The following is a 95,619-nucleotide window of genomic DNA, read 5'->3' on the forward strand; positions in this document are numbered from 1 at the left end:
GTTGGCTTCGTCACGACGATAAGCACAAATCACATTGGAGGCTCCTTGGCGAATAGAGGTTCGTACACAGTCCATTGCAGTATCGCCACCACCAAGCACGACCACTTTCTTTCCTGCCATGTCGATAAAAGGTTGGTTGTTCTCAAGCTCCATGACTTTGTAGGTATTCGAAATTAAAAATGGCAGCGCGTCATACACACCCGGCGCATCTTCATTATCTAGACCTGCACGCATGTATTTATAAGTGCCAACGCCCAAGAAAACAGCATCGTATTCATCAAGCAGCTCTTGCATTTGCACATCTTTACCGACTTCCATGTTCATGCGGAACTCGACGCCCATTTCAGTGAACACACGGCGGCGGTTTTCCATCACGCCTTTTTCAAGCTTGAATGAAGGAATGCCGAAGGTCAGAAGGCCTCCAATTTCAGGGTAGCGGTCAAACACGACTGGCTTAACGCCATTGCGCACTAGGATATCCGCGGCAGCCAAGCCAGCTGGGCCTGCTCCAATGATTGCGACCTTTTTATCGGTCCACTCCACCTTGGACATATCTGGCTTCCAGCCCATTTCAAACGCTTTGTCGGTAATGTACTTTTCTATGTTACCGATGGTGACGGCACCAAAGTCATCATTAAGCGTGCATGAACCTTCACATAGGCGGTCTTGAGGACAAACGCGCCCACATACTTCCGGTAGGCTATTGGTTTGATGCGATAGTTCAACCGCTTCAAGAATACGACCTTCATTGGCAAGTTTTAACCATTGAGGGATGTAGTTGTGGACTGGGCATTTCCATTCACAATATGGGTTGCCACAATCTAAGCAGCGATCCGCTTGTGCAGTGGCTTGTTGCTTAGTAAACGGCTCGTAGATTTCAACGAACTCGATCTTACGAACTTTGATCGGCTTTTTAGCCGGATCGACACGTTGAACATCGATAAATTGATAAACGTTCTGGCTCATGATTCAAACATCCTCCATGATTACTGTGCTTGAACGCGCAGCTCTGCGGCACTGCGGCTCTGGTGACCAAGTAGCGTGCGAAGATCTGCCGCTTGTGGTTTCACCAAATAGAACTTTGGAATCCATTCATCAAAGTTCGCCAAAATATTTTCAGCATGACTCGACCCTGTTTCTTCAAGGTGTTCCGCAATTAGGCCACGCAAATGTTCTTGGTGGATGTAAAGATCGGACAATGAGATGGCTTCTACTGACTCAGTATTGACTCGACCTTCAAAGCTTTGGTTTTCATCCAGAACATAGGCAAAGCCCCCGGTCATACCTGCGCCAAAGTTCACACCTGTCGCACCAAGAATAGCAACAATACCGCCGGTCATGTACTCACAAGCGTTATCGCCAGCACCTTCAATGACGGCTATCGTACCTGAGTTTCGTACGCCGAAACGTTCACCTGCTTTACCCGCCGCAAACAGCTTGCCGCCAGTCGCGCCGTACAGGCAGGTGTTACCAATGATAGTTGCTTCATTGCATTTAAATGCGGTACCAAGGTGAGGTTTGATAACCACTTTACCACCCGCCATGCCTTTGCCCACGTAGTCGTTCGCATCGCCCGTGAGGTAAAGCTCTACGCCACCCGCATTCCAAACGCCAAACGACTGGCCGGCAGTGCCGTCAAGATAGATTTTGATAGGGGAAGCCGCCAATCCTTGGTTGCCATAGCGCTTCGCTATTTCGCCAGATAAGCGAGCACCCACAGAACGATCAGTGTTGATGACATTGTAGAAGAAACTTGCTGATTGGCTGTTTTCTACCGCATGCATGGCATCATCAATGATCTTTTGATTGAGCTCAGCTTTATCAAACGGTTTGTTTGGCTCTGTCCAAAACAGCGGATGACCTTCAGGCGAGACGGGAGCTTCTAGAATGTTGGATAGATCCAATTTGGTTTGCTTCGCGGTAAAGCCTTCTACTGCTTCAAGTAAATCGGTACGACCAATCAAGTCCGTCAGTTTTTCAACGCCTAGCTCAGAAAGCAGCTCGCGCACTTCTTCTGCCAGTCCGGTGAAGTAATTCATCACCATTTCTGGTAGACCTTTGAAGTATTCTTTACGCAGTGTCTCGTCTTGAGTCGCAACCCCTGTTGCACAGTTGTTGAGGTGACAAATTCGTAGGAACTTACAACCCATAGCGACCATTGGTGCAGTACCAAAACCGAAGCTTTCTGCACCTAAAATTGCGGCTTTAACTACGTCTAAACCAGTCTTTAGACCACCATCTACCTGTAGGCGGATCTTATGACGCAGACCATTAGCAACCAGTGCTTGTTGTGTCTCTGCTAGACCTAATTCCCATGGACTACCTGCGTATTTTACCGAAGTCAGTGGGCTTGCTGCCGTACCGCCGTCGTAACCCGAGATGGTAATGAGATCAGCGTAAGCCTTGGCTACGCCCGTTGCGATGGTGCCGACACCTGGCTCGGAGACGAGTTTCACCGAAACCAGCGCATTCGGGTTGACTTGTTTAAGGTCGAAGATCAGCTGGGCCAAATCTTCAATTGAATAAATATCGTGATGTGGAGGAGGGGAGATTAACGTCACCCCTTGCACGGAGTAACGTAGCTTGGCGATTTCTGCGGTGACTTTGTGTCCCGGTAGCTGACCACCTTCACCTGGTTTAGCTCCTTGCGCTACCTTGATTTGTAGTACATCCGCATTAGTAAGGTAATGAGGCGTGACACCAAATCGGCCAGAAGCAATTTGCTTGATGCGCGAGTTACGTTCAGTGCCGAAACGGCGAGGATCTTCACCACCTTCACCGGAGTTTGAATAGCCACCAAGACGGTTCATCGCAGTCGCGAGTGCTTCATGCGCTTCAGGGCTAAGTGCGCCAATGGACATGGCCGCAGAGTCGAAGCGTTTGAACAGTTCGGTTTTCGGTTCTATTTGCTCAAGTGGCAGCGGTGAGTCTGATTTTTTCAGCGACATTAAGTCACGCAACATAGCAACAGGGCGTTGGTTTACCTGCTTAGCAAAGCTCTGATAGTCGTTACTTTCGCCAGATTTAACGGCCTGTTGCAGCGTGCCGACAACATCCGGGTTGTAAGCATGATACTCACCTCCATGGACATACTTTAACAAGCCTCCATGATCAATCGATTTACGTTTCGCCCATGCTTTGCGAGATAAGTTTGTAAGATCTTGCTGGAAGTCGTCAAAATTTGCGCCTTCAATACGAGTTGTGACGCCTTTAAAACACAGATCGACCACATCTTGGTTCAAGCCAACTGCTTCAAACAGTTGTGAGCAGCGGTAAGAGGCGATGGTTGAGATCCCCATCTTTGACATGATTTTATACAGGCCCTTGTTGATGCCGTATTGGTAGTTCTGCATCACATCGCGATAGTCTTTCTCTAGTGCCTTATCATCAATCAGTTTACCTAACGCTTCATAAGCAAGGTATGGGTAAACTGCAGTCGCACCAAAGCCAAGCAAGACAGCAAATTGGTGTGGGTCACGTGCAGTTGCGGTTTCGACTACAATGTTGGCATCGCAACGTAAGTTCGCATCAATCAAACGAGTTTGAACGGCGCCGACTGCCATTGCCGCTGGAATTGGTAACTTGCCTTTGACCAAAGCGCGATCTGAAAGTACCACTAAAACCGTGCCTTCACGTACGACTTGCTCTGCTTGCTCACAGAGATCATTAATGGCTTGTTTAAGATCTTTCTCTTGTGGGTCGTAGTTGATATCTAGAATGGTATTACGGTAGTGATCGTCACCAAGCTCGAGCAGTTGCTGCATGTCTGAATAAAGCAGTACAGGCGAATCAAATGTTACGCGATGCGCGTGGCCATCGGTTTCACAGAAGACATTCATTTCCTTACCGATACTGGTCGCCAGTGACATCACGTGTTTTTCACGCAGTGGATCGATCGGTGGATTGGTGACCTGAGCGAACTTCTGGCGGAAGTAGTCAGTTACCAAGCGCTCTTTTGAGGAGAGCACTGCCATTGGAGTATCGTCACCCATAGAACCAACGGCTTCTTGGCCCATTTCTCCGAGTACACGCAGAACTTGGTCGACTTCTTCGTTCGTCATCGCGAATTGCTTTTGATAAGTCTTAAGTAAGTCTTCATCAAAGCTGCGCTCGCCTACTTGATCCTCAGGTAGCTGAGAAAATGGTGTGAGTTTGCGAACGTTGTTTTCCATCCATTCGCGATAAGGGTGACGAGATTTCAGATCATTATCGATCTCGCTAGACTGCCAAAGCTTACCTTTACGAGTGTCGATGACGAGCAATTCACCCGGACCTACACGCCCTTTTTCGGCAACTTCATCTGGGGCGTAATTCCAAATCCCTACCTCAGATGCCAGAGTGATCAACTTGTCTTTGGTAATTACATAACGTGCAGGACGCAGACCATTTCGGTCTAGATTACAAGCAGCATAACGACCATCGGACAGTACGATACCTGCTGGGCCATCCCATGGTTCCATGTGCTTGGAGTTGAAATCGTAAAACGCCCGCAGATCCGGATCCATATCTGGATGGTTTTGCCATGCAGGCGGCACAAGCATACGCATGGCGCGGAAGATATCCATGCCACCAGCTAAGAAGAGATCCAGCATATTATCCAAGCTAGAGGAGTCTGAACCTGTCTCGTTTACAAATGGTGCTGCAGTTTGAAGATCGGGCAGCAGTGGTGACGAGAACTTGTAAGCGCGCGCGCGCGCCCATTGGCGGTTACCTTCAATGGTGTTGATCTCACCGTTATGAGCAAGATAGCGGAACGGCTGAGCCAATGGCCAACGCGGTTGAGTATTGGTAGAAAAACGCTGGTGGAACAGACAGATAGCGGATTCCATGCGTAGATCAGCAAGATCAAGGTAGAAGCGAGGCAAGTCCGCAGGCATGCACAGGCCTTTGTACACCAAAACTTGAGTCGACAAGCTACAGATGTAGAAATCAGGATCTTCGGTGATTTGTTTCTCGATGCGACGGCGTGCGATGTAGAGACGGCGTTCAATGTCACGCTCTCGCCAACCAGCCGGTGCAGAGATAAAGACTTGCTGAATGTTTGGAAGCGAGTTAGCCGCAATTGGACCGAGCACTTCTGAATTGGTTGGAACTTCACGCCAACCGGCCACTGTTAGCGTCTCTTGCGCAAGTTCTCTGTTGACGATGTCTTTAGCGAGTTGAGCTTTGACCGGATCTTGGTTGAAGAAAATCATCCCTACGGCGTATTGCTTGCCAAGGTTGAAACCATTTTCTTCGGCAATAAGACGTAAATAGGAATCGGGCTTTTGTAATAGAAGACCACAACCATCACCGGTTTTACCATCGGCGGCAATACCACCACGGTGGGTCATTCGGTCAAGTGCAGAAATTGCTGTACGAACCAGCTTGTGGCTTTGTTCGCCTTCCATATGCGCGATCAAGCCAAATCCACAGTTGTCTTTCTCAAGACTTGGATCATAAAGAGCCATTGCAATTCTCCCTTTGCTTATCCGTCATCCCGACAGATATATCAACACTGCTTACGTTGATAGTGATGACTGAATATGCGTCATCTTTATGGTTTTATGTATATTTATTCAATAAAAGCTGTGAAATATTTAACATTTTTTGAGTGTTTTATTTTCATCAACTTCACAAGCTATAGCTTATTGTAAAAAAGGTCAAGCTATTAGTGGATAATCACGTGAATATGCGATTTACCATTTAATAAGCTAAAATAGTTTAATGATTTCAAATAGATAGAAAATTGATTGTTACAAAAAAGTAACATTTGATTCTGTGGGAAATAAAAAAGACCAGCATAAAATGCTGGTCAAAATAGAAAGATTGGAAGGAATTGTTTTCTTTCTTTGCTAATAGCCATCGATATCGCTGATGGCTATTTATGGCATTGAAAGAGGGAAGCGTGAATACTTCCGTTAAGCAGAAAGCATCAGTGAATCTGCTTTTGCTTCTAGGTTTGTGCCATCCATTAGGTAGTCATCTATAGCACGAGCACATTCGCGACCTTCGTTGATACAACGAACCACCAAAGATTGGCCTGTTCGCATATCACCAGCAGCAAATACGCCTTCTTGGTTAGTAGCAAAACCTTGAGTTGCTACGTTACCGCGATCATCTAGCGCGATATCCAGTTGAGCAAGCACGCCTGTAGGTTCTGGGTGTAAGAAGCCCATTGCTAGGAATGCCATATCACATGGGATCACTCGCTCGCTGCCTTCTACTTCTTTGAAACTTGGGCGCTCGCCTGGTTTTGCATCTTGCCAAACGATATCAGCAAGACGAAGGCCTGTGACTTCACCTTTGTCATTTCCGATGAACTCTTTGGTCAGGATGTTCCAGTGACGATCGACACCTTCTTCATGAGAGGTCGAAGTACGTAGGATCATTGGGTATTGAGGCCAAGGCATATTGGCTGGGCGCTTCTCTGGTGGAATCGGCATGATTTCCACTTGAGTTACGCTTGCTGCGCCGTGACGGTTTGACGTACCTACACAGTCTGAACCAGTATCACCACCACCAATGACAACCACATGTTTACCTTTTGCGTGAATCTCTTCCGTTTTCAGGTCCATGTTATTTGCACGTCGGTTGTTTTGACCTAGGAATTCCATTGCGAAGTGAACGCCTTTGAGCTCACGACCCGGAACTGGCAAATCACGTGGAACCGTTGAGCCACCCGTCAGTAGAACCACATCGAACTCTTGACGCAGTTGCTGAGCATTTACATCAACACCGACGTGTTGGTTTACTTTAAACTCAACGCCAGCTTCTGCCATTAGATTGATCTTACGATCAATGACTTCCATGCTCAGTTTAAAATCTGGAATACCGAAACGCAGCAGACCACCAACCTTCTCGTCTCGCTCGAATACTGTCACGGTATGGCCTGCGCTGTTTAGCTGCTCAGCAGCCGCAAGACCAGCAGGTCCAGATCCAATGATCGCCACCGTTTTACCAGTGCGAGAACGTGGCGTTTTTGGCTTGGCGTACCCTTCACGATACGCCGTTTCTACGATGGTTTTCTCGATATTACAGATAGTGATTGGGTCTTGGTTGATGCCAAGTACACAAGCACTTTCACATGGAGCAGGGCAAACACGACCAGTGAACTCTGGGAAGTTATTGGTTGAGCTTAGAATGTTCCATGCTTCTTCCCAGCTATCACGATAAACCGCATCGTTAAACTCTGGGATGATGTTACCGATAGGGCAGCCGTTATGACAAAACGGCACACCACAATCCATACAACGAGACGCTTGAGTATTGATCTTGTCACCAAACTCCTCGTTCAGAACGAACTCTTTGTTGTTCTTGATGCGTTCAGCGGGGTCGATCTTCTGTGGTAGTTCACGACCGTGCTCTAAAAATCCAGTAGGCTTACCCATTATACTGCCTCCGCTTGAGTTTCGTTTCCTTGAGACTGCGCTTCAGCTTTACGCTTTTGAAGCACCGCTTTGTAGTCACGCGGCATCACCTTAACCATAGAGGCTAGGCTTGCTTCAAAGTTGTCTAGGAAAGACTGAGCGACTTCACTTCCTGTGAATTGAACATGCTTAGTTAGCATGTCGAGTAATAGATCTCTGTCTTCTTTCTCGATTGGATCTAGGTCTACTAGCTCTGGGTTCAGTTTTGACTCAAAGTCACCTGATTTATCCCATACGTAAGCCACGCCGCCACTCATACCTGCGGCAAAGTTACGACCTGTTGAACCAAGGATAATTGCTGCACCGCCCGTCATGTATTCACAACCGTGGTCACCGACGCCTTCTACTACGACTTTCGCACCTGAGTTACGAACACAGAAACGTTCACCAGCCATACCGCGAATGAAAGACTCACCCGAAGTAGCACCGTAGAAACACACGTTACCAACCACGATGTTGTCTTCCGCGACAATGCTTGATTTTGCGTCTGGGTAAAGTACTAACGTACCGCCAGATAAGCCTTTACCCCAGTAGTCGTTCGCGTCGCCTTCTACTTCGAACTTCACGCCCTTAGCTAGGAATGCGCCGAATGACTGACCCGCTGAACCTTTGAACTTCACGTTCATTGGTCGAGGTAGGCCGGCATCTTTGTACACTTTCGAGATTTCGTTCGACAGCATGGTGCCCGCAGAACGGTCAGTGTTGACGATAGGGAATTCGGCATTCACCGCCTCGCCTTTCTCGAGAGCAGGAATCGCCGCTTGAATCAGCTTACGGTCTAGTACCGATTCCAGATTGTGGTTCTGTTGCGTTTGGTTATGGATACCGTCTGACTCACGTGGTTGTTCAACGTGTAGAATAGGAGACAGATCTAGGTTCTTGTATTTCCAGTGAGAAACGTCTTGGCGAATCTTCAGCTTCTGACCTTGGCCGACCATCTCATCGATAGTGCGGAAGCCAAGTTCAGCCATGATTTCACGTAGACCTTGTGCCATGTATTGGAAGAAGGTTACGACGTCTTCTACGCGGCCATCAAAGCGCTCGCGAAGCGTCTTGTTCTGAGTCGCGATACCAACAGGACAGGTGTTCTTATGGCACTTACGCATCATGATACAACCTTCAACCACCAATGCTGCGGTTGCCACGCCCCATTCTTCTGCACCAAGTAGTGTTGCCACTGCAAGGTCGCGAGGTGTTTTCATCTGACCATCCGCTTGAACCACGATACGGTTACGTAGACCGTTCTTTAGTAGCGTTTGGTGTGTTTCTGCCAAACCAAGTTCCCAAGGAAGACCAGTATGACGGATTGAAGACATTGGGGATGCACCAGTACCACCGTCGAAACCTGCGATTAGTACAACGTCTGCTTTCGCTTTCGCTACACCGGAAGCGATCGTACCTACGCCAGCTTCCGATACCAGCTTCACGTTTACACGGCCCGCGCGGTTCGCGTTCTTCAAATCGTAGATAAGCTGAGCCAAATCTTCGATTGAGTAGATATCGTGGTGTGGTGGCGGCGAGATAAGACCGACGCCCGGAGTTGAGTGACGTGTAGCACCGATCCAGTCATCTACTTTATCGCCTGGTAGCTGACCACCTTCACCTGGTTTCGCACCTTGAGCCATCTTGATTTGTAGCTCATCAGCGTTGGTTAGGTAGTAAGAGGTTACGCCGAAACGACCCGAAGCTACCTGCTTGATTGCAGAGCGTTCCCAATCGCCGTTCTCTTTGCGCTCGAAACGCATTGGGTCTTCACCACCTTCACCAGAGTTCGATTTTGCGCCAAGGCGGTTCATCGCAACAGCCAATGTGGAGTGTGCTTCGTAAGAAATAGAACCGAATGACATAGCACCCGTCGCGAAGCGTTTCACGATGCTTTCAATTGGTTCGACTTCGTCGATAGAGATAGAACCAGCTGGGTTCTTAATGAATTCTAGCTGGCTACGTAGCGTTACCGCGTTGTCACCTTGTTTATCGACTGCTGTCGCGTACTGCTTGAACTGATCGTAGTTCTTGTTGCGCGTAGACTCTTGCAGTAGAGAAATGGTTTCTGGGTTGAATAGGTGCTTCTCGCCACGCTGTTTCCATTGGTACACACCACCCACATCCAGCATTTGAATTGGGATTTCGCGTTGTGGGTAACCGATGCGGTGACGAACGAGCACTTCTTTAGCAATATCGTCAAGGGTGAGACCTTGGATACGAGAAACTGTACCTGTGAAGTACTTGTCTACCACTGACTTATGAATACCTAAGGCTTCGAAGATTTGCGCACCGTGGTACGACTGCAGGGTTGAGATACCCATCTTCGAGAAGATCTTCAGAAGACCGCCATTGATCGCTTTACGGTAGTTGTTGAACAGATCACGAGGGTTCGCTTCTGGATCCAGCTTCTTCGTGCGTTGTAGTTCAATGATAGTTTCGATAACTAGGTAAGGGTTAACCGCATTTGCACCATAGCCAATAAGGGTTGCAAAGTGGTGCGTTTCACGCGCGTCACCGGTTTCAACCACAATGTCACACTTAGCACGTAGACCTTTGCGGATCAAGTGGTGATGCACTGCACCAACTGCCAGCATTGCTGGGATCGCCGCGTGGTTTGAGTTCACTGCGCGGTCAGTTAGCAGGATGATTGAGTAACCATCAATAACCGCGTCTTCTGCGTATTGGCAGATACGTTTTAGTGCGCGCTCAAGCTTGCCTTGGTCTTCACTGGCTTGGAATACGATATCCAGTGTCTTCGCCTGAAGATGCTCGTTGTCAATAGCACGCAGTTTCTCAAGCTCAGAGTTCGCAAGAACAGGCGATTCCAATTCGACTTTCTGACAGTGAAGTGGTGTTTCAGTCAGAAGGTTTTGGTCTTTACCCAAGTAAGTGTTCAGCGACATCACCATACGCTCACGGATCGGATCGATCGGTGGGTTAGTTACCTGTGCAAACAGCTGCTTGAAGTAGTTTGAAAGATGTTGCGACTGATGAGATAGCACTGCAAGAGGCCAGTCGGCACCCATGGCTGATAATGGCTCTTTACCTTCATTTGCCATTGGAACGATGATTTCGTTCACTTCTTCAGTACTTACGCCAAACGCTTGTTGGCGGTGTAGAAGATGTTCTGGCTTAGGTTGGCTGAATTGGTTGCTCGCATCTGGCAGCTTCTTCAAGCTTAGTAGGTTTTCTTCTACCCACTTTTCGTAAGGCTGTGCCGTTGCGATGGTGTCTTTCACTTCTTCATCAGAGATGATGCGACCTTGCTCTAAGTCTGCAACGAAGATGCGACCTGGTTGTAGACGACCGCGGAACTCAACGTTCTCTGGCTCAATATCCACAACACCAGATTCTGATGCCATTACTAGGAAGTTATCTTTGGTCACTGTGTAGCGAGAAGGGCGCAGACCGTTACGGTCGAGTGTCGCACCAACTTGAACACCATCAGTAAAACATACTGAAGCCGGACCATCCCATGGTTCCATGATGTTCGCGTGGTACTGATAGAACGCGCGACGCTTAGGATCCATGTTTTTGTTTTCTTGCCATGCTTCCGGGATCATCATCATCAATGCGTGCGGCAGGCTGCGACCAGAAAGAACTAGGAGCTCAAGAGCCATGTCAAAGTTAGATGAATCCGAACTGCCTTCCTGACAAATAGGAAGCAGCATGTCGATTTCAGCTTGGGTAAATAGATCGGATTCAATGATCGCCTCACGGGCTTTCATCCAGTTCAAGTTACCTCGAACTGTATTGATTTCACCGTTGTGGGCAATGTAACGGAAAGGTTGTGCAAGACGCCATTTCGGGAAGGTGTTGGTGGAGAAGCGAGAGTGTACCAGTGCCAGTGCGGTCACCATGGTCGGGTTTTGCAGATCAAGGAAGTACTGAGGTACTTGCTCGGTCGTTAACTGACCTTTGTACACCAATGTCTTGTAAGACATAGAGTTAATATAGAAGTCATCACCAATGTTCGAAACGCTTTCTAGGCAAACACGTACAGTGTAGTTACGAAGTACGTACAGTTTGCGCTCTAGCTCTTCAGGTGTAATACCTGGACCACCAGAGATAAACACATGCTCAAACTGAGGCTCTGTGCTTAGCGGGTCGGCACCGATCATTGAGTTATCGGTTGGCAATACGCGGTAGCCGATAACTTCAAGATCTAGACGCTGAGCGTTGCGTTCTAGAATGTCACGGCATTGCTCGCGTTTGTATTCGTCTTTCGGGAAAAGTACGACACCCACACCATACTTTTCAAATGAAGGTAGTTTAATGCCGAGCTTAACGGCCTCTTCTAATAGGAATTCATGAGGTTTTTGTAGCAAGATACCCGCACCATCACCGCTGCATGGATCACAACCTTGACCACCACGGTGCTCCATGCGAGCTAGCATATCCAATGCTTGAGTCACTACTTCATGAGATTTACGGTTTTTAAGGTGAGCAACAAAACCGATACCACACGCGTCATGCTCCAATTCAGGAGTATATAGACCCTGTGGATTTTGCTCTCTATCTACCATAGATACATCCTTCCAGTTCAATGTCGACGCAAAAGCACCAGGCAGGCAAATGCCACCTAGACCATTGATTACGTCTTGTCCTTTATATTTATTATCGCCACCGATCTAGGTTGACCGATCTTGATTCCTTTCCGTATCTCGCAGGAAAAGTTTTGCGAGAAAAACAATCCTTGGTGGTATCCCTTTATTTATTGCCACTATTTAGTGATTTATATAGGTAGGAGTGGGATAACACCGACAAATCCCGCAGTGTACTTTGTAATAAAAGTCACAAAAATAACGGGGTTGTGTAAGTATCCTACAATTTTGTCACTTCAGAATGCAATGAAAAAGTCGACGTTGTGACCCAATTTTTTCGTTTAATTATGCATTTTTAGTTTAACATTTACGCAACATGAACGTTTTTTATCTGTATTTATGCAGGTTTATTGATTTTGAGCCGTATGATGTTTGTTTGAATTGACTAGTATTGTGTGTTTTTTCTTGCAGGGATGTAATTTATTTACACAGATCGTAGTGAGATTGATTACGGTTCATTGTTGGTGAGAATTTATGCAGTTACATGAGTTGGTCAATACAATCGGCCAAGATCTTCAGCGTCGATACGGTGAAAAAGTCCATAAACTAACGTTGCACGGTGGATTTAGTTGCCCTAACCGAGATGGCACGATTGGTCGGGGAGGATGTACTTTTTGTAATGTGGCTTCGTTTGCGGATGAAGAAGTACAGATAAAGAGTATTCACGATCAGTTGAAAGATCGTGCGGGCGAAATTCATCGAGCGAAGAAGTATCTCGCTTATTTTCAGGCTTACACCAGTACTTATGCGGAAGTGCAAGTGCTGAAAAATATGTATGAAGAAGCACTAAAAGCGGCTGATATTGTGGGATTGTGTGTCGGGACTCGTCCAGATTGCGTGCCTGATGCCGTATTAGATTTACTGTCTGACTATGTAAAGCAAGGTTATGAAATTTGGCTAGAGTTAGGGCTTCAAACCGCTAATAACGACACCCTTAAGCGCATCAATCGCGGTCATGATTTCGAATGTTATGCCGAAATCACCAAGCGTGCGCGTGCGCTAGGTATTAAAGTCTGTACTCATTTAATTGTGGGATTACCGAAAGAAAGCCGCGACGATAACATTGAGACGCTGAAAAAAGTGTTGGCTGTGGGCACTGATGGCATCAAGTTACATGGTCTTCATATCGTGGAAGGCAGCACCATGGCGAAAGCGTGGCGTGCAGGACGATTAGAGGCGCCAGAGCTAGAAGAGTATGTCGCAATTGCCAGTGAGATTATTCGTATGACGCCACCGGACGTGATTTACCATCGGGTTTCATCAGCAGCTCGTAGACCTACCTTATTATCACCACTGTGGTGTGAAAACCGCTGGCTGGCGATGACTGAAATTGGTCGATCCCTCAGTGAACATGGTGCTCAAGGAAGCCTAACGGGAAACGCTTTTATCTATACTAAACCGGAATTAATAGCAGATCGCTCAATAAATAACTGATATATTTTAACCAGTTTTTTTTAAAGGTTTAAACGATGGATCAGTTACTCAATTGGCTTTGGGATGGTCAAGGCGGTTATGGCTATGTCGTCTTGTTATTAATTGCTAGCGTGTGCGCGTTAGCACTGATCTATTTGCACTTTCAAACATCACTTAAGCAACTCGTAACGGATTCACCCTATCCAGTCATAGTGCTGGATACTGGCCATGCTCAGATCTTGTTATCTAACCAAGCTGCGATGCAATTATTAGGTATTCGCTCTCTAGGCACGGGATATTTGTATCCCGCTTTATTCGATATTCGTGAGCTTGAGTCGTTTCTAGACAGTGTCTCTAGTCGTCATTTTAGCCAGCAGGTATTTGATTGGCGCTTATCTGAAAGCGAATCTATCAAGGTGGAGTTGTCAGGAAGAAAGAGTTTGCTGCGCAATCACCGTGTTTGGATCATCTACGCGCAGCCATATCAATCCACTCATCAAGAGCAGCAACAAGAGCTTGCGCAATTAACGATTGCTCGTTCGGCACTAGACTCACTCTCTGAGTTAATTTGTACCCAAGATCGCCAAGGGAATTTATTAACGACGAACCGAGCATTTGATCAATTTTGGGAAGGGCGAAGGGAAGAAGCCTGCGCATCAAAGGTTTCCATGGGTGAGGCTAGCAGAAAGAGTGAGCGCAAGTGGACGACGGATCCACAAGGTCGCAGTTGCTTATTGGAAGTGAATCAAAATTCCCTTGTGTCACCGAGTGGTGAGCTGATCGGTACATTATCCATTAGTCATGATGTGACCGAGTGGCACAAAATGCAGCAGAACCTGAGAGATGAAATGGAGCGCCGTAAAGATACAGAAGTTGCGTTGGCGCAAAGGGATACCATCTTACAGACTATTCTTGACGCTAGCCCTGACTCTATCGGTATCTTCAATGAGAATATGGTCTATCAAGCGTGTAATAAACCGTTCGTTAATGCATTAGGTATTTCAGACGTGTCTGATTTGATCGGTAAGCGCCTTCAAGATGTCATTCCTGAAGAGATGTACGCTCGCTTAGCCGCTAGTGATTTGGATGCATTGCGTCAGTCAGAGCCTGTCCGATACATAGATAAAGTCGTTAGCAGTGATGGCAAAAGTACGTGGTTTGATGTGGTGAAATCGCCTTTTAAAGATAAAGCTTCAGGAACGAATGGTGTGCTGATCATGGCGCGTGATATTTCTGAACGTTACCTTGCCGAACAAAAGTTGGAGAGAGCCAATTTAGAGTTAGAAAAGTTGAGCTTTATGGATAGCTTAACTCAAGTATCGAACCGACGCCGCTTCGATGAACAACTGCAGGTACTATGGTACCACCATGCCCGCGAAAAGCTGCCGCTCACTATCATGTTGTGTGACATCGACTTTTTCAAAGATTACAACGATTGTTACGGCCATCAGCAAGGTGATGAAGCATTGGTCAGTGTTGCTACCGTATTCACAAAAGTCATCAATCGCTCTTCGGATTGTGTTGCGCGTTATGGTGGTGAGGAGTTTGGTTTTATCCTGCCGAATACCACAACGGAAGGCGCGAGCAATGTAGCGCAGCGTATTCATGAACAAATTCGACAACTCGATATGGAGCACGACAGCTCAGAAGCTTCGGAACGTCTCACGGTCAGTATCGGTCTTGTCTCTTATATTCCTCAACATGGTGATGAACCGGAAATGGGTATTGCCATGGCTGACAGTGCGCTATACCAAGCCAAAGCTGATGGACGTAATCGCACCTGTATTCACCCCAGTTCTTGCTAACGCTTTGTGACCGCTTGCTCTAAGTTGATAGCTGATTGTTTAAATCGCCGTATTAAACACGTTAAACTTACCGAAGCCTGTGCGTTCGTTGGTTAACTTATCTTTTTATCTTGTTTAGCAAGCGCAGTTCGCACTACGTATTTTTCACTAATCACACAGACCTAAATTGCGTTAGGCCGAATATGTCTGCTCGTTTTTTATCATTGAAGGGCAACATCTAGCCAGCACCATGGAGTAGTTAATGAAACCCATGAAAAATCTCGCCCAGTATTATGTCGACTTGCTAGTCAAACTGGGGATTGTTCGTTTCTCGATTTTGCTGGCCCTTGCGCTGGTGGCATTAGCCGTTGTGGTGCAGGTGGGGATTACTTTAGCTCTCAAGGGGCGAGTCGACGATATCGACATTGTCCGTTCGGTGTTTTTTGGTCTCTTGATTACACCTTGGGCGGTTTATTTTCTTTCTGTTGTTGTTGATCAGCTAGAAGAGTCTCGCCAGCGTTTAACCAAGTTGGTGTCCAAACTGAAAGACATGCGCTCGCGAGACCAAGAACTGAATTATCAACTGCAACAAAACATCGAAAAGCTCAACCAAGAAATTGAAGAGCGCATTAAAGCAGAAGAAGCTCGTGAAGAGGCGATGCAAGATCTCGAAAACGAGGTGTTCCAACGAGAGCGTACTCAGTTAGAGCTTGCGGAACGCACTGCGCTACTGCGTTCATTTATTGATGCCTCGCCAGACTTAATTTACTACCGCAATGCCGATGGTGTGTTCTCCGGTTGTAACCGGGCAATGGAAGAGCTAACGGGCAAGAAAGAGCACCAGTTAGTCGGATTAAGCCCTTGGGATGTGTATAGCAAAGAAATCGCTGAGCACATCGTTGATACTGACCAAAAGGTCTTCGCCGATAATCAAGCCATCACTTACGAGCAGTGGCTAGAGTATCCTGATGGACGCAAACATTACTTTGAACTGCGTAAAGTGCCGTTTTACAGCAAAGATGGTCGTCACCTTGGCTTGGTAGGTTTTGGCCGTGATATCACTGAACGTAAACGTCATGAAGAGTCGTTAGAGAAAGCAAGCCGTGATAAAACTACTTTCATCTCAACCATCAGTCATGAACTGCGAACGCCACTAAATGGCATTGTGGGCTTAAGTCGCATGCTTCTCGATAGTCCGTTGACAGAAGAGCAGCGCAAACACATGCAGACCATCAATGTGAGTGCGATTACGCTAGGTAACATCTTCAACGATATTATCGATATGGATAAGTTTGATCGCCGCAAGCTAGAACTATTACCTGCGCCACTTAACTTCGAAGACTTCGTCGCTGAGATTGAAAGCATCTCTGCTTTGATGGCGGAGCAAAAAGGGCTGCGTTTTGACTTAGAACGTTTGAGTGATTTACCAAAAGCAATTGAAGTGGATGCGACCCGTTTGCGTCAGGTAATTTGGAACTTGGTCAGCAACGCAATGAAGTTTACCAAAGAAGGTGGCGTTGTGATGACGGTGAGCGCGGATGTAGAAGACGATTTTGCCACCATTATTATGGAAGTGGAAGACACAGGTATTGGTATACCGGAAGATGAGCTCGATAAAATCTTCGCCATGTATTACCAAGTGAAATCAGGTAAAGACAACCTACATGCTGTCGGGACTGGTATAGGCTTGGCGGTGTCAAAACAGCTGATCAATATGATGGATGGTGACATTACTGTCGCCAGTGAAGAAGGTTTTGGTAGTACTTTTACCGTATCGATTCACGTTCCTATTGTGGAACTCGAAGAACCTGTCATTGATGCAAAACGCGATAATGTGCATCTCAACATCTTTATGGTTGAAGACATTGAGCTTAACGTCACCGTGGCCAAATCGTTGCTTGAGAGCTTAGGACACTCCGTTACCGTGGCGATGACGGGACAAGAAGCGCTCGTGAACTTTGTGCCAGAAAAATATGACTTGGCGTTGTTGGATATTCAGCTGCCTGATATGACGGGGTTTGATGTCGCAAATTATTATCGCGAGCATTATAACAATCTGCCTCCATTGGTCGCCCTAACAGCTAATGTGATGAAAGATCGTCGTGAATACTTAGATAACGGTATGGATGATGCCATCAGTAAACCGCTTGCTGTGAACGCCATTCAGTCTGTAATTGATAAGTTCTTCGCGCATCAGGTAGAGCAGCAAGAGCAACCTGAGAGCGTTCCAGAAACAGTGGAAGAGCCGACCCCCTCTCCTGTGATTGAGACACACTTGCTCGATATGGATATGTTAGAGTCTTACGTCGACATTGTTGGTGCCAAGCCGGTCTACGACAGCATAAAAATGTTTGAAGACATGATGCCAGACTATATTGATGTCTTAGACTCAAACATGACGGCAAAAGATCAAGATGGGATTGTTTCTGAAGCGCATAAAATTAAAGGCGCTGCAGGTTCGATTGGCCTCAAACGTATCCAAAGTGTGGCGCAGAAAGCGCAATCTCCCGATATGCCAGCATGGTGGGAAAACATTTCAGACTGGGTTGAAGAGATCAAAAATGAATACCAAAACGATATTCAAGTCCTCAAAAGTTGGTTGGAACAAAGGAAATAACATGAAAAAAATCGCACCGTTGGCGTTGGTTATAGCATTGATGGCTGGCTGCAGTTCCGTTCCAAGTGTGAACTGGCAACAAAACAGTCAGATTACGATTAACCAGGTGAATGTCGAGCTTAAAAGTAACTTATGGGTGAACCTGATGCCGACCGTTGGGGAAGTACAAGAGCAAAGCATTCAAGGATCACTTTACCTTGAAGGAGACCAGTTACTCCCAGCCAACCTGACTGCCGAAGCGCTTATCATCAAGCAAGGGGAAAAAGAGTGGTGGGTGGATGAAGACTCTTTAGAAACTCGAACTCATAGTGAGAGCCAATGGGAAGTAGCCTTCACGTCTCAGGTAGACGCGGACACAGAAAAATCGGTTGATATCGCGGTACTTTTAGACGACGCAGGTAAACAGCGCTGGTTAGTGGAAAAGTACGTGAAGATTAACAAGGTTTATTAGATTCAGTGATTGTCCGCTAATTGCTAACCCCAAAATAAAAGGGCTTGCTCAATGAGCAAGCCCTTTGCGTATTAGCGATTCAATTAGTCTTCTAGATCGCCACAGAAGCGGTAACCTTCGCCGTGGATAGTCGCGATGATTTCAGGAGTACCTGAAACAGACTCAAAGTGTTTACGAATACGACGAATCGTTACGTCTACAGTACGGTCATGCGGCTTAAGTTCACGGCCAGTCATCTTCTTAAGAAGATCGGCACGAGTTTGAATCTTACCTGGGTTCTCACAGAAGTGCAGTAGAGCTCGGAACTCAGAGCGAGGGAGCTTGTAGCTATCACCAGCAGGGCTTACTAGAGAGCGGCTGTTGATGTCCAGTACCCAACCATTGAATTCATACTTTTCTACTGAGCGTTTCTCTTCTTGCACCGCGTTAGAGCTCATTGAGCGGCTAAGTAGGTTGCGAGCACGAATAGTCAGTTCACGTGGGTTGAATGGTTTAGTGATGTAGTCATCTGCACCAATCTCAAGACCTAGGATCTTGTCCACTTCATTGTCACGGCCTGTCAGGAACATTAAAGCAATGTTCGCTTGTTCGCGTAGTTCACGCGCTAACAGAAGGCCATTCTTGCCTGGAAGATTAATGTCCATAATAACCAAGTTGACTGAGTTGTCAGACAACACTTGGTGCATCTCTTCACCGTCACTGGCTTCAAAAACAGCGTATCCCTCTGCTTCAAAAATACTCTTAAGAGTGTTACGAGTTACTTGCTCATCTTCAACGATAAGAATCTGCGGGGTTTGCATTGGCGGTACCTAAATTTGTGACAAAATTGTGCTAATAGAATAAATTCTAGGCAAAAATATAACATACAGGTAATGTGATTTTGATAATAAATCAAGTTGATCAAAAAAACACTTCTTTCAGTTATCCGCCCTCCATGGAATTTTGCCAACTCACCAGTATCCAATGGCGACGTTTATTCTAAAGGGCTTGTTTACCTTTCATTTCCTGCTTTCTGTGGGGCCTGAAACGTAAACACCCTAAGATATGGAGCGGATTTTATATTGTTAACAGCATGCTAACAATGCTCAAATGTTAATTCCATTCAGTTTGTTGATTTATATCAATTGATGAAATGTAACTGTTATTAATCGTTTAAGACTTATGATAGAAAAAAGTAATACGAACATAGACGCATCGTTATGGAATGCTTATTCAGAATCTTTTTTCAGATTCGAGGCCGAGTGGTGCGTTTCAAACTACGCTGTGATAACCGCTTGGAACCCATACAGTAATTTGCGGTCCAAAGAAGAGAACTGCATAAGCAATCAAGCATTAGAAACGCTACTACAGCACGTTAATTACGCGCCTATCACAGTAGGTGACAGTTCTTTTACATGGTATGAGGAAAGCTTTGCCGTCGAGTTATCACCAGAGGCGGCGGTCGCATTGGCGAATGACTTTCAACAAAACGCGATTTACTACGTCATTGATGATCAACTTTACCTTATTGCGTGCTCACAGCCGAAAGTGTTGCATAAGTTAGGCTCCCTTAAGCCTCGACTCGTATAGGAAAGGATACTACTCACCGAAGCACTGCTTGGGTGAGAAAATTCACGGAGGAAATATGAGAGACATTACACCCGATATTTGTGACCAATTTGAAGACCAAGTTACCCTGCTTACTTTGCCACTGCAGAACTTTGGTCAACGCACCGCTTTTTACGGAGAAATTGTCACAGTGCGTTGCTATCACGACAACTCAAAAGTACGTGAAGTACTGGGCGAAGATGGAACGGGGAAAGTATTGATTGTTGACGGACATGGTTCGTGTCAGAAAGCATTGCTTGGCGATCAATTAGCAATACTCGGAATAGAAAATGGGTGGGAAGGCATTATTGTCTATGGTGCAATACGCGACGTAGCACAAATATCTCAGATGGACATTGGCGTGCAAGCACTTGGTACCAATCCGTTTAAGACAGAGAAGCGAGGTATGGGAGAGGTCAATGTGACTTTAACGATGCAAAACCAAATCGTGCAGCCGAAGCATTATGTGTACGCTGATTGGAATGGTGTGTTGATTTCAAAGCAAAAATTAGATTTCTAAAAACGAAAGCCTAAACCTACCTCAATACCTTGTTGCCAATCTTGGTAATCAAGAGTCGCGTGAAGATCCAGTTTATCGGTGATTTTTACGCGACTTGAAACTTCAGCTGCGAGGCTGCTGTCTTCTTGGCGAATACCTTCCGCAGTCTCATTCTTGTAAGAGCGAACCGTACTTTTTAGTGTGACACGATCATTGAAGTGATAGCTGATCCCACTCAAAAAACCGCTTTGGTTTTGGGTTGGAGAGTTGTTGACTCGTGCACCGACGTAAACGTCTACTGAGTCAAAGAGTTCGTACGCATAACCCGTGTCGATATTCCAAACATCGAAACTGTCAGATTGATAGCTGTCGCTGGAAATAAATAGTTTATGAGGAGAAGGGGATGCTTTGCCTGGAAGAGGCGGAAGCTCGTTTGCTAGACAAACGCCAGACACAAAAAACAGCAACAGAAAAAGCCCTCTTTTCATGCTCACCACTCCTTGTGTCAACTTTTTTATTAGTATGTGCCCAAAGCTTCTCACTATTAAAGCATAGAATATGAAAGCTAGCTCACCTATTTTCTAAATAATTCGATCCTGTGAACATAGGTCACAGTTAAGTTGTTGTTAAGTGTCAACAACTCCCTTTCATAATTTGATCTTACGCTTTATGACGAAGATCAGACTAGTTATGGAGTAAAAAGTGAGACTGATGACGATGGGATGAGCCCCCTACAAAAATAAGCGACAGATTTCCTAACGAGCAATAACATCCAATTAGCTTTAAATATCAATAAGATTGCTTAGCAGAAATCGCTGTAAGACTGAAAAACAAACAATTTTTTGTTGACTATGAATCGGAAACTCGGTAAACGTAGAGTTAAGCAAACACAATTAACGTTGAATATTTATTTATGCCATCTAACAGCCTAGTAGTAATGACCACGACCATTATTATTACCGACACGACGCATGTTGGGGCAGGCTGCTGAGCGAAAGAAATTCACAAAAAAGGCCTGTATCCAACAAGATACAGGCCTTTTTTTATGCTTTTTTATCCAGAATTTAGACAAGTTTGAGAAGATATACCGGAGGAAGGGATGCGAGTATTGAAGTTTGGCGGTTCATCACTAGCTGATGCAGATCGCTTTTTAAGAGCGGCAGACATCATTGCCAATAACGCTCAACAAGAAGAAGTGGCGGTTGTTCTTTCAGCCCCAGGAAAAACAACAAATAAGTTGGTTGCGGTCATTGAAGGCGCGTTGCGCAATGGTGAAGCAGAGCTGCAAATCAAAGAGTTGGATGAATCGTTTAAAACGCTCTTCACTCAAATCCAAGCAGTACTACCCAATATTGATGGTTCAGCTTTCGATAACCAAGTGAAAACCTCGCTATCTCAATTACGTCAATTTGTTCACGGCATCAATCTATTAGGTATGTGCCCAAACAACGTAAATGCACGCATTATCAGTAAAGGTGAGCGTGTTTCCATTCAGTTGATGAAAGCCGTCTTGGAGGCGAAGGGACAACAAGCGAGCTTGATCGATCCTGTCGAGTATCTGTATGCCCAAGGTGATCATCTTGAAGCTATGGTTGATGTGGATATTTCAACGCAAAACTTCCGTCAAAACCCCCTTCCTCAGGGCCACGTGAACATTATGCCGGGCTTTACAGCTGGCAACGAAAAAGGAGAGCTTGTCACGCTGGGTCGTAATGGCTCTGACTACTCGGCAGCGGTTCTTGCAGCTTGTTTACGCGCAGACTGCTGTGAAATCTGGACCGACGTTGATGGTGTATACAACTGTGACCCACGTTTAGTCGAAGATGCTCGCCTACTTAAATCACTAAGCTACCAAGAAGCGATGGAGCTTTCTTATTTTGGTGCTTCCGTTCTGCACCCGAAAACCATCGCCCCTATTGCTCAATTCCACATTCCATGTCTGATCAAAAACAGCTTTAACCCTCAAGGTGCAGGTACTCTTATCGGCCAAGATACTGGTGAAGATAATCTTGCGATCAAAGGTATTACAACACTTAACGACCTAACCATGGTTAACGTATCAGGCCCTGGTATGAAAGGCATGGTAGGCATGGCGAGCCGTGTATTCGGTGCGATGTCGTCTGCTGGTGTATCTATTGTTCTGATCACTCAGTCTTCTTCTGAATACAGCATCAGCTTCTGTATTGAGGCTGAAGATAAAGCGAAAGCGCAGCAAGTGCTGGCAGATGCGTTCGAGCTAGAACTCAAAGATGGCTTACTAGAACCGGTTGAGTTTATTGATAATGTTTCAATCATTACGCTTGTTGGTGATGGTATGCGCACATCGCGCGGTGTGGCTTCTCGCTTCTTCTCTTCTCTTGCTGAAGTGAACGTGAACATCGTGGCGATAGCACAAGGCTCATCAGAACGTGCGATTTCTGCCGTTATTCCAGAAGACAAAATTTCTGAGGCGATCAAAGCGTGTCACGAAAACCTATTCAACTCGAAACACTTCCTCGATGTGTTCGTTGTTGGTGTCGGTGGTGTGGGTGGCGAACTGGTGGATCAGATCGAACGCCAACAAGTCAAACTTGCTGAGAAAGGCATTGTGATTCGAGTTTGTGGCTTAGCAAACAGCAAAGGTCTTTTGCTTGATAGCGAAGGCTTACCGCTCGAGCACTGGCGTGATCGTATGTCAGCAGCCACAGAAGAATTCAGCCTAGCGCGTCTGATTTCTTTGGTACAACGCAATCATATTATCAACCCTGTATTGGTTGATTGTACCTCCAGTGAAGACATTGCTAAACAATACGCCGACTTCCTAGCGGCAGGTTTTCATGTTGTAACACCAAACAAAAAAGCAAACACAGCAAGCATGGCGTACTACCATCAGCTTCGCGATGTGGCTCGTAGCTCCCGTCGTAAATTGATGTATGAAACAACCGTAGGTGCAGGCCTACCGGTTATTGAAAACTTGCAAAACCTGATTTCTGCAGGTGATGAACTGGAGCGCTTCAGCGGTATTCTTTCCGGTTCTCTTTCTTATATTTTCGGTAAGTTAGATGAAGGAATGAGCTTAAGTGAAGCGACGAATATCGCAAAAGAAAATGGCTTTACTGAACCAGATCCTCGTGATGATCTGTCTGGTATGGATGTCGCGCGTAAGTTGTTGATCCTAGCTCGTGAAGCGGGCATGTCACTAGAGCTTGAAGATGTTGTTGTTGACCAAGCGCTACCGCCAGGTTTTGATGATTCAGGCAGTGTTGATGAGTTTATGGCGCGTCTCCCAGAAGCGGACGCCTACTTCAAAGAGTTATCAGCTAAAGCAGCAAAAGAAGGCAAAGTACTGCGTTACGTTGGTGAAATTAACGAGGGCAAGTGCACAGTAAGCATTGCTGCGGTGGATGAAAACGATCCGATGTATAAAATCAAAGACGGTGAAAACGCACTGGCATTTTACAGCCGTTACTACCAGCCAATCCCACTTGTGTTGCGTGGCTATGGCGCAGGTACTGAGGTAACGGCTGCGGGTGTATTCTCTGACGTGATGCGTACTTTAGGTTGGAAACTAGGGGTATAACAAGAATGAGTTCAAGTGATATGGATGTAGTGGTTTATGCCCCATCATCAATTGGTAATGTAAGTGTTGGTTTTGATGTGTTGGGGGCGGCGGTGTCCCCAGTGGATGGGACCTTGCTAGGTGACAGAGTGCAAGTTAAGGCAGGGACTGAGCCGTTCAGTCTGAAAACTGCGGGTAATTTTGTCTCTAAGTTGCCTACAGAGCCAAAAGAAAACATCGTTTACGATTGTTGGCTGGTGTTTTCTCGCGAGCTAGATAAAAAAGGTGTTGAGCTAAAACCACTTGAAATGACGCTAGAAAAGAACATGCCAATAGGCTCAGGTTTAGGCTCAAGTGCATGTTCTATCGTTGCGGCGCTGGATGCCTTAAACCGATTCCATGGTCAACCGCTGAATGAGACTGAGCTGCTAGCACTGATGGGGGAAATGGAAGGCAAAATCTCTGGTGGTATTCACTACGATAACGTCGCGCCGTGTTACCTTGGTGGTGTCCAGTTGATGCTTGAAGAGCTTGGTATCATCAGTCAAGAAGTGCCTTGTTTTGATGATTGGTACTGGGTCATGGCGTATCCGGGAATCAAAGTATCAACAGCAGAAGCGCGTGAGATCCTACCATCTCAATACCGTCGACAAGATATCATTGCTCATGGTCGTCACCTTGCGGGCTTTATTCATGCGTGTCATTCTGGTCAGCCAGAGCTAGCTGCAAAAATGATCAAAGACGTGATCGCAGAACCGTATCGTGAGAAACTGCTTCCGGGCTTTGCGAATGCACGTCAATACGCTGCATCAGCAGGTGCGTTAGCAACCGGTATTTCTGGCAGTGGTCCAACACTGTTCAGTATTTGCAAAGAGAAAGATGTCGCTGAGCGAGTTGCTCGCTGGTTAGAACAGAACTACGTACAAAACGAAGAAGGATTCGTCCACGTTTGTCGTCTAGATAAGCAGGGTTCGAAAGTAACAGGAAGTGAGCTATGAAGCTTTACAATATAAAAGAAAATGATGAACAAGTTTCCTTTGGCCAAGCCGTTCGCCAAGGGTTAGGCCGTAACCAAGGTCTATTTTTCCCATCGGAATTACCAAAGTTTGAAGACGTTGATGCGCTACTGGCAGAAGACTTTGTTTCTCGTAGCACTAAGATTTTATCAGCGTTTATCGGTGATGAGCTGGCGGAAGAGCAAGTCAACGCGCTTGTGGACGCAGCGTTCCAATTCCCGGCGCCAATCAATCAAGTCAAAGACGGTGTTTACGCGTTAGAGCTTTTCCATGGTCCAACGCTGGCATTTAAAGATTTTGGCGGTCGCTTTATGGCGCAATCTCTTGCGGCGGTATCGGACGGTGGCAAGATCACCATTCTGACTGCGACTTCTGGCGATACTGGCGCAGCCGTTGCGCACGCTTTCTATGGTATGGAAGACATCAACGTTGTGATTCTTTACCCGAAAGGCAAGATCAGCCCACTGCAAGAGAAGCTATTCTGTACGCTAGGCAAGAACATTCACACTGTCGCGATCGATGGCGACTTCGATGCGTGCCAGGCACTGGTTAAGCAAGCTTTTGATGATTCTGCACTGCGTGAAGAGATCGGCCTGAACTCTGCAAACTCAATCAACATCAGCCGTTTGATGGCTCAAATCTGTTACTACTTTGAAGCAGCTGCGCAAATGAGCAAGCAAGAGCGTGAAAACCTTGTTGTGTCTGTACCAAGTGGTAACTTTGGTAACCTAACTGCTGGTCTACTGGCAAAAGCGCTGGGTCTGCCGATCAAACGCTTTATCGCTGCAACTAACGCTAATGACACGGTTCCGCGCTATCTAGAAACAGGTAAGTGGGAGCCAAAACCAACGGTTGCAACGACATCGAACGCGATGGACGTGAGTCAACCGAACAACTGGCCGCGTATCGAAGAGCTTTGCCGAGTGAAAGAGTGGGGCCTAGAGACACTAGGTAAAGGCGCGGTTTCAGATGAGCAAAGCGCACAATCTGTGAAAGACCTGTACTCATTGGGCTACCTATGTGAACCGCACGGTGCGATTGCTTACCGCGTTCTTGAAGAGCAACTGCAAGAAGGTGAAACCGGTCTGTTCCTATGTACTGCGCACCCAGCGAAGTTCAAAGAAGTGGTGGATGACATTCTGCAATCTGACATCGAGCTTCCTGCACCGCTAGCGAAGCACGCGGCGATGGAACTGCTATCGGAAGAGCTAGACGCAGACTTTGATGCATTGAAACAAGTACTGCGCCGCGTACAGTAATTATTAAAATGATGAACGACGAAAGGTGAATGAGCAATCATTCGCCTTTTTTATTGTCGGTAAGTCTCTACTCTCTTTATGATTGAGAAATGAACTTAAAGATGGAAATAGAAGCATGCATTTTTTGATTTTTCTAGGCTCAGTAAGGGACAGCACACCGCCACGACCAGCCCGCTTGGGCATGCGAGTGAGTAGAGCTTGTGAAACGTTGTTTAAGAATCAGTATTCGCAACATACCGTCGAAATCATTGACCCATTGAACTACGACTTTGACGACGTGTTTAAGCCTGAGTTTGCTTACCATCGCGCTAAAGTGCCAGCCCACTTGAGAGAACTGGCAGACAAAATTAAAAGTGCCGATGGGTACGTGATGGTCAGTCCGGAATATAACCATTCGATGAGTCCTGCCTTGGCTAATATGCTTAACCATTTTGGTAGTTCGCTGTTTTCTTATAAGCCAAGTGCTATCGTGACCTATTCTGCTGGACAATGGGGTGGTGTTCGAGCTGCAGTGTCGATGCGTACCTTCTTATCTGAACTTGGATGTTTACCTGTCTCGGCGATGATTCACATTCCGAAAGCGCAAGAAGTGTTTGACGAACAGGGTGTCGTTGCGGATGAATTGCAGCAGACGCAGTGGGACAGCTATATGAATCGCACAATACATCAACTCATTTGGTGGGCAGAAGGCGCTTCACAACAAAGAGAAAGGCTTGACCCAACCTCACTGGCTGAAGTGTTTAAGAAGGATCCGTCACAGAGAAATGCTCCGTAAAGGAACAGAACGGTTAGATGCATGGAAAAACAAAAAAAGCTTGGCCATTGAGACCAAGCTTTTTAAATGTGAGTAAGTCGATTTTATTGAGATTATAGCGTCTCAGTAAAAGTACGAGCGATGACATCACGTTGTTGCTCTGGAGTTAGCGAGTTGAAACGTACTGCGTAACCAGAAACACGGATTGTTAGCTGTGGGTATTTCTCTGGGTGTGCAACTGCATCTTCTAGTGTTTCGCGTTTAAGCACGTTCACGTTTAGGTGTTGACCGCCTTCGATGCGAGGAGCTGTTTCGATTGCTACTTCACGGCTTTCGTATTCACCTAGATCGCTGATTGCGATAACTTGGTCTGCTTCGTAGCCAGCAGTTGCAGCAACACAACGAGCTTCATTTTTTTCGCTATCTAATAGCCAGATAGAGTTTAGTAGGTCGTCGTTTGCCGCTTTTGTAATTTGGATACCTTGGATCATCACTATCTCCTAGACCACTTACGTGGTGATTATTGGTGTTAATTTTCGAATTTTCGTTGAGCTGAGTATTATATAGCTAATATCCACTATTTTAATATTGATTTAAGTCAAAAAACAACCAAAAACATTATTTTTATTAAGGTGATTTTGTTGAGTTAAATCAATAAAACCTTTGAAAACAAACTAATTACAATTTATTTGAAAATATAAAAAATATTTAATAACTCATTTTGTTGTAAATTTACTACAAATTGAGCTTAAAGTTTAAACTGATTAACGCAACTATCTGTATTTAGGTAGCAATACTGAAAGTCTAAAGTGATTAAATGACAAACATGAAAAACAAGCTTGGGAATAAACTCATTGGTGCACATGTCTCTGCTGCTGGTGGGGTCGACCAAGCGCCGTTGAGAGCTCGCGAAATTGGCGCGAATGCGTTCGCACTATTTACAAAAAACCAACGCCAGTGGGTGGCGAAGCCTTTAGAAGCAAAAACCATCAGTGCGTTTAAAGCGAACTGTAAAATGCTGGGTTTCGGTGCAGAACATATTCTTCCCCATGACTCTTATCTAATTAATTTAGGTGCACCAGAAGCGGATAAGTTGGATAAGTCACGCGCGGCATTTATTGATGAGATGGAGCGTTGTAATCAGTTGGGGCTGACTTTGCTTAACTTCCATCCGGGTAGTCATCTAAAGAAAGTCTCGGAACAGGAGTGCTTAGCGACGATCGCAGAGTCGATCAATCTTGCGCACAAAGCGGTGCCGAATGTGATCGCGGTAATCGAGAATACGGCTGGTCAGGGTACAAACCTAGGTTGGAAGTTTGAGCATCTTGCTGAAATCATCGATCAAGTGGAAGACAAAGAACGTGTTGGTGTATGTCTCGATACTTGCCACACGTTTACCGCCGGTTACGATCTGCGTACTAAAGAGGATTGTGAGCATACCTTTGCTGAATTCGACCGTATTGTTGGGATGCACTATTTAAGAGCAATGCATCTAAATGATTCAAAAGTTGAGTTTGCCAGCAAAGTGGATCGCCACCACTCATTAGGCAAAGGAGAGATCGGGTGGGATTGCTTTGAGTACATCGCTAAAGACCCTCGATTTGATGGTATCCCTCTGATTTTAGAAACAATTGATCCGGACATCTGGCAGCAAGAAATCAACGCACTGCGTCAGTTTCATCTAGCGGCGATAGATAACCAATGATGTGATCACAGAGTTGGCACCTTTCTTTCTTAGCCACTTAAGTCAATTTGAATTAAGAAAGAAGGATGCCACTATGTCTCGACCACTCTCTTTTGCTTCTTACGCATATAGCCGCCGCGTGCTTCGTTTGCCGATGCCTAATCGTCACATTACAGGACAGGGGCATTTTCGAACGCCACAGAAGCATTAGTCTTTTATTACTATTCTCAAGTTCGTGGTAAGTTTTTGTTTGTTTGGGTTTCGCTCGTTAGAATAGAAGCAAAATTTAGGACAGGAACTTTCCATGAATCAGTCACCCACTTGGCACGATGTGATCGGCGAAGAGAAAAAACAGAGCTACTTTGTAGACACTTTGAATTTTGTAGAAGCAGAACGCGCCGCAGGCAAAGCGATTTTTCCGCCAGCGAAAGATGTCTTTAATGCGTTTCGTTTTACCGAGTTTAACGATGTTAAAGTAGTGATTCTGGGGCAGGACCCATACCATGGTCCAAATCAGGCGCATGGCTTGTGCTTTTCCGTTCTTCCTGGAATCAAAACGCCACCATCACTCGTTAATATGTATAAAGAGCTGGCTCAAGATATTGAAGGGTTCCAAATCCCTCAGCATGGATTCTTACAAAGCTGGGCAGAGCAAGGTGTATTGCTGCTCAATACGGTATTGACGGTTGAGCAAGGTAAAGCGCATTCACATTCAAAAACGGGGTGGGAAACGTTCACTGACCGAGTGATTGAAGCGATAAACCAGCATCAGGAAGGCGTGGTGTTTTTATTGTGGGGCTCTCACGCTCAGAAGAAAGGGCGCTTTATTGATCGCAATAAACATCATGTGTTAGCCGCACCACATCCATCACCACTCTCAGCACACCGAGGTTTTTTTGGTTGTAAGCATTTCTCTCAAGCAAACCAGTTACTTGCCTCGCAAGGAAAAGCACCAATCAACTGGCATTTGCCATTAACTGTATAAAAGAAGAGACAGCGATAATGCTGCCATTATCGCTGTTTTTTTGAGCACGCTCGAGGCTGATGGCAAATTTCTCATGTACACTTATTAAAAGTAGGTGTTAAGGAGAGACGCTATGATGATCGAAAGAATTCGACGCGAACACGGCTATATGGTTCGTCTGTTGGCGATACTGCGCCATAAACTTAATGAGATAAAAGAAGAACGTGCGATCAACTACGCATTAGTAAGCGAGATAGTTGATTACCTCTCTAATCATTCAGAAAAAGTTCACCATCCGAAAGAAGATATTCTCTATCACCACTTTCTGGAGCACTATGGTAAGCAACAGACCATGGAAAACTTAGAGAAAGAACACCAAGAGCTAGCAAGTAAAACCAAAGAGTTTGCTTCCTTGATAGAGATGATCCTGCAGGATGCTGTTGTGCCTCAAGACATGTTTGTGGCCCACCTAGAGGATTTCATTGAATCACAAAGACGTCACTTGGAGTTAGAGGAACGAAAAATCCTGCCTCTCATTGAGGAGCTGTTCACTACCGAGGATTGGCAGCATGTTGAAAGCTTATGGAGCGTCAGTGAAGATGACCCAGTTTTTGGTGACACCATCGCCGATCGTTATAAACAGTTAGCTGAACGTGTGCGTCAAAGTGATGCTGAGTATGTTTAAGTGTGTGCGATAAAACCTGAGTGAGCGAAAGTATCACTCGGGTTTGTTAGCTGCATTTCTTATTTATTGAGAATTGGACGCAAATTTATCTTTTGCGCTTCTCAACCAAAAGACAGGAAAATTCCTATTGAGTAATAACGGTACTCATACTCAAATCCTGGCGCTTAAACTCAAGTCGTTTACCGTTACTGTAAACAAAAACAAAAGGCACCCTTAAGGTGCCTTTTGTTTGAATTAGAGTTTAATGTCTTCCAAGTTGTAGTCGGTACAGGCATCAAGTTCGCGTAGCTCTTTAAGCAAATTGCGCCTGTCGTTCATCTCTTCTATTTCACGCCACTTTCGCTTTACTGGTTTGGCACGAGATTTGGTTGTTGAGGTAGTATCCAGATTAAAAATGTCATCTAGTTGAAAGCCTTCCATAAGCCACCTTTACCTTTCTTAAGCTAAACTGTTGTAACCAGTCCTTGTGGAGTTTTTTAAGTACCACAATAGCCGTGAGAATAACCATGATATATTTCGCATTTGTGTCGGTAGCATGACATTTTCGTGCAAAAATATTCTCAAAATCACACTTTTCATGGCAATGTGGTGGCTAAAAAATGCACAAACGATCTCAAGAAAACGATTAAATAGAGAGATTTTCAATGTTAATTCGACTTGGCGAGTGGGGAGACAGTGCAAAGGTCAAAGTTGCATAAAACCAGTTTGATGAAATAGTGTTCAATTAGATGGTAAGGCACTAGAGCAAATTTATGTAACACCTTGTGAATACTAGCTTGGCCTTAATTATATGGGTCTGCGTTCTGTTTGGTGGGCGATAATTATTTATGTTGGCATTTGGTAATTGAAATGTTGCGGTTTATGGGTGTTAAGTCTTCCATTTATGTTATTTTTTGGTGACTTTATAGTGAAAAATAACAATGTTATTATCATGATTGCATATTGATTTTTGCGCTCCTAGGTTGCATTATCCGCCCGTCAAAAAATACGCTGGTACGTAAAATGGATGCATGAAGCGACGTTTACGATTCTAGATTGCCCATAAACATTACTTAAAAAGCTAAGCACACTTTGACACTTAGCAGGCAATTTGGTGGATGGCTTGGACGCATAGACCGGCGCAACTCACTTTGAGGTACACATGACAGACTTAATCAATTTGATGAACGATCTCCTTTGGGGTTCGATTCTGGTTTATCTTCTTGTTGGTGTTGGTATTTACTTCACCGTTCGATTAGGGTTCATTCAGTTCCGCCATTTCGGCCACATGTTCTCTGTTCTTAAGAACAGTCGTAAAGCAGACAAAGCTGGTATTTCTTCTTTCCAAGCGCTTTGTACTAGTCTTGCTGCACGTGTTGGTACAGGTAACATGGCGGGCGTTGCAGTTGCATTGACTGCAGGTGGTCCTGGCGCGATCTTCTGGATGTGGCTGATCGCAATGCTTGGTATGGCAACGTCGTTTGCAGAGAGTACTCTGGCGCAGCTATACAAAACCAAAGATGATGATGGCAACTACCGTGGTGGTCCTGCCTACTACATGGAAAAAGGCCTGGGCATGCGTTGGATGGGCGTATTGTTCTCAGTTTTCCTAATCATCGCTTTTGGTTTGGTATTCAACGCCGTACAAGCTAACTCAATTGCAAATGCAATGAGCACCGCATTTGGTTGGAGTGACCTGTACGTTGGTATCGCGGTTGTAGTACTGTCTGCGATTGTAATTTTCGGTGGTATCAAGCGTATCGCAAAAGTCGCAGAGATGATCGTTCCGATCATGGCGCTGCTTTACTTGGCTCTAGCACTGTTCATCATGTTCTCTAATCTAGAGAAGCTACCTGATGTATTAATGCTTATCTTTAAGAGTGCATTTGGTCTGCAAGAAGCGGCGGCTGGTGGTCTTGGCTACGCGATTGCACAGGCAATGATTAACGGTATTAAACGCGGTCTATTCTCGAACGAAGCGGGTATGGGTTCTGCGCCAAACGCGGCGGCTTCAGCAACGCCTTACCCGCCACACCCTGCATCTCAAGGTTATGTTCAGATGCTAGGTGTATTTATGGATACGATCGTTATCTGTTCAGCGACAGTGGCTATCATCCTGATGTCAGGTGAGTATGTCGGTCAAGCAACAGAAGTGACGGGTATCGAGCTAACTCAGCGTGCATTGAGCTCGCAAGTTGGTGATTGGGGTGGCATCTTTGTTGCCGTGGCAATCTTCTTCTTTGCATTTACATCAATCATCGCGAACTACTCGTACGCAGAAACGAACCTAATCTTCCTAGAGCACAACCACAAGGCGGGCCTAAGCATTTTCCGCGTTGTTGTTCTTGGTATGGTGATGTTTGGTGCACTTGCTTCGCTCCCAGTCGTATGGTCACTTGCTGATGTTTCGATGGGGCTGATGGCGATAGTCAACTTGGTGGCAATCATCTTGCTATCTGGCATCGTGATTAAGCTAGCAAAAGATTACAACCGCCAACTTGGTGAAGGTAAAGTACCAACGTTTGATGCGAATGACTTCCCTGAGCTGAAATCTCAGCTTGAAGAGGGCATTTGGTACAACGATAAAAAAGACTAAGTGAGCTATCACTCATAGTTGAAAGCTATTAGTACGATGTAAAAAGCCATGCAGACAATGCATGGCTTTTTTTGTACCCTATTAAAAAACAGAATTAGAGAAGGGAAAGTCATGCTTATCGTAGTTTCTCCAGCGAAGACTCTTGATTACGAGTCTCCGTTAGCGACAGAAAAATTTACTCAACCTGAGTTGGTCGAATACTCAAAAGAGCTTATCGATGTTTGCCGCAAACTGACTCCTGCTGATGTTGCCTCTTTAATGAAAGTGAGCGACAAGATTGCCGATTTGAATGTCGGGCGATTTCAAGAGTGGAGTGAAACGTTTACCACAGAAAACTCACGACAAGCGATCCTAGCGTTTAAAGGTGATGTTTACACAGGACTAGACGCCGAAACCTTATCTGAGGCGGACTTCGAATATGCTCAAGATCATCTGCGTATGCTATCGGGTCTTTATGGTTTACTAAAACCACTTGATTTGATGCAGCCATACCGTCTTGAAATGGGTACCAAGCTTGCAAACGACAAAGGTACGAACTTGTACCAGTTTTGGGGCAATGTTATTACGGACAAGCTTAACGAAGCGATTTCTGCTCAAGGTGATAATGTCCTTATCAACCTTGCATCAAATGAATACTTTAAAGCGGTGAAGCCAAAGAACTTAGATGCGCAAGTGATCACGCCAGTATTCAAAGATTGTAAGAATGGCCAATACAAGGTCATCAGCTTCTACGCGAAGAAAGCGCGCGGCATGATGGCGCGTTACATCATCGAAAACCGTATTGAGAGCGTGGCAGACCTGACTAAGTTTGATACGGCGGGTTACTACTTTGTTGAAGATGAATCGACACCAACAGAGTTAGTATTTAAACGCGAAGAGCAAAACTAAAACTGATTGAGACGCAGTCTACGTTAATCTCAATAAACACAAACGAAAAAGGGTTGGCAGTGCCAACCCTTTGTTATGTTTTAGCTTGGGCTATTTCGCCCTAACAAAATTATTTCTTCTTAGCGGTTTTCTTTTTCGCTGGTTTCTTCTTGTCTTCTTTTTTCTTTTTCTTCTTAAACACAGGTTTTTTGTGTTTTGGACGCATCTCTTTCACGAAACGCTCTTTGATGTCTTCTTTCACGTAACGTGCAACGCGATCCATCATTGGTTGGTCGTGTGCTTCTACGATAGAGATAGCATTACCTTTCTTACCCGCACGAGCCGTACGGCCAATACGGTGAAGGTAAACATCAGCCGTGCGTGGCATGTCGTAGTTAATAACGTGTGACACATCCGGAAGATCGATACCGCGTGCGGCGACGTCCGTTGCGAGCAGCACGTTTACAGTACCATCGCGGAAGCGAGAAATCGCATTGTTACGACGATCTTGAGGCATTTCACCTTGAATCCAAGAACATGGAATCTGTGCACTTTCAAGCTGCGCTCGTAGCTCTGCCAAACGCTCACGTGTCTTCAAGAAGACAATGGTGCGTTCTGCTTGCTGAGTAATAATGTGTTTTAGTAATTCAAGCTTGTGTTCTGCATCATCAGCACGGTGGTACCACTGAGCAATCTTCTTACGCTCACGCAGTGGCGATTTTGCATCGATCTCTGCTGGGTCATTCAACAGATCAGCGGTAAAGCCCTCTACGCCTTTACCTTCTAAAGTTGCTGAGAACAGAAGGGTTTGTTTACGCCAGCGGCACTCGTTAGATAGACGATCGACAGTAGGAGCAAAACCCATGTCTAGCATACGGTCTGCTTCATCCAGAATTAACCATTCAATCGCACGGCAATCAAAACGCTCTGCATCAATGTATTCTTTTAAACGGCCAGGCGTTGCAACCACAATGTCTTGTGTTGTCGCAAGGATATCGGCGTGCTCTTGGTATTGAACACCACCTGTGATGGTGAAAATGTTCAGTTTAGTGTTTTTTGCCAAAGCTCGTGCTTGATCAGCGATTTGCATCGCCAATTCGCGCGTTGGCGTTAGGATCAAAATACGCGCAGGTCCAGGCTTGCGACGAGGGAAGTCTTGCAAGTATTGCAATGCAGGCAGGACGAAGGCTGCCGTTTTACCAGTACCTGTTGGCGCTGACGCTAGAATGTCACGACCATCCAACGCTTGTGGAATCGCTTCTGCCTGAATTTTTGTTGGGCGTTCGTAACCCATCTCTTCAATGGCTTCAAGTAGGTTTTGGTCTAGATCAAGTTCAGCAAAGGTTCTGATCACAATGAGTTCTCCACAAGCAAAGCTTGGTTAATGGTTCGCCACAACAGCATAGAATACAAAAAGGTCGCACATTATAAAGTGATTGGTGATAAGGATCACATGTTATTTCACATCTTAAGATAAAACTCGCGGGTTAATTGGACGAAATCGTCACTGTAGCCGTCATGCGAATGAATTATTAAATGTGATTCTTGAGTATCGCAAGGCTGCTTCGCCAGTTCAAATAACAGTCGATGTACCAGTTTCTTTTCTGATGGCTGTACACGACAGACTCGCGATAGATGCCAACCTTGGTGTAATGCTAGTTCAATAAACCGTTCGCCTTCGGTGATTGGTAACACAAAATTAGCTTTCCCTTGTTCATCAAGCAACTGATAGCAATGTTGTAGCAATGCGTTGTGGCGTAGCGTATCAGTGTGCCTCGCGGTTGCACGTTGACTGTGTTTCGATTGCTCGCCGCTGTTGAAGTAGGGCGGATTACAAATGATGCGTTGGAATGGATGCGTCGGCGTAAAGTCTAGTATGTCGGAATGATCCACACTCACACGAGCTGACCAAGGCGACTGAACCACATTTTTTTGCGCAGCTTCAATGGCTGTTAATTCAATATCGACCGCGGTTATTTGAGCTTCTGTAAAGCGTTGGGCACACATCAGGGCAAGCAACCCGGTGCCAGTGCCAATATCGAGAATTTGAGCGTTGTTCGGGCTTTGAATCCAAGCACCAAGCATTACCCCATCAGTGCTGACGGGCATACCACTCTCGCCGCCCTCAATACAAAATTGCTTAAAATTGAAGCCTTTAGTTTTCAGTTTTTTGCTCTTCATGATTGTTTTATGTTTGCTCAATAATTAAGTGAATTTCTCTATTGTTTCTTAATTGTATAGATTGTTGTTTTGTTGGTTATTAAATTGTATTGTTAATTGATCGAGATAAAGAACTGGTCTGTTATTTAGATCTGGTTATATCCACTGCTTTTAAGTTTGAAAACTAAATTAATATGGTGTTTTTTTCTTAAAGGTTGCCAAATGATGAGTCTTTCGTCATTATGCGGCGAAAATTTTATAGATTGAACCACGTGTACTTATTGACTTTAGGTATACAAAAAGTGGTCTAAGCATACACAACATTCATTAATTAAAAGACAAGGGTTATCTGTGAAGCAGACGTTAAAACTAACAGATATTATCGCAGTAGGCTTTATGCTATTTGCGTTCTTTTTGGGTGCGGGCAATATCATCTTTCCACCTCTAGCGGGTCAGCTAGCCGGTGAAAACTTAATGCCAGCGATGTTTGGTTTCTTGCTAACAGCGGTAGGTCTACCTCTTATTACTATCGTTGCTATTGCTGTTGCTGGTGGTTCTTGGGATCACTTAACGCAAGACCTTCCGAAAAAAGCAGCGGTTATTATGGCTGCGTTGATCTTCATCATCATCGGTCCTGCGTTTGCTGCGCCTCGTACTGGCCTAGTGGCTTACGAGATGGCGGTGAAACCTTTCTTCCTTGAAGCGTCACAAACGCATCTCACTGCATTTTCAGTGATCTTCTTTATTGCGGCGATGATGTTCTCATGGTTCCAAGGCCGTTTGATTGATCTTATCGGTAAAGTACTAACGCCGGCATTGTTCGTGGGTTTGATCATTCTTGCTGTCGCGGTATTTATTGATCCTCAAGGTGACATGCTGGGCGCGCACGGTGAGTACTTAACGCAACCACTGACCAAAGGCTTCCTAGAAGGCTACAACACAATGGATACGTTCGCGTCATTGATGTTTGGCATGCTGATGGTTGATGCACTGCGCGGTAAAGGCATTACTGAGCGTTCTGCAACCACTAAGTATCTAATCTATGCAGGTTGTATTGCCGCTGCCGGTCTTGCGTTTGTTTACATCTCACTATTCTACTTGGGCGCGACGAGTGCAACTGTTGCTGCTGGTGCAGATAACGGTGGTCTGGTACTTAGCCAATACGTTCAAGCGCTGTTTGGTCCATACGGTCAAATCGTTCTGTCTGTCATTGTATTACTAGCGTGTTTGACAACGGCTATTGGCTTGATTTCTGCGTGTTCTGACTTCTTCAGCTCGAAAACGCCACTGTCATACAAGCAATGGGTACTTATTAACGGTTCTGTTTGTGCGTTGGTTGCGAATGTCGGCCTTGCACAACTGATTTCTCTGTCAGTGCCAGTATTGTTTGCGCTGTACCCTGTGGCGATTGCGTTGGTTGCACTAACATTTGTACGCAGCAAACTGCCAAATCCACGTTTTGCTTACCGCGCGGTACTGCTTGTATCTCTGCTGTTTGCGTTGGTTGACGCGGCAAAAGTATCGGGTGTTGATGTTTCTGCGTTTAACATGTTGCCACTATTCGAAGTGGGCATGGGTTGGGTGCTTCCAACATTTGCGGCTATTGTGTGCATGTTCTTCATCGCGAAACCTCGTCCAGAGCTAGCACAAGAAACAGCGTAATAACTTCGCACTATCAAGATATTAAAAAGCCCGATGAATGACTTCATCGGGCTTTTTATTTTTTATCTTTGAAGCGTTCACACTATTAAAGTGTGTCGTGGAACTCCACAAGAACTTGTTCACACCATTTTTCGATGCGCTCATCACTCAGTTCGTACTGCGAGTCTTCATCTAACGCTAGTCCAACAAACTTGCTGCCATCTTCAATCAGTGCTTTCGATGCTTCAAATTCGTAGCCTTCATTTGGCCAGTAACCGATAAAGGTTGCGCCGGTCGCTTGTAATTCATCGTGAAGTAAGCCCATCGCGTCCAAATACCACTCACCGTAGCCTTCTTGGTCACCCAGACCAAACAGCGCGACAACTTTACCTTTTAATGGTGTTGTTGCGATGTCTTGCCAAATCGCATTCCAATCTTCTTGAATTTCACCAAAGTCCCAAGTTGAGATGCCAAGGAGTAATAAGTCGTAGTTTGCCATTAGTGATAACGGTGTCTCTTTCACATTGTGAATGTCGACAAGGTCTTCACCAATAATGGTACGAATTTTCTCTGCTGCCATTTCGGTGTAGCAGGTCGTTGAGCCGTAAAAGAGTCCGATTTTCATTATATTCATCGTTATTTATGTTGCTGTTGTGGAAGATTCTAACCATAAATTGAGGAAGATTGCAGCGAATATCCTAAGCGGGATGATTTTTTTATGGTATTGGATCGGTAGGTGCCTTAATCTAAGTACTGTAAATATAAACAGATAAGGAAGCGTTCATGACGGCACAACAGCCTGTCAATCAACAAGATTTTTCGCTTGTTGAACAATTCTTAGATGCGATGTGGATGGAGCGTGGGCTATCAGAGAACACGCTGGCTTCCTATCGAAATGATTTGATGAAGCTGCTCACGTGGATGGAGAAACATCGCTACCGTCTTGATTTCATTAGTTTGTCTGGCTTGCAAGAATACCAAAGCTACCTTGTAGACTTGGATTACAAGCAGACGTCCCGTGCGCGTATGTTGTCGGCAATTCGCCGTTTATTCCAATATCTGCATCGTGAGAAAGTACGTGCTGATGATCCGAGTGCGCTCTTGGTCAGTCCTAAACTGCCACAACGCTTGCCCAAAGATATTAGTGAAGAGCAAGTGGACGCCTTGCTCGAAGCGCCAGACCCGAATGATCCTGTGGAATTGCGGGATAAAGCGATGCTGGAACTACTGTATGCGACTGGTTTGCGTGTGACGGAATTGGTCAGTTTAACTATGGAAAACATTAGTTTGCGTCAAGGAGTTGTACGTGTCACAGGTAAAGGCGGTAAAGAGCGCTTAGTGCCAATGGGGGAGAACGCGGTAGATTGGATCGAGACGTTTATTCAACAAGGGCGTCCTGCGTTACTTGGTGATACATCATCTGATATTGTTTTTCCTAGCAAACGCGCAAGGCAAATGACTCGTCAGACGTTTTGGCACCGTATTAAGTACTATGCTTTGATAGCAGGGATTGACACTGAACAGCTGTCGCCGCACGTACTGCGTCATGCCTTTGCCACGCATTTATTGAACTATGGCGCAGATCTCAGGGTCGTACAGATGCTATTAGGACATAGTGACTTATCGACCACGCAAATTTATACTCACGTGGCGACTGAACGATTGAAGCAGATCCACAGTCAACACCACCCAAGAGCATAACAATGGTTAGATTCATCCATGTCTTCTTGGAAAAACGATTTTATATTAAGGTGAATTTCATGAGCGTATTACGCCGACTAACTCTGCTGACTTTACCATTTTTTGTTACCGCGTGTGGTGCAGAAGAAAGTCAGGCTAAAACGGACACTCCTGCACAGCAAGTGGCACCAGCTGCGCAAAGCAGTTTTGATGAAGCAGCATTAAAAACTAAGTTCTCAAAGCTTGGTTTATCTATCGTTGATATTCAGCCATCAGAAGTTGCTGGTTTATTGGAAATCCAAACTAATGGCGGGATCTTGTTTGCTTCAAATGATGGTAGCCATTTTATCGCCGGTACGCTTTATGCTATCAATGACGATGGTAGTTACAAAGATGTCATTGCAGAGCGCCAAGCGCCGCTTAATGCGGAGAAAATCGCGCAGTTCTCCGATAGCATGATTGAATACAAAGCCGACGATGAAAAATATGCTGTGACGGTATTTACTGATATCACTTGTGGTTACTGTGTGCGTCTGCACAGCCAAATGCAAGGCTATAACGATCTAGGCATTACAGTGCGTTACATGGCTTACCCTCGCCAAGGTGCTACTGGCCCAGTGGCAGAGCAAATGGCGACGATTTGGTGTGCTGAAGATCCAAAGTCGGCAATGCACAACGCGAAAGTGAATCGTACGTTTGATAACCCTGCGAAAGACTTAAAACAGTGTAAAGAAACCATCCAATCACATTACAATCTAGGTCGCCAATTGGGAATTTCTGGTACGCCAGCGATCTTCTTACCGAATGGCGAAATGGTTGGCGGTTACCTACCACCTGCAGAGCTATTGAAACGTTTAAAGCAACAATAATCCTTTAGGAGCAGAGCCGGCAAAGTCGCCGGCTCTTTTCAAGCATGATAGAAATTCAACGACGTCCTGAACCTGATCTTTCCCTTCTTCCTGATTCCATTCCTCCGATTCTCAAACGTATCTACATCAACCGTGGGATTACGGATCCTGCGCAACTAGAAACGTCAGCTCGTGGTTTGCATTCTTACCAAAAACTCGGGGGGATTGAGCAAGCTGTCGAGCTTTTGTTTCAGGCAATAAAAGAACAAAAACGCATCATCGTTGTTGGTGATTTTGATGCTGATGGCGCGACGAGCTCTGCATTGTCGGTGCTCGCGCTGCGTATGCTTGGTAGTCACAATGTGGACTACCTAGTACCGAATCGTTTTGAAGACGGTTATGGGTTAAGCCCAGAAGTCGTTGACCAGGCATTAGAGCTTGGCGCTGAGATGATCATGACGGTAGATAACGGTGTGTCATCAATCGAAGGCGTGCGTTACGCAAAAGAAAACGGCATTACCGTGCTCGTTACCGACCACCATTTACCGGGACAAGTGTTGCCTGATGTGGATGCAATGGTGAACCCAAACCTTGAGAGCTGTCATTTTCCGTCTAAAGCGCTCGCTGGTGTCGGGGTCGCGTTTTATCTCATGATGGCACTATGCGTTCATATGCGAAAACACAATTGGTTTGCTGAGCAGGGCATGCAAGAGCCTAAGTTGATGGAACTGATTGACCTTGTTGCACTCGGCACTGTAGCTGACGTTGTCCCACTGGATGAAAACAACCGCATTCTTGTGCACCAAGGCCTGCAGCGTATTCGTGCGGGCAAAGCGCGCCCTGGCATTCAAGCATTGATTGAGGTCGCGAAGCGTGATGCGCGTCGTTTGGTGGCGTCCGATTTTGGTTTTGCTTTAGGTCCTCGTATCAATGCTGCTGGTCGCCTTGATGACATGTCATTTGGTGTTGAACTGTTGATGTGTAACAACATTCACGCCGCTCGTCGTATGGCAAGTGAACTGGATGGTTTGAACCAAACTCGTAAAGAGATTGAAGAAGGCATGAAGCAAGAAGCGATGGCTTTCTGCGAGCGTCTTCAGTTTGGTGAAGGCAGTGAGCTTCCTTACGGATTAGCCTTGTTCCAACGTGATTGGCACCAAGGTGTGATTGGTATTTTGGCCTCGCGCATCAAAGAGAAGTTTCACCGTCCAGTCATCGCATTTGCTGATGGCGGAGAAGGGACAATTAAGGGCTCGTGTCGTTCTATTCCGGGGTTACACATGCGTGATGCGTTGGATTTCATCGACACGCAAAACCCAGGTTTGATCATCAAATTTGGTGGTCACGCGATGGCGGCAGGCTTAACAATTAAAGAGCAGGATTTCGAACGTTTCAGCCGTTTATTTGATGAAGTGGTAAAAAAGGAACTCGATGAAGCGGCGCTAAAAGGCGTGATCATGTCTGATGGTGAACTTAAGCCTGAAGAATTCTCTATGCATATCGCTGAACAGCTGCGGTCTGGTGGCCCTTTTGGACAAGCCTTTCCTGAACCAATCTTTGATGGTGAGTTTAAAGTGTTGCATCAAAAGCTGGTGGGTGAGAAGCATCTTAAATTGATGTTAGAGCCGCTTTACAAAGGTCACCCTACCAATGTGATGATCGACGGCATTGCATTTAATGTCGATTTGCGTCGCTGGCCGGATGCATCAGTTAAAACGGTACGTTTAGCTTACAAATTGGATGTGAATGAATTTCGTGGTAATCAATCACTGCAATTGATGATCGATCATATCGAAGCTAAGTAATATTTAGATTAACCTTTCTTATAGAGTACGGTTGCCCCTAAGAGGGTGTAAAATTTTATGACCGTGCTCTCTCTAACCGCAATCTGATTTCTCATCCGAAATTTTCCTGTATCTCGGTCACATTTTTCAGTAGAATTTCTCGGTTAAATTCTATTCTAAAATGTTGAGTAAACATGTTTGAAATCAATCCAATTAAAAACCGTCTGCAGGACGTGTCTCAGCGCACAAATGTCCTGAGGGGGTATCTTTGACTATGACGCGAAGAAAGAGCGTCTAGAAGAAGTCAACGCAGAGCTTGAACAACCTGATGTATGGAACGAACCTGAACGTGCACAAGCACTGGGTAAAGAGCGTGCATCGCTAGAAGCGGTTGTTGAAACTATTGATCAACTAGAGCAAGGTGTAGAAGACGTAGAAGGTCTTCTTGAGCTGGCTGTAGAAGAAGAAGATCAAGAAACATTTGACGAAATCGAACCAGAACTTGCTGAGTTGGAAGAGAAGCTAGAAAAGCTTGAATTCCGTCGTATGTTCTCGGGCGACCATGATAGTTCAGATTGCTACATCGATTTGCAAGCTGGCTCTGGTGGTACGGAAGCACAAGACTGGACCAACATGCTGCTGCGTATGTACCTACGCTGGGCAGAGGCGAAGGGCTTCAAAGCTGAAGTGATTGAAGTCTCTGAAGGTGAAGTCGCGGGTCTTAAGTCGGCAACAGTTCGCATCTCTGGTGAGTATGCCTACGGTTGGTTGCGCACTGAAACGGGCGTTCATCGTCTTGTTCGTAAATCTCCGTTCGATTCAGGCGGCCGTCGCCATACGTCATTTGCGTCTGCGTTCATCTATCCAGAGATTGATGAAAACATCGACATCGACATTAATCCTTCTGACCTACGCATCGACGTTTACCGTGCGTCAGGCGCAGGTGGTCAGCACGTCAACACCACAGAATCTGCGGTACGTATTACGCACGTACCAACGAACACTGTGGTTCAGTGTCAGAATGACCGTTCTCAACATAAGAACAAAGATCAGGCAATGAAACAGCTTCGAGCGAAGCTATTTGAGCTTGAATTGCAAAAGCAAAACGCGGAAAAACAAGCTAATGAAGACGCTAAGTCTGACATTGGCTGGGGTAGCCAGATCCGTTCTTACGTATTGGATGACTCACGTATTAAGGACCTCCGTACGGGCATTGAAAACCGTAATACTCAAGCGGTTCTTGATGGCGATCTGGACAAATTTATTGAAGCTAGCCTGAAATCAGGCCTATAAAGCTTTTCACCGACAAAAACAGGATACATCGAAAATGACTGATGCTGTTCAAAACGAAACTGTACTAGAAGAAAATAAGCTGATTGCTGAACGCCGCGCTAAACTGGATGAAATCCGAAAGAGCTGCAAAGCAAACGGCCACCCAAACGACTTCCGTCGTGACGCACTAGCGGGCGACCTTCAAAAAGAGTTCGGTGAAAAGACGAAGGAAGAGCTAGAAGAGCTTAACCACGTGGTTGCAATTGCTGGCCGTATTATGGCTAAGCGTGGTCCATTCCTAGTAATTCAAGAAACATCTGGCCGTATCCAAGCTTACGCTGCTAAAGACGTACAAAAAGAGCTAAAAGAGAAATACCAAGGTCTTGATATCGGTGACATCATCGGTGTTAAAGGTGCGCTGCACAAATCTGGTAAGGGTGACCTATACGTGAACATGGAAGAATACGAGTTGCTAACTAAAGCACTTCGTCCACTTCCTGAGAAGTTCCACGGTCTTACTGACCAAGAAATGCGTTACCGTCAGCGTTACGTTGATCTGATTGTGAACGAAGATTCACGTAAAGCATTTATTGTACGTTCTAAAGTAATGTCTGCAATTCGTAACTTCATGATCTCAAAACAGTTCATGGAAGTAGAAACGCCGATGATGCACGTGATCCCTGGTGGTGCAAGTGCACGCCCATTCATCACGCATCATAACGCGCTAGACATGCCAATGTACCTACGTATTGCACCTGAGCTATACCTGAAGCGTCTAGTGGTTGGTGGCTTCGATCGCGTATTCGAAATTAACCGTAACTTCCGTAACGAAGGTCTTTCTCCACGTCATAACCCAGAATTCACTATGATGGAATTCTACATGGCGTACGCGGATTACAAAGATCTGATGGACTTTACTGAAGAACTACTAAGCTCGGTAGCGCAAGAAGTTCTAGGTTCAACATCAATGCCTTACGGTGATGAAACGGTTGAGTTTGGTGGTACTTACACTCGTATGAGCATGTTTGAAGCAATCAAGCAGTACAACCCAGATCACGCTCAAATCCAAGCGCTAACCGAAGAAGATCTACAAAACCGTGAGCTGATGGTTTCTATCGCGAAATCAGTACATGTTGAAGTAGAAGACTTCTGGACATGTGGTCAGCTTCTAGAAGAAATCTTCGGTGAAACAGCAGAACCTAAGCTAATGCAGCCAACGTTCATCACTGGCTACCCAGCGGACATCTCTCCATTAGCTCGCCGTAGCGATGACAACCCGTTCTTTACAGACCGCTTTGAATTCTTCATCGGCGGTCGTGAAGTGGCGAATGGCTTCTCAGAGCTTAACGATGCAGAAGATCAAGACGCGCGCTTTAAAGCACAGGTTGAAGCTAAAGAGTCTGGTGACGACGAAGCCATGTTCTACGATGCAGATTACATCACTGCACTAGAGCACGGCCTACCACCAACGGCAGGCCAAGGTATCGGTATCGACCGTCTGGTTATGCTACTGACTAACACGCACACTATCCGTGACGTGATCCTATTCCCAGCAATGCGCCCACAAGCGTAATTTGGCAGGATGATCAAAAAAACCACCTTCGGGTGGTTTTTTATGCCTTTTAGTTAAATAAGTTCAAGTTGTTGCATTTGCTTTTTAATAGGATATGCAAATAAACATTCGCCAAATCTCAATCTATTGCATAGTCTTAATACTGAGACAGACGTGGGGGCGCGGAGTCTCGATAATGTTACCCGCTCGCAAAGATAGGTTTGTGGCGCAAAATTTCTATTAACAATGAAAAAGGGTTAGAGAATGGCTGGGCAGTTTAAGATGGATTCCATCCCGGGATCGCTTGTGGTAGTTGGCGGTACTTATGAGCCTTGGTTATCAGTACTTGAGCAAGTGGGCTGGAAGTGTCACCAAGTGGGTGACTTACGCAAAGCTAATACGTTGTTAGAGGATATTGGTCCATGTATCGGTATTGTCGATCTCAGCCATGACGAATTCAGCTTGAACGGTTTGGCGAACTTAGTCAGTTCTCACAAACACGTGCGTTGGTTAGCGTTTATTCGTGAATCTCAGCTTGGCACTGATACCATATGCCAGTTCATTGTTAACTTTTGTATCGACTTTTTCACTGCGCCAATCCCGGATGCCCAGCTTTTAAGCACGATTGGTCACCAGCTTGGTATGCTCAAGTTGGAGAAAAAAGTTTGGCCTAGTTTTGGTAGCAGCTTAGACATGGGGCTGATCGGTGAATCTATCCCGATGAAGCGTTTACGCGATCAAGTAAAGAGAATCGGTCCGACGGACGTCAGTATTCTGATTTCTGGGGAAAGTGGTACAGGTAAAGAAGCGGTTGCTCGCGCTATCCACAAAGTCTCTTCACGTTCTCATAAACCGTTTATGGCAATTAACTGTCGCGCACTCAATGAGCAACGTTTCCAGGCGGAAGTGTTTGGTATCAATGCCGATGAAGATATGGAAGCATGCATGCTCGAACAAGCGGATGGCGGTACGGTGCTGTTTAATGACATTCTTACTATCTCAAAAGAGCAGCAAATGAATCTGCTGAGATTCTTGCAAGAAGGCACCATTGATACCAAAGATGGTGTAAAAGCGGTCAATGTGCGCATCCTTGCTGCTAACTCGTCAGATGTAGAAAAAGCCTTGATTGACGGAGATTTTAATGAAGAGCTTTATCACTACATTAACGTATTACGCATTAATGTCCCGAGCTTAAAAGAGCGCGCGAGCGATATTTCTTTGTTAGCGCGCTATTACTTACAAGAGTTTTCTAAAGAGTATAACTCGCAAGCAAAAAGCTTTTCTGAGGATGCACTCAAGGCACTGACACGTTATTTCTGGCCAGGTAACGTACGTGAATTGATGAACCAAGTGAAACGAGCGGTTCTGATGTCTGACAGCGTAATGATTGAAGAGCATCACCTAGATTTGCCTCAGCGTAATGACTCAAAGCGTAGTTTGAAATCGATTCGTGAGAAGAGTGAGCGTGACGCGTTACTGGTTGTTTTGGAATCTCATTCTGGTCAAGTTTCGAATGCGGCGAAGGAGCTTGGTGTTTCACGCGCGACGATGTATCGACTACTGAACAAACATAATTTGATTTCTGATCAAGCCATGTAATTTGTTCTTTCTGAAGTTAAATTGGTGAATGAATATCAGTGAAGGAGCGGCTACAAAGCCGCTCTTTTTGTTTTGTATTCAGTTTGATTTATAAAATCCGCAATTTCATATATTCCCTAGGTGAATATGTTATATAGAAAAGTATATGAAACTGAATTGCGGTGTATTGGTTTGTTTTTAATCAAAAAGACAAAAAATGTTTGATATATATTCATCAAAGCTTACAATTTAACCGTAACTCAATGAGTTATACCTTTCATAAACGGATTAATTTTTAGCTAGGAGGCGCAAGATGAAACATTACGTTGTTAACACCACTGCTTGCGCTGATCGTATGCCTATCGCTCCGATGACTCTTAAGTCGGATGATACCAATACCACTGGCTCACAAGATAAAAATTAATCCGCAACCTATCTTATTTATTACTAGGCTGCGGAAAAGTAGCGGCTTAGTATCAACAGAACACCTCTGTTCATTTTACGCACTATTTTTCCCAGTCGAATACATCGATAATCGGAGAAAATATTATGCGTCACTCTATTTACCTACAACTGGCAACTTTGCTATTGAAAGCAGACCTTAAACGCGAAGAAAAGGAATGGCAGCGAACTATACGCCGCACTGCTCATGATGTTCCATGGACGAATGTTCATTTATTGAGAGATATTGGTTTAGATAGCGATGGTCGTTCCACACGCGCCAATGTTCCGGATGCAGTAAAAGTTGAACGTCGAGTTCGTCACCTTCGTCGAGTTTTAACATCGCGAATAATGACGTAATCGTTAGCGTGTTGGACTGACTGAGTTGCTATCGAGTCATTCAACACGCTTAACGTGCGATATGAAGTCATACTTCATTTGATAAACAGCTGACCTTGAAGGTCAGCTGTTTTCGTTTGAGGGGAGCTTTACTGTTAAGGGCAAGGGTTCGAGTAGGTTGTACCAATTGCTTGAATCTCAGTCAGGAGCTCATCGCTTAGTTTTAGATCGATACTGTCGATGTTGGCTTTTAATTGGTCGAGGTTGGTCGCGCCGATAATATTAGATGCTACAAATGGGCGCTGATTGACAAATGCAAGTGCCATTTGTGCAGGATCCAAACCATGCTCTTGGGCTAAATTGACGTAAGCTTCGGTCGCTTTAACACCTTGTGGAGTGAAGTAGCGCGCAAAACGCTCCCACTTAGTGCATCGAGCGCCTTCAGGTTTTGCCCCGTTTAGGTATTTACCACTCAGGCAGCCAAATGCCAAAGGAGAGTAAGCAAGTAACTGAACGCCTTCGTAATGGCTGATTTCAGACAAGCCAACTTCGAAGCTGCGGTTCAATAAGTTATATGGGTTTTGAATGGAGACAATTCTTGGCAAATCGTGTTTCTCTGCCAAACGCAGTAGCGACATCACACCCCACGGCGTCTCGTTTGATACGCCGATATAGCGTACTTTGCCTGCATTCACTAATTCTGTAATCGCTTCCAATGTTTCAATTAACGTGACTTCTTCTTGTTTGTCAGGGTATGGGTAGTTGAGTTGACCAAAGCAGTTAGTTTGACGTTGAGGCCAATGTAATTGGTATAAATCGACATAATCCGTTTGCAGGCGGTTAAGGCTGTCATCAATTGCTGTATGGATGTGGCGACGATTAAGGCTCATGTTGTCTCGGATGTGAGGGACACCACGAGGGCCAGCCACTTTTGTTGCCAGCACAACTTTTTCACGTTTGCCGCTCTTTGCTAACCAATTACCGATGTATTGCTCGGTGAGTCCTTGCGTTTCCGCTTTGGGAGGTACAGGGTACATCTCTGCGGTATCAATGAAATTCACCCCATGATCAAGGGCAAAGTCGAGCTGTTCAAAGGCGCCCTTTTCTGTATTTTGCTCGCCAAACATCATGGTTCCGAGGCAGATTTTACTGATCTCAAGTGATGAGTGCGGTAGTTTTGTGTATTGCATATCACGTCCTTGAAGAGTTACCGACTAAATAAGTGATTCCAATATAGGGGATTTTTAACCGCTATCGCAAATGATTTACGTATAAAGGAAGACCAAACTCGAAAGCTATACATAGCCTAACTACACTTAAATGATCGTGTAAAGGAGGTACGTTATGCAGAAGCATCAATTGGACATGTGGTTACACGGTCCCCATAAAGATACTTATAAAACTCCCAAAGTATTTGTGATTGGGTGTTCTGATGTCTCTGACTATTTGCTAGCAGTGGAGTACAAGCATCAACTTGAGCCGATTAAAGACGGTGAAGATCCGATACATTTCGGTTCGCTAGATTTGGTGAAAGAAGAGCTGCTGAGGTTAGGGGTAGATAAAGCGTACTTAAGGCTGCACAATGCGTATGACGAATGTGGCACTGAAGAGGCAGCCTCGTACTGTGATATCGAGTTATCGCTCGTGACGCACTAAATGGCGGAAACAACATTACTCAGATGGCGTGCTGATGTAGTGCTTGAGTAAGATCTGCTCAGTAAACTGTGTTCTGAGGTAAAAACCTCGGGGCAGAGTTTTTATCGGCTTGCCATTTGAGCTATATGCTTCGGTGAGGGCTTTTGCATTCGCGGCTTTAGGGCGAAGATGCAGCGCTTCTCCGTGTCTGGCGGAAATTTGATCAAATTTCCCCAAGACGATCATCTCCATTAGCTCTTCCCAGTCGTTTCGTAAAATACGCTCTTCGTCTTCGTCTGGTGACCAAATCAGTGGGCTCCCAACACGTCTTTCTGCAAGTGGAATTTCTCGTTCCCCTTCCACTGGTACCCAAAGCACACGAGACAGCTTGTTGCGTACGTGGCTTGTTTCCCATGTAAGACCATGAACACCTGTGAGAGGAGCCACCGAAACAAAGGTTGTTTCCAACGGTTTGCCAGAGTGACTGATCGGAATACTTTTCAGCTCGATCCCTAGCTTAGCGAAATCTTGTTGAGGTTTACTGCCAGCTGGGGCGCCCAAGTGCCATTCGAGTAATTGACCCACCCAACCTTTATCACGTTTTAAGTTTTCAGGAACAATCATATTCGCCTCGGCGGCCAACTCAGCAAAACTGAGTCCTGCCATATCATGCGCTCGTTCCAATAGCTCTGCTTCTGTTTGTGGTTCTGGTTTCATAGTCACAAGGTGGTATTACAAAAAATATAGTTTATCAAACTCCGGCCAAATCTACTGTTTAAGATTTCACCGAGGCGGTGTAAGAACGATCAATTCATAACTTATCCACAGATGGAGGAGGTATTGATAAGATCCTGACGGGGTCTGTATGAATAAACAGGGGTTAAAATGCATTTTTGGGGTTGATTTTGTTGTAATCATCTAAACGAATAGCAGGTGAGTGTGGATAAATAGCCTATTGGTGGATCTTTGACCGATCTGAGTTTGGTGAAAAGATCATCAAGAAACTGAAGATCGATTTATCGTTATTTTTAAAAATAAATACTTTTCTATCAATGTTTTATGTTTATTTTCTTGTTTCTTTATTTGTTTTGCTTTTGATGGGATTGAACTGAATTACTCATTTGAATTGAATTCTTCACAAAGTTATTCACAGAAAAGGTGAATAAATGTGGGCAATGTCTCACTCTTGTGTTGATAAGGTATGATGTGATTAAAAGATATCCAAATATGGTGAAAAGGTAATAAATCTTGCTCATATCACATCAGTAAGTTTGCTAGTAATGGGGATATGTGGAAAAATCACGGTAATAAAAAATTTATTCATAGAGGTTAGCCAGTGATAGATGGCGATGGTTACCGACTTAATGTTGGTATTGTGATATGTAATAACCATGGTCAGGTCTTCTGGGCTAAACGATACGGGCAACACTCATGGCAATTCCCACAAGGTGGAATTGACGAAGGTGAAACTCCTGAACAAGCCATGTTCAGGGAGTTATATGAAGAAGTCGGTTTAACGAAAAAAGACGTTAAGATCATTGCAACAAGTCGTCATTGGTTAAGATATAAGCTACCAAAACGATTGGTGCGTTGGGACTCCAAGCCTGTTTGTATCGGCCAAAAACAGAAATGGTTTCTGCTGAGATTAGAATGCGATGAATCTCGCATTAATATGCAACGCGGAAAATCCCCTGAATTTGATGGTTGGCGCTGGGTGAGTTACTGGTATCCAGTTAGGCAAGTTGTTTCTTTCAAGCGAGATGTTTATCGACGAGCGATGAAAGAGTTTGCATCCTTAGCCATGCCTTTTCGAGAGAGAAAAGCGAAAGGGAAAAGAAAAAAGCAACGTAGAGGATAATCATGCTCAGTCAGCTAAGGGAAATAGTTGAGAAAGTCTCCAGGGTCGATGATGTGCATCTGGCACTCGATATATTGGTGAAAGAGACTTGTGCTGCCCTTCGCACTGAGTGCTGTACTATCTATCTTGCTAATGAAGAAATGCAGCGCCTTGAGTTAATGGCAACTCAAGGCCTTATTTTTGAAGGTGATAGTATTCATATCAACTTCAATGAAGGCTTGGTTGGGTTGGTTAAACGAAGCGCAGAGCCACTCAACCTTGCCGAAGCCTCAAAACATCCCGAGTTTAAATTCTTCCCTCAACTTGGTGAACAGATTTACCACTCCTTTTTAGCCACTCCAATCATTCATCGCAAACAAGTTTTAGGTGTGTTGGTGATCCAGCAAAAAACACCGCGCTTGTTCAGTGAGATGGAAGAGTCGTTTCTTGTCACGTTATCCGCTCAGCTAGCAGTGCTTATTGCGCATGCGCAGAATCTTGGGCATTGGCAGTTGGCATCTAAACCCACGGTATTAAAAGGTTTGCCTGCATCTACTGGTGTCGCGATTGGAGAGTTTTGGTTCGACAATACCCAGCCGAGTTTATCGGATGTTTTCCCTTCGTCCACGTTAGATAAAGAACGTGAGCACGAGACATTGCTGGTGGCGATAGAGCGAGCGTTAAATGACTTTCGCCGTATGCGGAAAAAGCTGGACAGTGAAATCAACAAAGATGCGCTGGCGATCTTCGATCTGTTTACGCACTTACTCAATGACCCGATGCTTCGTGGTGATTTGAAGAAGCAGATTGAAAAAGGAGACAGGGCCGATTGGGCGTTACGCCAAGTGGTAGAATCATACTCGAATCGATTTGCCAGAATGTCGGATGTCTACATGCGCGAGAGAGCGCAAGACATCCGAGAGTTAGGGCAAAGGCTGCTCTATTTTCTACATAACAGTGAGCAAGAAAATTCTGCAATTGATCGTCCCATTATTTTGGTGGCGAATGAACTCACAGCCACCTTGCTCGCGTCTGTACCTAAAGAGTTTTTGTTAGCCGTCGTGTCACTAGAAGGTGGCGCGAACTCTCATGCGGCTATTTTGTCTCGCGCACTTGGAGTTCCCGCTGTCATGGGCGCCAACATTAACCCGGTTGTGGTCAATGGCAAACTCGGGATAGTGGATGGTTATACGGGCGAGATCTTCCTAGAGCCAAACCGTCAATTATTGCGAGAGTATCGCAGCTTAGTGAGTGAAGAGTCAGAATTGTTTGCAATGGTAAACAAGGACCTCGCACTCCCAGCGGTTACGCAAGACAATCACCACATCGAAATTATGCTGAATGCGGGGCTCAGTGCAGACAGTAATATTGCCATCAATACAGGTGTTGATGGAGTTGGGTTGTACCGAACTGAGATTGCATTTTTACTTCAGCATCACTTTCCGTCAGAAGATGAGCAGTATCATCAATACCAAGCGATACTCAACAGTTATCCGAATCAACGAGTGGTGATGCGCACTTTGGATATTGGTGGTGACAAACCTTTGCCATATTTGCCCATCGAAGAAGATAATCCGTTTCTAGGCTGGCGTGGCATTCGTTTTACATTAGATCACCCAGATATTTTCTTGATCCAGCTGCGTGCAATGTTAAGGGCGAGTGCAGAAAGCGGTAACTTAAGTATTTTGTTGCCAATGGTGTCTGGGGTAAAAGAGCTAGACGATGCCATTAGCTTGATTAATCAAGCCCACAGCGAAGCCGTGTTGCTTGATGATAGAATTCAGTTCCCACAAGTTGGGGTCATGATCGAAGTGCCATCAATGGTGTATTTATTGCCAACGATTGCTCACCGTGTTGATTTTGTTTCTGTCGGGACAAACGATTTAACCCAGTATTTATTAGCGGTTGATAGGAACAATTCGCGCGTCGCGGATGTCTATGAATCTATGCATCCTGCGGTACTGTTAGCGCTTAAGCAAATCCATGACGTGTGCGATAAGTATCAGGTGCCAGTGTGTATTTGTGGTGAGTTAGCTGGCGACCCATTTGGCGCTCTTCTCTTACTTGGGTTAGGGTATACCAGTTTGAGTATGAACACCTCCAACGTGGCTAAGGTGAAATATTTGATTCGTCATAGCCAACAAGAAGAATTAGAAAAATTAGCGGAGCAAGCAATGACAAAGTCCTACGGGGAGGACATTCATCAAATGATGCATGACTTCTTCATCCAACAGGGTTTTGCGGGCTTTATCCGTGCAGGTAAAAAGTAGGAAATCGTGACCGTCTCTTTATTTTTGTTATTGTTGGCGCTAGGCGCTTTTGTGGGTGTGATGGCGGGGTTACTCGGTATCGGTGGTGGTTTGATAGTTGTTCCTGCCTTGTTGTATTTGCTTCCTCTTGCTGGAATCTCTCCAGAAATGAGTATGCACATGGCCCTAGCCACTTCGTTAGCGAGTATTATTGTCACGTCAGGCTCATCGGCGATGAATCACCTTAAGCTCGGCAATGTCGATATGTTCGTCGTAAAATGGTTGATGCCAGGTGTGGTTATAGGTGGTTTTGTCGGTGCCAATATTGCTGAGTGGATCCCTACGCACTATTTGCCGAAAGTATTTGGTGTGATTGTACTTTGCCTGTCAGTACAAATGTTCCGTTCCATTAAAGTTACGAGCAGTAAACCTATGCCGAGCAGCCCGGTGACCGTTGCGTATGGCACGGGGATTGGCGTCGTATCAAGCCTTGCTGGTATTGGTGGCGGTTCACTATCGGTCCCATTTTTAAATAAACACGGGATAGAAATGCGTAAAGCGGTAGGTTCATCTTCCGTTTGTGGTTGCGTGATTGCTATTTCTGGTATGATCGGTTTCATCTTACATGGCTATAAAGTAGAAGGCTTGCCTTCATACAGTATTGGCTATGTTTATCTTCCCGCTTTATTAGCAATTGCCATGGCCTCGATGCTCACAACAAAAGTGGGCGCAAAGCTGGCAACTAACCTTCCAACTGCGGTATTAAAAAAGATATTCGCGGTGTTCTTAATGTTTGTAGCAGCGACCATGCTGCTCTAAGTTTGTACCCAAGTCATTCTCGCTGAACCAAGCATCTAGAGGTTACTTGGGTATATTTATTTTGTTGTGATAAGAAGAGAATGATTTATGTCTCAGGGATATATTGAATTTCCCAATATTGATCCGGTTTTAATCTCTATTGGTCCTGTTTCGGTTCGTTGGTATGGTTTGATGTACCTTGTGGGCTTTATGTTCGCCCTATGGTTAGCGAACCGACGTGCGGATAAGCCGGGAAGTGGTTGGACACGAGAACAGGTTTCTGATTTGTTGTTCGCAGGCTTCCTTGGCGTGGTGATTGGTGGCCGTGTTGGCTACGTGCTTTTCTACAATTTTGAGCTTTTCCTGGCTGACCCTTTGTATCTGTTTAAAGTGTGGACCGGTGGTATGTCTTTCCACGGTGGCTTACTGGGTGTGATTACCGCGATGTTCTGGTATGCACACAAAAACGGGCGAACGTTCTTCGGCGTTGCCGACTTTATCGCGCCGCTTGTGCCATTTGGTTTGGGTATGGGGCGTTTAGGTAACTTCATGAACAGCGAATTGTGGGGCCGAGTAACGGATGTGCCTTGGGCGATCGTTTTCCCAAATGGTGGTCCACTGCCACGTCATCCATCGCAGCTTTATGAAATGGCGCTTGAAGGTATCGTACTTTTCTTCATCTTGAATTGGTTCATCAAGAAACCTCGTCCTCTAGGTTCTGTTTCAGGACTCTTTCTTGCGGGTTACGGAACCTTCCGTTTCCTAGTAGAATACGTGCGCGAACCAGACGCTCATTTGGGTTTATTCGGTGGCTTTATTTCCATGGGACAGATTCTATCCCTGCCAATGGTGGTTATCGGTGTCCTAATGATGGTTTGGGCATACAAACGTGGTCATTACAAAGACGAGTTACCACAAAAGACGAAGTAAGGTATTGGTGTGAAACAGTATTTAGATTTGTGTCAACGCATCGTTGACCAAGGTGTTTGGGTTGAAAATGAGCGTACAGGCAAGCGCTGCCTGACCGTAATCAACGCGGATTTAACCTACGATGTTGCGAACAATCAATTTCCGTTGGTAACCACACGTAAAAGTTTTTGGAAAGCGGCCGTTGCAGAGCTACTAGGGTACATTCGTGGTTACGATAATGCGGAAGATTTTCGTAAGCTGGGCACGAAAACCTGGGATGCCAATGCCAACCTAAATGATGCTTGGTTAAATAATCCATACCGTAAGGGCGAAGACGACATGGGCCGTGTCTACGGTGTCCAAGGGCGCGCATGGGCGAAGCCTGATGGCGGGCATGTTGACCAATTACGCAAGATAGTGGATGACTTAACGCGTGGTGTTGATGATCGCGGTGAAATCTTGAACTTCTACAACCCGGGTGAATTCCACATGGGGTGCTTGCGTCCTTGCATGTATAGCCACCATTTTTCATTGCTGGATGATACGCTTTACCTGAACAGTACTCAGCGTTCGTGTGATGTACCGCTTGGCTTAAACTTCAATATGGTTCAAGTTTACGTGTTCTTGGCGATCATGGCGCAAATCACGGGCAAGAAACCTGGTCAGGCATTTCATAAGATTGTGAATGCGCACATTTATGAAGATCAGCTTGAACTGATGCGTGATGTTCAGTTGAAACGTGAACCATTAAAAGCGCCGACGTTCCACATCAATCCAGAGATTAAATCTCTAGAAGATCTGGAAACATGGGTCACACTGGATGATTTTTGGGTTGAAGGATACGAGCATCACGACCCTATTCGTTACCCATTCTCAGTGTAACCAGTGTTGTTCTTCAAGATATGAAAAAAGCTCCGAATGGAGCTTTTTTGCTTTTTCGTACTTTGAAGATATTACTTGAGTGCACTGACAATATAGCGGTGAATAGGGTTGGTCTGCTTCGGTGCAGACAGTGCCGGGCTAATAAACTTGGGTTGGGTGAATATTTGTTTGCTCACTAATGAGCGGATAAGCTCAAAATATTTCAGTTCTGTTTTCCCACATAGCAACAATGAAAAGTCATTGCCCAGTTTATCGTAGGCATTTAGAACCTCTCGGAACCCTCTGAGGTACAAGTAATCCTTCGTCAAACCGCCTCCTCGATACACACGAGCAGTCGTTGTGAATGCTTGAAGGTCAGACGTTTTATACTGTTCTTTTAATAGCATGAACGTATGGCGGAAATCGCGATCCTTGATCATCGACTCTACCGCCAGGACTCGTAAGGCTAAGGTTCTTAGGCGTTTGATACTGAAATGTCCTGACAGATATTCACACAATATAGCCAGCCCTTCTTGGGTGTTTGTATTAGCTGGGCACCCTAAGCTCAGAACCTTTAGCGGTTGTTGACGACCGTTAAGCGTAGTAAGAAGGTGTACACCCATTTCATGATGTGCGAGAGCCTCTAACTCATCGGTCGCGATGTATGCTGCGTGGTTAATTTTGACTCGAGATCCCGAAACGAGTGCGTTTGCTAACATCCCATCCAACACCTGTATTTCACACTCATATCCATTACGTTGAGCAAAGTTTTGCATGAAGTGTGCTATCGCGCGGCTATCATGCTGCGGTTTGCTCTCTTCTTCCGTGGGAAGGTGTAAAATGAAATGGGCGTTGGCAATATCTTTGGCGCTCGGCTCTCCGTAATAGCGCAAGGAGTTATAAAGAAACTCTTGTGTACCGATAGTATTCACTTGATCCAATTTATCTGCGTAAGACTGAATCACATCCGCGTACAGCTTTTGTAATTGGGTGTCTTGAATATTTTCTAAAGGCAGTTCATACAGACGTCGTTTTGCGCTGTGAGTATCTAGATTGGTGGTTGAGTATTGGAAGTTAGGCTCTTGAGAGTATTTGTTCTTAATAAAGCGCTCTCTTTCCTGAGCATAATTGAGAGGATTCACGCTACTGAGGATATCAATATCAGCAACCAGTTGAGTTAGGTTTTCGTCTATTGCGAGTAGCTGATCAGAAATAGTGCCATTAAGCTGCGTCATGTTGTCGACTCCAAATGAGGTAGCCCAGCATAAGTATGCTGGTATGGTTCAAATTATCACCAGACAACGAATTTGAACAGCGTCATTAACGCAAAAAAGGCCCCACAATGTGGAGCCTAAACAATAAGCGATGGTATGTAAGTTATTGTTATGTAGTTAGGGCTAAGATCGCGCCTGGTAAAATAACGAATACAGACATTAGGTAGCCACCGACAACAGCTTTGTTCTTGATAGCCATTTCAGAAATCATCTCAGCGCCTTTCACTGGAATTTCACGTAGGAACGGAATACCAAAGATAAACAGCGTTGCCATGATATTAAATACTAGGTGTACCAGAGCGATTTGAAGCGCGAATACCGCAAACTCACCCGATACGGCTGTTGCTGCTAGTAGCGCCGTAATACAAGTACCAATGTTTGCACCTAGCGTGAATGGGTAAATATCACGAACTTTAAGAACGCCTGTACCCACAAGTGGAACCATCAAGCTAGTTGTTGTTGATGAAGATTGTACCAACACAGTCACGATTGAACCCGATACAATACCGTGAATAGGGCCACGACCAATCGCGTTTTTCAAAATTTCACGTGCGCGGCCAACCATTAGGCTCTTCATTAGCTTACCCATTACCGTAATTGCAACGAAGATTGTCGCAATACCCAAAACGATAAGCATGATGCCACCAACAGTATCACCGAATGTTGAAAGTGGCTCTTTAATTGCACCCACAACTGGTTTTGTTATTGGCTTAATGAAGTTGAAGCCTTTAATGCTCATATCGCCAGTAGCAAGTAGTGGAGAAACAAGCCAATGAGAAACTTTCTCTAAAATGCCGAACATCATTTCCAACGGAAGGAAAATAGCAACAGCAAGTAAGTTGAAGAAGTCGTGAATAGTTGCGCTTGCAAATGCACGTTTGAACTCTTCTTTACAACGTACGTGACCAAGAGAAACAAGCGTATTGGTCACTGTGGTACCAATATTGGCACCCATCACCATCGGAATCGCGGTTTCTACTGGTAAGCCACCTGCAACTAAACCTACAATAATAGACGTTACAGTACTTGAGGACTGAATTAAGGCTGTTGCCACCAAGCCGATCATTAGACCCGCAACAGGGTGAGCGGCAAACTCAAATAGCACCTTAGCTTGATCGCCAGTTGCCCATTTGAAGCCACTACCAACCATAGATACTGCTAGAAGAAGCAGATACAACATGAATGCCAAGTTAGCCCAGCGTAACCAACGAGCAGTGCTCGAAATTGGCGCCACTGTTGAAGTAGCTTGGTTCATCATAATTTTCTCCGTTGACCTTTCAGTTCATTTTTCGGTCTGTAGTTGAAACTGCGGGCGATGTTAGAGAACAAATATTTCAGTAATATTACAGATTTCTTGCTGTGAGTAATTTTTATTGTTCTTTTTGATAGTGGTGTGAGTAGGGAAAAATGAAGGTTTTTAACTGTTTGAATTTAATGAATAAATTTGGCTTTCGTTTTGTGTGGTTATTGCGTTTTCTTTAGAAAGAAAATGCGCCTCAGTTCAACTTTTATGACAGTATTAATTTTATATATTCGGTAAAACTTATGTTTTTGTAATGTATTGTATGGTTTTGTCGAGTTTATTGTTTGTCTCTGTCACATTTGGTATAAAAAGCATCACTTTCTTTTCGGGACTTGATCATGTCACATCTAAACTACAACCATCTATATTATTTCTGGATGGTGTGCAAACAGGGCTCTGTAACTAAAGCGGCCGATGCGCTTTTCCTGACACCGCAAACCGTGACAGGGCAGATTAAAGCGCTTGAAGAACGCATGAAAGGAAAGTTAACCAAACGAAATGGTCGTACAGTTGAGCCAACTGAGTTAGGGCAACTTGTTTTTAAGTACGCCGACCGAATGTTTGGTTTGAGTTATGAGATGTTAGATATCGTCAATTACAGTCAGCACTCGAACATTCTGTTTGAAGTTGGCGTAGCCGATGCGTTATCTAAGCGCTTGGTCAGTAAAGTACTAATGACGACTGTCCCGGAAGATAACAGTATTCATTTACGCTGTTATGAGTCAACCCACGAATTGCTACTTGAACGACTGTCTCAGCACAAGCTGGATATGATCCTCTCGGATTGTCCCGTTGACTCAACTCAAAGCCCTGGCCTTTATAGCAAAAAGCTAGGTGAGAGCAGCATGAGCTTTTTCGCCTCTTCTGAAATTGAAAATGTGCGTTTCCCTGAGATTCTGGAACAGAAAAAGCTTTTGATTCCTGCAAGCCGAACAGCAATGGGGCGTAAGGTTATTCAGTGGTTTGATCGTCAAGGTCTTCAGCCTAATGTGTTGGGAGAATTTGATGATGTTGCGTTGATGAAGGCTTTCGCACGGTATCACGATGATGTGATTTTCTTAGCGCCGACCGTATACATGTCGGAGATTGAGGACGACCGAAATCTACAGCTAATTGGTCATGTCGATGGGTTAAAAGAAGAGTACTACGTGATTTTTGCGGAACGAATGATCCAACACCCAGCGGTAAAAAATGTTTGTGATGCTGATTTCAGTCAAATGTTTGAGTAAACCCGTATCGTTGCGCAAATAAATAGATTACTATCAATAAAAATATAATTCTAAATAATACCTAAGTAACTCAAGATACTTGTTTTAGTGAGCAAAACTATTAATTATTGATGGCGCATCAATTCTCCACTTTGGTGGATAATATTGGTGTATCACTAACAACTAAATTAGAGGTTCTAATAATGAAGACTCTGGAAGTGTATCTTGATTTTCTTAGATATATAAATCAGTGCAACACAACAAGCTGGCCAGGGTTGGAATAAGTAAGTTGTAGCTAGAGGTCCAACACATGAATCTACAAGAAATGGAGCAGAACTCCGCAAAAGCCGTCGTGTTGCTCAAAGCGATGGCAAACGAGAGACGCCTACAAATCCTTTGTATGCTGCATAACCAAGAGCTGTCCGTGGGAGAGCTGTGTGCAAAGTTAGAGCTAAGCCAGTCGGCATTATCTCAGCATCTTGCTTGGCTTCGCCGTGATGAGCTAGTCACGACAAGGAAAGAAGCACAAACCGTGTACTACACATTAAAGAGTGATGAAGTGAAAGCGTTAATAAAAACACTGCATAGTCTTTATTGTGCTGAAAGCGCTTAGCGTTAATTACATATACCTAATATATCGTTCATTTTAGGCTGTGAATCTAACTCGTTGGAATATTTGAGAGTGGCGTTAAACTTTTGATGGTAGAGTTGCTGCGCATCGACCAATTTGCTTTGTTCTCAAGTGTTTTATTGGTGCTTTCCAGTTTGAGCTTTATAAGGTAAATAAGCTGATGCCTTTGAATAGGCGTGCAGAAAAAAGAAAAGCTGGCATTGCCAGCTTTTTTATTAAGAAAATTTTGTAGATATAAAAAAACCGACACAAGGTCGGTTTTTTCTTCACTGTAAAATCAGGACTCTATTAAAGAGCTTTGATTTGTGCAGCGAAACGAGACTTATGGCGAGCTGCTTTATTCTTGTGAATAAGGCCTTTAGTTGCCATGCGGTCTAGGATAGGTGTAACTACAGCGAATGCAGCAGTTGCAGCTTCTTTGTCGCCTGCTTCGATAGCAGCAACAGTTTTCTTCATGTAAGTACGCATCATTGAGCGACGGCTAGCATTGTGCTGACGACGTTTCTCAGCTTGGATAGCGCGCTTCTTAGCAGATTTACTATTTGCCAAGGGTCTAACTCCCAAAAACTTAGTTCTGTGACAATTTAAGGGCGAGGAATATCCCTCATTTGCGCTTAAATGTCAAATGATTTGTGCAAAAACCGATCTAAGCCAAAACAAATTTTGGTAAGAGAGGTTATCGCGGTTAAGATGGCGGGGATTCTAACAGCATTTTTATACCAATGCTAATAATTATCCGCGAAAGGCACACTTATTCCTTACAACCCGCGGATAGATTTTTGACGTCTATTTACAGCACCTGTCAGAGAAACAGTATAGGGTTAGCTGTCTTATGGTGATATTCCGAGGTTACAGTGAGTAAACGACTACTCAAGTCTGGCATGATCGTCAGTGCTATGACATTTATTTCCCGCGTTCTTGGCCTAGTTCGTGATGTTGTAGTGGCAAATTTAATGGGGGCAGGAGCAAGCGCAGATGTCTTTTTCTTCGCCAATAAAATTCCTAATTTTTTACGACGTTTGTTTGCTGAAGGTGCTTTTTCCCAAGCGTTTGTACCTGTTTTAACGGAAAGCCATGCTCAAGGCGACATGGATAAAACTCGGGAGCTCATTGCTCGTGCGGCGGGTACGTTAGGGGTGATAGTCTCGATTGTTACCATTTTAGGTGTCCTAGGCTCCGGCGTGGTCACTGCTGTGTTTGGTTTTGGTTGGTTCCTTGACTGGATGCATGGTGGCCCGGCTGCAGCAAAGTTTGAGCTTGCTAGCGTGATGCTCAAAATCACCTTTCCCTATTTATGGTTCATTACCTTTGTCGCTCTATCGGGCGCTATCCTCAATACATTAGGTAAATTTGCTGTCTCCTCCTTTACCCCTGTTTTCCTCAATGTGATGATTATTTTGGCGGCGTGGTTTATCTCGCCGCAAATGGAAATGCCAGAAATAGGGCTTTCCATTGGTGTTTTCTTAGGTGGTTTGGTCCAGTTCTTATTCCAAATTCCCTTCCTTATTAAAGCAGGCGTCATGGTTAAGCCAAAATGGGGCTGGCGCGATCCGGGTGTAGTGAAAATCCGTACTTTGATGATCCCCGCTTTGTTTGGTGTATCGGTCAGTCAGATTAACCTGTTGTTTGATACGTTCATCGCCAGTTTTTTGCAAACCGGTTCGATCAGCTGGCTGTATTACTCAGACCGCTTATTGGAATTTCCTTTAGGCCTGTTTGGTATTGCGATCGCGACTGTGATTTTACCCGCGCTTTCACGTAAACACGTTGACGCACAAAGTGAAGGCTTCGCGCAAACCATGGATTGGGGGGTGCGCATGGTGATCTTGCTTGGCCTTCCTGCAATGCTTGGTCTGATGGTACTGGCAAAACCTATGCTGATGGTTCTGTTTATGCGAGGTGAATTTTCTCCTCAAGACGTACATCAAGCATCATTGTCGCTTTTTGCCTACGCTTCAGGTTTGTTGAACTTCATGCTGATTAAGGTGCTCGCGCCAGGTTATTACTCGCGTCAAGATACTAAAACGCCAGTAAAGTACGGCATCATTGCGATGGTGACCAACATGGTGTTTAACGCAATTTTTGCGTACTTTTATGGCTACGTTGGTTTGGCTATCGCGACGGCACTTTCGGCGTTCGTAAATATGGCATTGCTGTATCGTGGTCTACATATCGCAGGGGTATACCAAATCACCAAACGAACCGTCTTCTTTATTATACGTTTGGTTATTGCAGGTGCGGCGATGGTGGCTGCGATCTTATGGCAATTGGAAGACATGTCAGTGTGGCTAGATTGGAGCTTTGCTCACCGCAGCGGTGTACTAGGAATGTTGATCGGTCTAGGAGCCGTGGTTTACCTAGTGGTTCTATTTTTAACTGGTGCACGCTTAAAAGACCTAAAAGCTGGGACAGACTAAGGGTGATTAGTATATAATCCGTCAGTTTCACACAGTGTAAAGTAAAAACAGAGGCAGAAAGCAGTATCCAATGGAACTGATTAGAGGCATTCACAATATCACCCCGCGACATCATGGTTGCGTGCTGACTATTGGCAATTTCGATGGTGTCCATAAAGGCCATCAACAAGTATTGCAGCAAGTGTCTGAGCAAGCGGACAGGCTATCATTGCCTTCTGTTGTGATGACCTTTGAACCTCAGCCGATGGAGCTGTTTGCCAAAGATAAGGCACCTGCACGGTTGACGCGATTACGCGATAAGTTCGTGCAATTGAGTAAGCTCGATATTGATCGCTTGCTCTGCGTCAATTTCAATCGTCATTTTGCAAGTTTAACCGCGGAAGAGTTTATCCGTGACTTGTTGGTCGAGCGTTTGGGTGTTAAGTTTCTTGTCGTTGGTGATGATTTCTGCTTTGGCAAAGGCCGAACTGGCAACTTTGCAATGCTGCAGGAAGCAGGGGAAAAGTACGGTTTTGATGTCGTGAGTACCCAGAGCTTTTGTTTACAACAATTACGTGTCAGCAGTACGGCTATCCGTCAAGCGCTGGCGCGTGACGATTTGCATTCCGCGCAACAGATGCTGGGAAGAAACTACAGCATCAGCGGTCGTGTTTCTCACGGAAGAAAGCTGGGAAGAACGATAGGTTTTCCTACTGCGAATATTCCTTTGAAACGCTGTGTTTCTCCGGTCTCCGGAGTCTATGTTGTTCAAGCGCTTGGCTTAGGAAATAAGCCAATTGGTGGTGTCGCTAATATTGGTCAAAGACCGACTGTCAATGGCGTTCGCCAACAGTTAGAAGTACACTTATTCGACTTTCATGCCAATTTATATGGCAAGCAACTAGAAGTGGAACTTTTGCATAAACTTCGAGATGAGCAAAAGTTTGAGTCGTTTGAAGCACTTAAACAACAAATCGAATTGGATGCTGAAGCAGCAAGGGTGTGGCTGCGTCAGCTTAAGCGTTGAGCGGTTTATTCCACCGTTCAACATAATGTCTAATTTTCGCCCAATATAACGGAATTAAGAATCGATGAGTGAGTATAAAGATACCCTGAACTTACCTGAAACAGGGTTTCCAATGCGCGGCAATCTGGCCAATCGTGAGCCAGAAATGCTTAAGCGTTGGTACAAAGAAGATCTTTACGGTGAAATCCGTAAAGCTAAGAAAGGCAAAAAGTCATTCGTATTGCACGATGGCCCTCCTTACGCAAATGGTGACATTCATATTGGTCACGCACTAAACAAGATTCTTAAAGACATTATTATTAAATCCAAAACACTTTCAGGTTTTGACGCACCTTACATTCCTGGCTGGGATTGCCACGGTCTACCTATTGAATTAATGGTAGAGAAAAAAGTAGGCAAGCCAGGCCAAAAAGTGACGTCAGCAGAATTCCGCGAGAAATGTCGCGAATACGCAGCAGGTCAGGTTGAAGGTCAGAAAGAGAGCTTCAAACGCCTTGGTATCATGGGTGAGTGGGACAAGCCATACCGCACTATGGATTTCGCAACTGAAGCGAACATTATTCGTGCTCTTGGTAAGATCGCAAGTAATGGTCACCTGCTAAAAGGTTTCAAACCTGTTCACTGGTGTACAGACTGTGGTTCTGCTCTTGCTGAAGCGGAAGTAGAATACAAAGATAAAGTATCGCCATCTATCGACGTTCGTTTTAAAGCGGCTGACGAAGCGGCACTGCTGTCTAAGTTTGAGCTGACTGAAGGTCATGAAGGTAAAGGCGATATCTCTATTGTCATCTGGACGACAACTCCTTGGACGCTTCCTGCGAACCGTGCTGTGTGTCTACGTGATGACCTTGAGTATGTACTTATCCAAGTTGAAGGCGAGCAACCTGAACGTATCATCGTTGCAGCTGAACTAGCGAAAGACGTGATGGACCGTGCTGGTATCGAGCACTTCCACAACCTTGGTTTTGCTAAAGGTGCGGAGCTTGAGCTTTCTCAATTCCAACACCCATTCTACGATTTCACTGTACCGGCGATCCTAGGTGATCACGTTACGACTGATTCAGGTACTGGTGTTGTTCACACTGCTCCTGGTCACGGTCAAGAAGACTTCGCGGTTGGTAACAAGTACAACCTAGAAGTAGCAAACCCAGTTGGCTCAAACGGTGTTTACCTACCAGATACAGAGCTATTTGCTGGTCAGCACGTATTTAAAGCGAACGATGCGGTAGTAGAAGTACTGAAAGAAAAAGGTGCACTACTACACCACCACGCTTACGAGCACAGCTACCCACACTGTTGGCGTCATAAGACTCCAATCATCTTCCGTGCTACACCTCAATGGTTCGTTTCTATGGACCAAGCTGGCCTACGTGCTAAAGCACTAGAGTCAATCAAGAACGTAGAGTGGATGCCTGAGTGGGGTCAAAGCCGCATCGAAGGTATGATCGAAGGTCGCCCTGAGTGGTGTATCTCTCGTCAACGTACTTGGGGTGTGCCAATTGCTCTGTTTGTTCATAAAGAAACAGCAGAACTTCATCCAAACACGCTAGAGCTGATCGAGAAAGTCGCTAAGCTGGTTGAAGAGAAAGGCATCCAAGCATGGTGGGATGTAGATGCCGCTGAACTACTCGGTGCTGACGCTGACCAATACGAAAAAGTACTCGATACGCTAGACGTATGGTTCGATTCAGGTGTCACTCACTTCTCCGTTGTTGATGCTCGTGAAGAGTACAACGGCAACAGTGCAGACCTATACTTAGAAGGTTCTGACCAACACCGTGGTTGGTTCCAGTCTTCTCTAATTTCATCTATCGCGATGAAAGACGAAGCGCCTTACAAACAAGTACTGACACACGGTTTCGTGGTTGATGGTCAGGGTCGTAAGATGTCTAAATCTATCGGTAACGTGGTTGCGCCAAAAGACGTAACTAACAAGCTAGGTGCTGACATTCTTCGTCTATGGGTTGCTTCAACAGACTACACTGGTGAAGTTGCGGTTTCTGATGAAATCCTAAAACGTAGCGCAGATGCTTACCGTCGTATCCGTAACACAGCGCGTTTCTTCCTTGCTAACCTAAGCGGCTTCAACCCTGAAACAGACATCGTTCCTGTTGAAGAGATGGTTGCGCTAGATCGCTGGGCAGTTGGTCGTGCGCTAGCAGCACAAGAAGAGATTGTTAAAGCATACGAAGAGTACAACACACACGGTGTGACTCAGCGTCTAATGCAATTCTGTTCGATCGAAATGGGCTCTTTCTACCTAGACGTAATTAAAGACCGTCAGTACACAGCAAAACGTGGCGGCAACGCTCAACGTAGCTGCCAGACTGCACTTTACTACATCGTAGAAGCGCTAGTTCGTTGGATGGCGCCAATCATGTCGTTCACTGCAGATGAAATCTGGAACGAAATGCCAGGCGAGCGCGACAAGTTCGTATTCACTGGTGAGTGGTTCGACGGTCTATTCGGCCTTGCTGAAGGTGAAGAGCTGAACAATGAATTCTGGGCTGAGATCCAAGCGGTTCGTGGTGCAGTAAACAAACTTCTAGAAGATGCGCGTAAAGAGAAAACCATCGGTGGTGCACTACAAGCTGAAGTGACTCTATTTGCTGATGACGCTTTAGCGGCGAAGATCAACAAACTTGAAGATGAACTGCGCTTTGTTCTACTAACCTCTGCGGCGAAAGTTAAGCCTCTAGGTGAGAAGACTGATGCAGCACAAGCCACGGATATCGAAGGCTTGTTTGTTGAAGTAGCAGCAGCTGAAGGCGAGAAGTGTGATCGTTGTTGGCACCACACGCCAGACGTAGGCACAATTGAAGGTCACGAGAAAATCTGTGGTCGTTGTGTGTCTAACGTAGAAGGCGAAGGTGAAGTACGTAAATTCGCGTAATTGCCTAGAACGACTGAACTTTTTTTAAAATTAACAGCCCCAGTATTTACTGGGGCTGTTTGTAGGTAAAGTAATGAGTGAAAAAGCACTGTCTTTAAAGCAATCTGGTATTCGCTGGTTATGGTTAGCGGTGGTTATCTTTTTAGCTGATATTGGCATTAAGTATGTTGTAATGAACAACATGGGATATGGCTGGGCAAACCGCATAGAAATTTTGCCATTCTTTAATCTTTTGTACGTGCATAACTATGGCGCTGCTTTTAGCTTTTTGAGTGATCAAGCGGGCTGGCAACGTTGGTTATTTACAGGTATTGCTTTTATCGTTACGGGTCTTTTGACTTACTGGATGAGCAAACTACCAGCGAAAGAGAAATGGAATAATATTGCTTATGCCATGATTATTGGTGGCGCAGTAGGCAACGTATTCGACCGAGTAATACATGGGTTTGTCGTGGATTATTTGGACTTTTTCTGGGGTAATTATCACTGGCCAGCGTTCAACCTTGCAGACATGGCGATCTGTATTGGTGCCGCGATGATTATTCTTGACGGCTTTCGAAAGAAAGACGAGGCGAAAGCCTAAGTAGTGGCAGTGTATATTGCGAAAAGTTGAATAACCCTAAGCGTCGCCCGTTGATTCGAGCGACGCTTTTTATTATGTTGGAGCGCCAATCAGCATATCAATGTATAAAAAGACCAAGCTGACAGCGTAATAACCCAAGAACAAGGAAGCAGTAACGTGACAACAATAACCAATGAATCTGTAGTAACCCTTCACTTTACGATTAAAATGAAAGACGGATCGGTTGCGGATAGTACTCATAACATGGGTAAACCAGCGAAATTTGTTATGGGTGATGGCAGCTTGAGTGAAAACTTTGAGCAGTGCTTGATAGGCCTCGAAACAGGCGCACAAAAAGCGATTGAGCTAAAAGCAGAAGACGCGTTTGGCATGCCAAATCCAGACCATGTACACCATATGGATCGCACTAAGTTTGTAGGTGATGCAGAAGTAGAAGTGGGTACAATCATGGCGTTCAGTGGTCCTGATGGTATGGAAATCCCGGGCATTATTACAGAGATTGCTGGCGATTCAGTCACTGTGGACTTCAACCATCCTCTAGCGGGACAAGACGTGACTTTCGAAGTTGAAATTTTGTCAGTAGAATAGCGAACCCAATAAAGATAATTTCCATGAGCAATGAAATGAAAATCCTATTAGCTAACCCACGCGGCTTTTGTGCTGGTGTAGACCGTGCGATTAGCATCGTAGAGCGTGCGCTAGAGATGTATCAGCCACCGATTTATGTTCGTCATGAGGTGGTGCATAACCGTTTTGTGGTTGAAGGGCTAAAGCAACGTGGCGCTGTCTTCGTTGAAGAGCTGCATGAAGTGCCAGACAACAACATTGTAATTTTTTCTGCTCATGGTGTATCGCAGGCGGTTCGTCAGGAAGCCAAGCAGCGAGATTTGACGGTATTTGACGCGACTTGCCCGTTGGTAACCAAAGTGCATATGGAAGTGGCGCGAGCAAGCCGCCGCAATATGGAAGTGGTTCTGATTGGTCACGCAGGTCACCCTGAAGTGGAAGGCACAATGGGGCAGTACGCGAGTGAAACCGGTGGTATGTACTTGGTTGAAACCCCGGCCGATGTTGAGAAACTGAAGTCGATTGTGAAAGATCCATCTGATCTTCATTACGTAAGCCAAACGACACTTTCTGTAGATGAAACTGCCGATGTTATCGAAGAGCTACGCCGCGTCTTCCCAGATATCCAAGGACCACGTAAAGACGATATCTGTTACGCGACACAAAACCGCCAAGATGCCGTACGTGAATTAGCGGGTGACGTAGATGTGATGGTTGTTGTGGGTTCAAAAAACTCATCAAACTCTACACGCCTTAAAGAGCTAGCTGAAAAGCTAGGGACACCAGGCTACTTAACCGACTGTCCGGAAGATATCAAACCTGAATGGTTCGAAGGCAAAACGAAAGTAGGTGTGACTGCGGGGGCATCTGCTCCGGAAGAGCTCGTTAATCAGATTCTAGAGCGAATCAAAGAACTAGTCGGTGCCGAAGCGGTCGATGAAGTACTTGGTCGTGAAGAGAATATGTTCTTTGAAGTACCCAAAGAACTGCAAATCAAGCAAGTGGATTAATCTCCATTTATCGAATATTAAAAAGGCGACCAGTGGGTCGCCTTTTTTACATCTCACTCAGTTCATTTAGGTAATCACGAATTTGGTCTTTCCCTAAACCATCGATAATCATATCGGACATCTTCGTGATTCTTCGCTCAAGCAACTGAGCAACCCTTTCGCAATGTGCGTACATGTCTTCATCAGAACCTTCAGTCGGAAAGGCATCGACTTGCCAGTTTACTCGAACGCCACCCGCAAGCCACTGAGGAGCTGCCTCTTGATGTAAAGAGTCACAGAGAATAATAACGATGTCAGGAAGAAACTGAGTTCGCTCTTCCCATGAGTGGGTGTGGATATGTGGAATGGGAAGTTGGTGGTCATCTAAATATTTTTGCACCACCGGGTGAACTGTGCCTGTGGGATGAGACCCACCGCTGGCGACACTAAAATCTGCTGGCAGGATATGGGTTGCGATCGACTCAGCGAGCACACTTCGTCCAGCATTGTGCTTACATATGAACAAAACTTTATACATCATCGCCTCGTCTTTTCGGAGCGTCTTATTTATACGCTAGCGGAAACTCAGCGGTGATGTGTGAACTTTTTGTGTTAGTGGCTAATGCCCAGCATCTCTTTGAGCACTTTAAGGTAGCGGCGGCTTACTGGTATCTCAAAGCCAGTTTTGGTGATGATTTCTGCTAATCCGTTTTCGAGTAATTTGATTTCGCTGATGGCCTTAATGCTGACTAAGTATTGGCGATGACAGCGTACCAGTGGGGTTTTCTCTTCTAGCGTTTTTAATGTCAGTTGAGTGCTCGCGGCTTGGCTGGTGGAGCGTACATGCACGCCGCTGATGTCACTGTATGCACATTCTACCGTGTCGGTGGCCATGATAACGATACGGTTGTGCCCGATGCACGGAATCTGATCTAAAGTATCGGGCGTAATAGCAGACAGCTGTTGAGTTAGGGCGGATTGACTAATGACTTTATTTAGCCGTTTGACCGTTTTGGTTAAACGGCATGGGTCGACAGGTTTGAGCAAGTAATCAAAGGCATTGTCTTCAAATGCTTGAATTGCATACTGGTCGTAAGCCGTGACAAAAACCACATAAGGCATGGTTTCTGGATCAAGCATTCCAAGTAGTTCAATCCCAGTAACTTGAGGCATTTGGATATCGAGAAACACCACATCAGGTTTGAGCTCATTGATTTTTTTTAGACCAAGGATCGCGTTTGAGGCATTGCCCACCACTTCAACTTGGCCTGTTTCATCCAATAACTCTGTCAGCTCTTCACGAGCAAACTGTTCATCATCAATGACGAGTGCGGTTAACATCCAACATTACCTTTATTGCTTCAGAGTGCTTTTATGATTTTGGGGGAATGATAAAGCTCATTTTAGTAAATTGATGTGGCTCGCACGTAATTTTTAGCGATGCATCACGCCCAAATTGATTAGTGAGACGTTTGTCGACAATTTCTAAACCTAGCCCGGAGTGGTTTTCTTTTGGCGGTTCAAAACTGCCTGCATTGTCTTCGACGGTAATCAAATGACCTTGTGGGTGTGCTTCGCTGTATATATGAACTTTACCACCTTCAAGCATGTTTGAAATGCCGTGTTTAATGGCATTCTCAACCAAAGGCTGGAGTGTAAAGCTTGGCAATTTGATGTCCAGCAATTCAGGTTGAATATCGATTTCAACCTCTAAGCGGTCCGTAAAACGAGCTTTTTCGATGCTCAAGTACGAGTTCACATGTGCAAGTTCTTCCTTTAGCGTCACGGTATTAATGTTCTGCTTTAAATTGCTGCGGAAGAAGTGCGATAAATTTTGGATTAGCTCGCGCGCTTTGTCAGGATCACGACGAGTAATCGCACTAATAGTATTGAGTGCATTAAACAAAAAGTGTGGATTCACCTGAGCGTGAAGCAGTTTGATTTCTGCTTGAGCGAGTAAGGCTTGTTGTTGTTGGTAATCGCCATACAGGATTTGGCTAGAGAGAAGCTGAGCTATCCCTTCCGCCATTGACATGTTGGCCGTGGAGAACAATTTACGCTTCGGTTCATACAGCTTTATGGTACCAATGACCTCTTTTCCCGCACGTAGTGGGATGATCAGCGCGGAGCCAAGTTTGCAGTCTTTTGCGATGGAACATTGGTATGGACGTTCTGCGCCATCAAGATAAATGATGTCGTTTTTCTCCATGGAGTCTAATGTGCTTTGCGATGAAATCGGCGTGTTCGGTTTATGGTGATCATCGCCAATGCCCACAAACGCTAAGATTTTTTCTTGGTCGGTAATCGCGACAGCGCCCACTTTTGTTTCTTCGTAAATAATACGTGCTATTTTCTCTGCGTTTTCGGTGTTGAAGCCGTTGCTTAGAATTCCCACTGAGCGATCAGCAATGGTGAGTGCTCGACGCGAAAACGTCGCAGAAAACTTTTCAAAGATCGCTTTTCTGTCTTGCAGGATACTCATGAACAACGCCGCACCAAATGAGTTTGCGATGATCATAGGTGCTGCAATGGCGGACACCAGTTCATAGGCTTGATCAAAAGGTTTAGCGACGGCGAGCAGCAAAATCATTTGCACCACTTCTGCAACAAACGTGACGCTGAATACGACGCTTGGATTAAACAGCAATGCGCCTTTATTTCGCTTGATAAGGTAAACGTGGAGCAAGCCACCAATTACACCCTCGGCGGTGGTTGAAATTGCGCAGGCGAGGTCAGTAAAGCCACCAAGAGAGTATCGATGGATGCCACCAGTAAATCCGACGGCGAAACCCACCACTGGGCCACCAAACAGCCCGCCCATGACCGCGCCGATCGCACGAGTATTGGCAATAGCGTCGTTGATATGCAGACCGAAATAGGTGCCGAGAATACAAAAGCCAGAGAAAAGTACGTAACAAATTAGGCGGTGGCTTAAGCGCGAAGAAATACTCAGCAAAGGTAAGATGATTGGCGTTTTACTTAGCATGTAAGCCAAAACTAAGTACACACACATCTGTTGTAAAAGGGAGATGACCAGTTCCATAGTGAACCTAACCTAGAATCAATGTTGTTATTGTATACCTAAGTAACCTTAAGATGCTTGGCTCAGAGAGATAAGAACAGCTAAGTAAATGATGCTGCGCTGTGCTTTCTGAATCTTAAAGTGACTTGGGTATAAAACAAAAAGAGCCTGCAATTGGCAGGCTCTTATCTTAGTCACTCGGATGTGACGAGTATTACGCTGTTTCTGATACGGCTTGTGGTTTCTCTTCGTCAGCCAGTTCAGTTTCACCTTTACCCTTAGAGGTTTTGATAACGTAACCAGTCACAGCTAGGGCAAACACAATACCGACGATAGTTGATAGTTGCATTGGCAGGCCAAAACCTAGCGAGCTGTTGTTTAAGATGAACGTGACACATACCGTGGTCATGAAGATAGCAGGGATAGTGGTAATCCAGTGCAGCTTGTTGTGACGTAGTAGGTAAGCGGACGCAGTCCAAAGCATCATTACTGCTGTTGTTTGGTTAGCAAAACCGAAGTAGCGCCAGATAATGCCGAAGTCTACTTGAGTTAAGATACCGCCGATAACGAACAGTGGAAGTGCCATCAGTAGTCGGTTACGTAACGTCTTTTGTTCCATGTTGAAGTATTCAGCAAGGATCAGACGGCTTGAACGGAACGCTGTATCGCCAGACGTAATTGGTAGGATAACCACACCTAAGAACGCAAGGATACCACCGAACACACCAAGCAGACCAAATGATGCGCTGTATACCACGTTACCAGGACCACCGTTTTTCACAGCTTCTGATAGTGCGTCTAGAGAGCCGAAGAAAGACAGAGCGATAGCACACCAGATTAGCGCGATAATACCTTCACCAATCATTGCTCCGTAGAAGACGAAACGACCGTTTTTCTCGTTTTCCATACAACGCGCCATCAGTGGAGACTGAGTCGCGTGGAAGCCAGAGATCGCGCCACATGCGATAGTGATGAACAGTGCTGGCCATAGTGGCATATCATTTGGGTTAAGGTTCGAGAACATGTCTGAAACTTGGAAGTCACCCATTACTGTGTGTTCGCTAGAAAACGCAACGGCTGTCATTAGACCAACAGACATAAAGATGAGTAGAGCGCCAAACAGTGGGTAGAAGCGGCCAATGATTTTATCGACAGGAACAATCGTCGCAATGATGTAGTAAGCGAAGATAGCGATAACCATAGTCGTCATGCTTACGCTCAAGCTTGTTTGATCATTGATGAGGTTAGTAATCATGCCTGCAGGAGCAGAAACGAACACTACGCCAACAAGAAGCAGTAGGACAATGGCAAAAATATTCATAAAGTGTTTTGCGCCATTACCTAGGTAGCGACCTGTGATAGTAGGTACAGATGCGCCGCCGTTACGCACTGAAAGCATGCCAGAGAAGTAATCGTGTACTGCGCCAGCAAAAATACAACCGACAACAATCCAAAGCATTGCCGCTGGACCGTATAGTGCACCCATGATTGGGCCGAAAATTGGACCAACACCAGCGATGTTAAGTAGCTGAACTAGATAAACTTTCTTTGTTGACATTGGAACGAAGTCAACACCGTCCGATTTGGTGTGAGCAGGCGTTTGGCGTTTTTCATTGATGCCGAAAATCTTCTCGACGAAAGCGCCGTAGATGAAGTATCCGCCGATTAGGGCTGCGACACAGGTTAGAAACCACATCATAGCAATTGTCCTTGGTCTTAGTTGGGTAGGGTAATTTTTTAATCTCAGGATGCATGTTATGCGTCACTAGTGTTAAATGCATTCGGTTAGTAGATGAGTGGTCGAATAGAGCACTGAGTGGTCGATATACTGCTTGAGCGGTTTTTAAAAATGGCGAACGGTTGATTGCAGTAGTGAGCGGCTGATTTGAGGCTTCAGTGGTTTAATCTGCAAGCTAAGCGGCAAACGCCAATAATTAGTGGTAAGCTTATTTTTGAAAACAATTACTTAAGGAAGAACCATGAAAAAGGCAACGTTAGGTTTGGCGCTGGCTTTACTTGCAGGATGCGCTGCAACGACGGAAGATCTTGCCAAGTCAGGAGATTGGCATCAGATCGGATATCAAGATGGTGTAGCCGGACATACATCACGCACGATGAGCGAGCTGCGTGAGTTGGGTAGTGTTAAGCAAAGTGACTACGACCAAGGTTATTTAGAGGGTCTACGTGAATACTGTAACCCTGCTTTTGCGTATCAAATGGGGTTATCTGGTCAGTATTATGAAGGGGTTTGTGAGGGTTCTGAGCAAGCACAAAAATTCCGTATGGAATGGCAGCGTGGCTGGAATGAGTACTCAAATTAATAGTCAATAAAGCCGCTGTGATACCGTCCGCGTAACATAATTGTGGCAAAATCTCTATTATTAAACTATGTTCATATTGCTTGATAGTGAGCACAGAAAAAAGGAATCACATTATGTCAACGCAAATGGCTGGTGGCTGGAGTCCATTTAATGAACTCAAAGCAGAGGATAAAGAAGTATTTGCTAAAGGTATCGAGGGGTTTGTCGGCGTCAAATACTCCCCTTTGGTTGTGGCTACTCAAGTCGTAGCCGGACAAAACTATGCGTTTTTCTGCAATGCAGAAGTTGTCTACCCTGGAGCACAACCATACCCAGCAATGGTTCATATGTTCAGCGACCTTGAAGGTAAAGTCGGTATTACTCACATTGAACGATTGAACTACTAAATTAAGCCATAAAAGGCGCCTGACTTTTAAATAAGTGAGGCGCTTTATTGATTAAGATTGATTCGCTTGATCGATCACGACTTTTCTTAAATATCCTTGTTTGGCTTTCAGTTGCTCAGTCGCGCTTTCTTTATCCAGCCCGGTTAAAATCATCAAAATCGCTAACTTGGCGTCGTAGTCCGTTTCTTTGAGCGCAGTTTTAGCCTCTTGGTTAGTACAATCTGTTGCTTGCATAACAATACGAGCCGCTCTTGCAACTAGCTTTGCATTCGTCGCTTTCACATCTACCATTAAGTTCTGATAACTTTTGCCTAGGCGAATCATGCTTGCGGTAGTGAGCATGTTCAGTACGAGCTTTTGCGCCGTCCCTGATTTTAAGCGAGTGGAGCCCGTTAACGCTTCAGGTCCAACAACGGGGCTGATCGCAATATCGGCAATATCGGAAATCGGAGAGTCAGGGTTACAAGATAGTGCTACAGTGGTGGCACCAAGTTCGTTCGCATACTCTAAGCCACCAATCACGTACGGTGTTCGTCCACTTGCCGCAATACCAACGACGACATCGCGTTGTGTTAGCGCATTCTCTTTAAGATCTTGCTCGCCTAGTGCAGGATCGTCCTCTGCCCCTTCTTTTGCACGGAACATTGCCTCTTTTCCACCCGCAATAATACCAACGACCATCTCAGGATCCGTGCCAAAAGTCGGCGGGCATTCTGAAGCGTCCAAAACGCCAAGTCGACCACTGGTACCCGCACCGATGTAAAACAACCGACCTCCGACCTTAAATGCTTCCGTGATCTTATCAACGGCTTCAGCGATCTCAGGCAACACTTTTTCAACGGCAAGAGGAACGAGTTTGTCCTGTTGGTTGATGCGTTGAACAATATCGAGAGAAGGCAGCAAGTCGATGTCCATGGTGTCTGGATTTCGCCCTTCAGATACCAGATGGGATAAAGCTGCGATAAGTGCATCGTTCGTCATAATGAATTAAGCCTTTTTGTTTAGGATCTATTGCCCTTAATTTTTTGAATAGAGTACACCCAGTGAAGCGAGACGACTTGCCCCCGTAACTTCCGGTAAGTTGCTAGGGAGGCCGTGAATATAGCGCTGCGCAAGCCAAGCAAATGCCATGGCTTCCATGTAGTCACCATCAACGCCTTTTTCTGCCGTTGTCGCAACGTGCCATTGTGGCAATAACTTAGTCAATCGCTGCATTAAAAGTGGGTTTCTTGCTCCACCGCCACAGACCAATAGTTGAGGCGTGATGCCATGAGAAAACTTGTCGACTTCGTTGGCAATGGTAATCGCAGAGTATTCGCAGAGTGTACGCTGTACGTCTTCGGTTGGTAAATTGTTATGAGCCAGTTGCTGATGCAGCCAGTCAATATTGAACAGTTCTCGCCCGGTACTTTTAGGTGCTGGCATGGCGAGGTAAGCTTCTTTAAGTAATTGAGTCAACAAAGTAGCGTTTACCGTTCCTTTCAGTGCAAATTGTGCATCTTTGTCGAAGCTTTGCCCAGTGTGCAGCGCACACCACGCGTCCATCAACATGTTGCCCGGGCCTGTGTCATAGCCAATGATTGGTTGCTCGGGATGCAGTACAGAGATGTTGGCAATGCCTCCAATGTTAAGCACCACAGTTGTGGAGTCCTGCATCGCAAAAATGCTTTTATGGAAAGCAGGGACGAGTGGGGCACCTTGACCACCTAGCGCCATATCTTTACGTCGAAAATCTGCAACCGTATCAATCCCTGTTTTCACTGCGATGATGTTGGCATCACCCAACTGAGTGGTAAAGGGTAACTCTCCAGTAGGTTGGTGGAATACCGTTTGACCGTGATTACCAATCGCACGAATTTGTTCCGCGACGTAGCCAGACTTATTGAGCAGCTGTAAAACGGCGTCAGCGAAGAGGTGGCCAAGTTGGTGATCCAATTCACCTATGGCTTTTAAATTTGTGGCTTGACCGGTACAAACAGATAACAGCATTTCTTTCAGTGCCGTGGGCATTGGGTAATCGTCGTGCGCAACCAGACGAACGTGCTCATCACTTATTTCAACCAGAGCGGTATCAACGCCGTCCATACTCGTTCCAGACATCACACCAATGTACAGTTCGTTAAATTTCATAGCCGATCTCGTCAATTCTTCATTCACTTATTGTAAAGCAAATCTGAAGCGAATAACCTCATCGAATACGAGATATTCAGCCGATTTTGAGGAGAAAACATGGGACCGTTATGGGTTGACGTCGCGGGTTATGAACTGACCGCTGAAGACAAAGAAATTCTGGAACATCCTACGGTTGGTGGCTTAATTCTATTTGCTCGCAACTATCATGATAGTGAACAGCTTCAAGCACTTACTCAATCAATCCGCAAGGCAGCCAAGCGCCCGATTTTGATCGGTGTGGATCAAGAAGGGGGGCGAGTACAACGCTTCCGTGAAGGTTTCTCGTTGATCCCTGCAGCCGAAGAATACGCCAAACATCAAAATGGTGAAGAGTTAGCACGTATGGGTGGTTGGCTAATGGCAGCGGAGTTGATAGCACACGACATTGATTTAAGCTTTGCACCAGTGCTCGATAAAGGTCATCAATGTAAAGCGATCGGTAACCGAGCATTTGGCGAAGATGCCGATACCATTCTTCTATTTAGCACCGCTTACATGCAGGGTATGAAGAGCGTTGGAATGGCAACAACAGGCAAACACTTCCCGGGTCACGGTGGTGTGATTGCAGACTCACATCTAGAAACACCATACGACGAGCGCAGTGATATTTTTGAACAAGATATGGCGATCTTCAAAGCGCAAATTGATGCCGGTATTTTAGATGCCATGATGCCTGCTCACGTGATTTTTCCGAACTACGACTCTCAGCCAGCGAGTGGTTCAGAATACTGGTTGAAACAAGTTTTGCGACAGCAACTCGGTTTTAAAGGCTTGGTTTTCTCCGATGATCTGACGATGGAAGGCGCTGCAATCATGGGTAGTCCTGCCGAGCGTGGGGCTCAAGCCTTGAAAGCCGGTTGCGATATGCTATTGATGTGTAATAAGCGTGAAGCACACATTGAGGTGTTGGATAACTTGCCAGTATCAACAGTGCCACTGGCGGATGCGTTACTGAAAAAACAGTCGTTTTCTCTAAGCGATCTCAAGTTATCTCAAGAGTGGAAAGCGGCGAGTGAAGCGATGAAACGCTTGACCAGCTAAACCTCTTGTAAAAGATTCAAAACACCGATTAGAAGCCAAAGTTAATTATACTTTGGCTTTTTATTTGGTGTAAATAATAATTTACACCAAATGTTTTTTATTATGTACGCTTGTTTTTCTTTTTTAGCCTGTTATCTTGTCGTTAAAGCTTAGTTGTCTCACCAAGGATTTGGTTGGGTGTAAAAATAAATATACAGGTTAGAGTTATGCAGAAAAGTGAGTTGAGCAATATTAATATTAGCGAAGAGCAGGTTCTTATTACCCCAGAGGAGCTAAAAACCAAGCTTCCTTTGAGTGAAAAAGCGCGCCGCTTTATTCAAGAGTCTCGCCAAACTATCGCTAATATTATTCATAAAAAGGATCATCGCCTGCTGGTTGTATGTGGTCCATGTTCTATCCACGACGTGGAAGCGGCGAAGGATTACGCAAAACGTCTTAAAGCGCTCTCTGAACAACTAAGTGACCAACTGTATATTGTTATGCGTGTTTACTTTGAAAAACCACGCACCACGGTCGGCTGGAAAGGGCTGATTAACGATCCGCACCTCGATGGCAGCTTCGATATTGAACATGGTCTGCATGTTGGACGCGAACTGCTAGTGGAATTGGCAGAGATGGAAATCCCGCTCGCGACTGAAGCTCTGGACCCAATTAGCCCACAATACTTGGCGGATACTTTTAGTTGGGCTGCGATCGGCGCACGTACTACGGAGTCACAAACTCACCGTGAAATGGCAAGTGGCCTGTCTATGCCAATCGGTTTTAAAAATGGCACGGATGGCAGTTTGGCAACCGCAATCAATGCGATGCAAGCTGCGTCTTCTAGCCACCGTTTTATGGGAATTAACCGTGAGGGACAAGTAGCGCTATTGACCACTCAGGGTAATGCTAATGGGCATGTGATCTTACGTGGCGGCAAGCAAACTAACTACGACTCAGTGTCAGTTACTGAGTGTGAGCAAGAAATGGCGAAATCTGGCCTTGATGCATCATTAATGGTGGATTGTAGTCACGCCAACTCACGTAAAGATTACCGTCGCCAGCCATTAGTCGCAGAAGATGTTATTCACCAAATCCGTGAAGGTAATAAGTCCATTATCGGCCTTATGATTGAAAGCCATATCAATGAAGGAAATCAATCTTCTGACTTAGCTCTCGAAGAAATGAAATACGGTGTATCTATCACTGACGCATGTATCAATTGGGATTCAACTGAGGCACTATTACGTCATGCACATGAAGAGCTAGTGCCTTTCTTAGAAAATCGTCTAAAGGCTAATTAATACAGGATTTAAGGAACATCAATGGCAGTTGAACTTAACGCATTGCGCGATCAGATTGATGCAGTCGACAAGCAAATGTTGGAGCTATTAGCTCAGCGTTTGGCGCTCGTAGAGAAAGTTGGGGAAGTAAAAAGCGAACATGGTTTGCCTATTTATGCCCCTGATCGTGAAGCGGCGATGCTGGCTTCTCGCCGAGCAGAAGCTGAGAAAATGGGAATTCCTCCACAGCTTATTGAAGATATTCTGCGTCGTACCATGCGTGAGTCTTATGCCAGTGAAAAAGACTCCGGTTTTAAGTGTTTGAACCCTGAATTACGCTCAGTGGTCATTATTGGTGGTAATGGCCAGTTAGGCGGCCTGTTTGGGCGTATGTTTAAGTTATCTGGTTATCAAGTCAAAGTGCTTGGTAGCAAAGACTGGGATCGTGCGGATGACATCCTAAAAGATGCGGGCTTGGTGGTGGTTACTGTGCCAATTCACCTAACAGAAGGTGTGATTGAAAAGCTAGGTAATCTGCCACAAGACTGTATTCTGTGTGACCTGACTTCTATAAAATCTAAGCCACTGCAAGCAATGTTGAATGTGCACCAAGGACCGGTGGTTGGTTTACACCCAATGTTTGGCCCAGATGTGCCGAGCCTTGCCAAGCAGGTGATTGTGTACTGTGATGGGCGTGGAAATGATCAATACCAATGGTTGCTGCAACAGTTTGGTATTTGGGGCGCGAGCTTGTGCCAGATTGATGCGCAAGAGCACGATCATGGCATGACGTTAATCCAAGCGCTGCGTCACTTCACCTCATTTGCTTACGGCATGCATCTAAGCAAAGAGAACCCGAACATTGAGCAACTGTTAAAGTTGAGCTCACCGATCTACCGCCTGGAGTTGGCGATGGTAGGGCGTCTGTTTGGTCAGGATCCAAACCTCTACGGTGACATTATTCTCTCATCGCAAGAAAACATCGACATGATTAAGCGATTCCACCAACGCTTCGGCGAAGCACTTGCGATTTTGGATAGCAAAGATAAAGCCAAATTTGTCGAAAGCTTTGAGCAGGTGAGTGAGTGGTTTGGTGATTATTCACAACAATTTATGAATGAGAGCCAAAACTTACTCAAACAGGCGAATGATAATATTCATCGCGGTTAATCGCTGGTTATCTATCCGTGTGGAGCCCGAAACGAAAAGAGCAGCTTACGCTGCTCTTTTTTGTGTCGAGAGATAAATCAGTTAGTCGCGGTATTGCTGGTATCTTCACTTGATACTGTATTGATACTGGTGTCGCGATAGGGGGAGTTGGTTAAATTGACTTGCAGACGCACGACATTATCAATCAATTGAACTAAAGGGCCCCATTTCACTTTTTTCTCTTTTTCAAATACATAATTGAAGTTTTCAGGTGTCCACTCCATCAAGTATTGAGGGTTGAGTGCTCGCCCGAGAAAGCGCACCTCGTAATGCAGGTGCGGGCCAGTGGAATTACCTGAACTACCACATTGAGCAATCACATCGCCTTTACTGACAAATTGGCCGCTTTTCACTTTAAAGCGTTGTAAGTGAGCAAAGGAGCTCATAAAGCCAAATGAGTGACGAATAGTGACATAGTTGCCATAGCCACGATTACTCGGGCGAACGGTTTCCACCACTCCGTCTGCAGGTGCGAGGATTTCTTCTCCTCGTTTACAGGTAAGATCGATACCAGTATGAACGTGTCGTTTACCTGAAATAGGATTAATGCGACTGCCATAGGAAGAAGAAATACGTTGGTATGTCACTGGGCTATCATTTGGAATCAAACGAAACATGGTTGCTCGAACCGCGGAATCGATAGCTGCTGCATCAATTCGCTCTTCTAACGCCATGTTGTTTTCATCGATCATCAGCTCTTCGTCAGCGAGACCTAGAACCGATTCAACGTCGAATACCCGTTTTCCTAATAGCTGAATTTGATTGTTTTTATCGGTCAATGACTGAGAAAGCGAGTGGTTGGTATCAAGCTGTTCTTCATAAAGAGCGGTGATTTCGGCCTTTTCACTTTCTAGTTTGGCGATGATTTGTGTTAGTTCGTCTTTATTGTGCATCTGCTGTTGATTGAGATACCACGCGCCACCAACGACGGCGGGTAATGCCAATACCGAAGCAAATACTGCTAGGACCGAACTGCGGCCCAAATAGAACTGCTGATCGCCGTCTTTCGTCGGGATCTGCATGATGATTTTTTTAGACATAGTTATTGTTACTTAAATAGGCGTTCATTTATTTTTCTCCTAAATCAGAGAGATGTTCTAACTCTCGGTTCAGAAGGTCGTTATTGCCTACATTCAATTCTATAAATCGTTTTAGTTGGCTAATGCTCTCGATGTCTATCTTGATGATCTTTAACCTAATCTCACACTTAGAAACATCCACAATTTGCGCTTTTAACGTAATCACTTGTTCGGATTGATCAAATGAAAAAGTCACATGGACTGGAAGGGCTGGATCCAAAGCCTCAGTCTCTTCCACTTTCATGAGTAAACCATGTAAGGAAAGATCTTGAATCCTAGCTTCAATTGCCAAGTCACGTTGTTCTACCTTCGCTGGCGCTTGATGGAGAATGCGTGAAAAGCGTCGTCTCTCTGCCATGTGCATTTTCTCGTCATGTCTTCAAACAGAATTGAATAGTATATCAATGCGAACAAAAAATGTTCGATTTCTGTTTGAAAAGTGTCGAGGTCGCTACAGAGTGACGTAAGTGCAATGTCATGTTCTTAACGAACGAGACGGGCTAATGAGCTCTTTTTTATAACAAAGAAAACAAAGGCCGCTATGATAGCGGCCTTTGTACAAATTACAATCAAACTTTACGGGTTGCTATTACTTCGCAATACGCTTGTATTTGATGCGGTGTGGTTCTGCGGCTTCAGGGCCCAACGTTTTCTTCAACCAGTCCATGTACTCGGTGTAGTTACCTTCGTAGAAGTTAACTTGGCCTTCGTCACGGTAGTCAATGATGTGGGTCGCGATACGGTCAAGGAACCAACGGTCGTGCGAGATAACCATTGCACAACCAGGGAACTCTAGTAGTGCTTCTTCTAGAGCACGCAGTGTTTCCACGTCAAGGTCGTTGGTCGGTTCGTCGAGTAGTAACACGTTACCGCCCGCTTTAAGCAGTTTCGCAAGGTGGACACGGTTACGCTCACCACCTGATAGCTCACCAATGATTTTTTGTTGGTCGCTGCCTTTAAAGTTAAAGCGTGAACAGTACGCGCGAGCAGGGATTTCGAAGTTGTTGATCTTAATAATATCAGCGCCTTCAGAAATCTCTTGGAATACGGTTTTAGAATCGTCCATGCTGTCACGGAACTGATCGACCGATGCAAGTTTCACAGTATCGCCCATTTCAATTGTGCCTGAATCTGGTTGTTCAGTACCACTTAACATCTTGAATAGGGTCGATTTACCTGCGCCGTTCGCACCGATGATACCAACAATCGCACCTTTAGGGATGCTGAATGATAGGTCATCAATTAGAACACGGCCGTCAAATGACTTCGTTAGGTTCTTCACTTCAATAACTTTATCACCTAGGCGCTCACCTGGCGGGATAAACAGTTCATTGGTTTCGTTACGTTTTTGGTGATCAGAGCTTTGCAGTTCTTCAAAGCGTGCCATACGTGCTTTTGATTTCGCTTGACGACCTTTAGGGTTTTTACGTACCCACTCAAGTTCTTTCTCGATGGTTTTTTGACGAGCACTTTCTTGAGACGCTTCTTGTTGTAGACGAGCGTCTTTTTGCTCCAACCATGAGGTGTAGTTACCTTCCCATGGGATACCTTCACCACGGTCAAGCTCTAAGATCCAACCCGCGGCGTTATCTAGGAAGTAACGGTCGTGGGTGATAGCGACTACAGTACCTGTGTAATCCACTAAGAAGCGCTCTAGCCAAGCAACAGATTCTGCATCTAGGTGGTTGGTAGGCTCATCAAGCAGCAGCATGTCTGGCTTAGAAAGTAGCAGGCGACAAATAGCGACACGGCGGCGTTCACCACCTGATAGGTGCGCAATTTTTTGGTCCCATTCAGGTAAACGAAGTGCGTTTGCTGCTCGCTCAAGTGCGTTTTCTAGGTTGTGACCATCTTTCGCTTGGATCAGAGCTTCAAGTTCGCCTTGCTCTTTTGCAAGTGCGTCGAAGTCTGCATCTGGTTCTGCGTAAGCCGCATAGACCGCATCCAAACGTTTCAGTGCGTCAGCAACGTCAGCAACTGCTTCTTCAACAACTTCACGAACGGTTTTTGATTCGTCTAATACTGGCTCCTGGGGTAGGTAGCCTACGTTTAGACCAGGTTGTGGACGTGCTTCACCGTCGATATCCGTGTCGATACCTGCCATGATACGTAGCAGTGTGGATTTACCTGCACCGTTCAGACCTAAAACACCGATTTTCGCACCAGGGAAGAAGCTCAGAGAGATGTCTTTAAGAATTTGACGCTTAGGTGGCACAATCTTGCTCACCCGCGACATGGTATATACGTATTCAGCCATTGCCGATCGTTCCTAAATTAACTGTCATTCAAACCCATCATTTTATACCAAGTGCTTTGTTTTTGTTACCGCATTGCAAGAATTTCCCTTTCGAATGGATTTCTTATTTTGAGCTGACCGGAAACTTACACGGTTAGGGTATACACTTTTGTTATTCGTTATAAATGACGAAGTGCTTTCTGCACAAGTTAGGAACTCCTTGTCTCCATCGTCTTAAAAGTTTCACGAGTACAATTTTTAATACACTAAGTTGCTTTACATGGACATCTGCATTCTGTGTAAATAGATGCATGTGTGAAAATTGCCTTAACATCACATGAACGCTAACAAAACGAGGCTTTGGGGCAGTATATGTCTGGGGAAAATGACACAAATGAGATTCAACGTATCTGAATTGGCTAAAAACGTATGCTGTGCAGCCGCGCTGTGTGCGATGAGTTTGAGTGCTAATGCCGCGCTGAGCTTGGAAAAGCAGCGTGAAGTTTATGAGCAAGCTCAAGATTTATTAGATAAAAATGACATCGACGGATACCTTTCGATCCGTCCTAAAATTTCTGACTATCCACTGACGCCTTATGTGGACTACCGAACATTTATTAGACAGTTACCGGAAAAGTCGCCACAGCAGGTGAACGAATTTATTTCGGAGTACGAGTCGTTTCCTTTTTCTCGTCGTGTGCGCGCTCCATACCTCAACCATCTTTATAAGCAAAAAGATTGGAAAACCATTACTGAGTTTCAAAAAGTCATTCCAAGTGGCGAGCGTTACCAATGTATTTTCTACGTGGCTCAGTTAGAGCAAGGTAAGAAAGTCGCCGCGTTTAAAGGGGCTGAGCATATGTGGTTGCGTGGCAGAAGTATTGCCGATGAGTGCGATCCATTATTCGCAGCATGGGACAAGGCCGGTGAACGTACTGATGAATTAATTCTCCAGCGTATGCTACTGGCGTTTGATGCACGTAATGGCAGTTTGATGAGTTACTTACTTAAATTGCCTAAATCCTCGCAGGCAAGGCAACAAGCGAAAGAAATGAAGGCGTTGTTTGATAACCCTTCAAGCGTTGCGGAGTTCGCGAAGAAAAAACCGGCTAATGATTTTAATCGAGCGCAAAGCGAATATGCGTTGGAAAAGCTAGCTCGCATGAATACCAGTCAAGCGCAGAGTGCGTATGATGCCGTCATTAAAGGGCAGAAGTTTTCTCCAGAAAAGGCGCAAGTCCTGGCTGACTATATCGCATTTCGATTGACCCGTACTGAGTCTGAGTCACTAGCTAAGTGGCGCGATGATAAAACGAAAACCAGCCAGTACTTACCGCTCATTGAAACTCGCATTCGCTTAGCGATTCAGAACGCGGATTGGAAGGGCGTACAAGAGTGGATTGCCGTTCTCAATAAAGAAGAGCAAGCGTCGCTTCGCTGGCAATACTGGCTTGGACGAAGTGAAATTGCGTTAGGTGATGACATCGCAGGGAAACAGCGTTTAGCGACTTTGGTCGGGCAGCGAAACTTTTATAGTGTGGCAGCCGCTAATGCGATTGGACAATCAATCAAATACCCTACGCATACGGTTAAGTTTGATAAGCGAGTGGTTCAACCCTATCAAGACTCGTTAGTTCGTATTGAAGAGTTGATCGCGACGGACAAAATTGCAGCAGCGAAAAGTGAATGGGCACATTTATTGCGCCGCGTAGGGAAAGATGAAAAGGCGATGTTGGCGGCTTATGCGTCTTCTAAGCGTTGGCATAACCTAACGGTGACCGCGAGTATTCAAGCGCAGATGTGGGATAATATCGAACTGAGGTTCCCGATTGCGCATCGCTGGTGGTTTAACTTTTATGCAAAAAAACACAACATAGATCCCGTGACGATGATGTCCCTGGCTCGACAGGAAAGTGCGTTGGATGTCGAAGCCCGTTCTCCAGTTGGTGCTCGTGGTCTTATGCAGATCATGCCCGCTACAGCAAAGTACACAGCACGTAAATATAAGTTGAGTTATCAAGGTACGCAGGACCTCTACAATGTAGGTAAAAATATCGAAATTGGTAGCCATTATTTGCAAGGCTTATTAGAGGATTACGATAATAATCGTATTTTTGCTCTTGCTGCTTATAATGCAGGTCCTAACAGAGTAAAAACGTGGCGAGAGCGTACCCAAGGAAAAGTGGATGCTTATGCCTTTATTGAGGCAATTCCATTTAGAGAGACACGCGGTTATGTACAAAACATCCTGATGTTTGAAACATATTACCGTGATCTTTTGGGTATCGATGGCGCGTTCTTGAATCAACATGAGATCAATACCAAGTATTGAGTGAGGTAACTTGATGTCGCACGAACCCGAGTACAAAGACTGGCAACAGATTATTGAGCTAATTCGAACTAGCATGGAGAGTGAGCAAGATGACATGCTGTTAACCATGCTGATGTCACGTGATGAGAGAGAATCATTAATATCACGCGTTAATATTATTAACGAGCTTCTTAAAGGAGAATTATCTCAACGTCAGATCAGCCAGATGCTTGGCGTGGGTATTGCCACTATTACTCGTGGTTCTAACGAGTTAAAGTCTAAATCTGATGAAGAGAAAGACAAACTCAAGGTTTTGTTAGAGCAAGTTGCGGTATCTAAGTAGTCAGTGATTCCAATTCGCTTTTAGGTATTGGTATCACAAGTGGTTAAGATAACGTGTTAAAAAGGGCGGAAATATCCGCCCTTTTTCGTACCTAGCGAATAGGATGAGCGTTATAAATTTGAAGGGAAGTGCTCAGAGTTTGTGAATGGAATTAGAGCCAGAATCAAGGCTTGATGGTAAACCGAACTTCGAGTCAGCTGGTTTTGGGTGAGCAGGCTGATGGCACCACCTTTCTGTTTGATGTTCTCGGTACCAAACACCTCATCCATGACATCTCCCAGCTCATTCGCATGCTCGAGTTTGTCCAATACTTTAGGCGGCAGCATTAAGCTCGCAGAGCGAGATTCACCACGGTGAGTATTCGATTCAATCACCATCCACGCAAACGTCACGTTTGTTTCAATTCCCGCTTCAAGTCCGACATAGTAATCCGCGTTTGGCATCTCTACTTTTGCGTTTTTAACGCGGTTTAGTGCACCGCGATGAGTTTCTTCATCAGTCATAGGTTGATCTGCGACCTCACTAGGTACACTGACGCCAACGAAGTTGAACTCTTGGTGCGGAAATGCACTGTTAAATGCACTGTTAAATGCACTGTTAAATGCACTTTGAACGGCATTAATTTTAGCTGGGTTTAGCGATGCGATTACGACTTTTTGGGTTGCCATGATCTTTTTACTCACTGGTGTCTATTAACTCAATTTCACTTGGGTAGGCTTTACGTTCTCACTAGGGTAACAGCCTAATACTTTCAAGTGTTTAGTGATTTTTGTTAGCTCTTCTAGTGCCTGTTGCATTTCTGTCGAAGCAAGATGAGATTCCAAGTCTACGTAGAACATCTCTTCCCATGGGTTCCCCATAATTGGACGTGATTCTAGCTTGGTCATATTGATGCCGTAACGTTGCAGCACTAATAGTGTTTCAACCAATGAGCCAGCCTCTTGGGAGGTCGACATGATCAAGGTAGTTTTTGCTGGAATCTGAGTTGAAACCTCAACTGGTTTGCGAGCAACCACGATAAAACGAGTATGGTTCTCAGTTTGGTTTGCGATGTTGCCTTGAATTGCTTGCAAGCCGTATAGCTTACCGCTTGATGCATTACCAATTGCAGCAACATCATCACGATCCATCTCTTGGACTTTTTGCATTGCATCTGCTGTGCTGGCGCAAGACTCCAGTTTTACACCTTTCATACGGCTTAAAAACTCACTGCACTGTTGGTGTGGCTGAGGATGTGAATACAGCGTTTTAATGTTTTCCAGACGAATGTCTTTTTTCGCAACCAAGCAGTGCTCGATTGGTTGAGTTAGCTCTCCAACGATGTACAGCGTCGTGTGTTGTAGTAGGTCGTACACTTCATTAATAGAGCCTGAACTGGTGTTTTCGATAGGCAGAACGCCATAATCAGCATGGCCCGATTCTACTATTTGAGTCACTTCTTTGAAGTGTTCGCAGTTGAGCTCGATAAGTTCTGTATTTTTACGGCTGAAGTATTCGCGGCTTGCCAAGTGCGAGTAAGAGCCTTTGGCTCCTAAGAAAGCGACGCGAGCAAGTGGCTTACGACTTTGTTGCGGGTTAACGAGGTTTTGCAGGTAACTTTGCTGAAGAAGCACAGAGTCTTCAATGATGGTATGGAAAAGTTTAGTGATGTACTGCGCGTCGAGTTCGTATTTATCTCGGCCATTAGAAATCAGCTTAACTAATAGTTGTTGTTCTCGAACGGCATCACGAACGGGTTTTGAGGTTTGTACTTTACTTTTGGCTACTTCAATGCTGAGTTTACGGCGCTCAGACAATAAGCTGAGAAGTTGGTCATCCAGCTCATTCAAGCGCAAACGAATTTCTTCGAGGGAAATAGGTTGGTCAGTCATCAATTCTTTCCTTATAAAAAAGCCTCCCGATTTGGGAGGCTTTCTGTTTGTTTTTGACTTTTCTTTCACAAACGAGTTCGCCCCTCCGACTATGGGAGGAAAAAGAAGTCAAAAATAAACAGTGAGGTTAAATGCATAAATAGTGCTTAATTTATGAGTGTTTAAACACAATAAGCAAGGCAGGGGAGAGCGTCAAGCAAAAAAATAGCGCCTTTCGGCGCTATTTCCTCAATCTGGTCAGTTTACTCTTCTTCTTCCACTAGCTCAGGCTTATTTGCACGGCGAGCTTCAGGTTTGTGGGTCAGCTTGTTCAATTGTCGTTCTAGTTTTTGCTCCACTTCGTTGATAGCTGCGTAAAGATCTTCGTGAGTTGCTGAGGCAATGAGCTGGCCTTTAGGAACTTTAATAACCGCTTCGAATTTCTTCTGTTTGTTTGGTTCCTCACTGAAAGTTGCTTGGCAACCAATTAGGTCTACTTGCCATTTCTCCAGTTTTTTAAACTTGCTCTCAATATGAGCTCGGATTGCAGAGGTGATTTCGATGTTTTTGCCAGTGATATTCATTGTCATAAGTGTTTTTCCTCTGTTGCATCCCTCATGGGTTGAGTTCAGATTACCGCTTTAAGTATAAAAAAATGTGACTCAGATCATTATTTTGTTCGGGTTTTTTATGATGAAAAATGAATGTGATCTCACTCAAGATCTGCTGAGATTTATCGTGAAATTGCTTGTTATCGGTTAGTAAATCCGTAGATTGGATAGAGTACTCAGCTGAAAACGTCTTCGTTTTTAGGGAAGTTTTACGGCCTAATATTAGAGGTGGTTAAAATTTAACTATACGTAAAGTGTGATGATAGTCACTGAGTCTCTCAGACGAATTTATTTACAAAGCCGCTTATTGTACAAGCGGCTTTTTTGTGTCTGGCGTTTGACTGACTTTTCGTAGCGGTATCATGAAGAAGGGATCCTTTGGTGCCAGTGATACCCGCTCTAGACTTTTGACCTGGTCCAAACTTTCTAGCTGTTTGTATATAACGTAATAGCGATTAATGCTTGTGACGTACCCAACCGTTGAGCTTAAACTTTTCCGCATAACGACTTCCACGTTATTGAACCAAATATTAGGATCGTAGCCTTGCTGGGCTGCACGTTTACGAATTCGTTCTACATTCCCGGGGCCAGCATTGTAAGCCGCTAAGGTAAAGTAGAGTTTATTTTCCGCCGTAATAGCAGGATCACTGAAGTACTGTTTACGCAAAAATGCTAAATACTTCACGCCAGCATGAATATTGTTTTCTAGCTGCCGAACGTTTTTGATATTGATATTAGGGTCTCGAGCCGTGCTGGGTAGAACTTGCATTATGCCGACTGCACCTCTACTTCCAACGAGGTCGTTATTAAAGCCGGACTCTTTATAAGCGACGGCTGCGATCAGTAGATAGTCGATATCGTACTTCTCGCCATAGCGTGAAAACAACGTAGCAAGCTTTTCTAGTTGAGCAATTTTCTTGGGGTTAAGGGCTTTGTTTAGCCAATCTGTGTTATCGATGTATTTTCCGTAAATGACGTTACCGAGCAGTGTCCCAGAACGAGATTTCTGAATAAACTTGTTCACGACGGCTTTCAAACTTGGGCTGTTTTCCCGCATTGCCCAAGCGATTTTACCATTTTCACGAATAGGGATTTCTGGGTGAGCTCGAATATCATCCATCACTTTAAGCCAAAGTTTGGCTTTATGACTATCGAGAACAATGGCTTTGACGTAGCCGTTATTGAGCATCCCAACCAGTTCGTAGTCTTGCAGTGTTTCTTCAATAAAATGTACGACAACGGGTGACAAGCCTTTTTTATTTAGCTTCTTATTTAGTGCTTGAATACTCTCAAAGTAGCTAGAACTGGCACGTACCCAAACCTCTTTGCCGCTCAGTTGCTCAATGTTAGTCATGGCTGGTGTGCTTTTGTTCGTGACTATCCACTCGTCAATACCAGTAAGAATGGGTGAACTAAAATCGACTTTCTGTTTACGTGTGTTGGTAATGGTCAGATTGGCGACGACTAGATCACCGGAGCCATTTTCTAAGGCTGGCAGAAGTTGGTCACGGGCTAGAGGAATAATTTGTACGTTAAGTTTCGGTTTGAGCTTACGAAGGTCTTTTTCGAAATGCGCCAGGAGTTCTGCACCTATTCCTTTTGGTGTACCGCCTTCAATGTAATAGAAGCCTAGATCGGCAGAAACGAGGACACGTAAAACATTCTTCTCTTTAATAACATCGAGATCCCCAGTGTAAGGAGGTTGCTTGAGTGGTGATATTTGCAGTGCGCAAACGGAAGCAGACAATAAGAGCAGCATAACTGCGCATAGCTTAGGTATCGTCACGTTCACATCCTTTTATAAAGGGGAGGGGAACTTTAAGCATATGTAGAGCCCCGTAGATCATCAAGCAAGGGCAGAAGACGCTATTGTGGGTAATAAAAACCGCCACGGTAAAAACGGTGGCGGTTTAGTTTGAAGCAGTTCAGTTACTTCACAGGGTTTAGCTCGATAAGCTTTTCAGTTCTTGCTACGGCGTCTTCCAAACCGAGTTGCTTGTAGGCCTCTAGCTGGATAGTCAGTGACTTACGTGCCGCTTCGGTGTCTGGGAAAGCTTTTTGTAGCTCTTGACTGCGATTAATTGCAGCTACCCAGGCTTCACGGCGGAGATAGAAGTCAGCCGTCGCTAAATCATAGTTCGCTAGGCGGTTTTTCAGCGCTACCATTCGTTTTTGTGAATCTTCTGCGTATGGACTGTTCGGGTAGCGTTGAAGAAGTTTTTTGAAGTCATCAAACGCTTTTTTTACTGGCTCAGGATCGCGATCGCTTCGATCTACGCTGAACAGATCATGCATAAAGTTACGATCTTGCGCCATATGGCTTAGGCCGCGCATGTACAGTACCCAGTCCATTTTTTCATGGGTTGGGTTTAAACGCATAAAGCGAGAAATGGTTGCCAAGCCCAAAGCAAGGTCGTCGTTTTTGTAGTACGCATAGATTAGGTCAAGCTGCACCTGTTCTGAGTAGGCACCGAATGGGTAACGTGAGTCTAATGCTTCCAGTTTCTCAATTGCAGAAAGCCAATTACCACTTTGAAGAGAAATCTGTGCGTCTGCATACAGTTCCGAAGGCGGCACATCAGGAACGATTTCTTCTTTGCTTGCACATCCAAACAGAAGGGATACCGCTAAAAGGCCTGTTAAAGTCTGACGTTTCATATCAGGAGTCTGTTCCTTGAATCTAAATATTTCTTAAGCTGCCGTTACTTTCTTTCCAGTAACAGATACAATGGCGTAATAGTCTATTTTTTCACAGTCGTGAGCATTAGTCTCACAGTTTTTAAAAAAGTTCGATATGGCTCAGCAGATTGTATTAACAAATACCGTAAAAGATAGCCAGTTAGGTCAACGTTTAGACCAAGCTATCGCCGAATTATTCGCGGACTTCTCTCGCTCGCGCCTGAAAGAGTGGCTGCTTGATGGGAAAGTTCAAGTTAATGGTGAAGTTGTCACCAAACCTCGCACCAAAGTAATGGGTGGCGAGGAAATTACATTGCAAGCCGAGTTAGAAGATGAAGAACGCTGGGAAGCGCAAGATATCCCGTTAGATATCGTTTTTGAAGATGACGATATTATCGTTATCAATAAGCCTCGTGACTTTGTGGTTCACCCAGGTGCCGGTACGCCAGATGGTACGGTGCTTAATGCGTTGTTGCATCATTACCCTGATATCGCAGAAGTACCTCGTGCAGGTATTGTGCACCGTCTGGATAAAGACACAACGGGTCTGATGGTGGTGGCGAAAACCGTTCCTGCACAAACTCGTCTGGTTCGCGCACTGCAAAAACGTAATATTACTCGAGAGTACGAAGCGATCGCTATTGGTCGTATGACAGCGGGCGGTAAAGTGGACCAACCTATTGGTCGTCATTCTACCAAGCGCACGCTTATGGCGGTAGCACCAATGGGTAAACCAGCGGTAACGCACTACCGTGTCGCTGAACGTTTCCGCGAACACACACGTATCCGTCTGCGTCTTGAAACGGGTCGTACGCACCAGATCCGTGTGCACATGTCTTACCTTCAGCATCCGCTGCTCGGTGATATTGCATATGGTGGACGTGCTCGCATCCCGACAGGTGCTTCTGAAGAGCTAACTGCAATGATCCGTGGCTTCGATCGCCAAGCATTGCACGCCGTAATGCTACGCTTTGAACATCCAATTACGGGAGAAGTACTTGAGTTCCATGCCCCTGTGCCTGATGACATGGTGGCGATGACTGAAGCGCTTCGTCAAGATACGGAAGAGCACGGTTTACCGGAAGAGTTCTAAGATGAAGACAATCATTCCGAATTGGCGTGCGCCTAAAAATGTCAAAGCTTTTGCCTCAACACGCATAGGCGGTTTTTCGACAGGCCCTTATCAAGGGCTAAATTTAGGTACTCACGTTGGGGATGATTTGTCTTTAGTAGAGAAGAACCGAGCTTGGTTGGCGCAGCAGGCGAACATGCCCAATGCGCCAATCTGGTTAAACCAAACGCATTCGACCGTTGTGGCTCAAGCAAATGAACCAACAACACAAGTGCTTGATGCGGACGGTGTATTTACTTCTTCAAGCCATGTTGTTTGTTCAGCGATGACCGCCGATTGTCTACCTGTATTATTGACTAATACACAAGGCACGCAGGTCGCTGCCGTTCATGCAGGGTGGCGCGGCTTAGCAAATGGTATTGTCGAAAATGCATTAGCGTTGTTTTCAGGTGAAGTGATAGCGTGGCTTGGGCCTGCTATTGGGCCTGAAGCTTTTGAAGTCGGTGAAGATGTTCTGCAAGCTTTTGTTGATGTCGATTCTCTGGCACATCAAGCTTTTATGCCACGAGGGGCTAAAGGTAAATGGTTGGCTGATATGTCAAAGCTGGCAACGCAACGTCTAAATCGAGCTGGTGTGACACAAGTGTTTGACTCTGGACTTTGTACTTACCAAGATAAAGCCTCTTTTTATTCGTATCGCCGTGATGGTAAAACTGGTCGGCAAGCCACCTTTATTTGGATTGAAGATTAGTTATAAGCACTAAAGTGCCAAGATGCATAGTGCTATTTTTGCAAAGCTATCTTTATTCATTCACTCCCTTGAAATTCCTCCTCTGAGTATCCATCTTTCTAACTGTCAAAAGAATTTCCTTTAGTTGAGGTTAGGAAGGTAGATATGCGTCTTGATCGATTCACAAGTAAGTTTCAAATCGCTATCTCTGATGCTCAATCACTAGCGTTAGGGCGCGATCATCAATATATCGAGCCAGTTCACCTAATGGTGGCTTTGCTTGACCAAAATGGCAGTCCAATTCGTCCATTGCTTACTATGCTGGATGTGGACGTAACGCATTTACGCTCTAAATTGAGTGAAATGCTAGATCGATTACCAAAAGTCAGTGGCATCGGTGGAGATGTACAGCTCTCTAGTTCGATGGGCACGTTGTTTAACCTGTGTGACAAAGTGGCGCAAAAGCGTCAAGACTCCTATATCTCGTCTGAAATCTTCCTGCTTGCTGCTTTAGAAGATCGCGGACCATTGGGGCAATTACTCAAAGAGATCGGTTTAACAGAGCAAAAAGTTAGCCAAGCAATCGAAAAGATCAGAGGTGGTCAAAAAGTTAATGACCCGAATGCAGAAGAGCTTCGCCAGGCATTGGAAAAGTTCACCATTGACCTTACCGAGCGAGCAGAGCAGGGCAAACTGGATCCGGTTATCGGCCGTGATGATGAAATTCGCCGTACCATCCAAGTATTGCAGCGCCGTACTAAAAACAACCCTGTGATCATCGGTGAACCTGGCGTAGGTAAGACCGCAATTGTTGAAGGCTTAGCTCTGCGCATTGTCAACAATGAAGTGCCAGAAGGTTTACGTGGTCGCCGCGTGCTGTCATTAGATATGGGCGCACTGGTTGCTGGTGCTAAGTACCGTGGTGAATTTGAAGAGCGCTTGAAGTCGGTATTGAATGAACTCGCTAAAGAAGAAGGTAATGTCATTCTATTTATCGACGAGCTCCATACTATGGTTGGTGCGGGTAAAGGTGAAGGCTCAATGGATGCGGGGAACATGCTCAAACCTGCATTAGCCCGTGGTGAACTGCACTGTGTTGGCGCAACAACACTGGATGAATATCGTCAGTACATCGAAAAAGATGCGGCGTTAGAACGTCGTTTCCAAAAAGTGCTGGTGGATGAGCCGACCGTTGAGGATACCGTGGCGATTTTACGTGGCTTGAAGGAGCGTTATGAGCTTCATCATCACGTTGAAATTACTGACCCAGCGATTGTTGCAGCGGCGAGTTTGTCACATCGTTATGTTTCTGACCGTCAACTGCCAGATAAAGCGATCGACTTAATCGACGAAGCGGCTTCAAGCATTCGTTTACAAATTGACTCTAAGCCAGAGTCATTAGATAAGCTTGAACGTAAAATCATCCAACTTAAGATTGAGCAACAGGCGCTTAGTAACGAGCACGACGAAGCGAGTGAAAAGCGTTTGAAAGCGCTTAATGAAGAACTCAATGAAAAAGAACGTGAGTACGCTGAACTAGAAGAGGTTTGGAATACAGAAAAAGCCGCACTTTCTGGCACTCAACATATTAAGTCTGAGCTTGAACAAGCTCGTATGGACATGGAGTTTGCTCGCCGAGCTGGTGATTTAAACCGCATGTCGGAACTTCAATATGGTCGTATTCCTGAACTTGAGAAGCAGTTAGATCTTGCAACCCAAGCGGAAATGCAGGAAATGACACTATTGCGTAATAAAGTAACCGACAACGAGATTGCAGAAGTACTTTCTAAGCAAACTGGCATCCCAGTATCCAAGATGCTAGAAGCGGAAAAAGAGAAACTACTTCGTATGGAAGACGTACTGCATAATCGTGTGGTAGGGCAAAGCGAAGCGGTCTCTGTTGTATCGAATGCCATTCGTCGTAGTCGAGCTGGGCTTTCTGATCCAAACCGACCAATTGGCTCCTTCTTATTCTTAGGTCCAACTGGTGTAGGTAAAACAGAGCTTTGTAAGACACTTGCGAGCTTTATGTTCGACAGCGAAGATGCGATGGTCCGTATCGACATGTCTGAGTTCATGGAGAAACACTCAGTGGCAAGATTGGTTGGTGCGCCTCCAGGCTATGTCGGATATGAAGAGGGTGGTTACTTAACGGAAGCGGTTCGTCGCAAGCCGTATTCGGTAATTTTGTTAGATGAAGTAGAGAAAGCGCATCCGGATGTATTTAACATTCTGCTGCAAGTTCTCGATGATGGGCGTTTAACGGATGGTCAAGGTCGTACTGTTGACTTCCGTAATACGGTTGTGATCATGACATCGAACTTGGGTTCATCTCGTATCCAAGAGAATTTCGCAACATTAGACTATCAAGGTATCAAGAGTGAAGTAATGGATGTGGTTAGCAAACACTTCCGTCCTGAGTTCTTGAACCGTGTTGACGAAATCGTGGTGTTCCATCCACTTGGTCAAGAGCACATCAAGTCCATCGCTTCTATTCAATTAGAACGTTTGGCGAAACGACTAGAAGAAAAAGGATATCAACTAGAGGTTTCTGACAAAGCACTCGATTTGATCGCTCAAGTTGGTTTCGACCCTGTATATGGTGCGCGTCCTTTAAAACGCGCAATTCAACAGAATGTCGAGAACCCATTAGCCAAATCGATTCTTTCTGGTGAAATTGTTCCAGACAAGAAAGTGCAGCTAATCGTTACTAATGACCAAATTCGTGCCCATCAGTAATTGCACGGATACAATAAGAAATGAGATAAAAATCACATTCAAGGGGCCGTTTGGCCCCTTTTCTATAATGTTTTAGAGCCTCTTGCCTGTTTTCTGTACGAATGAACTAAAAAGGTGAGTTTTTTTTAAAAATGCACTTGTGTTCCTTAATGAACGCCCTATAATGCGCCTCCGTTGTCAAGGGAAAGCAAGTTAAGCGACGTCTAGACAACAAGGCCAGTGAGTTAAGAATTAACTCGCAGATAAATAACTTAAAAAAGTGTTTGACACGATAAGTTATCTAGCTAAAATGGCCGTCCACTTTGAAGAGAAGTTCAAAGTGTGCTCTTTAAAAATATAGACCTATCAATCTGTGTGGGCACTCGTTGATGATAATCCAATTAGAAGCTTCGGCTTCAAATTAGGTTTCA

78 protein-coding genes and 2 other annotated features (1 of these 80 running past the window's edge) are annotated in these 95,619 nt (G+C 45.1%); of the genes, 48 read left to right on the forward strand and 30 right to left on the reverse strand.

Annotated elements, in window-relative coordinates:
* From ACWPOD_RS13670 to gltB (ACWPOD_RS13685), 4 genes are all read right to left on the reverse strand, one after another.
* On the reverse strand, positions 1-966 hold the 5' portion of the coding sequence (locus tag ACWPOD_RS13670; RefSeq protein ID WP_167426889.1) for an FAD-dependent oxidoreductase. It extends 447 nt beyond the left edge of the window; only the first 966 of its 1,413 coding nucleotides appear in the window; it begins with the start codon at positions 964-966; its stop codon lies beyond the left edge, outside the window.
* Between the two features lie 20 nt (positions 967-986).
* Positions 987-5,450: a glutamate synthase large subunit gene (gene gltB, locus ACWPOD_RS13675; RefSeq protein ID WP_167426888.1), complete on the reverse strand. Its 4,464-nt coding sequence runs from the start codon at positions 5,448-5,450 to the stop codon at positions 987-989.
* Positions 5,451-5,900: 450 nt separating this feature from the next.
* A complete protein-coding gene (locus ACWPOD_RS13680) occupies positions 5,901-7,370 on the reverse strand; it encodes a glutamate synthase subunit beta (RefSeq protein ID WP_085343971.1) in 1,470 nt (489 codons plus the stop codon).
* On the reverse strand, positions 7,370-11,920 hold the full coding sequence (gltB, locus tag ACWPOD_RS13685) for a glutamate synthase large subunit (RefSeq protein WP_167426887.1): 4,551 nt from the start codon (positions 11,918-11,920) through the stop codon (positions 7,370-7,372). Before gltB (ACWPOD_RS13685) ends, ACWPOD_RS13680 begins: the two co-directional genes overlap by 1 nt.
* 552 nt (positions 11,921-12,472) lie before the next feature.
* Between gltB (ACWPOD_RS13685) and ACWPOD_RS13690 the strand changes: the two genes are divergently transcribed.
* From ACWPOD_RS13690 to ACWPOD_RS13705, 4 genes are all read left to right on the forward strand, one after another.
* Positions 12,473-13,432, forward strand: coding sequence for a TIGR01212 family radical SAM protein (locus tag ACWPOD_RS13690; protein WP_046873980.1), 960 nt, complete (start codon positions 12,473-12,475; stop codon positions 13,430-13,432).
* Between the two features lie 35 nt (positions 13,433-13,467).
* Complete coding sequence (locus ACWPOD_RS13695; RefSeq protein ID WP_005396315.1) at positions 13,468-15,216, forward strand: sensor domain-containing diguanylate cyclase; 1,749 nt, start codon at positions 13,468-13,470, stop codon at positions 15,214-15,216.
* 241 nt (positions 15,217-15,457) lie between these two features.
* A complete protein-coding gene (gene arcB / locus ACWPOD_RS13700) occupies positions 15,458-17,812 on the forward strand; it encodes an aerobic respiration two-component sensor histidine kinase ArcB (RefSeq protein WP_046873978.1) in 2,355 nt (784 codons plus the stop codon).
* A gap of 1 nt (position 17,813) precedes the next feature.
* Entirely contained in the window at positions 17,814-18,263 is a 450-nt protein-coding gene (locus ACWPOD_RS13705) for a putative periplasmic lipoprotein (RefSeq protein WP_006742686.1), read from the forward strand.
* Between the two features lie 83 nt (positions 18,264-18,346).
* On the opposite strand, the gene arcA is transcribed toward ACWPOD_RS13705, so the two are convergent.
* Positions 18,347-19,063, reverse strand: a complete 717-nt coding sequence (gene arcA / locus ACWPOD_RS13710; RefSeq protein WP_005381824.1) for a two-component system response regulator ArcA — start codon at positions 19,061-19,063, stop codon at positions 18,347-18,349.
* A gap of 361 nt (positions 19,064-19,424) precedes the next feature.
* Between arcA and ACWPOD_RS13715 the strand changes: the two genes are divergently transcribed.
* Positions 19,425-19,832, forward strand: a complete 408-nt coding sequence (locus ACWPOD_RS13715) for a DUF3293 domain-containing protein (RefSeq protein WP_031780532.1) — start codon at positions 19,425-19,427, stop codon at positions 19,830-19,832.
* A 55-nt stretch (positions 19,833-19,887) separates the two neighbouring features.
* Complete coding sequence (locus ACWPOD_RS13720; protein ID WP_005396309.1) at positions 19,888-20,370, forward strand: putative 4-hydroxy-4-methyl-2-oxoglutarate aldolase; 483 nt, start codon at positions 19,888-19,890, stop codon at positions 20,368-20,370.
* Here the strand turns inward: ACWPOD_RS13720 and ACWPOD_RS13725 are convergent.
* The gene (locus ACWPOD_RS13725; RefSeq protein ID WP_047009097.1) at positions 20,367-20,837 is read right to left on the reverse strand and encodes a hypothetical protein; all 471 of its coding nucleotides are present in this window, start codon (positions 20,835-20,837) and stop codon (positions 20,367-20,369) included. The genes ACWPOD_RS13720 and ACWPOD_RS13725 overlap by 4 nt on opposite strands.
* Positions 20,838-21,262: 425 nt before the next feature.
* On the opposite strand from ACWPOD_RS13725, the gene thrL reads away from it, so the two are divergent.
* The 5 genes from thrL (at position 21,263) to ACWPOD_RS13750 (ending at position 26,937) form a co-directional block, all read left to right on the forward strand.
* Positions 21,263-21,340: a thr operon leader peptide gene (thrL, locus tag ACWPOD_RS13730; RefSeq protein ID WP_074192076.1), complete on the forward strand. Its 78-nt coding sequence runs from the start codon at positions 21,263-21,265 to the stop codon at positions 21,338-21,340.
* Positions 21,276-21,395: a sequence feature (Thr leader region), on the forward strand. It overlaps the preceding gene by 65 nt.
* A 53-nt stretch (positions 21,396-21,448) precedes the next feature.
* Entirely contained in the window at positions 21,449-23,908 is a 2,460-nt protein-coding gene (thrA, locus tag ACWPOD_RS13735; RefSeq protein WP_047009098.1) for a bifunctional aspartate kinase/homoserine dehydrogenase I, read from the forward strand.
* A gap of 20 nt (positions 23,909-23,928) precedes the next feature.
* Positions 23,929-24,885, forward strand: coding sequence for a homoserine kinase (thrB, locus tag ACWPOD_RS13740; RefSeq protein ID WP_456231955.1), 957 nt, complete (start codon positions 23,929-23,931; stop codon positions 24,883-24,885).
* On the forward strand, positions 24,882-26,162 hold the full coding sequence (gene thrC, locus ACWPOD_RS13745; protein WP_109168792.1) for a threonine synthase: 1,281 nt from the start codon (positions 24,882-24,884) through the stop codon (positions 26,160-26,162). The genes thrB and thrC overlap by 4 nt, the downstream gene beginning before the upstream one ends.
* 115 nt (positions 26,163-26,277) lie before the next feature.
* Positions 26,278-26,937 (forward strand): NADPH-dependent FMN reductase, encoded by a 660-nt coding sequence (locus ACWPOD_RS13750; RefSeq protein WP_046873970.1) that lies wholly within the window; start codon positions 26,278-26,280, stop codon positions 26,935-26,937.
* Positions 26,938-27,029: 92 nt separating this feature from the next.
* On the opposite strand, the gene grcA is transcribed toward ACWPOD_RS13750, so the two are convergent.
* On the reverse strand, positions 27,030-27,407 hold the full coding sequence (grcA, locus tag ACWPOD_RS13755; protein WP_005381814.1) for an autonomous glycyl radical cofactor GrcA: 378 nt from the start codon (positions 27,405-27,407) through the stop codon (positions 27,030-27,032).
* Between the two features lie 326 nt (positions 27,408-27,733).
* Between grcA and nfo the strand changes: the two genes are divergently transcribed.
* The 3 genes from nfo (at position 27,734) to ACWPOD_RS13770 (ending at position 30,249) form a co-directional block, all read left to right on the forward strand.
* Entirely contained in the window at positions 27,734-28,621 is an 888-nt protein-coding gene (nfo, locus tag ACWPOD_RS13760; RefSeq protein WP_046873969.1) for a deoxyribonuclease IV, read from the forward strand.
* Positions 28,622-28,904: 283 nt separating this feature from the next.
* A complete protein-coding gene (gene ung / locus ACWPOD_RS13765; protein WP_005396298.1) occupies positions 28,905-29,585 on the forward strand; it encodes a uracil-DNA glycosylase in 681 nt (226 codons plus the stop codon).
* A 112-nt stretch (positions 29,586-29,697) separates the two neighbouring features.
* Complete coding sequence (locus ACWPOD_RS13770; RefSeq protein WP_005396296.1) at positions 29,698-30,249, forward strand: hemerythrin domain-containing protein; 552 nt, start codon at positions 29,698-29,700, stop codon at positions 30,247-30,249.
* Positions 30,250-30,483: 234 nt separating this feature from the next.
* Here ACWPOD_RS13770 and ACWPOD_RS13775 read toward each other — a convergent pair whose 3' ends face one another.
* Positions 30,484-30,669 (reverse strand): DUF3545 family protein, encoded by a 186-nt coding sequence (locus ACWPOD_RS13775; protein ID WP_005396294.1) that lies wholly within the window; start codon positions 30,667-30,669, stop codon positions 30,484-30,486.
* A 721-nt stretch (positions 30,670-31,390) separates the two neighbouring features.
* Between ACWPOD_RS13775 and ACWPOD_RS13780 the strand changes: the two genes are divergently transcribed.
* Both ACWPOD_RS13780 and yaaA read left to right on the forward strand, forming a co-directional pair.
* Positions 31,391-32,824: an alanine/glycine:cation symporter family protein gene (locus tag ACWPOD_RS13780; RefSeq protein WP_005396293.1), complete on the forward strand. Its 1,434-nt coding sequence runs from the start codon at positions 31,391-31,393 to the stop codon at positions 32,822-32,824.
* Between the two features lie 111 nt (positions 32,825-32,935).
* Positions 32,936-33,712, forward strand: coding sequence for a peroxide stress protein YaaA (gene yaaA, locus ACWPOD_RS13785; protein WP_012842137.1), 777 nt, complete (start codon positions 32,936-32,938; stop codon positions 33,710-33,712).
* A 109-nt stretch (positions 33,713-33,821) separates the two neighbouring features.
* Here yaaA and srmB read toward each other — a convergent pair whose 3' ends face one another.
* The gene (gene srmB / locus ACWPOD_RS13790; protein WP_005396291.1) at positions 33,822-35,045 is read right to left on the reverse strand and encodes an ATP-dependent RNA helicase SrmB; all 1,224 of its coding nucleotides are present in this window, start codon (positions 35,043-35,045) and stop codon (positions 33,822-33,824) included.
* A gap of 107 nt (positions 35,046-35,152) precedes the next feature.
* On the reverse strand, positions 35,153-35,872 hold the full coding sequence (locus ACWPOD_RS13795) for a tRNA1(Val) (adenine(37)-N6)-methyltransferase (protein ID WP_395202930.1): 720 nt from the start codon (positions 35,870-35,872) through the stop codon (positions 35,153-35,155).
* 330 nt (positions 35,873-36,202) lie between these two features.
* Between ACWPOD_RS13795 and brnQ the strand changes: the two genes are divergently transcribed.
* A complete protein-coding gene (gene brnQ / locus ACWPOD_RS13800) occupies positions 36,203-37,513 on the forward strand; it encodes a branched-chain amino acid transport system II carrier protein (RefSeq protein WP_006742676.1) in 1,311 nt (436 codons plus the stop codon).
* 85 nt (positions 37,514-37,598) lie between these two features.
* Here the strand turns inward: brnQ and fldB are convergent, their stop codons facing one another.
* On the reverse strand, positions 37,599-38,117 hold the full coding sequence (fldB, locus tag ACWPOD_RS13805; RefSeq protein WP_256951409.1) for a flavodoxin FldB: 519 nt from the start codon (positions 38,115-38,117) through the stop codon (positions 37,599-37,601).
* 158 nt (positions 38,118-38,275) lie between these two features.
* Here fldB and xerD point away from each other — a divergent pair, with 158 nt between their 5' ends.
* The 7 genes from xerD (at position 38,276) to ACWPOD_RS13840 (ending at position 47,007) form a co-directional block, all read left to right on the forward strand.
* Positions 38,276-39,193, forward strand: coding sequence for a site-specific tyrosine recombinase XerD (xerD, locus tag ACWPOD_RS13810; RefSeq protein ID WP_005397336.1), 918 nt, complete (start codon positions 38,276-38,278; stop codon positions 39,191-39,193).
* A 59-nt stretch (positions 39,194-39,252) separates the two neighbouring features.
* The gene (gene dsbC / locus ACWPOD_RS13815; RefSeq protein ID WP_012842135.1) at positions 39,253-40,041 is read left to right on the forward strand and encodes a bifunctional protein-disulfide isomerase/oxidoreductase DsbC; all 789 of its coding nucleotides are present in this window, start codon (positions 39,253-39,255) and stop codon (positions 40,039-40,041) included.
* Between the two features lie 44 nt (positions 40,042-40,085).
* Positions 40,086-41,825 (forward strand): single-stranded-DNA-specific exonuclease RecJ, encoded by a 1,740-nt coding sequence (recJ, locus tag ACWPOD_RS13820; protein WP_167426879.1) that lies wholly within the window; start codon positions 40,086-40,088, stop codon positions 41,823-41,825.
* A gap of 173 nt (positions 41,826-41,998) precedes the next feature.
* Positions 41,999-43,097 (forward strand): peptide chain release factor 2 gene (gene prfB / locus ACWPOD_RS13825; RefSeq protein ID WP_100068604.1). Its coding sequence is split into 2 segments (ribosomal slippage): positions 41,999-42,073 and positions 42,075-43,097, totalling 1,098 coding nucleotides; the frame shifts between segments, so codons are not numbered across the junction.
* 34 nt (positions 43,098-43,131) lie between these two features.
* Entirely contained in the window at positions 43,132-44,649 is a 1,518-nt protein-coding gene (gene lysS / locus ACWPOD_RS13830; RefSeq protein ID WP_005397328.1) for a lysine--tRNA ligase, read from the forward strand.
* Between the two features lie 243 nt (positions 44,650-44,892).
* Positions 44,893-46,227, forward strand: a complete 1,335-nt coding sequence (vpsR, locus tag ACWPOD_RS13835) for a cyclic-di-GMP-binding transcriptional regulator VpsR (protein ID WP_046873964.1) — start codon at positions 44,893-44,895, stop codon at positions 46,225-46,227.
* 528 nt (positions 46,228-46,755) lie between these two features.
* Positions 46,756-47,007: a DUF1127 domain-containing protein gene (locus ACWPOD_RS13840; protein WP_085343981.1), complete on the forward strand. Its 252-nt coding sequence runs from the start codon at positions 46,756-46,758 to the stop codon at positions 47,005-47,007.
* 134 nt (positions 47,008-47,141) lie between these two features.
* Here the strand turns inward: ACWPOD_RS13840 and ACWPOD_RS13845 are convergent, their stop codons facing one another.
* A complete protein-coding gene (locus tag ACWPOD_RS13845; protein WP_456231950.1) occupies positions 47,142-48,176 on the reverse strand; it encodes an NADP(H)-dependent aldo-keto reductase in 1,035 nt (344 codons plus the stop codon).
* 154 nt (positions 48,177-48,330) lie between these two features.
* Here ACWPOD_RS13845 and ACWPOD_RS13850 point away from each other — a divergent pair, with 154 nt between their 5' ends.
* Positions 48,331-48,642: a DUF6482 family protein gene (locus ACWPOD_RS13850; protein WP_005397320.1), complete on the forward strand. Its 312-nt coding sequence runs from the start codon at positions 48,331-48,333 to the stop codon at positions 48,640-48,642.
* Between the two features lie 15 nt (positions 48,643-48,657).
* Here ACWPOD_RS13850 and mutH read toward each other — a convergent pair whose 3' ends face one another.
* Positions 48,658-49,338 (reverse strand): DNA mismatch repair endonuclease MutH, encoded by a 681-nt coding sequence (gene mutH / locus ACWPOD_RS13855; RefSeq protein ID WP_237311982.1) that lies wholly within the window; start codon positions 49,336-49,338, stop codon positions 48,658-48,660.
* A gap of 619 nt (positions 49,339-49,957) precedes the next feature.
* Between mutH and rppH the strand changes: the two genes are divergently transcribed.
* From rppH to ACWPOD_RS13880, 5 genes are all read left to right on the forward strand, one after another.
* Positions 49,958-50,479: an RNA pyrophosphohydrolase gene (gene rppH / locus ACWPOD_RS13860; protein ID WP_005381953.1), complete on the forward strand. Its 522-nt coding sequence runs from the start codon at positions 49,958-49,960 to the stop codon at positions 50,477-50,479.
* 2 nt (positions 50,480-50,481) lie between these two features.
* The gene (ptsP, locus tag ACWPOD_RS13865) at positions 50,482-52,728 is read left to right on the forward strand and encodes a phosphoenolpyruvate--protein phosphotransferase (protein ID WP_456231951.1); all 2,247 of its coding nucleotides are present in this window, start codon (positions 50,482-50,484) and stop codon (positions 52,726-52,728) included.
* 6 nt (positions 52,729-52,734) lie between these two features.
* A complete protein-coding gene (locus tag ACWPOD_RS13870; protein WP_006743341.1) occupies positions 52,735-53,526 on the forward strand; it encodes a sulfite exporter TauE/SafE family protein in 792 nt (263 codons plus the stop codon).
* 87 nt (positions 53,527-53,613) lie between these two features.
* Positions 53,614-54,435 carry a prolipoprotein diacylglyceryl transferase gene (lgt, locus tag ACWPOD_RS13875; protein WP_005381948.1) on the forward strand — a complete coding sequence of 274 codons (822 nt, stop codon included), beginning with the start codon at positions 53,614-53,616 and terminating at the stop codon, positions 54,433-54,435.
* Positions 54,436-54,444: 9 nt separating this feature from the next.
* Positions 54,445-55,296, forward strand: coding sequence for a thymidylate synthase (locus ACWPOD_RS13880; protein WP_005381947.1), 852 nt, complete (start codon positions 54,445-54,447; stop codon positions 55,294-55,296).
* Between the two features lie 71 nt (positions 55,297-55,367).
* On the opposite strand, the gene ACWPOD_RS13885 is transcribed toward ACWPOD_RS13880, so the two are convergent.
* Both ACWPOD_RS13885 and ACWPOD_RS13890 read right to left on the reverse strand, forming a co-directional pair.
* Positions 55,368-56,510, reverse strand: a complete 1,143-nt coding sequence (locus ACWPOD_RS13885; RefSeq protein ID WP_167426876.1) for a flavohemoglobin expression-modulating QEGLA motif protein — start codon at positions 56,508-56,510, stop codon at positions 55,368-55,370.
* 148 nt (positions 56,511-56,658) lie between these two features.
* On the reverse strand, positions 56,659-57,804 hold the full coding sequence (locus ACWPOD_RS13890; RefSeq protein WP_031780616.1) for a Na/Pi symporter: 1,146 nt from the start codon (positions 57,802-57,804) through the stop codon (positions 56,659-56,661).
* A gap of 386 nt (positions 57,805-58,190) precedes the next feature.
* Here ACWPOD_RS13890 and nhaR point away from each other — a divergent pair, with 386 nt between their 5' ends.
* Positions 58,191-59,081, forward strand: a complete 891-nt coding sequence (nhaR, locus tag ACWPOD_RS13895) for a transcriptional activator NhaR (RefSeq protein ID WP_005381942.1) — start codon at positions 58,191-58,193, stop codon at positions 59,079-59,081.
* Positions 59,082-59,370: 289 nt separating this feature from the next.
* Positions 59,371-59,673, forward strand: coding sequence for an ArsR/SmtB family transcription factor (locus tag ACWPOD_RS13900; RefSeq protein WP_005397309.1), 303 nt, complete (start codon positions 59,371-59,373; stop codon positions 59,671-59,673).
* A gap of 306 nt (positions 59,674-59,979) precedes the next feature.
* Here ACWPOD_RS13900 and rpsT read toward each other — a convergent pair whose 3' ends face one another.
* The gene (gene rpsT / locus ACWPOD_RS13905; protein WP_005381938.1) at positions 59,980-60,240 is read right to left on the reverse strand and encodes a 30S ribosomal protein S20; all 261 of its coding nucleotides are present in this window, start codon (positions 60,238-60,240) and stop codon (positions 59,980-59,982) included.
* Between the two features lie 305 nt (positions 60,241-60,545).
* Here rpsT and murJ point away from each other — a divergent pair, with 305 nt between their 5' ends.
* The 6 genes from murJ to ispH all read left to right on the forward strand — a co-directional run bounded on the left by murJ (position 60,546) and on the right by ispH (position 68,167).
* Positions 60,546-62,108: a murein biosynthesis integral membrane protein MurJ gene (gene murJ, locus ACWPOD_RS13910; RefSeq protein WP_046873949.1), complete on the forward strand. Its 1,563-nt coding sequence runs from the start codon at positions 60,546-60,548 to the stop codon at positions 62,106-62,108.
* 70 nt (positions 62,109-62,178) lie between these two features.
* Positions 62,179-63,114: a bifunctional riboflavin kinase/FAD synthetase gene (ribF, locus tag ACWPOD_RS13915; protein WP_046873948.1), complete on the forward strand. Its 936-nt coding sequence runs from the start codon at positions 62,179-62,181 to the stop codon at positions 63,112-63,114.
* A gap of 64 nt (positions 63,115-63,178) precedes the next feature.
* Positions 63,179-66,007 carry an isoleucine--tRNA ligase gene (gene ileS / locus ACWPOD_RS13920; RefSeq protein ID WP_456231952.1) on the forward strand — a complete coding sequence of 943 codons (2,829 nt, stop codon included), beginning with the start codon at positions 63,179-63,181 and terminating at the stop codon, positions 66,005-66,007.
* A gap of 73 nt (positions 66,008-66,080) precedes the next feature.
* A complete protein-coding gene (lspA, locus tag ACWPOD_RS13925) occupies positions 66,081-66,590 on the forward strand; it encodes a signal peptidase II (RefSeq protein ID WP_005397302.1) in 510 nt (169 codons plus the stop codon).
* A gap of 156 nt (positions 66,591-66,746) precedes the next feature.
* Entirely contained in the window at positions 66,747-67,178 is a 432-nt protein-coding gene (gene fkpB / locus ACWPOD_RS13930; RefSeq protein ID WP_012842130.1) for an FKBP-type peptidyl-prolyl cis-trans isomerase, read from the forward strand.
* 23 nt (positions 67,179-67,201) lie between these two features.
* The gene (ispH, locus tag ACWPOD_RS13935) at positions 67,202-68,167 is read left to right on the forward strand and encodes a 4-hydroxy-3-methylbut-2-enyl diphosphate reductase (protein WP_047009110.1); all 966 of its coding nucleotides are present in this window, start codon (positions 67,202-67,204) and stop codon (positions 68,165-68,167) included.
* 46 nt (positions 68,168-68,213) lie between these two features.
* Here the strand turns inward: ispH and ACWPOD_RS13940 are convergent, their stop codons facing one another.
* The 4 genes from ACWPOD_RS13940 to ACWPOD_RS13955 form a co-directional block, all read right to left on the reverse strand.
* Positions 68,214-68,687 carry an arsenate-mycothiol transferase ArsC gene (locus ACWPOD_RS13940; protein WP_167426874.1) on the reverse strand — a complete coding sequence of 158 codons (474 nt, stop codon included), beginning with the start codon at positions 68,685-68,687 and terminating at the stop codon, positions 68,214-68,216.
* A 71-nt stretch (positions 68,688-68,758) separates the two neighbouring features.
* Positions 68,759-69,487, reverse strand: coding sequence for a two-component system response regulator BtsR (gene btsR, locus ACWPOD_RS13945; protein ID WP_006743107.1), 729 nt, complete (start codon positions 69,485-69,487; stop codon positions 68,759-68,761).
* Positions 69,488-69,518: 31 nt separating this feature from the next.
* Positions 69,519-71,189, reverse strand: coding sequence for a sensor histidine kinase (locus tag ACWPOD_RS13950; RefSeq protein WP_046873944.1), 1,671 nt, complete (start codon positions 71,187-71,189; stop codon positions 69,519-69,521).
* 193 nt (positions 71,190-71,382) lie between these two features.
* Positions 71,383-72,867, reverse strand: coding sequence for a carbon starvation CstA family protein (locus ACWPOD_RS13955; RefSeq protein WP_301576806.1), 1,485 nt, complete (start codon positions 72,865-72,867; stop codon positions 71,383-71,385).
* Between the two features lie 280 nt (positions 72,868-73,147).
* Between ACWPOD_RS13955 and ACWPOD_RS13960 the strand changes: the two genes are divergently transcribed.
* Positions 73,148-73,489 (forward strand): DUF2799 domain-containing protein, encoded by a 342-nt coding sequence (locus ACWPOD_RS13960; RefSeq protein WP_104974473.1) that lies wholly within the window; start codon positions 73,148-73,150, stop codon positions 73,487-73,489.
* A 113-nt stretch (positions 73,490-73,602) separates the two neighbouring features.
* Entirely contained in the window at positions 73,603-73,875 is a 273-nt protein-coding gene (locus ACWPOD_RS13965; RefSeq protein ID WP_012842127.1) for a hypothetical protein, read from the forward strand.
* Positions 73,876-73,926: 51 nt separating this feature from the next.
* Here ACWPOD_RS13965 and murQ read toward each other — a convergent pair whose 3' ends face one another.
* The gene (gene murQ, locus ACWPOD_RS13970) at positions 73,927-74,856 is read right to left on the reverse strand and encodes an N-acetylmuramic acid 6-phosphate etherase (protein ID WP_167426873.1); all 930 of its coding nucleotides are present in this window, start codon (positions 74,854-74,856) and stop codon (positions 73,927-73,929) included.
* A gap of 36 nt (positions 74,857-74,892) precedes the next feature.
* Entirely contained in the window at positions 74,893-76,005 is a 1,113-nt protein-coding gene (locus ACWPOD_RS13975) for an anhydro-N-acetylmuramic acid kinase (protein ID WP_167426872.1), read from the reverse strand.
* 99 nt (positions 76,006-76,104) lie between these two features.
* On the opposite strand from ACWPOD_RS13975, the gene nagZ reads away from it, so the two are divergent.
* From nagZ to tyrA, 3 genes are all read left to right on the forward strand, one after another.
* Positions 76,105-77,088, forward strand: a complete 984-nt coding sequence (nagZ, locus tag ACWPOD_RS13980) for a beta-N-acetylhexosaminidase (protein WP_167426871.1) — start codon at positions 76,105-76,107, stop codon at positions 77,086-77,088.
* Between the two features lie 206 nt (positions 77,089-77,294).
* Positions 77,295-78,371: a 3-deoxy-7-phosphoheptulonate synthase gene (locus tag ACWPOD_RS13985; protein WP_005397501.1), complete on the forward strand. Its 1,077-nt coding sequence runs from the start codon at positions 77,295-77,297 to the stop codon at positions 78,369-78,371.
* Between the two features lie 21 nt (positions 78,372-78,392).
* Positions 78,393-79,520, forward strand: coding sequence for a bifunctional chorismate mutase/prephenate dehydrogenase (gene tyrA, locus ACWPOD_RS13990; RefSeq protein WP_006743113.1), 1,128 nt, complete (start codon positions 78,393-78,395; stop codon positions 79,518-79,520).
* Positions 79,521-79,597: 77 nt separating this feature from the next.
* Here tyrA and ACWPOD_RS13995 read toward each other — a convergent pair whose 3' ends face one another.
* From ACWPOD_RS13995 to ettA, 3 genes are all read right to left on the reverse strand, one after another.
* Positions 79,598-80,599 carry a M23 family metallopeptidase gene (locus ACWPOD_RS13995; protein WP_104969090.1) on the reverse strand — a complete coding sequence of 334 codons (1,002 nt, stop codon included), beginning with the start codon at positions 80,597-80,599 and terminating at the stop codon, positions 79,598-79,600.
* A gap of 28 nt (positions 80,600-80,627) precedes the next feature.
* The gene (locus ACWPOD_RS14000; protein ID WP_046874174.1) at positions 80,628-80,996 is read right to left on the reverse strand and encodes a PilZ domain-containing protein; all 369 of its coding nucleotides are present in this window, start codon (positions 80,994-80,996) and stop codon (positions 80,628-80,630) included.
* A 231-nt stretch (positions 80,997-81,227) separates the two neighbouring features.
* Positions 81,228-82,895, reverse strand: a complete 1,668-nt coding sequence (gene ettA, locus ACWPOD_RS14005) for an energy-dependent translational throttle protein EttA (protein ID WP_005381894.1) — start codon at positions 82,893-82,895, stop codon at positions 81,228-81,230.
* A gap of 373 nt (positions 82,896-83,268) precedes the next feature.
* Between ettA and sltY the strand changes: the two genes are divergently transcribed.
* Both sltY and trpR read left to right on the forward strand, forming a co-directional pair.
* Positions 83,269-85,206, forward strand: a complete 1,938-nt coding sequence (gene sltY, locus ACWPOD_RS14010) for a murein transglycosylase (protein ID WP_456231953.1) — start codon at positions 83,269-83,271, stop codon at positions 85,204-85,206.
* 13 nt (positions 85,207-85,219) lie between these two features.
* Entirely contained in the window at positions 85,220-85,528 is a 309-nt protein-coding gene (gene trpR, locus ACWPOD_RS14015) for a trp operon repressor (RefSeq protein ID WP_257887299.1), read from the forward strand.
* Positions 85,529-85,638: 110 nt separating this feature from the next.
* Here trpR and yjjX read toward each other — a convergent pair whose 3' ends face one another.
* The 5 genes from yjjX to bamD form a co-directional block, all read right to left on the reverse strand.
* A complete protein-coding gene (gene yjjX / locus ACWPOD_RS14020) occupies positions 85,639-86,196 on the reverse strand; it encodes an inosine/xanthosine triphosphatase (RefSeq protein ID WP_456231954.1) in 558 nt (185 codons plus the stop codon).
* A 24-nt stretch (positions 86,197-86,220) separates the two neighbouring features.
* Positions 86,221-87,399, reverse strand: a complete 1,179-nt coding sequence (gene pheA, locus ACWPOD_RS14025; protein WP_104974466.1) for a prephenate dehydratase — start codon at positions 87,397-87,399, stop codon at positions 86,221-86,223.
* Positions 87,400-87,411: 12 nt separating this feature from the next.
* Positions 87,412-87,533, reverse strand: a sequence feature (Phe leader region).
* A gap of 108 nt (positions 87,534-87,641) precedes the next feature.
* The gene (gene hpf, locus ACWPOD_RS14030) at positions 87,642-87,968 is read right to left on the reverse strand and encodes a ribosome hibernation-promoting factor, HPF/YfiA family (RefSeq protein ID WP_005397484.1); all 327 of its coding nucleotides are present in this window, start codon (positions 87,966-87,968) and stop codon (positions 87,642-87,644) included.
* Positions 87,969-88,293: 325 nt separating this feature from the next.
* On the reverse strand, positions 88,294-89,748 hold the full coding sequence (locus ACWPOD_RS14035; RefSeq protein ID WP_167427112.1) for an MltF family protein: 1,455 nt from the start codon (positions 89,746-89,748) through the stop codon (positions 88,294-88,296).
* Between the two features lie 170 nt (positions 89,749-89,918).
* Positions 89,919-90,647 (reverse strand): outer membrane protein assembly factor BamD, encoded by a 729-nt coding sequence (bamD, locus tag ACWPOD_RS14040; protein ID WP_006743118.1) that lies wholly within the window; start codon positions 90,645-90,647, stop codon positions 89,919-89,921.
* 136 nt (positions 90,648-90,783) lie between these two features.
* On the opposite strand from bamD, the gene rluD reads away from it, so the two are divergent.
* From rluD to clpB, 3 genes are all read left to right on the forward strand, one after another.
* Positions 90,784-91,761 carry a 23S rRNA pseudouridine(1911/1915/1917) synthase RluD gene (gene rluD / locus ACWPOD_RS14045; RefSeq protein ID WP_005385913.1) on the forward strand — a complete coding sequence of 326 codons (978 nt, stop codon included), beginning with the start codon at positions 90,784-90,786 and terminating at the stop codon, positions 91,759-91,761.
* Between the two features lies 1 nt (position 91,762).
* Positions 91,763-92,491 (forward strand): peptidoglycan editing factor PgeF, encoded by a 729-nt coding sequence (gene pgeF, locus ACWPOD_RS14050; RefSeq protein ID WP_167426869.1) that lies wholly within the window; start codon positions 91,763-91,765, stop codon positions 92,489-92,491.
* A 144-nt stretch (positions 92,492-92,635) separates the two neighbouring features.
* Positions 92,636-95,209: an ATP-dependent chaperone ClpB gene (gene clpB, locus ACWPOD_RS14055; RefSeq protein ID WP_167426868.1), complete on the forward strand. Its 2,574-nt coding sequence runs from the start codon at positions 92,636-92,638 to the stop codon at positions 95,207-95,209.
* Positions 95,210-95,619 lie beyond the last annotated feature (410 nt).

The sequence above is a fragment of the Vibrio sp. JZG120 genome (assembly GCF_053890955.1).

What these genes read in the sequence shown, in the direction of transcription:
- gltB (WP_167426888.1), bottom strand. Translation starts at nt 5,450, where the DNA reads ATGGCTCTTTATGATCCAAGTCTTGAGAAAGACAACTGTGGATTTGGC.
- ACWPOD_RS13680 (WP_085343971.1), bottom strand. Translation starts at nt 7,370, where the DNA reads ATGGGTAAGCCTACTGGATTTTTAGAGCACGGTCGTGAACTACCACAG.
- gltB (WP_167426887.1), bottom strand. Translation starts at nt 11,920, where the DNA reads ATGGTAGATAGAGAGCAAAATCCACAGGGTCTATATACTCCTGAATTG.
- ACWPOD_RS13690 (WP_046873980.1), top strand. Translation starts at nt 12,473, where the DNA reads ATGCAGTTACATGAGTTGGTCAATACAATCGGCCAAGATCTTCAGCGT.
- ACWPOD_RS13695 (WP_005396315.1), top strand. Translation starts at nt 13,468, where the DNA reads ATGGATCAGTTACTCAATTGGCTTTGGGATGGTCAAGGCGGTTATGGC.
- arcB (WP_046873978.1), top strand. Translation starts at nt 15,458, where the DNA reads ATGAAACCCATGAAAAATCTCGCCCAGTATTATGTCGACTTGCTAGTC.
- ACWPOD_RS13705 (WP_006742686.1), top strand. Translation starts at nt 17,814, where the DNA reads ATGAAAAAAATCGCACCGTTGGCGTTGGTTATAGCATTGATGGCTGGC.
- arcA (WP_005381824.1), bottom strand. Translation starts at nt 19,063, where the DNA reads ATGCAAACCCCGCAGATTCTTATCGTTGAAGATGAGCAAGTAACTCGT.
- ACWPOD_RS13715 (WP_031780532.1), top strand. Translation starts at nt 19,425, where the DNA reads ATGATAGAAAAAAGTAATACGAACATAGACGCATCGTTATGGAATGCT.
- ACWPOD_RS13720 (WP_005396309.1), top strand. Translation starts at nt 19,888, where the DNA reads ATGAGAGACATTACACCCGATATTTGTGACCAATTTGAAGACCAAGTT.
- ACWPOD_RS13725 (WP_047009097.1), bottom strand. Translation starts at nt 20,837, where the DNA reads ATGAAAAGAGGGCTTTTTCTGTTGCTGTTTTTTGTGTCTGGCGTTTGT.
- thrL (WP_074192076.1), top strand. Translation starts at nt 21,263, where the DNA reads ATGCCATCTAACAGCCTAGTAGTAATGACCACGACCATTATTATTACC.
- thrA (WP_047009098.1), top strand. Translation starts at nt 21,449, where the DNA reads ATGCGAGTATTGAAGTTTGGCGGTTCATCACTAGCTGATGCAGATCGC.
- thrB (WP_456231955.1), top strand. Translation starts at nt 23,929, where the DNA reads ATGGATGTAGTGGTTTATGCCCCATCATCAATTGGTAATGTAAGTGTT.
- thrC (WP_109168792.1), top strand. Translation starts at nt 24,882, where the DNA reads ATGAAGCTTTACAATATAAAAGAAAATGATGAACAAGTTTCCTTTGGC.
- ACWPOD_RS13750 (WP_046873970.1), top strand. Translation starts at nt 26,278, where the DNA reads ATGCATTTTTTGATTTTTCTAGGCTCAGTAAGGGACAGCACACCGCCA.
- grcA (WP_005381814.1), bottom strand. Translation starts at nt 27,407, where the DNA reads ATGATCCAAGGTATCCAAATTACAAAAGCGGCAAACGACGACCTACTA.
- nfo (WP_046873969.1), top strand. Translation starts at nt 27,734, where the DNA reads ATGACAAACATGAAAAACAAGCTTGGGAATAAACTCATTGGTGCACAT.
- ung (WP_005396298.1), top strand. Translation starts at nt 28,905, where the DNA reads ATGAATCAGTCACCCACTTGGCACGATGTGATCGGCGAAGAGAAAAAA.
- ACWPOD_RS13770 (WP_005396296.1), top strand. Translation starts at nt 29,698, where the DNA reads ATGATGATCGAAAGAATTCGACGCGAACACGGCTATATGGTTCGTCTG.
- ACWPOD_RS13775 (WP_005396294.1), bottom strand. Translation starts at nt 30,669, where the DNA reads ATGGAAGGCTTTCAACTAGATGACATTTTTAATCTGGATACTACCTCA.
- ACWPOD_RS13780 (WP_005396293.1), top strand. Translation starts at nt 31,391, where the DNA reads ATGACAGACTTAATCAATTTGATGAACGATCTCCTTTGGGGTTCGATT.
- yaaA (WP_012842137.1), top strand. Translation starts at nt 32,936, where the DNA reads ATGCTTATCGTAGTTTCTCCAGCGAAGACTCTTGATTACGAGTCTCCG.
- ACWPOD_RS13795 (WP_395202930.1), bottom strand. Translation starts at nt 35,872, where the DNA reads ATGAAGAGCAAAAAACTGAAAACTAAAGGCTTCAATTTTAAGCAATTT.
- fldB (WP_256951409.1), bottom strand. Translation starts at nt 38,117, where the DNA reads ATGAAAATCGGACTCTTTTACGGCTCAACGACCTGCTACACCGAAATG.
- xerD (WP_005397336.1), top strand. Translation starts at nt 38,276, where the DNA reads ATGACGGCACAACAGCCTGTCAATCAACAAGATTTTTCGCTTGTTGAA.
- dsbC (WP_012842135.1), top strand. Translation starts at nt 39,253, where the DNA reads ATGAGCGTATTACGCCGACTAACTCTGCTGACTTTACCATTTTTTGTT.
- recJ (WP_167426879.1), top strand. Translation starts at nt 40,086, where the DNA reads ATGATAGAAATTCAACGACGTCCTGAACCTGATCTTTCCCTTCTTCCT.
- lysS (WP_005397328.1), top strand. Translation starts at nt 43,132, where the DNA reads ATGACTGATGCTGTTCAAAACGAAACTGTACTAGAAGAAAATAAGCTG.
- vpsR (WP_046873964.1), top strand. Translation starts at nt 44,893, where the DNA reads ATGGCTGGGCAGTTTAAGATGGATTCCATCCCGGGATCGCTTGTGGTA.
- ACWPOD_RS13840 (WP_085343981.1), top strand. Translation starts at nt 46,756, where the DNA reads ATGCGTCACTCTATTTACCTACAACTGGCAACTTTGCTATTGAAAGCA.
- ACWPOD_RS13845 (WP_456231950.1), bottom strand. Translation starts at nt 48,176, where the DNA reads ATGCAATACACAAAACTACCGCACTCATCACTTGAGATCAGTAAAATC.
- ACWPOD_RS13850 (WP_005397320.1), top strand. Translation starts at nt 48,331, where the DNA reads ATGCAGAAGCATCAATTGGACATGTGGTTACACGGTCCCCATAAAGAT.
- mutH (WP_237311982.1), bottom strand. Translation starts at nt 49,338, where the DNA reads ATGAAACCAGAACCACAAACAGAAGCAGAGCTATTGGAACGAGCGCAT.
- ptsP (WP_456231951.1), top strand. Translation starts at nt 50,482, where the DNA reads ATGCTCAGTCAGCTAAGGGAAATAGTTGAGAAAGTCTCCAGGGTCGAT.
- lgt (WP_005381948.1), top strand. Translation starts at nt 53,614, where the DNA reads ATGTCTCAGGGATATATTGAATTTCCCAATATTGATCCGGTTTTAATC.
- ACWPOD_RS13885 (WP_167426876.1), bottom strand. Translation starts at nt 56,510, where the DNA reads ATGACGCAGCTTAATGGCACTATTTCTGATCAGCTACTCGCAATAGAC.
- ACWPOD_RS13890 (WP_031780616.1), bottom strand. Translation starts at nt 57,804, where the DNA reads ATGAACCAAGCTACTTCAACAGTGGCGCCAATTTCGAGCACTGCTCGT.
- nhaR (WP_005381942.1), top strand. Translation starts at nt 58,191, where the DNA reads ATGTCACATCTAAACTACAACCATCTATATTATTTCTGGATGGTGTGC.
- ACWPOD_RS13900 (WP_005397309.1), top strand. Translation starts at nt 59,371, where the DNA reads ATGAATCTACAAGAAATGGAGCAGAACTCCGCAAAAGCCGTCGTGTTG.
- ribF (WP_046873948.1), top strand. Translation starts at nt 62,179, where the DNA reads ATGGAACTGATTAGAGGCATTCACAATATCACCCCGCGACATCATGGT.
- ileS (WP_456231952.1), top strand. Translation starts at nt 63,179, where the DNA reads ATGAGTGAGTATAAAGATACCCTGAACTTACCTGAAACAGGGTTTCCA.
- lspA (WP_005397302.1), top strand. Translation starts at nt 66,081, where the DNA reads ATGAGTGAAAAAGCACTGTCTTTAAAGCAATCTGGTATTCGCTGGTTA.
- ispH (WP_047009110.1), top strand. Translation starts at nt 67,202, where the DNA reads ATGAGCAATGAAATGAAAATCCTATTAGCTAACCCACGCGGCTTTTGT.
- ACWPOD_RS13940 (WP_167426874.1), bottom strand. Translation starts at nt 68,687, where the DNA reads ATGATGTATAAAGTTTTGTTCATATGTAAGCACAATGCTGGACGAAGT.
- btsR (WP_006743107.1), bottom strand. Translation starts at nt 69,487, where the DNA reads ATGTTAACCGCACTCGTCATTGATGATGAACAGTTTGCTCGTGAAGAG.
- ACWPOD_RS13950 (WP_046873944.1), bottom strand. Translation starts at nt 71,189, where the DNA reads ATGGAACTGGTCATCTCCCTTTTACAACAGATGTGTGTGTACTTAGTT.
- ACWPOD_RS13955 (WP_301576806.1), bottom strand. Translation starts at nt 72,867, where the DNA reads ATGATGTGGTTTCTAACCTGTGTCGCAGCCCTAATCGGCGGATACTTC.
- ACWPOD_RS13960 (WP_104974473.1), top strand. Translation starts at nt 73,148, where the DNA reads ATGAAAAAGGCAACGTTAGGTTTGGCGCTGGCTTTACTTGCAGGATGC.
- ACWPOD_RS13965 (WP_012842127.1), top strand. Translation starts at nt 73,603, where the DNA reads ATGTCAACGCAAATGGCTGGTGGCTGGAGTCCATTTAATGAACTCAAA.
- murQ (WP_167426873.1), bottom strand. Translation starts at nt 74,856, where the DNA reads ATGACGAACGATGCACTTATCGCAGCTTTATCCCATCTGGTATCTGAA.
- ACWPOD_RS13975 (WP_167426872.1), bottom strand. Translation starts at nt 76,005, where the DNA reads ATGAAATTTAACGAACTGTACATTGGTGTGATGTCTGGAACGAGTATG.
- nagZ (WP_167426871.1), top strand. Translation starts at nt 76,105, where the DNA reads ATGGGACCGTTATGGGTTGACGTCGCGGGTTATGAACTGACCGCTGAA.
- ACWPOD_RS13985 (WP_005397501.1), top strand. Translation starts at nt 77,295, where the DNA reads ATGCAGAAAAGTGAGTTGAGCAATATTAATATTAGCGAAGAGCAGGTT.
- tyrA (WP_006743113.1), top strand. Translation starts at nt 78,393, where the DNA reads ATGGCAGTTGAACTTAACGCATTGCGCGATCAGATTGATGCAGTCGAC.
- ACWPOD_RS13995 (WP_104969090.1), bottom strand. Translation starts at nt 80,599, where the DNA reads ATGTCTAAAAAAATCATCATGCAGATCCCGACGAAAGACGGCGATCAG.
- ACWPOD_RS14000 (WP_046874174.1), bottom strand. Translation starts at nt 80,996, where the DNA reads ATGGCAGAGAGACGACGCTTTTCACGCATTCTCCATCAAGCGCCAGCG.
- ettA (WP_005381894.1), bottom strand. Translation starts at nt 82,895, where the DNA reads ATGGCTGAATACGTATATACCATGTCGCGGGTGAGCAAGATTGTGCCA.
- sltY (WP_456231953.1), top strand. Translation starts at nt 83,269, where the DNA reads ATGAGATTCAACGTATCTGAATTGGCTAAAAACGTATGCTGTGCAGCC.
- trpR (WP_257887299.1), top strand. Translation starts at nt 85,220, where the DNA reads ATGTCGCACGAACCCGAGTACAAAGACTGGCAACAGATTATTGAGCTA.
- yjjX (WP_456231954.1), bottom strand. Translation starts at nt 86,196, where the DNA reads ATGGCAACCCAAAAAGTCGTAATCGCATCGCTAAACCCAGCTAAAATT.
- pheA (WP_104974466.1), bottom strand. Translation starts at nt 87,399, where the DNA reads ATGACTGACCAACCTATTTCCCTCGAAGAAATTCGTTTGCGCTTGAAT.
- hpf (WP_005397484.1), bottom strand. Translation starts at nt 87,968, where the DNA reads ATGACAATGAATATCACTGGCAAAAACATCGAAATCACCTCTGCAATC.
- ACWPOD_RS14035 (WP_167427112.1), bottom strand. Translation starts at nt 89,748, where the DNA reads ATGCTGCTCTTATTGTCTGCTTCCGTTTGCGCACTGCAAATATCACCA.
- bamD (WP_006743118.1), bottom strand. Translation starts at nt 90,647, where the DNA reads ATGAAACGTCAGACTTTAACAGGCCTTTTAGCGGTATCCCTTCTGTTT.
- rluD (WP_005385913.1), top strand. Translation starts at nt 90,784, where the DNA reads ATGGCTCAGCAGATTGTATTAACAAATACCGTAAAAGATAGCCAGTTA.
- pgeF (WP_167426869.1), top strand. Translation starts at nt 91,763, where the DNA reads ATGAAGACAATCATTCCGAATTGGCGTGCGCCTAAAAATGTCAAAGCT.
- clpB (WP_167426868.1), top strand. Translation starts at nt 92,636, where the DNA reads ATGCGTCTTGATCGATTCACAAGTAAGTTTCAAATCGCTATCTCTGAT.